This window comes from Wolbachia endosymbiont (group B) of Sphaerophoria taeniata, from assembly GCF_947179355.1.
Classification (GTDB): domain Bacteria; phylum Pseudomonadota; class Alphaproteobacteria; order Rickettsiales; family Anaplasmataceae; genus Wolbachia.
Map to the genome: position 1 here is coordinate 1 of NZ_CAMXAW010000001.1, position 115,343 is coordinate 115,343.

Genomic DNA, 115,343 nt, shown 5'->3' on the forward strand with positions numbered 1-115,343 from the left:
CAAGTATGTTCAGTGGGAGGTAGACCCACCAGGATAAAAGTCGAAGTCCTGTAGCTAGGGTAGCAATGTGGAGGGAAAGCAAAATGTTGAAGCCTACCGACAACGTTATCATAGGATAATGGCGAATTACCAGGCCGTAGCGAAAGCAAACATATAGGTGGCCTCGAAAACGATAAGAACTGAAGGCTGAGCCAGCGGTCAATGGGCGAAAGCAGAATAGGCAGTTGAAAAACGACTGATACAATTGTTCTACTTCAGCGGGGTGGTAGTGATAGCATGGTAATGAGGACATACAAAGCAACTGGAGAAGCCCTCCTCATCCCAAGGAGAAATACCTTGGAGTGGTAGGTTCTATAACTGGAAAACAGGAAAAGAACCGAAGATGAGAGGGTGGCGGATGGGTGCGTAGTAGTAAAGAAGTGAGGTAACTCTCATGGAGCAAAGGCACCCTACTAGTAGAAATCTTTTAACAAAAAGGAAGGTAAAGGTAAAAATGATAAAAATGCCAATAAAATTACAAGACCTGAGAAGAAAGATATATACCAAAGCGAAAACAGAACCGGAATGGCGATTCTGGGGAATCTATGTTCACGTCTGCAAGATGGAGACACTAGAAGAAGCATATAAGCTGACAAAGAAGAGCAAAGGGGCACCAGGAATAGACGGGGTGACATTTGAATCGATAGAGGCAGAAGGCTTAGAAAAGTATCTTCAACAAATAAGACACGAACTAATAACCAAAACCTATAGCCCAAATAGGAACCGGAGGAAGGAAATACCAAAAGTTGGGGGAAAACTCAGAACGTTGAACATACCCTGCATCCGGGACAGAATAGTGCAAACAGCACTGAAGCTAATACTTGAACCAATATTTGAATCTGACTTTCAGGACGGATCATATGGATATAGACCTAGGAGAAAAGCGCATGAAGCAATTGATAAAGTATCGAAAGCAGCAATCAAAGGCAATACAAAAGTTATTGACATAGATCTGAAATCCTACTTCGACAATGTGCGACACCATATTCTTATGGAAAAGATTTCCAAAAGAGTAAATGATAAAGAAATCATGCACTTGATCAAGCTAATCCTCAAAGTAGGAGGGAAACGAGGAATAGCGCAAGGATCACCACTTTCACCACTAATAAGCAATATATACCTAAATGAGGTAGATAAAATGCTAGAGAAGGCAAAAGAGGTGACAAAAGAGGGAAAATATCGACATATAGAATACGCCAGATGGGCAGACGATTTAGTGATACTGATAGATGGGCACCAGAGATGGGAATGGCTAGAAAAATTAGTGTATAGAAGAGTACAAGAAGAATTAGCAAAACTAAAGGTAGAAGTAAATAAAGAAAAGACAAAAGTAATTAACCTAAAGGAAAGAGAGACATTCAGCTTTCTAGGATTTGATTTTCGAGAGAAGATCACAAAACAAGGAAAGTGGAGGGTACAAACAACACCACAGATGAAAGCGCGGACAAACTTACTTCAAAAATTGAAGGAGGTATTTCGCGACCACAAATCGCAACCAATATGGAAAGTGATAAATATCATTAATCCAATACTGAGAGGGTGGACAAACTACTTTAGGATAGGAAACTCAGGTCGAAACTTTAACTACGTGAAACTATGGGTAGAGAAGAAAGTAAGACGCAAATTAATGAAAGCTAGAAAAGCAAAAGGATTTGGCTGGGAGAGGTGGAGTAGCGAATGGATATACGAAACACTAGGTCTATATAAAGACTATAGATTAAGATATTACGTTCCGAAAGCAGCCCCAGTACAAGATGTTATAAACTTTGGTAAGAATCTGCTAGGAAAGCGTAGTGCGGGAAAACTGCATGCTGCGTTTGACGAGGCGGGAGCTGGAAACGTAAACATGGGAATTTTGGATTGAGGCCCAACATGAAAATAATGGATCAGCCACCAAGCCCTAAAGAGGCGCGCCAGTTCTCGACCCTACTAATGAACTTAAGTATAAATTTCCAGGTATTGAAGTTGTGTACTTTGAAGAAGTGAGAAGACACTTAGGAACTGATGCTGCACATATCTATGGAGGATTTTTAGCACACCTTTCTGCTTGGTGTGAAGAACATCATGTGCCATACAAAGGTGTATCTGTGAAAATTATCAAACGCTTTATAACAGGCAAAGGCAATGCAAGTAAAGCTGATGTCATTGAGGCAGTACAGGAAAAGGGTTTTTGTCCAACAGATGATAATGAAGCGGATTCTTTAGCTTTAATGTTCTATGTTATGAATTTTAGTAAAGATTTTAGTGTATTAAAAATATCATAAAAAGTGGGTCCTTTCGGCCAGAATGGAGGGTTTGGTGGTCCCAACCTCGGGCCTTCTTTAGCGTTAGATATATTTCAAATGTTAACTACTTACGAAATTATAGCTGAGCAGTGCTAAAAAGGAGAAAAAAAGGTGAGAATTACGCAAGCAGAATGGGCAAGGGAAAAAGGGTTTTCGAGGCAATATGTCTGTTCTTTAGTAAAAAAAGGAATAGTTGAGCTGGAAGATGGACTTATTGACCGAGAACAAGCAAATGAAGCGGTAGCAGCAATAAGAGATCCAAGTCAACCACTGAGGAGAAAAGAGCGCGGAGAAACACTTTCAACGATATTGCTAAAAACGCGAATAAAAAATGAAACCGAACGTGGTAAACTTTTGGAAGCTAAAGTGAAAGCTGAAATAGGCAAATTTGTGTCAATTGAAGAGGTAAAAACTGAAGCATTTAACGTAGCAAGAGTTGTTCGTAATAATTTGCTTAATATTCCAAATAGAGTTTCAGCACTGCTTGCATCACTGAGCGACACTGAAAAGATTCATATGGCGCTAACTGAAGAGATTACAAGCTCACTTGAAGAATTATCTAACGCTAAATTTTAAATATAAAAAGATTTTGAATACAAAATGGCTGATAACTTAAGTTTAGAGTTAATAAAGTGTTTAATCAATCAACCTGGATTAGATGTTAATGTCAGAGGGTTAAACGGAAAAACCCCACTACACTGCGCTATAGAATTTGACGAATTAAGCATGGTGGACTTGTTACTCACGAAGAAGAACATTAATCCTTTTGTAGAAGATAATGATGGTAAAACATCTCTTGATTACGCCAAAGAAGGGAAAAAAGCAGAAATATTACAAGCGCTAATTAATAACAAGTACGGGTCAGAACAAGATAGCTTACTTCATTTAGCTGCAATGATAGGTGAAGTTAATGCAGTTAGATATTTGATAGGAAAAGGTATTGACGTTAATGTACGAAATGCTTTGCACCATACTCCATTACATCTAGCAGCAGGCATAGGACATGCAGAAGTTGTAAAGATTTTGATAAGAGAAGGAAATGCTGAAATCGAGGTTTTTGATGCACGAAATCAGACACCGATGCACTATGCAGTTAACAACAAAAAATTGGAGATAGTAAAGTTATTACTGGAGCTAGGAGCAGATGTAAATAGCGCACGTGTAGGACAAAACTCGATGAAATTGTCACCTGTTCATATAGCTGTAAGTAATACTAATTACGATGAAAGAGACTTATGTCTTGATATTCTGAAATGCTTAATAAGGGAGCCTAATGCTCAAGTCAATTTGCAAGACTACGAAAATAAAACGCCACTACATTACGCTGAAAGACTTAAAACAATAGAGGTTTTACTAACTCGAGAGGATATAGATCCTTTAATCAGGGATGATAATGGTAAGACACCATTTGATTACGCTAAACCTGAGATAAAGAAGGCTTTGATGAGTAATAAATACGGTTCTGAAAAGAATAGTCTACTACATTTAGCTGCACAAAGAGGAGAAATTGAGCTTGTAGAGTCTATCTTAAAAGAAGAAATCGATATTGATATTTCAAACAATAAAAGTCTATCACCAATTTACCTTGCTGCAGAAAAAGGACATTTACATGTAGTAAAATTACTACTGAAAAAAGGAGCAAATTATACACCTGTTTTGCACTTAGCAATCAAATCAAATAATTTGGAGTTACTTAAAGTTTTATTTACTGAAAAAAATGGTGCATTGCTCTGCAGAGATACCGTTATCAATTTTCCAACCCTTCATAATAAATATATAGCACAGAGAGAAATAGCAGATAAAAGGATGAAAAAACATAATAATATTATCTGCATCTGTATTACAGTTAGCGCAGTAGCAATGGCAGCATATATAGGTTTAACAGCAGCAACAATAAGCAGTGCAATCATTTTTGCAACAATAACAGGGGTATTTGCGCTTGTTATAGCAATAATGGTAAGTGAGATGAGCAAAAGATATATAGAAAACGAATTTCAGAAAAAGATGTTTATGGAATTGGAGGAGTGTGGAGGAATAAACTCTACTGTTAACAATATTGAGATAGAACCAATTATGAGTAGATGCAGACAATGATATACGCCACATCTTTTTCTGAAGGTTTAAAACCAGATCCAGAGCTTAAAGTATCAGAGTGGGCGAATGAGTATCGAGTTTTAGCAGCAACTGCAGCATCAGAGCCAGGAAAATGGAGAACGGAAAGAACTCCTTATTTAAAAGAAATCATGGATTCACTATCTCCTTCTTCACAGGCTGAAAAAGTAGTATTCATGAAGGGAGCGCAGATTGGGGGAACAGAAGCTGGTAACAATTGGATAGGCTATATCATCGATCAAACACCAGGTCCAATGCTGGTAGTACAGCCAACAGTTGAAATGGGAAAAAGTTGGTCAAAAGGAAGATTTGCGCCGTTAATAGAGAGTACACCATGTTTAAAAAGTAAAGTAAAAGACCCAAGGTCAAGAGATTCAGGAAATACTGTACAAAGTAAGGAATTTCCAGGTGGAATAGTAGTAATAACCGGAGCAAACAGTAGTGTGGGTCTCAGGTCTATGCCAGTAAAATACCTCTTTCTTGATGAAATAGATGCTTATCCAGGAGATTCAGGAGGTGAAGGAGATCCAGTTTTACTCAGCATAGCCCGTACTAATACATTTGCACGGCGAAAGATTTTTTTAGTATCAACACCAACGATTCATGGAATAAGCAGAATTGAGAAAGAATTTGAAGCAACAGATAAGCAGTACTTTTTTGTTCCCTGTCCGTATTGTAATTATTACCAAATATTAAAATGGTCACAAATAAAATGGGAAGATAAAAATCCAAATACAGCACACTATATATGTATAGAATGTGGTGAAAAGATAGAAAATCATCAAAAGACAGAGATGCTAGACCGTGGAGAATGGAGACCTACTAATAGAGTAAAAGGTGAGAAAAAAGGATTTCATCTTTCAAGTCTTTATAGTCCAGTTGGCTGGTATAGTTGGCAACAAGCAGTAGAGGACTTTCTCCATGCAAAAGAAAGTGAACAATTACTAAAAGTTTGGATAAATACCACTTTAGGAGAAACTTGGGTAGATAAAGGAGAAGTACCAGACTGGAAGCAATTATTTAACAGAAGAGAATTTTTTCCCATAGGCACAGTACCAAAAGGAGAAGTGGTACTTACTGCAGGTGTTGATGTCCAAAAAGACCGCTTAGAAGTAGAAGTTGTAGCCTGGGGAAAAAGCCGTGAAAGTTGGTCAATAGACTACCGAGTATTTGAAGGAGATACTGGGGGTGGAGAAGTATGGGGAAAACTCTCTGAGCTCTTAAATCATCATTTTATTGGTGAAAATGGGCTTGAGTACATGATAAGCATGATGGCAGTTGATGCAGGATATGCAACACAAGAAGTATACAACTGGGTAAGAGGTCATCAAGGATCTGGAAGAGTAATGGCAGTGAAAGGTGTAAATAAAGCCCTAGTACCACTTAGCAGCCCAAGTAGAGTAGATATAACAGTTGGTGGTCAAAAGCTAAAAAGAGGAATAAAGCTATGGCCAGTAGGAGTATCGATATTAAAGTCAGAGCTTTTTCAATTACTTAATATTTTGAAAGAAGAAGAGAAAGTGCCAGCAGGATATTGTCATTTTCCGGAGTATGCACCTGAATATTTTAAGCAGCTAACGGCAGAGCAATTAGTCAGCAAAGTAGTAAAAGGATACACCAAACAAGAGTGGCAAAAAGTAAGAGAAAGAAATGAAGTATTAGATTGCCGAATTTACGCAAGAGCAGCATCAATAGCACTGGGAGTAGACAGATGGCCAGAGAGTAAATGGAATAGTTTAAGTGAAAAACCAGAAAGTAAAAAATCAAAGAAAATAGTGAAAAGTAAGTGGATCAGCACCGGAACAGACAAAATCTGTTAAACCAGAAAGAAACGTCCTAATGCACATTGCAGTAATTTTTGGATATAATTTTATGAAGAAGTGCTTCTGCAGTTATAATCGAGTTCGCAATGGTGCAATAAATGCCCGTGGATCAGTATGATTTTGGAAGGGACGGTCAAACCATTGATGGAGCTTCTTAGCTACCTCGTTTAGAAGATTGTGTAATATAACCGCCCCAAGCTAAAGCACTTCTTCATTATAAGGTATATATAAGGGATTTTATATGGCAAAAGCAAAAAGTAAATTAGAAGTAGTGAATCCTAATGCAGCAGGGATTGATATTGGTTCATCTGTACATTATGCATGCGTACCAGAAGGGAGAGATAAACAACGCGTTCAAAAATTTGGGTGCTTTACAGTAGATCTTCATAACCTAGCAAAGTGGTTGAAAAAGTGTGAAGTTAGAACGATAGCCATGGAATCAACAGGAGTATATTGGATTCCTTTGTTTCAAATACTTGAATCATATGGATTCGAAGTTAAACTGGTAAATGCACGACATGTAAAAAATGTACCTGGAAGAAAATCAGACGTTCAAGATTGCCAGTGGTTACAGCAATTACATAGCTATGGGTTACTTCAAGGATCATTTAGGCCTGATAACCAAATTTGTGTACTACGTGGTTATAATAGACAACATGACAACCTGATAAAAAGTGCAGCTGTACACACTCAACGTATGCAAAAAGCATTAATTCAAATGAACATTCAATTACACAAGGTTATTAGTGATATTACAGGTGTAACTGGTATGCGAATCATTAAAGCAATAATTGCGGGTGAAAGAAACTCTAATAGATTGGCTGAATTGAGTGATAGACGAATAAAAAATGACAGATCAACCATAGCAAAAGCACTAACAGGTAACTATAGAGAAGAGCATTTGTTTACATTAAAGCAAGAATACGAAGCATATACTTTTTTTCAAGAGCAAATAAAAGAATGTGATAAAAGTATGGAAAACTATTATAAAACACTTGAAACAAGATCAAATGAAAATAAGCAATGCAGTAAAGTAAAGAGGTCTGCAGGAAACAAACCAAACTTTGCTGCACACGAAGAATTGTATCGAATAACTGGCATGGATTTCACCAAAGTTCCAGGGCTTAATACATCAAATATACAGACCATCCTCTCAGAAGTTGGTCTTAATGCTAATAAATGGCCATCAGAAAAACATTTTACTTCTTGGTTGGGATTATGTCCATTTAATAGGATTACAGGAGAAAGAGTGATTAGAAGTGGAACTCGTAAAGTAATTAACCGTGCTGCAAATGCTTTTCGACTTGCTGGTTATTCTATGTTGCACAGTAAAAGTGCATTAGGTGCGTACTGTAGAAGATTGAAAAATCGATTGGGAGCACCAAAAGCAATAACTGCTACAGCAAGAAAATTAGCATGTATTTTTTATCAAATGCTGAAATGTGGACAAGAATATGTAGAAAAAGGAATGGATTATTATGAAAAGTTATATAAGGAAAGAGTAGTAAAGAATCTGGGTAAAAAAGCCAATGAATTTGGTTATATCCTGATAAAAAAAGATGAGCTGATAGGGGAAGTTTCTTAGAAGCAAGTAGTAAATGTATAACGAAGAGTATTTAGTTCAAATTGAAGAAGCGATAAAGAAGCTGCAAAACGGAGAGCGAGTGGTATCAATTGCATATGGTGACCATGTGGTGAGATATGCAGAAGTAGATATAAATGATTTACTAAGCTTAAGACAACGTATTAAGGCTGAACTAAAGATTGTTGGAATGAAGCCGAAGAGGAAAATTATTTTTGCTACTAACAAGGGAGTTTTGTAATGTTACTAAAATCATTCAAACAACTATTTAGCAAGCCAAAAATCAAAAGCTCAGCCTGGGATGCATCTGGCTCAGGAAGAAGGGTAATGTATTGGCAAGGAGAAACGGGAAGCATAAATAATTTACTCTCTCAAAGCCTTGAGCACTTGCGTAGCCGCTCTCGTGATATGGTAAGAAAAAATCCATATGCAGCAAATATCATTGATACAATAGTAAGTAACTCGATTGGAACAGGAATAAAACCGCAATCAAAAGCTAAAGATCCAGAGTTTCGGAAAAGAGTGCAAGAGTTATGGCTGAGATGGACAGATGAAGCAGACAGTAGTGGAGTAAATGATTTTTATGGACTGCAAGCACTGGTTTGTAGGAGCATGATAGAAGGCGGGGAATGTTTCATACGGTTAAGAACAAGAAAACCTGGAGATGGTCTGTGTGTACCGTTGCAATTACAAGTGCTTGAATCTGAACACTTAGATAATAAAACAAATCAAACTTTAGCAAATGGTAATGTAATAAGAAACGGGATTGAGTTCAATAGACTTGGGCAAAGGGAAGCATACTACCTATTTAAAGAACACCCTGGTGAAAGTACGTTTGGAGAATCAGTAAGAGTACCAGCAAACGATGTTTTACATATCTATAGACCACTAAGACCTGGGCAAATTAGGGGAGAGCCATGGCTTTCTAATATACTGCTAAAGCTCTATGAGCTTGATCAATACGATGATGCAGAGCTAGTGAGAAAAAAGACAGCGGCGATGTTTGCAGGATTTATTACGAGACTCGATCCAGAAGCAAATATTTTAGGAGAAGGTGAAAGTAATGAGCAAGGAGTAGCACTATCTGGTTTAGAGCCTGGAACAATGCAGCTTTTAGACCCAGGAGAAGATATAAAATTTTCAGAACCATCGGATGTTGGAGGAAGTTATGAAGCATTCATGAGACAGCAGCTGAGAGCAATAGCAATAGGTACAGGAATAACATATGAGCAACTAACTGGGGATCTAAGTGGCGTTAATTATTCATCAATCAGAGCAGGATTAATAGAGTTTCGTAGGAGATGTACAATGTTACAGCATAACATAATGGTATTTCAGTTTTGCCGTCCTGTATGGGATAGATGGCTAGAACTTGCCACTTTATCTGGAGAGCTTTCTACAACAGATAATCAAATATTTAAAGATGTGAAATGGATACCACAGGGATTTGATTGGGTGGATCCGCTCAAAGATCAGCAAGCACAACAGATGGCAGTAAGGAATGGATTTAAGAGTCGATCAGAAGTAGTGTCAGAAATGGGTTACGATGTAGAAGAAATTGAGCAGGAAATTGCTGAAGATCAAAGACGTGCAAGTGAACTGGGCTTAAGTTTTGATTCTGACGTTACGGCCAATCAAGAGGTGATATGAAACAACAAACAATATGGCTAAACAGATGTGTAATGGTAGAACCAAGGAGTTTTGAATTACTGTCACTACAAACAGGAAAGCAGCCTATCTTTAAAAATATAAAACATGCAGTAAGAAATAGTGAAAGAGGAATAATACCGATACATGGAATCTTGACAAAAAAGTCAGAAACTTTTGATGATATTTTTGGAATGACTTCCTATAATCAAATAGAAGCACAAATTACACAAGCAATAGAAGATAGTGATATAGAAACAATCCTGTTGGATATAGACAGTCCTGGAGGAGAGGTCAATGGAGTGTTTGACCTTGCTGATTTTATTTACAGTGCAAGGGGAAAAAAGAGGATAATAGCGATAGCAAATGATGATGCATATTCTGCAGCGTACGCTATAGCTTCTAGCGCTGAAAAGGTATTTGTGAGTAGAACTTCAGGAGTAGGAAGCATAGGAGTAATAGCAAGTCATATAGATCAAAGTGGGTTTGATGAAAAGCAAGGTATTAAGTATACCACAATCTTTGCTGGTAGCCGAAAGAATGATTTAAATCCGCATAAGCCTATTAACTCTGAAGGTTTAGAAAGTTTGAGAGAGGAAATAGATCGTTTATATGAGATGTTTGTCCAGCTAATAGCACGTAATCGAAATCTTTCTATAGAAGCAATCAAATCAACGGAAGCAGGGCTATACTTTGGCAAGAACGCTGTGGATACTGGTCTTGCGGACGGAATTACAATTTTTTCAGAGTTAAAATCTATTAATAAAAACAGGAGTATTACTATGAACGAACAAACTATAACTGACCTCAAAGAAGAAACTAATAATTTAACTAAGTATCGTACTGAAGTTGTTGAATTAATACGTTTATGTAACTTATCACGAATGCCAGAGAAAATAGGAGAATTTATTGAGCAGGGCGTAAGTGTTGAGCAAGCAAGGGAGGTTTTAATGGAATTACTTGCAGAGCAAACGAAAAAGACAGAGATACTGAGTGCAATACCACAGAATTCAGGAGAAGAGTTGATGATGCAGGTAGCGAAAAGTCGTAGGCATTTAAAATATATAACAAAAGGAGAAAAGCAAAATGAGTAGTATAACAGAACAAAATAACCTTGGTGATCTTCTAAAATATGAAGCATCAAATTTATATTCACGAGATCAAATAACTGTTGCCAAAGGTCAAAATATCAAGCTTGGCGCAGTAGTTGCCAAAAAGACAGATGATGGTTTTATTAGAGTACTGAGTCCCACTGGAACAGATGGTACACAAACAGCAATAGGAGTAATTACAAATGATATAAATAGCAAAGATTCTGATATGAAAGGAGTAATTATTACTCGCATAGCAATGCTAGCAGATCATGCAGTTGTATGGCCAGCAAATATCACTGAAGAGCAAAAAGCTGCAGCAATACAGCAACTTGAAGCCCGAGGAATCATCATTCGTAAGGGTGTTTAATTTAAATTAATAAGGGGAAAAAGAATGCAAAATCCATTTACAAATACAGCATTTAGCATGACAGCACTAACAAATGCGATGAATATATTGCCGATAAATTATGGACGTGTTGAAAATTTAAATTTATTTCCAAGTAGGTCAGTAAGATTTAGACATATTACTATAGAAGAGCAAAATGGAGTATTAAGTTTATTACCAACGCAGTTACCCGGAGCACCAGCAACAGTAGGAAAAAGAGGAAAAAGAAAGGTAAGAACATTTACGATTCCACATATTCCACATGATGATGTAGTATTACCAGAGGAGGTACAGGGAATAAGGGCATTTGGATCAGAAAGTGAACTGAAAGCGCTGGCAGATGTAATAACTGACCATTTGCAGCTAATGAGAAATAAACATGCAATAACGTTGGAGCATTTGCGGATGGGAGCGCTGAAAGGAATAATTTTAGATGCTGATGGGTCAGAATTACTAAATCTGTACAACGAATTTGAAATAACACCAAAAGTAGTAAATTTTGCACTAGGAACAGCGACAACCGATGTCAAGCGTAAATGTCTAGAAGTATTGCGGCATATTGAAGATAATCTAAGTGGTGAATATATGACCGGGATTCATGCTTTGGTAAGCCCTGAGTTTTTTGATGCATTAACTTCGCATAGTAAAGTGAAAGAAGCATACGAAAGATGGCAAGAAGGAGCAGCACTTCGGAATGATATGAGGTCAGGATTTACATTCTGTGGAATCACGTTTGAGGAATATAGAGGGCAAGCAACTGATCCTGAAGGAACCGTGAGAAGGTTTATAGAAAGAGAAAGTGGAAACTGTTTTCCAGTAGGAACAGCAAGTACGTTTACGACATATTTTGCACCAGCAGACTTTAATGAGACGGTGAATACGCTTGGTCAGCCATTATATGCAAAACAAGAGCCAAGAAGATTTGATAGAGGAACTGATTTACATACGCAGTCAAATCCTCTGCCAATGTGCCATCGTCCGGCAGTTTTGGTAAAAATTAGTTCTAGTTGATGAATATAGGAAAATTATTGGAAGATTGTTTTGAGCATCTAGGAGTGGAAGCCATATATTGTAATAAAAATAAGGAGAGTATTCGTAAAATGAAAGTGCTAATTAAACGTCCCGATACTACGTATTCTTTAGGTGCAGATGGAGCATTAACTCAGCAAATTGCTTCTATAGAAATACGTGATCAGGACGTTACTTCCTTTAGCATAGGTAATTATATCAAGATTGAAAAAAGGTTCTACAAGATTTTTGAACCACCATTGAAAGATTCTTCAGGTAAAATATGGAAAATTGAGGCAATAGAAAGTGTTTAATATTAAAACTAGTAACAATATTAATGAAATAATCTCCAATATTGACGGAAAAGAGCAGAAAGTAAAACTGGCAGCTATAAAAGCACTAAATAGAACAGCACTATGGTTAAAAGCAAAAGCAGCTAAGGAAATCAGTGAGGAAAAGAAAAGTTTGATAAGAAAGAGATTAAGAATTTTTAAGGCGAAAACTAGCAGATTAGAAGTGTTAATTAGAGCAAATCTCTATGACATTAGAGCATCGGCAATTGGCAAAATACAAAAAACAAGAAGAGGATCGAAAGTAGGAAAGTATGAGTTTATAGGAGGATTTGCAGCAGTTATGCCAAAAGGAAATAGCGGTATGTTTAAACGTGAAGGAAGAGCAGCATTGCCAATAAAGGAAGTAAAACTACCGCTGGAACCAGAAGGCTCAAGAATAATAAAAGACCTTGTTAATTATGAGAGTGAGAGAGTGTTTGAGAAATACTTTAAGCATGAGCTAAACTATATTTTAAAGATATGACAAAGTTCTGGACAGATTTACATCAAACAATTTGCAGCACACTGAAGGAAGAAATACCGTCTATACAGACATGTGAAATTTATCCAGCAATAAGAAAAGAATTGATAGCGCCAGCGTTATTTGTAGAGCTTGTGAGTTTAGAATCGGGAAAAGATCCTGGAACAGAAGAATTAGCGCTAAAAGCAAGATTTGAAGCAAGGGTTGTAGTTGATGGAACAGTCGAGGATTCCTCGTTAGTTGTAAGGTCATTAGCAGCAGAAGTAGTAAGAGTAGTGAACAAGAATACCTGGGAAAAGAATGTATCTCCGGCTGAATTTCTTTCTGCAGAGCCTGATGGATTTAGACCCGAATTAGATGCATATTTGGTGTGGATGGTTGATTGGAATCATCAGCTTCATTTAGGTAAATCGATATGGACAGAAAATAAGATTAAGCCACATACGATTACAATAGGAGAAAATGTTAGAGAGTAATTTTGCTATTTCAGAGCTGCAAAGAAAATTAGCAAACATTGTACGAATAGGGCTTGTAAAAGAAGTAGATTATGAAAAAGCAAAAGTAAGAATTAAAATAGGAGAATTTTTAACAGATTGGTTGCCATGGATAACAAGCAAAGCAGGAAAAGATAGAAATTGGTCTCCGCCAGATATTGATGAGCAAGTAGTTATACTTTCCCCGCTGGGAGAATTATCTTTAGGAGTAGTACTTCCTGGAATATATCAACAAAAGTACTCTGCACCAGAAAATAAAAAAGAGGTGAGTAGCTTAACATTTCAAGATGGAACAAAGTTGTCATACGATAAAGATAAACATCATTTAGAGATTGAAGTAGTAGACAAAATAACACTGAAAGCTGGGGAATCGAGCATAGAAATGACAAAAAGTGGAATAAAACTGAAAGCAGAAAGGATCGACTTAAATTGAACAAAGGAATAGTAAGGTTAGGAGACTATTGTGGAAAAGCTATACCACATTTCTGCATTAGCGGAAGTAATAATGTTTTTGTAAACGGCAAGTCAATATGTAGGCAAGGAGACAGTTTTAGTGAAGGAAAAGTAATGATTCAAGGATCAAAAATAGTGTTTGCAAATGGTCTTAGTGTAGGAAGAGTAGGAGATATAGTTTCATGTGGGTTTAAAGTAATAAAAGGCAGTGAAAGCGTCTTTGCAAAATAGAAATGAAGGGTATGGATGCTAAAACAGGAAAGACGTTAGAAGGAATAGAGCACTTAAAGCAGTCGATAATTGATATACTGACCACTCCTATTAACAGTAGAATCATGAGAAGGGATTATGGGTCTAGGCTATTTGAATTAGTGGATAAACCAATCAGTAGAGATTTAACTTTGGAAATCTATGCAGCAACAGCAGAAGCACTGGGGAAATTTGAGAAGAGATTTAAGTTAGAAAAAGTAAAAATGACAGAGGTGAAAGAAGGAAAAGTAACGCTTGACCTAGAAGGATTATACGTACCAAGTGGGAAAAACATTCGCTTTGATGGAATGGTTATATAAGTATGCAGTTGCCAAATATTGTAGAAAAGCTAAGTTTCGAGGAAATATTTTCGAGAATGAAGGAAGAGTTAGTGCGTAGAGATGAAAGTTTTACAGCATTAGTTGAAAGTGACCCAGCGATGAAGATTTTAGAAGTATCAGCATGGAGAGAACTTTTGCTCAGACAAAGGATAAACGAAGCTGTAAAGGGTAATTTACTGAAATTTGCAACGGGAGAAGATCTTGATAATTTGGCTGAGTTTTATGGAGTAGAGAGGCAGAAAGAAGAAGATGATGAACGATTTAGAAAAAGAATTAAAGCAAAGATAGCAGGTTGGTCAACAGGAGGAAGTAAGGAATATTATAAATATCATGCACTGTCAGCAGATAGTAGAGTAAAAGATGCACTAGTGGAATCAACTATACCAGGGAAAGTACAAATTTCAATCTTATCAACACAAACTGGCATAGCGTTAGAAGAGTTACTAGAAATTGTAAAAAAGCAGGTTACTAGAGATGATATAAGGGTTTTAACCGATACAGTAACAGTAATTGGCTGCAATATTATGGAAATAGATATCCACAGCAGAATGAGCATAAGTCCTGTAATATCAGAGGAGGAAATCAAGAAGCAGTTTATTGAGAAGTTTGAATTAGCAAAAAGATTAGGGTGGAGTGTAACAAGATCGTGGATAATAGCGAATCTATTTGTAGATGGTGTAGAAAATGTGGAATTAATAGAGCCAAAAGAGGATGTTGTGGTACTGGGGAATGAGTGTGCAAATTTGCGAAATTTAAAATGCTATTGCCACTAAACGCAACAAAACAAGAAAAAGCATTGGTAGATGCGATAGATTATAAAGTAGATCCAAACTGTATCAGAGGATTTAAGTTTAGTCTTAAAGAAGAAACATTGCCGTGGATAATAGAAGAATATGGTTTAGAAGAGATACTGCGTTGGGTAAAAGATAGAAGAAAAGCCGTAGTAGAAGGAGTAAAATTTCAAAGACTACGTGGAACCCCAGCATCACTCAAAATAGCACTAAAGTGGGCAAATATAGAAGATATTACAATTATTGAAGAGCCACCCGGTAAACACTTTTTTGAGTTGCAAGTAGGGATAAAAGAGGTACCAAATGACTTCTTCGTAGATGCAGTAGTAGAGCTGGCAAAACTATCACTGCCTGTAAGATCCAGATTAATGAGGATTTTTAACGATTATTATAATGTGCAGAGATTTATATTGGATGAGAGTTTATTTGGAGATCTTCTTTCTGATTATTCAGGGGTAAAAATAGAAAAAGATGGACCGGTGTTATCATTTGGTCGGAAGAACTCATTTGAGCTAAAAATCTTAAATCCAAGTTTTAAGTTTAGTACTTTTCGTGTTCATTATGAGCAAGCATTTAGTAATGACATATATCGATTAGATGTAGCAATACTTGGAGAAACCGAGCCTCACACAAAGAATTATAACGGTATTTATGAAAGAAATCATGTGTGGTATAACTTCAAAGCGCTATATCCGCTACCACAGAGCTTATTACCTGAGATTAAGTTTGCGAAAGCGCAGATAGTATTATCAGATAGCTGGAACTTGGGGGAAATAAACGCATGTTTTCCAGTTGGTAGTGTGGAAGAAAAAGGAAGTAAATTTTTACTAGGAAGTAGCAAACTATCTGAACAACTGTGGAATTTAAAATACAAGCCAATTTTAGAAAGGTTTAGCGTTACTCACCACTACAAAGTAGAAGATTTTACCAACCAGAAAGTTATAAGATTTGGTGTGGCAGAACACTATGTTCATTTTGAAAACAATTTAGATTTAAAGCAAAAAGACTCAATACACGAATTAGAAAATCATATTTTAGTATTTTATCCAGGAGTACTGAAGTGGCACGAACATCGACATTTGCACAGAAGTTGGAAAAATAGTCAAGTGATATCTGTAATAAGTTAAGTACTTATATTTAGATCCTCATATATTATATTAATAATAGGTTAAAATGTATGAAATAAAAAGAAAAGGACTTGCTTTCTCATGCCAAAAAGGACATGACTTGAATAGCGGCAGGTAAATATAAGAAATTTGTCTGGCGCTAGAAAAGCTAGTTTTGTGAGGTAAGTATGAAGTTTAGCAAAGAATCTTTTAGTAAGTTTTTTAAAGAAGTATCAAGTAACGATATTAATAAAAGAAATGAAGAAGGAGAGACGATCTTGCATCAAGCAGTAGAAATCTCTGATTACAAAACGGTGAGATTATTAATAAAAAAAGGAGCAGAGGTAAATGCAAGAGATAAAAATGGTTATACACCTCTACACTGTGCAGTATTTGCGAAAAGCTTAGAAAATGTAAAAGTGTTGCTAAGGTCGGGAGCAGAAGTAAATGCCACTCAATATGTCACTGGATGTACGCCACTCCACTCTGCATGCAAAATAGGAGGAGTTGAAATAATAAAAGAGCTAGTAAAAGCAGGAGCTGAGGTTAATCAACTGAATAAATATGGTGCAACACCAATGTATTACATTTGGGAAAGTGAAAAGTATTGCCTATGTGATAGCAAAGAAAGTGAAAAGGCGAGCAAATTTCTGAGAGAAAAAGGTGGAGTAACAAAAAGTAGAGAACTGACGTGCTATGGAATAGAGAGGCTAGTGGGAGAAATAGCAGACATGTTGAATGGGAGTTATTTACCAGAGTTAAAAATAATAGAGATAGAAGAAATAAGGAAGAGAGACAAATCACTAATAAAGGAAGAATGTCAAAATTTAGCAAGCAAGATAATAAGCAAAGTGAATGAAATGATAGATGAGGTGGTGAGAAGGAAAGCTTAAAAAAAAAGGTCAAAGAAAAGGTGAGGTGGATTATGTTAAAGTTTGGCAAATTTAATAAGTCAGCAGAAGAATTATTAGAGAACTCACATGAAAATATTTATGCAAGAGACGAGAAGGAACTGCATTATGCAGTAGAAGCAAAAACAGTGAGTTTATTAGTTGAAAAAGGAGCGAATGTAAATGCAGTAGATGTAGAAGGATATACAGCACTGCATCTAGCGGTAACGGAGAAACGTCTAGAAATCGTGAGGGAATTGATAAAATCAGGAGGGAATGTAAATGCGGAAGAATATGGAAATAAATGCACACCGCTGCACCTTGCATGCATGATAGGCGAAAAAGAGATAGTGAAAGAATTAGTGAAGGCTGGAGGAGAAATAGAACAAGCGGATAAATTTGGAATGACAGCAATGGATTATGCGAAAAACAGTAAGGAGATCACTGAAATATTGAAGAAAGAAATAGACAGAATTGAGAAGCTATTTATGAAGGGCTAAAAATATGGAGAAGGAAATGGAAAAGAAAGTAATGAATTTAGAGAGAAAACCTTTGAGTGAGCTGAGAAAAACGTGGAAGAAGGTATTTGGGGAAGAGGCACCTAAACATTCAAAGAAATATCTGATACCTAGATTAGCATATAGAATGCAGGAGGAAGCGTATGGAAAAATGTCAAGAAAAGGAGCAAAAAGACTAGAATATCTGGCAGATCGGCTAGAAAAGGGAAAAAGAATAAGTAGCGATAAATTACCAGTAGAAGGGACAGAATTAATACTAGAGAGAGGAGAAGAGACGCATGCAGTAATGGTAACAGATCAGGGTTTAATCTACAGAGAAGAGTTTTACACGTCATTGTCAGCAGTAGCCGGAAAAATAATGGGAATGAGCTACAATGGGCCGCTTCTATTTGGAATGAGAGATAAGGAGAAAGAATGCTGAAAGAGGTAAGATGTGCGATATATACGAGAAAATCAAATGAAGATGGTCTGGAACAAAAGTTTAATAGTCTTGATGCACAACGGGTAGCATGTGAAAAGTACATAAAGAGCAGAGAAGGCTGGGTAATATTGGCCAAAAGGTACGATGATGGAGGTTTCTCAGGAAAGAATTTAGAAAGACCAGCGATAAAGGAATTATTTGAAGATGTAAAAAAAGGAGAGGTAGATTGTGTAGTGGTATATACGCTAGATAGGCTCTCAAGAGAAACAAAAGACAGCATAGAGGTAACATCATTTTTTAGAAGGCACCGAGTAAATTTTGTAGCAGTAACGCAGATATTTGACAATAATACGCCAATGGGAAAGTTTGTACAAACAGTGTTATCAGGAGCAGCACAACTAGAAAGAGAGATGATAGTAGAAAGGGTAAAAAATAAAATAGCAACATCAAAGGAACAAGGATTATGGATGGGAGGAACTTTGCCGCTTGGATATGATGTAAAGGATAAAGAATTAATAATAAATGAGAAAGAAGCAAAAGTGGTAAGGTATATATTTGAGAGGTATATGGAGCTGAGATCAATGGCAGAATTGGCAAGGGAGCTAAATAGTCAAGGTTACAGAACAAAATCAGATATCTTTAAAAAAGCGACGGTAAGGAGAATAATAACAAATCCAATATATATGGGAAAAATACGGCATTATGAGAAAGAGTATGAAGGAAAACATGAAGCGATAATAGAAGAAGAAAAATGGCAAAAAGCACAGGAATTGATAAAGAATCAACCATATAGAAAGGCGAAATACGAGGAAGCGCTACTAAAGGGAATAATTAAGTGCAAGAGCTGTGATGTAAATATGACGCTGACATACTCAAAAAAAGAAAATAAAAGGTACCGATATTATGTGTGCAATAACCATTTAAGGGGGAAGGATTGTGGATCAGTGAACCGAACAATAGTTGCTGGAGAAGTGGAAAAAGAAGTGATGAAGAAAGCTGAACAGCTATATGAAAATTGGAAAGAAAAGACCGAAGAAAAATGGAAAAATTTAAGTTTTGGAAAGCAGAAAGAAGTAGTGAAAAAGTTAATAAAGGGAGTAATGGTTAAGGAAGATGGAATAGAAGTGAGTTCTGAATCAGAGGAAAAGTTTATACCAATAAAGAAGAAAGGAAATAAATGCACGGTAGTAGAACCAGAAGGTAAAACAAACAATGCATTACTGAAAGCAGTGGTAAGAGCCCATTCTTGGAAACGGCAACTAGAAGAGGGAAAATACGAAAGTGTGAAGGAGCTGAGTGCCAAAATTAATATAGGTACAAGACGTATACAGCAAATTTTGAGGTTGAACTATTTAGCACCAAAGATTAAAGAAGACATAGTAAATGGGAGACAGCCAAGAGATTTGAAATTAGTTGATTTGAGAGAAATACCGATGCTGTGGAGTGAGCAATTGGAGAAATTTTATGGTCTTGATTGCATTGTTTAACAAGAGGAGATGAAAACATCGAAGAGAATAGGAAAAGCTGTTGCAAAAAAACTCAAGGATTTATAAGGAAACCACTATTGCAAAATATGAAGGACTTCTAATGCACCAACAGATGTTGAAGAGGTTAAAAATAGTCTTGACGTAAACCAGTGTGACAAAAACTGACATTAAATTATATGAGTATATTAATATAAATAGTAAAGATTTTCAATTTACATATGAAACCAGAGCAAACTATTGAGCAAGAGTCAAACTCACAGAACAACCCTTTTCTGCTGAAATAGAACCATGTTTTTATAGTGAAGGAAATCCCTATATACGAAAAATCATCAAACCAACCAATTGCGGCTGGTGTTGTTGGTGCGTTATTATTGGTGAGCTGTGTTGCGTTTTATGTTTTATTTCGCAGTGGCAGTAGATGTGGTGTATGGGTTTTGCGTTGTATAATGCTACAAAGCCGAATACTAAACTTGAGTAGGTCTATTATCCAGCCTTCTTTGAATCCTGCACGGGAGTGTTAAATAAACTGTATCAAACCAAGAAATGATGTATTTTAGTTAATATAAAAACGGAGGTTTTACACATGAGTGAAAAAATAGCAAATAACTATGTTGGGTTAGTAAATTATCAAGAGTTAGAGTCAAATATCCTGTCATCTATACGAGAAGGAAGATACCGTCTTGTCAGTCAACAAGAAAATTATAGAAATTGAATCTTAAGCTGTATTACGAAATCAAAAAATACTTTCTATCAACATATACACTAACCAACTACATTAAATAAATTTGTGTAAAATGCTATTTTACATAAGATAGAAAGTACGCATTTTTTGATTTTAAAGTACTAAATTCTCCTCCAACCGCTTTGCCCTGTAATTCTTGATATGGTCAGGATTAAAAGCACTTTTGGATTTTAGAACACCGAAAATGATATGGAGTAGCTTACGCATTGCAGCACCAACGATAGCCATATTATGCTTACCCTTTTCCTTTAATCTCTGGCAAAAACTAATAATGATAGGATTGTGATTCTTAGCTACTATAGCAGGAAAGAAAAGTGCTTTACGTAATGTTTGTGAACCGGATTTACTTAATCTGGGTTTGGCATATACAGAGGAACCTGACGTCATATTTCGTGGTATAACTCCTGTATATGCTGCCAATTGCCTGGCATCTCTAAAAACCTCTATGTCAGGAACTTCAGCTAAAATAGCTATTGCTGATTCTTCTCCTATTCCTGGAATAGTCAATAGAAGTTGAAAATTTTCCAACAATTCTTTATGTTGATTTAATAGTTCACGTACGGAGTTTTTTATTGTTTCTATTTTTTGAGCTATATTCATTGCAAGGTCTTCCCAAGCACTTGCAACTTCTTTAAGCAGTCTCTCTTTTTTTTCTAAGTGGTTATTTACTAATGTTAACTCATCTTTTAACGCAACTGAGCAACGATAAAGATGTTTTAATTTTTTCATTTCAGGAGAAGGTGGTGTCCAACTAGAAGGTTCCTGTCTTTGGCAATAATCAGCAATAACTTCTGCATCGGTCTGATCATTCTTTTGTCGTATCAGCTTACTCCTTGCATAAGATTTTATGCAATAAGGATTTACAACACTAACAGAATGTCCAGCGTTGTGCAGAAACTCAGCCAAAGCTTCGCTATAACAACCAGTAGCCTCCATGCAGGCTTTTACTTCTTCTACATTATGTTTTTGTAGAAAGCTAAGTAAACCTTGAAACCCAGAATCCTCGTTTTTAAAACTCCTTTTTCTAGTTTCACATCTTCCTTTTTTGCTTATGAACGAGAGAAAAACATCAAAGCGATCTTTCGATACATCTATACCTAAAAAGTTGTTGATCATATATAACCCCATGCGTTACCATTAAAAATGAAAAGTAAGGCTAGTCTTGTGAATACAGAATTAGAACCATTTAGGTTTTTCTACGATACCGTCCAGCCTGTACTCTTGAGAAGAGAACTCTTATCTACCTTACAGATTTTATATCTAAGACCACTGACAGAGTTCTTCTCTTCTCCATCTAATGCTTAAGCTTAAAACATTAGATGCTTTTTACAAGATACAAGACCGTTGACAGGAAGAGATGGAGCATTAACACCGTTTATAAAAAAGTTGCTGGAGGTAAGCCTGGAAGGTGAAATAGAAAACCACTTGTCGGCTGAAAGCGAAGAGAATAATCGAAGAAATGGGAGGAATGCAAAGACTTTACGTACAAGCGCAGGGTCATTTGAGCTTTTGACGCCAAGAGATAGGGAAGGAAGTTTCGAACCACAAATAGTCAAAAAAAGGCAAACAAACTTACATCCAGAGCTTGAAACGAAGATTTTGAGCACATTTGCCAGTGGTATGGGCTATAGAGATATAGTGTCACATGTTGAGGAAATTTATGATCACAAAATATCGGCGGCAGAGATATCAAGTATTACTGACAAATTGCTACCAGTAATCAACGAATGGCGTAGTCGCCCGCTGCAGTCTGTATATCCGATAGTTTTCATGGTTTTTTAAAGTCAAAGAGGACGGGCATTGCGTAAGTAAATGCATGTATAATATATTAGGCATAGATCAAAATGGCAAAAAAGAAGTATTAGGTTTTTATTTGGCTGAAAGTGAAGTTCTGGTTGGGAGTGCTAAATGACCTCAAAGAAAGAGGAGTAGAAGATATCCTTATTGCCTGCGTTGATGGGCTGAAAAGCTTTCCTGCAGCTATAAACAGTGTCTTTCCTAATGCGGAAGTGCAGATGTGTATAGTGCATCAGATACGCAACTCACTGAAGTATGTGGCCAGTAAAGATGCGAAGAGTTTTTTGAGCGATTTAAAGAAGGTATATCAAGCTTCAAGCAAGGAAATTGCCGAGAATTATCTGTTGGAATTGGATGAAAAATGGGGCACAAAGTATCCTATGGTTTTGGCAGAATAATTGGGAAAACTTGTCTGGTTATTTTAAGTATTCTGGTCCAGTTAGGAGGATAATCTACACCACCAATCCCATAGAGGGGCTACATAGGCAAATTAGGAAATTCACTAAGACCAAAGGCTCATTTACCAGCATAAATGCCTTGTATAAGCAGGTATATTGTGCTATAAAGAAGGCAGAGGAAAAGTGGACGATGCCTGTACATGATTGGGCTTTAACTATCTCTCAACTTGATGTTTTCTTTCCTGGCAGATTGAAAATTGAGTTGAACTAAAAATGCGGTTTGACACAGTTTATTTAACACTCCCCTTTGTGCCCCATTTTTCATCCAATTCCAACAGATAATTCTCGGCAATTTCCTTGCTTGAAGCTTGATATACCTTCTTTAAATCGCTCAAAAAACTCTTCGCATCTTTACTGGCCACATACTTCAGTGAGTTGCGTATCTGATGCACTATACACATCTGCACTTCCGCATTAGGAAAGACACTGTTTATAGCTGCAGGAAAGCTTTTCAGCCCATCAACGCAGGCAATAAGGATATCTTCTACTCCTCTTTCTTTGAGGTCATTTAGCACTCCCAACCAGAACTTCACTTTCAGCCAAATAAAAACCTAATACTTCTTTTTTGCCATTTTGATCTATGCCTAATATATTATACATGCATTTACTTACGCAATGCCCGTCCTCTTTGACTTTAAAAAACCATGAAAACTATCGGATATACAGACTGCAGCGGGCGACTACGCCATTCGTTGATTACTGGTAGCAATTTGTCAGTAATACTTGATATCTCTGCCGCCGATATTTTGTGATCATAAATTTCCTCAACATGTGACACTATATCTCTATAGCCCATACCACTGGCAAATGTGCTCAAAATCTTCGTTTCAAGCTCTGGATGTAAGTTTGTTTGCCTTTTTTTGACTATTTGTGGTTCGAAACTTCCTTCCCTATCTCTTGGCGTCAAAAGCTCAAATGACCCTGCGCTTGTACGTAAAGTCTTTGCATTCCTCCCATTTCTTCGATTATTCTCTTCGCTTTCAGCCGACAAGTGGTTTTCTATTTCACCTTCCAGGCTTACCTCCAGCAACTTTTTTATAAACGGTGTTAATGCTCCATCTCTTCCTGTCAACGGTCTTGTATCTTGTAAAAAGCATCTAATGTTTTAAGCTTAAGCATTAGATGGAGAAGAGAAGAACTCTGTCAGTGGTCTTAGATATAAAATCTGTAAGGTAGATAAGAGTTCTCTTCTCAAGAGTACAGGCTGGACGGTATCGTAGAAAAACCTAAATGGTTCTAATTCTGTATTCACAAGACTAGCCTTACTTTTCATTTTTAATGGTAACGCATGGGGTTATATATGATCAACAACTTTTTAGGTATAGATGTATCGAAAGATCGCTTTGATGTTTTTCTCTCGTTCATAAGCAAAAAAGGAAGATGTGAAACTAGAAAAAGGAGTTTTAAAAACGAGGATTCTGGGTTTCAAGGTTTACTTAGCTTTCTACAAAAACATAATGTAGAAGAAGTAAAAGCCTGCATGGAGGCTACTGGTTGTTATAGCGAAGCTTTGGCTGAGTTTCTGCACAACGCTGGACATTCTGTTAGTGTTGTAAATCCTTATTGCATAAAATCTTATGCAAGGAGTAAGCTGATACGACAAAAGAATGATCAGACCGATGCAGAAGTTATTGCTGATTATTGCCAAAGACAGGAACCTTCTAGTTGGACACCACCTTCTCCTGAAATGAAAAAATTAAAACATCTTTATCGTTGCTCAGTTGCGTTAAAAGATGAGTTAACATTAGTAAATAACCACTTAGAAAAAAAAGAGAGACTGCTTAAAGAAGTTGCAAGTGCTTGGGAAGACCTTGCAATGAATATAGCTCAAAAAATAGAAACAATAAAAAACTCCGTACGTGAACTATTAAATCAACATAAAGAATTGTTGGAAAATTTTCAACTTCTATTGACTATTCCAGGAATAGGAGAAGAATCAGCAATAGCTATTTTAGCTGAAGTTCCTGACATAGAGGTTTTTAGAGATGCCAGGCAATTGGCAGCATATACAGGAGTTATACCACGAAATATGACGTCAGGTTCCTCTGTATATGCCAAACCCAGATTAAGTAAATCCGGTTCACAAACATTACGTAAAGCACTTTTCTTTCCTGCTATAGTAGCTAAGAATCACAATCCTATCATTATTAGTTTTTGCCAGAGATTAAAGGAAAAGGGTAAGCATAATATGGCTATCGTTGGTGCTGCAATGCGTAAGCTACTCCATATCATTTTCGGTGTTCTAAAATCCAAAAGTGCTTTTAATCCTGACCATATCAAGAATTACAGGGCAAAGCGGTTGGAGGAGAATTTAGTACTTTAAAATCAAAAAATGCGTACTTTCTATCTTATGTAAAATAGCATTTTACACAAATTTATTTAATGTAGTTGGTTAGTGTATATGTTGATAGAAAGTATTTTTTGATTTCGTAATACAGCTTAAGATTCAATTTCTATAATTTTCTTGTTGACTGACAAGACGGTATCTTCCTTCTCGTATAGACGACAGGATATTTGTTTCTAATTCTTTATAATCTACCAAACCGGTAGTTCTGTTTACTACTTTCTGACTCATTGTCAAACCTCCATTTTTTTATATCAATTTATTACTTTTTTTTCGGTTTGACACAGTTTATTTAACACTCCCTTTCCTCTTTTGGAACATAGAAACATCCTAGGAATAATCCTACTGAATTCTATGATATTATTTTTTGTAACATTGTTATATACTTCATAAGAAAGCTTATATCTCTCACCGCCATCTTTAAAGAAGACATCATTATCTTTAATTGTTTCAACCAAAATTTCCTTTCCTTTATTTTTTTTGCACTTTCAACTTTTTTACTGCATCTTGTGTTCTGCTTTGATCTAGATCAAAATCAATGTTGGTACAAATAACAAAATCTTTCAGTTCACCATTGATAAAGTCTTGATTGTATTTAATCTTTAAGTAGGAAATGAAATACTTTGCCAAATTAAATTCACCATCTTTATTTTTTGTGAGTAAATCGCTTATTCCAATTTTATTATCCTCCTTATTTTGCTTGTGTTTTGCTTGCAAAAAACGATATTTTTTTTTTGATTTTGAATTATTACATATAAAAACCAAATCATCAAATTTTTCAGCATTATTCTACTCTGTAGCCAAACGAAAAGAGTAGCTTTTATCTAGTCCACGCTTTAAAAATAACATTAACAATTTTAGCTGGTAAATGTTGCCATGAAGAGTATTATTTAATCCAGAAGCAAGGTATGTTCTTGATTCATCCTCTTCGATTTTTGTTCCTTCAGGCTCTTCTTTTTTCATGAAGGAAATTCGTAACCGTTCACGGATTGTGAGAATGAATAAAGAACTAAGCAGTGACAGCTAGTAGATTCTGTAGCTTTTGAAAGGGGTTTTGGCCATTTAGACGTGATGTCAAAAATATTGACAACATTCTTTCCACGAATCTTTCCCCACGTTCTGACCAGGTGAAAAAGCTGTTTTTACGATAAATTACGTACCGTCTAATTTGCCGTTCTGCAAGGTTGTTGGTTGTTTCTATCACTTCAGGTTTTCTTAAAAACTTCCACATCATATCCTCAGACCGTAACATCTTAGCGGCCATTCTTGAAGCTTGAGTGCTATTTACAACCCTCGTCATTTTACGCAAAAAATGTTTTACCCTTTTCCGAATTTTTCGCATCAGTCGATAAAATCTCAAATTATCTATCAAATTGTGTTTTTTTGCCTTGTCTACTACAAACACCTTATTGCTGAGCGATTTTAGTGCTTGGCCAATTTTGCTCACTTCAACATTTTTACTATGGGCAAATCTCTCAAAATCTCTTGCCAAATGTGCCCAACATATCTGTCTATTTTCACGATTGAAGTAATTGTATACAGCGTATCTATTGCTCACAACTATACCATCATATTCTGGCAGTAAACTCTTCAACACCTTCTTACCACGAGACTCGCTTACCTTCAGAAGTGTCAACGCTTTGTTCGTTATTACCCAACTCCAGCCTCTCTTTCCTTGATTTCTGTGTCCTGTTTCGTCTATATGCAAATATTCGCTTCCTTGTAACTTTTCCTTCATTTTCTCATATTCAGATGCACACTTCTTCGATACCCTGCGTTCAGTATTTGAGACTAAACCAAGGCTTATATTTAGATTAAAAATACTGCCTAAAATTTGCTGTACCTCTCTTTTTGAGTTAATAAAAAAGCCGCTAAGGCTGCTTATAATTGTTTTAGCATTAGATCCTAGAAGATCTCTTGCAACACCTTCGGGTAAATTTGCTGTAATTCTTTTATTACATACTCTACAATGTCCTCTTTGCAATCTGTACTCAGTTACAGTTGGCTTAATTTCTGGCAATTCTGCCTTCTGATGAATAATTTCATCTTCTAAAGTAACCTTACCTCCACACATACAAATCGTATCAATTGTGCAGCTCACTACCTCGTCTGCAGCCATTAATTCACGCTTATGCCCCTTATGTCCTGGCTGACCTCCTGGTTTTTTATCACTTTTCTTTTTTGCTTTCTTACGATATATATCTCGTGATGGTGGCAGCGATGAATTTTGCGAATTTAAGCCCAATTTGTCTTCTAATTCAACTATTTTTGCTTTCAAGCTGTCATTTTCTCTGATCAGCGCTTTTATTTCTTCCTTGAGATTAGCGTTTTCTGCTACAATCTTTTCTTGCAGCACTTTTGTCATTTACCCATTCCATATTTAGCTTCCTATTTCTTTACACTTTTATATTTACTTTGTAAATCACCTTATCTCTGTGAACGGTTACGGAAATTCTTGGCTTTTTAGAAGAACCAATTTCTGGCTTGTTTTCTCCAGTATTTGCCCTTTTTAGAAGTGAAACTCTGCCTAATTCTTGAATAATACCTTCGTTATTAAGACTTTTAGCAATATCTAGTGGCATTTTACCTTTACTATTCTTGATTTGTATTGCTCCATTTTTGACAAGCAGCTTAACTACTTTAGGTTCCTGTTTGCGAACAGCCGCATGTAACGGTGTATTTAACTCATAATTAGCGTCCTGAAAATTAATGTTCGCTCCTTTCTTCAAAAGATCTTCAATGTCGTTTGATTTTTATTTTTCTGAGGTGCTACTCTTAACAATTTTTATTAACTCCTCATTAAGATTGGCTTGACTCATAATATCATTATAGTCAGAAGAATGAGAGCTCCTATGTTTAAAAATATAGCTTACCTCTTGATTTTTAGCTAATTCATATGGCTCTTTACCCTCATTATTTTTGATATCACTTCTTGCTTGTTTATCTAGAAGTAGCGATACAAGTTTTTTGTTATTTCTGGAAACAGCAATATGCAAAGGTGTATCACCTTTATTGTTTTTAGCGTTAACATCTGCCTTCCATTCTTGCAGTAATTTTTCAACTATTTCTTTTTTATCCCTTTCAACAGCATAGTGTAAAGGTGTATTATCTTTATTATTTTTATCAATGATGTTAAGCTTTACTCCTGCTTTTAAAAGATCTTGTACTTTCTGCAGGTTGCCATTTCTTATAGCAAGAAAATAGCTCTGTATTTTTCTCTCTTTCACCATCACTATCAAACCTACGATAACGTTTAAGTTCAGAAGATTTATAAGCTTGTCCTATACGTTGTACTTTCTCTAATATTTTGGAAGCTTCTGAATTATTTTTTTCTTTTTCTAAGTAATCTATTGAACGCTCCACTTTGAGCATAAATTCCACTGCCTATTTTATATAGAAACCTATATTAGATTTGATTATATGCTAATGAATAACATTAGCAATGCAAGTAGTTTTCATGCATACCTCTTTAGGTTTTACAGAATAGGCAGTTAGAGTAGAAAAACAAGTTCCAAAATAATATAAGACCTGCTGTAAAGTAAATCAGATTTTTTTTGAAAATAACTACCGTAAAAAACAGCAGCTTTCCTTTTGCAACAGGTCTATAGAAGTTGTAATTATAACAAGTAACAAATTTAACTCTATTTTTAGAGAATCTATTTGGATTCACTATATTTCTAGGTGTCTTTCAAACTGTGTAACTAACTGCTTTACGTTTACATGTGTAATTAAGAGAGCTTTCACAAGGCTCATGATCAAACTGCTACTTTGCAGGATTTTCTAGAGATCTTTTATTTCTCATAAAGGATGACTGAGCTTGGGAAGCAACTTTTAATGGATTTTTCTTTATACCAACATCTGATTGTGCTGCTATAATGGCACTACTTTTAGCGGGTTGCATACCTACACATTCTCTTGCTTGGTTTTGCTCAAAATTTTCCACTGTTGCTTTTACTTTACTTTTCATCTTGCGATTAACCACTATAACAGGCACCTCCACTTTTGGCACTACTTGTCTATAATCTTGATTCTCAGCTCTTAATGGTACTATCGATTTACTTTTAACTGATTTTTTAAGAACCGCTCCCACTATTTTTGGTTTTGTGCTTATTTTTTGATTGTTATAGCCTAGATTTTTAGACTGTGATGATAACGTAAGTATATCTTTTATCGCTTGTGATTCTTGTTTAACTTCTTGAACGGTAAAGGATGTTTTCTTTTGTATTTCTTATAATTCCAATAGAATTTTTGTATTTGTTCGAACATAGAAAATATTTTGCATGGAGTTTTTTCTATCTTTGGTGATTTTAGTGTTGCTATTTAATTCTAACTTTTGCATAATACTCTCAATATTTTTATATAGGGGGTACAATGCCAAAAAAGATGGAGCGTCATGCTGCAGTGCTTAGTAAGTTAAAGAGTGTTATTCAACATACAGATTCCAAGGTCATGGCTGAAAGGCGTTCAGCTATTGAAAGATGGGTAAAAACTTACATTAGGCAGGTAGAATATCTTAAAGATGATAAGCTACAATTCTTATACAACATATTTCGCGATGAAAGTTGTTGGTCAGGTACAAGATTGAACAATACAATCTTAGGACAGAGGTTTACTGAAGAAAAAATAGGCGAAATAAAGAACCCTCTTCCTATATATGATATGGCATGTCGATACTGCGTGATAGATAAAATTCCTTTGCTCTTTCAGGAGCAGTTTGAATCTTACAAAAGTAGCTTCTCTTCTGAAGAGATAGATGATGATGGTAAGCCTGCAACTAGCAATAACAAATATGTAAAGAGTGAGTTGTTGGGTTATATGAAGAGTCAAGACCCTGTATTTAGCTTTTGGGTTGATAAAAAATCTGGAGAATTTAAGAAGCATGTCAGCGCAACAGAAGGATTTAAGAAAGCTATAGCACTTAAGTGGAGCGAAGGAGTAGAATATTTTTATAGCCTTCTAAATGAAAAAGAAAGAGAAAGGGAAATTACTGATGCAGTTACTATATTATCCTCTGTTCAATGTGACCATAATGGTGCTGTTACTTTAGACTTTTGTCTTAGTAAAATGAGCGATCAAGCAAAAAACAAGCTGTTTAAAGATTCTGAGCTATCAAAAAAAGATAAAGGAGTGTACTCTCTCTTTAGCGCGTTGATACATCAAGGTTTTTTTGATACGATGCAAGCTATACTTCCGATGTTTAAAGATAAAATACTGGAGGATAAGGTGCTTTCACCTAGGAGTTATACTCTTCTTCTCTCCTCACTTTCGGACATGATGCTCGAAAATTCTGAGTCAACTATTCAAGCTAGGGAAGCTATAATGAACCTTATAAAGTGTGGTAATTTCAATAATCATGAGGGGCGTGAGGAAAAAGCTGCGGTATTTTTTTCTAATGGAAGGGTTCCGATTAAGCGTGCGCTTGCAGGATTGATTGTCGATTGGCAACTTGGTTGTACAAAAAAGGAAGAGGTGTTAAAGGTACTACAGTTTGCCAAAGAGTTTTGTGCAGTTGAAAGTTTTATGTATTTTAAAAAATCTGTTGTTGATAACCTAAAAATGGTTGGTAGGGATGGTATGAGAAAAAATATAGACTATGGTAAATTAGCAGAAAAGTTGTTTGCTGAATTAGATACGGTATCCGTGCCTAACGGAAGAGGTGATTTTGGTGGAGCTGGTGACCCACAGTCTACACTAGGAAGCACTGAAGTTAGTAGTTTTTCTGGTCGCAATAAGTAGGAGTATTTTATGCATGGGTTAGTTAGAAGTTTAATAAATGGAAATTGTGGAGAATTCACGGAAAAGTTTGAATATTTCTTGGATTCATGTCCATCTTTTCTGCATTCAGTTGGCAAAGATCACTTTTTTCCTGCGTTCTTTTTTGGCATGTTTGCTACTGCACATGATTCTGGTGTTGCAAACAATGATGAAAGAATCTTCTTTCGTTTTGATAATGATCCAGGTAGTCCTGGAAGGGGAAATCTAAAGGTTGCAATTCTAGCAGCTGATGGAAATAACAGAAGAGTTGTAAGGTGCTATACTATTGCTGACAGAGAGAATAGCTACGGTTCTAGGTTTAGCCAGCAGGAAAGGGAGCAGCTGGAAGGTATCCTGCGAGATGAAGAGCTTGAATGGCAAGAGTATAAAACATTTATATGGGCGGATAATCAAGGTGAAGATGAAGAAGAGGAAGCAGTAAGATGTAGGATATTTCAGGCAGGACAAGGGCCGTTTGCTGGAAATCATGCATCTTATTTAACTCGTAGACATAGTTTTCAAGAGATTACCAGAACACCTGGGCTGCAAAATAATTATTTACCGGATTTGATGAATCAGCTAGAAAGTGATGATGCAGATGATGTACACGACACTACTGAGGAAGTGTTTCAGCATATTATTGGTGTCTACGATAGATATAGTCAGGCATTGGACTTCTATGGTAGAGAGTCTGACTATCATGGTTTTGTGTCCGGTGTTTTGATGCATTTTAGATATCGCAATGTAGCCAATATTTACCTTGAGCTGTTTGTAGGTGGTGGATATGCAGATATTACTTCTATTGTACGTGGTACACAGAGGTTAATTAATTCTGTTCCCTGTGTAACTGAACTTAAGGCAGGCAGAAGAGCAGATAGGAATGCTGGCCGTGCATTAGAGCAGGCTGGAAATTATGTTAATGGATGTCCCGTTTCATCCATATCTATTCCAACATTATCACCAAGAGCTGTCTGCGCTGGAGTGAATTTCGATTTTGGTAACCCAGGACGTTTACAGCTTGGTGTGAGGGCTTTTTTAGCAAAAGGTTCTTCTTTAATGGAAAGATTATTTGAACCTGTAGAGGATGAGGAGATTGGAGAAAATGTTAGGGATTATCTACTCCATCCAGCCTTTGGTGTACCTGCTGTACCAGGTATTAGGAATAGGGGTGGTGTTAACGCTAGAGATAGAAGAATATTTCTCTATACAAGTGGATTTGCTTTCGCAAGTATTGCATTTGCAAAAGGAACTGTGCCAATAGAAGGAAATCGTGCAATAGTAGATAAGCACTTGTTTCATTATGACGGTAATGCAAAAATGTTAGATGAGCAAGGATACAATACACAAGTAAATATTGGAGATCGTGCTTTGACTATGGTTTTGCATGTATCACGAGGTAGAGACCAGAAGGAGGAGGTGATCGTATTTCATGTTCGCCACGTATTGGCTAATCAACTTTTTCCGGACAATGGATTGGATCTATCGCGTTGGCCGAATGCTATGGTACATGAAGTGGTGTGTAATTTGACCATAAATAGAAGGACAAGAGGAGTAAATGATAACCTTGGTTTAACTGTTAATGTAGAAACATTTGACTCGCCTGCTGACTACCTGCTTGATAGAGGTAATCAGCCTTTTCAAGGTGAGCTTTTACGAATAGGTGGCGTTAGTAATGTGCATCGCGCTGCAAATGTAATGATGAATACTGGCTGGGAAAATGAAGATCCAGACAGTCATGAACGGTTTTACCAAGCAATTTCCAACGTGCTAAATCCACCCCAGCCAAATAATGCAGGACTCCAATCATTAGCATGGGTAGTGAACAGAGATAATGCTAGAGAAGCTGGGTTTCATGCTGCATTGCATGGATTATTTTACACTTGCGATAATCCTGCTAGGGTAGTTAGTGAATTTCAGGTTGGAGGAGGAGGAAAGTTAGACTTAGTATTGTCACGAGCTATAGGAAGGATGGGAGGTACTCATCCGATTGGAACAGAGCTAAAGTTTGCTGCCACTGAAGCAGACGTACAAAATAGAGAAGAAGAAGCAGATGAACAGGTGGAGGGTTATCTGCAGAGTAGAGGATTTGATCGCATTACTGATGGAGATAAAATGGTTTTCTCGTATGCCGTATTTAATGATCAAGCGCCAGCACCAGCACAAAATGTCCCAAATACCCTTATAGCAGTTAGTAATGTTCTACGCATAAAAGATAACTTAGGAATTGACACTGTGGACGACTTTCCTTATAGATAAAAGGGATTATTGAGAGTTTAATTGTCTGTCATAAATAGCAGGTTTATAGTTAGAATTGGTTGATAGTGTTATATTGACTACTTCATTTTGTAACCAGATCGGCTTTATTGAGTGGTGGATTACAGATGGGCAGGCAAAAAAATCCGTGTAGTAAGTTCAAAATCAATGTCGGAGAATTTTATAGAAGTGTCAAGTTGAAGTTGATGTGGAAGGGAAAGAGACTATAAATTCTGCTATGTTGATTGCTTAACACTCTGAATCAAGGTTGCAAGTTTACTATCCTATCAGGCATCTTTATTAGGTTAAAAGAAAGTTTATGTAAACACCTGAACTTACTACAAAAACTCAAAAATTGCAAAATAATAAAAATATTATATTAAAATCAGCTTGACTCATATTATATATTGTACATAATATATCAAGCTAGGAGGAAAGTATGGTTATTGCTGAAGCTATCAACGGGCAAAGTAAGCAAGCGAGCAAAAAGCTAGAAGAGAAATTAAGTCCTGGACAAGAGTGGTCAGAAACAGACAAACTATTGGATGAAGAGTACGAGTTAATTAAAAAATATTTATGGGTTCCATCTGAATTAAATGGAGGTAGATCTCTAGTTGATGGTCAATGTTCATTTGAGGAGCTGGTGTGTATATGGCTTGCTCATACAACAAATTTGAACGAGAATCAAAAAAAGTTAAATAAAGAATTACTAAAAACTCTTAAGGGTATAGGTTCTTATCTTCATGAGTACGATACTAAAAGACTTGAAAATTTTTTAAAAAATAACAAGGACGATCAAGATTTAAAAGTTGTTCTTAACCTTAAAAGGGGAGAGTCAGGATTAACGTTATTGCATGCTGCTTCAAGACTCAATGATGATCAGAGCGGTCCTACTTTAGTCAATTTACTTCTACAAGCAGGGGCTGATCCTAATATAGAAAGCAATGAAGGGAAAACACCTTTACATTATGCTGCTGATAGTAACTATAGGTATCTCACTATAAATCTACTCTTGGAGGGAAAAGCTGATCCTAACATACGGGACAATAAACGAAAAACCCCATTACAAACTGCTATTGATAATAATAACTGCCACATTTTAGAATGCTTCTTAACTGACAATCAGAAAAAGTTGAGTAAAGAGCTGTATGATATGCTTTTAGGTATACTCTCGCCTGAAGATTATAAAAAACCTCATGTTATAGGTGAAGTTTTTAATCGTCAGGCTATTGAAAATTTAGGCAAGTTTCTGGATAAACATAAGAATAGTCGGGATCTCAAAATGATTTTCATTGTTCAGGATAGAGTAGGTATGTCAAAAGTACTTAGTTATGCTAGAGCTACTTGCAAAGAAGCAGTGGATTTACTTCTAAAGGCAGGAGCAACTGATCCTAAAAAAGATGCAAATATGTGCAATAAGAAGAAAAAGTGTTTGCTTCCACCTAGGACTTTATGGAGTATCCCAAACCAACAGATAGTGCTAGGTGGATTTTTAAATGACATATCTCAAGTTGAAAGTATGGATCAACTGGAAAAAGTTGTAGATAGAGCTATAGATTTCGGAGTAATGTTAAATTTCGCTAAAAAATCTTCTCAAGGTGAAAAGTACAACTTTACAGATTATGTAATAAAAGAAATTAGTAGATTAGAAAAGAATCCTAAAGTTGCAAGTGATATAGTATGTAAGTTGGTATCGTGGGGAGCAGCGTGCTATACTAAAAACAGTATAGATGTAATTGGCGAACTGGAATTAGAATTTAAAGATCACAAAGCTAATATGATAAAAGCTCATGAAAAGTATGTTAATTGTACTCAGAAATTCCTGAAAATCGCAAAAAATGCGACCAACGGCAAGTTAAATCGTGCAAAAATGGATAACGCTACTTTTTACTTAGAATATTCAGAGGACAGTACAATAGATGTTGCACAAATTACAGATGGAACAAGGGATTTAGGGCTAACCCATGGAGATGTAAAGTGTGGAAGAAATATAGTAAAGATCGGTAATAGTGAAGTAGAGATTATCACAAAAGATGGTGTAAGGAATTACACAGATCTTACAGAAGGTGGTGATATAGTATTAAATTTCTATACCATTCAGGGGGAACTAGAGGTTAGGTTATATCCTGATACACAAAATAAAGATCTAATAAGAGTAGAGGTGAACGATCAAGATTTACTGGAGGAATTAAAAAATTGTAACGAAAAAATAGGTAAGAATTGCTTACTAGGGGGGTTACCAGTTGATCAAGCCATAGAACGAGGTTTCTTTACTAGATCAGGAAAACTTTGTCAATATTCCGAAACAGTTAGTTCAGCTGCTCAAACTGTAAATGAAAAGCAACAACTATTACAGGATTTACGCTATATTGAGTCTAATATTGTAAAAAAGGAGAAGAATTTTGACATAAAAACTCACCTGGTAGAAATCTTTAAAACTTTATCTAGATTCTGTGAAGAAAAAGGGGATGTTTCTAAAACAGACTTAGCTAAAGCAGCAGAAAAGGAAAGTAAAAAATTGGGGTTAGAAGGTAAATATAACTGGAGTAAGATTTTTGTTTTAGAGAAAGAAGTTATTGAAAAAGCAGAAAAACAAGGTGATAAAGAACAAAAATCAAACATACCTGATAATTTCTATTTAGGACAAGCAATTGAAGATGGAAACTGTTTTTTTGATTCGTTTAGACAAGAACTAGAACAACAATTAGGAATAAAAGCTACTGTTGAGCAATTGCGACAATATTGTAAAGAGTTTGCACGAAATAACCCACCAGAATGGTTCATAAATGCTATTACTAACAGTCATGATAATAATGGCGTGGTGCGTAGGGAAACTCCAGATTTTTATGCAAAAAATATTCTAAATAACAATAGATGGGGTGATCCTGAGGTTGAAGGTAGAATACTTTGCGGAAAGTATGGTGTAAAATTGCATGTTGTAGAGAGTAATCCATTACATGCTACTGATGAACAACAAGATCCATCCTTGCATCAACTAATAGATAGTTTAGGATCAAGAAGTACAGGTGAGTATAATAGGATAGATTATGATGACAATAATGTCTTACATATAGTAAATAAGGGACATGATCATTTTGAACCACTGTTTAATAGTAATAAAATCTTGGCAAAATGCTATTCAAGCTTACCAAGGTGTAGTATGGACGAGTTAAAGATAGAATCTCACCAACATAAGTCACTACTTGTAAGTGGATCATAGCTCCGTATATGACTTGTTACACAGCAATGATGGAGGAAGTTTATTTAGATGGTTAAAAAAGAATTTACTTAGCACTTATGAATTTTCAAGTACGCTTTCAGGTTCAAAGGAAGCTGTAGATTAGTCCACATGTACTACTTTCTCGAGTTGTATGCTGGGATTTAGAGTATTGTACGTTGCATTTTTCGATTTCTATAGAATTTTTCCCCAGATCTATTATTAAAATGTGCAGCTAAAATTCGATACATTTTCTGCCATTGTCGTATCTAGCATGCTAAAATCTTCGTCATTTATATTGATATTTTCGCATAATTGAGTGTCAGCTTTTATAACATTGATTTGCTTTTTTACATCAATCTTGACTTCCTCAACATCTTTTGGCATGGCCCTTCGTATCAGCTCCTTCTGGCACGTACTCTTTCTGTTACTTTTGTAAATTAAGACGCCATTCCTTACAATTTTTCCATCTGCTCACTCCACAACACCGGTATTTCCCTCAAATCAGCTAACCTCAAGCCACTTGGGTGTCTCCCATTTACTATATCTTCTTTAATCTTTGGTGCTAAATAATTTCACCTTTTCTTTCCCTATTAAGAACTTCACAAACTCAAGATTTTCATGGTTATAACTGACAGCATGGTGCACAGCCATCTTCTCGACGTACATAATTAACATTAGCCCCTTTATCAAGTTGAGCTTCTACTCCACTGCGGTCTTTTCTCTTGACAGCATCAAGAAGTAATTCATTTCTTAGTAAATTTTCAACTTCTTCATGTCCTCCATCATTTGCAAGTTCCAATGGTGATCTATTATTGGAATTTTTAATATCAATTCTTGCTCCTTTTTCTATGAGAAATTCTACAGATGGTAAATGTCCTTCCTTGGCAGCATAGTAGACTGATCTGTAGTTTTAGAATTATTAATAAATGATTCTTGTTGTTGCTTTTCTATTAGAAGCTTTACAATTCCTAGATATCTTTTATTGGTAGCATAATGCAAAGGAGTCCAATTGTTTTTACCTTTTGTACCAACTTCTACTCCCTTATTAAGAGAAAATTTTACAATATCGATATTTCAAAAATCAGCTGCAATATGAATAGGCTTGTTTTCGTCATTAGTTTTAGCGTTAAAACTTACACCTTTATTATTTACTAAAAATTTTGTTACTTCTAAGCTATCAAACTTAGCTGGATGGTGCACAGCCATCTTGACCAAAAAATCATCCCCCTATCGCGTTCTTATCATTATGCCTTATACCCTGTATTACACCTTCAGATATAGTCATTTCTAACCTCCAACATCCTTGCTAATAAACCCTCACTAAAACTGCCGAAAAGACTTTGTAAGTTAATATTCTAAATCTCAATATTTTATGGTGCAGGTTTTGATTTTTAAAACATTATACTTTGTGTAGGGTATAACTACACGCATCAAAGTGAAAGAAAAGCAAAATGATGAAGAAAATGAAAGTTTAAGTTTTCTTCAACGACTCAAGGAGAGAATTTATGCTTTAAAGCCTGTATTAGCAAGAGCCTTAATCACTAAATGAACAATGTCACGCAGAGTTTCATCCTCAATTTTTCTATATTCCCTCACTAGCTTTGATATTTCTTCGCTGCCTACATCGCTATGGAAGGCCTTATCATGTAAGTCTTCAGAGGCTTTGGTAAAAAAATACGACATATCAACCGATAGTACTTCTGCTAATTTATATAACCTATCAACTACAAGCCTAATCTCTCCGCTTTCATATCCTTGTACATGCTGAAATGAAATTTCAAGCTTTTTTCCTAAGTCTCTTTGACTAAAACCACACATTAGCCTTCTTTTCCTTATTCTTTCCCCTATTTGTTTATCGATAGGATGTTGTATAGTCATTTTACGTATCAGGTAATATTAACTATGTATTGTCACTTTGAGAAAAAGATTTTACCAATATATAAACTGCACTACGTAACCTTTTGCTCTTAATTTCGTTATATCCTTTGACTAACTTTAGTATTTCTTCATCATAAGCTTCATGTGAGTCAGTGTGCATATCAGTAAAAAAGTTAGCAACATCTATCGATAGTGCTTTTGCTAAATCATATAATCTACTGGCCAAAACACAATTTGAACCATTTTCGTACTTTTGTATCTGTCTATACGAAACACCTATTCTCTTTCCCAATTCGGTCTGTGTCAAAGCACGATCTAACCTAAGTTGTTTTATTTTTTTACCTAATTGCACTTTTCACCTCTTATTCAAATTTACAACAAATTTTATGAAGTGGAAAAAAAGCTAGCAAAGTAATTGCTTTAATAATTTCTGCCTCTCGCTAATTAAATCGTTTGGCCTTACGTATTTTTTCTCAATTTCCCTCATCTCTTTTTCTCGTTCTGCAATGCTATTTCGTATTACTTCAGCCGAGTATCTGCTTTTGCCACATGCAAACTCTGATCTTAATCTTCTAACCTTATATTCGAGCTCAGCAAATCTTTCATGCTGCTCAAGAAGCTCTATCATGTGTTTGATTTCAGAATTTAGCTTTTTTTCCTCAACATCTCTCACAATAAAAGAAAGCAGAAGCTTATCTATTTGGTAATCAATATTTGGTTGAGTAGCAAATAGATTGATCATAGCTTTTACATCAGTAGGATTTGCAACTAATAAGCTAAAATTACTACATAAAAAACTATAGAACTTTATCGTCTTCTCAAGATAATTTTTCATATCTTGTGATAATTGTAATTCTTTGTGAATTCCTGACAGCAATATTTCCAATTCTTCCAAGTATTCTAGGTCAAAATTACCTACTTCTTTAGGTAAAAGGATCATTAGTAGCTTTTTTACGAGTTCAACATCATTTGACTTAACTGCATTATAAAGAGCTTTTCCCTTATCTTCTTTTAAATCATAAAGCTCTGATGAGTTATCTATGCTGAATAGATATTCAGTGTTTCCTTTAGAACAATAGATTAAAATGTCTACTTCTCTTAGCGGGTGATCATCATTAAACTTTTCTAACAACTCTTTATCGGTAGTTTCCTCTATTGCTACAGCAGCTTTACTGATCTTTTTCAGTTCAGAAACATTATCTCTTGAATTTTCAAGTATGTTTTTAGCTTTGTCTAGCAGCTGCTCATATAGAATTATTTTTTCTTCATTATCAAGTAGCCGACAATGCTTCTTCAACTTTTCAGTGGAGTAAGACAAGAGATCCATTTCTTTCAGTTTTACAATCACAATACCCAACTTTGATTGAAATTGAAATAATTTTTACAAGATGTGTTTTTCTAGTGTAAATACCCGTAAAACTTGTTATTATAATATACAGTAAATCAATAAGTCGTATAATATTAACAATTAAATAATATTTATCACAATATGATCGAATAGTAATGAAATTAAGTGAGGGTTACAATGAAAAAAATAAATGGTAAAAAATTGTCTAGTAAAATGTTAAAAGCGGTAGAGCGAATAGCAAAAGAAGGGTTATTACCTAATTTTATAAAAGCTGCTCCAACAGCAAATAAAAAGATTAGTAAATTACCTGTCTTAACATATCCTGAGGAGCTCAATCCATTTCGATCAGCTTTATGCAAGATAAGGCTAAGTGAATATGAAAATGTGAAATTAAATGAATTCTTGGAAAAAGCTATTGCAGCTGAAAATCTAGACAAATTAAGTAAAATCGTCGATGAAGCTTTGGATTTAGGAATAAGAGTAAACGCTCGCAACGAAGATGGCTTTAGCTTCACTAACGTTACAATGTTTAAGATGTATCGTGATGAATTCAAAGAAAATAAACAAGAAGATATAATCAGAAAGTTAGCCTTACATGGAGCAGATTTTAATGTACAAGTTGATAAGAAAATAGCTGAAATGTATCAAAAAGTGCAAAAAGAAATTGAGCCACAAATATATAGTAGGCTCAAGAAACTTAGGGAAGTTGGAGAAGACGCTACTATAGAAGGAACTGTTGAAGATGTAGAAATTGATAATAAGACCTTCGTGCGACCCGAAGTTGCGATTTTGTGATGGTTAGATTCCATCTTCCCTAGACATCAGGGATAATGTATGTCTCACATTTTAAAGAATGGCAACCTTTAGGATGCAAGCATGAGATAAAAGCAGGTAATGCTAAACCTTATAGCAAACTCCTGCAAACAGAGTTAGATATGGTTACGAGAGAAACTTATGATTGAATTGTCGTTATATTGAATATGCGAAATTAAGGTTGTTTTACGCATAGACCAAAATGGTATGAAGCATACGAGGAATTAAAGTTAGATGTCTTTGATTATAGATGTTCTCAGCTTCCGGTAAAAAGTAAGAACCTAAGTCTAACACGAAACAAAATCGTGAAACGGGATAACCATATAGGTGCTCTTATATTCATTTGAATGTAAGTAGGCAGCCAGCCATAAGCACTTACATTGGAGGGATTGTCCAAGAAGCTAATGCCCAAAGTAATATTTGGGATATGCAGACGTGGACACTATAATTTGGAAGGTAAAGTGGTGAATAGTAGTAAATATGTTATAGACCAACAATTTGTTAGGTATGAATGGAATACAATTCCTTGGCGTAAAGTTGAGAAATTTGTATTTAAGCTACAAAAGCGAATTTACCAAGCTGCAATATGTAATGATAAGAAGAAGGTACATAAACTTCAAAGATTATTACTCAATTCAATAAGTGCAAAACTACTTGCTGTCAGAAAAGTAACTCAAGATAACAGAGGGAAGAAAACTGCAGGTATTGATGGAAAAGCAAATCTTAATCATAAAGAAAGATTGCAATTAGCATATTCTTTAAATGTTAGAGAAAAAGCGAAACCATCAAAACGTGTTTGGATTCCAAAACCTGGAAAACCAATAGAATATCGCCCTCTTGGTATACTTACTATCTCAGATAGGGCAAAAGAAACACTTATGAAAATGGCACTAGAGCCAGAGTGGGAGGTAGGATTTGAACCGAACATGTATGGTTTTAGACCTGGTAGGTCATGTCATGATGCTATTGAAGCCATATTTAATTCACTGAATTGGAAAACAGCGTACTGTTTAGATGCTGATATTTCTGGATGTTTTGATAATATTAATCAAAATGCTCTGTTGGAAAAACTTAACACTACACCAACCTTTAGAAGAATTATAAAAGGATGGTTAAGAGCTGGAGTAATGGAAAACAGAAAATTTGAATCCACAAAACGTGGTACAATTCAAGGAGGGACGATCTCACCGTTACTTGCTTGTGTTGCATTAAATGGATTAGAACAATATATCAAAGAAACGTTATGGAGTGAACTTCTTCAATATAGGAAGATGAAATGTGGTGTTGCAAGCAGTAGAGAAGCAAAAAGCTCATTAAGTGTAATTTTCTACGCAGATGACTTTATCATCATACATGAGAGTAAGGAAATCATTCTGAAGGCAAAAATGATAGTTGAAGAATGGCTCAAAACCATTGGACTAGAATTGAAACCTTCAAAAACAAAGATTTCTCATACTCAAAATGGAGAAAAGCCAGGATTTAATTTTCTTGGTTTCTCAATAAGGCATTACTCTACGAAAAATAATAAGAGGGGTTATAAATTATTAGTCAAACCAAGTCGTGAATCCAGAAAACAGCATACACTCACTATAAAACATAAGATTAGAGGATTAAGAGGATCAACACAAGAAACAGTAATAAGACAGCTTAACCCAATTACTAGAGGGTGGAGCAAATATTATTCTTCGGTTGTGTCAAACAAGACCTTTAGGTTTATTGACAGTGTAATGTTTAGAAACATCTGGAAGTGGGCAGTCTACAGGCACCCAACCAAAGGAAAATACTGGATTAAAAATAAATACTTTAAAAAGTATAAAAACGATAATTGGCGATTTATGACAAATAACAAAGTTCTTCTTATTAAGCACGGAGATCATGCTATTAAAAGGCATGTCAAAGTGAAAGGAACCAAGTCTCCATATGATGGCGATTGGGTTTATTGGGGTAATCGTTTAAGGAAGATACCAGATAAACTACCAAGAGTAATAAAATTGTTGAAGTTACAACAAGGTAAATGTGGTCATTGTCAACTTTGGTTTAAAAATGATGATATCTTAGAAACACATCATATTGACCGAAACAGACGTAATAATATGAAAAAGAATTTATCCTTGTTACATGGACATTGTCACGATGAATTACATAGAAAGTGTGCATGACAAGCACCAAATTATAGAGGAGCCGTATGAGGCGAAAGTCTCACGTACGGTTCTGAAGTCGAGTGGGGAGAGGCGACTTTTCCCACTTAGATAACTATATAGAATTTTCACATAGCTGCATAGTTGATGTTGCCAAAGTTGTAGAAGGTGCAAAAAATTTGGGCTTAAGTAAAGGAGACTTAAACCTTGGTGGCAATATTATAAAAATAGGTGATGGTGAAGTTGAAGTCAAAACTGGGAAAGGCGGTGAAAGAGACTACGTGGATATATCGGATAACAGTGCTTTTGCAGTCACATTTTATACTAGCCTAGGAGAGCTAAATTTAATGGTATATCATGACACAGCAGACTATCATCAAGTACAAATTGAGGTAGAAGATGAAGAAATGTGGAACGAGTTGCAAGAAATAGGAGAAATCGTAGGAAAGGGTTGTTTATTTGGTGGAATGTCTGTTAAAGAAGCAGTAGAAAAAGGCAGTTTTACTAGATGTGGAAGGTGGGGCGACCAAAATTCTAAAAGTAGTGAGACCTTTTCTTGGGTGAATAAATTAAAAGACAACAAAACAACATCCGTAGGACGTTCTTGATTGGAGACAAGTGGCTATGTTTCACATAGCTACTTGTATATCAGAAATAAATGGTTAACTATTACAAAGTAAAGTGGTTTTTAAAACTTAATCCAATTTACCATAAATAATTTACTTTAATTGTATCCGTTCAGCGGAGTGGCAGAATAAGGTAGACAAGGTGATCTAAAAAGATAATCATAGAGCAAAAGTGAGGTAATGTGGTAAACCTTTTAGAGCTTTGCAAAAATTTACAGCAAAAAATAGAAAAGTTAGAAGCAAAAATAGAAAAGCTGGAAAGGGAGAATGAAAGTTTAAAAGCAGAGAACAAGGCTTTAAAGATAGAGAACGCTGAATTAAAGGAAAGGCTTGGTTTAAACTCGAAAAATTCATCTCTACCAAGCTCTAGAGAGTTGTACAAAATAAAAAAGGACAAGCCAAAGAGCGACAGAAACGTTGGTGGTCAGGTTGGTCATAAAGGAAGTTTTCGCGCCAAAATGGATGCAGATGAGGTGATAAAAGTAAAGTTGTCATCTACTTGTGAATGCGGAGGAGGGATTGCAATATGCAATGGACCGTACATTCATCAAAAAGTTGATCTTCCGGAAATTAGGCCTTATGTAGTGGAATATCAGATGGAGCATGGTCGTTGCCGGAGATGCGGAAAAAGAAGAAGCAGTAAGTTACCAGAAGGTGTTACGTCAGATACATTTGGTCCAAGGGTTAAGTCAATAATTGCAGCGTTCAGCGGATTCTACAAAAATTCAAAACGCGAAATAGCGAGTGTCGTAAATGATATCTTCAATTTGAACATAAGCGTCGTTAGCATATCAAATAGTGAACATAGAGTTGCTTCAAAATGCAAAAAAATGTATGAGCAGATCGAACAAGAGATAAGTAGGAGTAAAGTTCTACATATTGATGAAACGAGCCATTATAACAAAGGTAAACTCGCTTGGTGTTGGATGTTTGCAAGCAATACGGCAAGTTTTGTGAAGTTGACAGAGTCAAGAGGAATGAAAGTTTTAAAAAATAACGCATGCTGCAATCATAATAGCTTAGTGGTAACCGACAGGTACGCAGTATACAATTACTTTGCTGATGAAAAAAGGCAAATCTGCTGGGCACACTTAGCAAGGGATTTTGAAAGATTAGCGCATAGTTGGAATATTGAAGTCAAAGTTCTTGGCTGTTACTTAAGAAATGTAGCTACTGAATTATTTGCACTAAAAAAGGCTTTGCTAAAAAATGAGATAGATGTTTTTAGATTTGCCAGACGTGCCAGAAAGTTGCGAAAACGTACAAGGTATTACTTGAAGGAAATATCCTACTTACCTGAAGCAATTGGAGCCTCTCGAGTTGCGAAAAATATTTTGAAATCTGAAAGAATGATGTGGAATTTTTTAGATGACCCAAAAAACATTCCGCTGACAAACAACCATGCTGAACAGCAGATACGGCATTATGTCGTTTACCGCAAAAATTCGTATTTTACACAATCAAAGCGGGGAAATGCATTCCTTGAACGGATAATTTCGTTATACTTAACATGGAAACAAAGGGGTCTCAATCCTTTCCAAAACCTCTTATCTATTGTTTCTTAAACCACTCTCCTGAACGGATACAAAAAATATGACATATCAACAGACAAAGCTTCTGCTAAATTATACAATCTATCAACTACAAGCCTTACCTCTCTAGTTTCATATCCTTGTATATGCTGAAATGAAATTCCAAGCTTTTTTCCTAAGTCCCTTTGGCTAAAACCACATATTAGCCTTCTTTTCCTTATTCTTTCACCTATTTGCTTATCGATAGGATGTTGTATGGTCATTTTACGTATCAGATAATATACTTTGAGAAAAAGATTTTACCAATATATAAACTACACTACGTAACCTTTTGCTCTTAATTTCATTGTATCCTTTGACTAATTTTAATATCTCCTCATCATAAGCTTCATGTGAGTCGTCATGCACATCAGTAAAAAAATCAGCCACATTAATCGATAGAGCTTTTGCTAAGTCGTATAGTCTACTAGCCAAAATGTGGTTTGAACCATTTTCGTACCTTTGTATCTGCCTATATGAAACACCTATTTTTTTTCCTAACTCAGTTTGTGTTAAACCACAGTATAACCTAAGTTCCTTTATTTTTTTGCCTAATTCCACTTTTTATTACTAATTTTAGCTGTTCAAGCTTATATTGAATTTTTTAATTTATGAAGTGAAAAAAAAAGAAGGAAAGCTAGAGAACTTTCCTTTCAGTCTACAGATTACAATAAACCACTGTCATAAAAACTAAAATGGCTCTTCTGTGTTACGATTATATGATCTATTAATTTCATTCCTACATTTTCACAGGTTGCAGCTAATGTAAGTGTGTTATCTTCATCCTCTTTAGATGGCTCTATATCTCCACTTGGATGATTATGTGAAATTGCAACAGATGATGCGTCAATCAGTAATCCCTGTTTTATTATTTCCCTCACATATAGAGGCACTCTATCTATAGTTCCACAGTCTTGAACATACTCATATATTAAATGACCACTTCGATCTAAGTATACCACTCGTAAGCTTTCCTTTCTTGACTGTCCTATTGCTGCTTTAAAGTATTTTAGTAGCTCTTCTCTATTATCAAGAATCGACAGCTTTTTTAACTTACCTTTCAATATCCTATCGAAAATCTCTTTCAGGCAAAAGATATTTGCTATTGCTCCATCGTTCATTCCTGTAACATTTTTTAGCTCGTGAAGATCAGCATTAATTACCCTTCCTAAACTACTAAAGAGCTCCATCAGCTTTTTGGCAACTTCTCTTCCTTCTGTGTATGCAGATAGATTACGTTCCAGTAGCTCATGGTCAAGCAAAGACCTACCTCTGCTTGATAGAATACGAGTTTCTAATTTCTCTTTTCTCTCACTATTATTCATAAAAACCTCCAAGATCAACATTATATACAAATTCAACGCCAGCTTTCTGACGCAGTAGTTCTCGAGGAATAACCCTCTTGAACTCTAAATTTGCAATGTTGTCCTTGTTGCTTGGGCACTGGGATGACATTTTTGTGTTTGAGGCAAAATCTGCTATAATATTTAACACACTGCTTTCACAGACGAATGTTTGTACAGTTGTGAAGTTATGGACAACAATATCATAGCAACTCAAACGTAAGTTACTCACATTATACCGCTGCAAAACGCAGCGGTATAATGGCTTTTCAGATTGCTTGTACGATAGGATATATATTGATTTTTATTACTAGTGCAGATACGATAAAGCTTTAAGCACTACAAGATGGAGCAATTTGAGAGCTTTTACATCACTACGCCAATATATTACGTAAACGACAAGCCACATATCGGCCACGCATATACTTCCCTTATCTGTGATGTTACAGCTAGATTTATGAAATTAGCTGGAAAGAACGTCAAATTTACCACTGGTACAGATGAACATGGACAGAAAATTGAAAAAGCGGCTAAGGTAAAGGGAATAGAGCCAAAAGAATTTACAGATGAAATAAGTGTTACGTTCAGAAAATTGGCTGAGCTAATGAACTTTGATTATGATGATTTTATTCGCACCACAGAAGAACGTCATGAAAAAGCAGTTATAGCTTTATGGAATAGGCTTGAAGAGAGAGGGCAAATATATCTGGATTCTTACTCAGGTTGGTATTCAGTTCGTGATGAAGCGTTTTATCAGGAATCAGAGTTGATAGATGGCAGAGCACCAACAGGTGCTGAAGTTCAGTGGATAAAAGAAGAGAGCTACTTTTTTCGTTTGTCAAGTTGGCAAAATAAATTACTAGAGTTATACGAAAATCAGCCGAATTTCATCTTTCCTGAGAGCAGAAAAAACGAGGTGGTATCGTTTGTAAAATCAGGACTTACTGACCTTTCGATTTCTCGTACTAGTTTTAATTGGGGAATAAAAGTACCAGGGAATGACAAGCACGTAATTTATGTTTGGATAGATGCGCTCACTAACTATCTCACATCAATAGGCTTTCCTAATATAGAAGATGAGGAATATAAGAAATTTTGGACAAACTCCTTCAACGTTCATGTGATCGGTAAAGACATATTGCGTTTTCACGCTGTATACTGGCCAGCGATCCTCCTTGCAGCAGATTTATCACTGCCAAAGCAAATTGCAGTTCATGGTTGGTGGCTGAACGAGGGGGAAAAAATATCCAAATCCCTTGGTAACGTTATAGATCCAATTGGTCTGGCAGAAGAGTTTGGTGTTGATCAACTACGCTATTTTCTCCTTCGGGAAGCAAGTTTCGGTCAAGATGGTAATTTCAGTAAGAAGAACATGATCAGCCGCATAAACTCAGAGCTGGCAAACAATATAGGCAATTTAGTGCAAAGAACAATTTCATTTCTGCACAAGCAATGCTTTGGAGTTGTACCAGTGGTCGATCGCAATTTGCTTAAAGATGATGAGAGTTTACCAAATTGCAAAGCCATAATTGATCAAGTAATGGATCATCTATCAAAGTATGAATTTAACCAGATTATACTCCTGATTATCAATATCTCTTCCAAGGCCAATGCTTACATAGATAAAAGTGCACCCTGGACACTCAGTAAAACCGATAGAGAGCGCATGGATTTAGTAATCTACAAATTACTTGAATACATTAGAATGATTGGCATTTTGCTGCAGCCAATTGCTCCAAAGTCAGCAAAAATGATACTCGATCAGTTGCAAATTCCAAAAGAACAACGTGATTTAAAATCTCTGTGCAACGCATGTGTAAGCTTAGGCATTACACTGCCTAAACCTACGCCGATTTTTTTGAGGATCGATATTTAAAGAATCCTTAGTAAGCCGTTACAAGACTAGACTGAGTTGGCCGTTCTGTAGTTAGCCTTTTTAATTCAACAGAGTCAAAAAAAAGGTTCTGTCGCATCTATAAACCACAGGAAAGAAGATCATTAAAGGTGGGATTATAGGAGTTATTAACATAGCAAAATTCTCAAAAGTAGAAACATTATTTAATAATTTGTCTTTTTTGAATCATACGAATATTTTCTATGCCTGTGATGGTAATCTTTGCGGAATGGAAGCTTTTAAACCCAAGCATTGGCTTTATTAGTTTTTTGATAAATCTATCAACAATATTATTTAGATATTTTATTTAAAGAACTGTAATCTTCAGAAATTTCTGCATTCAAATCATCAAGAGCAGCAGTATTACTGCCGCTTTTATCAATTACAATTTTCTCAGGAAGATAGTTACTCCTGAAGGCTTTACGAAAGAATGCAAGTGCTGCAGACTTGTCTCTACTAACACACAAGTCTACAGTATATAAATAAACCCATTTACCGTTTAATTTAATGTAAGTCTCTCCAACTACTACCAACCTGCTTCTTTCTTTTCCTTACTGCCTCATCTATCAGTGGTGATAACCCACCTTTGTAACGTAGCATTTTGCTCCCCTTATACTCATCATTTCTTCCAAATCTCGATAGCTCAAAGAGAATCGACATTTCATGTATACAGATAACATCCGCTGAAAAGCTAAATCCTTTGAAATATGGCAACAATTTTTGATTGATACGAAACATCTTTGCTTTTTTTTTAGACAATTATATCATTCTTCTTTCTACTTCCCTACAAATGCGACAGAACCAACCCCATAGCGTGACGAATGAAGCGTTTTTTAAGAAAATCTGAATTTTCAACTACCATTAAACCAAGATTGCTCAGAACTTTAACGCAAAGTATTCTGTTGGAAAATATTCTATTTAGTCCATCAGTTGCAAGTGCCATAGTAAAATTATCAAAGTATCTATCACGTGAAATTTTCTTTAATAGATAATTACTGCCAACATCAATGCCAGAGGATTTTGCAGCAGTTATTTGTCTAATAACACTCTCTACATCTCTCATTCCAAGGTTAAGTCCTTGACCTGCAACTGGATGGATTGAATGTGCTGCATCGCCAATAAGCAAAATTCTGCTTTTATGAAGCTTTCTCGCAAAAGTAAAACTCAAAGGGTAAGATTTTCTTTCACCCTCTAATTCAATTTCTCCCAAATAAGAACCAAATCTTTTTTTGAGTTCTATGATAAACTCCTCTTCAGATAAGCTCATCAGCATTTTTGAAATTTCGCATTTTTCTGTCCAAACTATTGAAGAAGTATAGCCACCTTTCATTGGCAAAATTGCAAATGGACCACCAGGAAAAAACCTCTCTACAGCTAAGTTTTGGTGATGTAGTTCATGTTTTACATTAAATACCATGCTATTTTGTTTATAATCAAATTTTATTATTGTTATAGAAAACAACTCTGGCAGCTTAGAGTTTTTACCTTCAGCGCAGATAAATAGCGATGATATCAATTTTTGATCATTATCAAGAGTAACTTCCACGTATCCTTCGTCACAAGCGATTGTTTTATAGAAACGTGGAGAATATATATTGAGTTTATGCAAAAAATTATTATTAATTGCATTCCATATAATAGCGCTCTTGATTACATAACCCATTGGCTCTTCACCAACCATTTTATGGTCATAATGAACAGTAAATGGGCTATCTCCATCTAATATGCATATATCAAGTATTGGTTCAGCTTCATCTTCTAAGAACTGCCAAATTCCTAATTTTTCTAGTATTTTTTTTGACCCTTGAGAAATAGCAAATGCTCGATTATCATCAACTGCACGTGGTAAACTATTTTTCTCAATTACGGCTACAGATACAGAGTCATTACTCAGGCCAATAGCAGTAATAAGACCAATTAGCCCACTACCTGAAATGATTACATCGTAATTCATTTTATTTACCTAAAATTACATTTTATTCGTTTTGAAAATAGTTTAAACAAACTTTGTAGATGCTGGACTTCTTATCACTACCTTAGTATACCTCAGATTAGTAATAAAGTATTAATTATTTTATGCTAAAATAGGTTTTATTTTATTAAAGGAGCTAGATTATGACTACAGATTGCAAAAAAGAATTACTAAATTGCATTAACAAGTACAGAGAAGAACTTGCAGAAAATAAAGCAGCAATTAGACAAACTTTAACTAGCGATAAAATTAATATAAGCGATTACTTTTATCAGGGTGATAAAATCTGTAATGAAGAACTATTTAATGTAGGAGGCGAGTGTCAAGATACACAACGTGGTAAATATACGTATGATGAATGGAAGCAAAAAATTGAAAAATTTAACGCTAAAGATTTTCTAGGGATGTTACAAAACGAAGTAAAAAATAAAATATCAAAGAGTCTTGAGGATTATAAACAGTATCATGAAAATGCTACTGAAGCTATAAAAAAAGAATTAGACATAGATTCGAAATTAAAGGCAATATTCAAAGAAAAGCAACAACCAGAAACTGATGAAAATCGAGCATATTGTGACGTTATACGAGGTTTATATGAAAATGGAGACATGCGCTCTCAACTAAAGTGCAATGATCTTGATTGTTTCAATAGAACAATAGAAGATAATCTATCTCAAAAACAATCCGAGCTAGCTGCTATAAAGGATGACTTTTTGGATAATACGCAAAATATTTTTCAACATATTCAAGTTGAAGATAGTATTTTTTAGAGAAATAGGGAGTGTTAAATAAACTGTGTCAAATCGGGAGTGTTAAATAAACTGTGTCAAACCGAAAAAAAAGTAATAAATTGATATAAAAAAATGGAGGTTTGACAATGAGTCAGAAAGTAGTAAACAGAACTACCGGTTTGGTAGATTATAAAGAATTAGAAACAAATATCCTGTCGTCTATACGAGAAGGAAGATACCGTCTTGTCAGTCAACAAGAAAATTATAGAAATTGAATCTTAAGCTGTATTACGAAATCAAAAAATACTTTCTATCAACATATACACTAACCAACTACATTAAATAAATTTGTGTAAAATGCTATTTTACATAAGATAGAAAGTACGCATTTTTTGATTTTAAAGTACTAAATTCTCCTCCAACCGCTTTGCCCTGTAATTCTTGATATGGTCAGGATTAAAAGCACTTTTGGATTTTAGAACACCGAAAATGATATGGAGTAGCTTACGCATTGCAGCACCAACGATAGCCATATTATGCTTACCCTTTTCCTTTAATCTCTGGCAAAAACTAATAATGATAGGATTGTGATTCTTAGCTACTATAGCAGGAAAGAAAAGTGCTTTACGTAATGTTTGTGAACCGGATTTACTTAATCTGGGTTTGGCATATACAGAGGAACCTGACGTCATATTTCGTGGTATAACTCCTGTATATGCTGCCAATTGCCTGGCATCTCTAAAAACCTCTATGTCAGGAACTTCAGCTAAAATAGCTATTGCTGATTCTTCTCCTATTCCTGGAATAGTCAATAGAAGTTGAAAATTTTCCAACAATTCTTTATGTTGATTTAATAGTTCACGTACGGAGTTTTTTATTGTTTCTATTTTTTGAGCTATATTCATTGCAAGGTCTTCCCAAGCACTTGCAACTTCTTTAAGCAGTCTCTCTTTTTTTTCTAAGTGGTTATTTACTAATGTTAACTCATCTTTTAACGCAACTGAGCAACGATAAAGATGTTTTAATTTTTTCATTTCAGGAGAAGGTGGTGTCCAACTAGAAGGTTCCTGTCTTTGGCAATAATCAGCAATAACTTCTGCATCGGTCTGATCATTCTTTTGTCGTATCAGCTTACTCCTTGCATAAGATTTTATGCAATAAGGATTTACAACACTAACAGAATGTCCAGCGTTGTGCAGAAACTCAGCCAAAGCTTCGCTATAACAACCAGTAGCCTCCATGCAGGCTTTTACTTCTTCTACATTATGTTTTTGTAGAAAGCTAAGTAAACCTTGAAACCCAGAATCCTCGTTTTTAAAACTCCTTTTTCTAGTTTCACATCTTCCTTTTTTGCTTATGAACGAGAGAAAAACATCAAAGCGATCTTTCGATACATCTATACCTAAAAAGTTGTTGATCATATATAACCCCATGCGTTACCATTAAAAATGAAAAGTAAGGCTAGTCTTGTGAATACAGAATTAGAACCATTTAGGTTTTTCTACGATACCGTCCAGCCTGTACTCTTGAGAAGAGAACTCTTATCTACCTTACAGATTTTATATCTAAGACCACTGACAGAGTTCTTCTCTTCTCCATCTAATGCTTAAGCTTAAAACATTAGATGCTTTTTACAAGATACAAGACCGTTGACAGGAAGAGATGGAGCATTAACACCGTTTATAAAAAAGTTGCTGGAGGTAAGCCTGGAAGGTGAAATAGAAAACCACTTGTCGGCTGAAAGCGAAGAGAATAATCGAAGAAATGGGAGGAATGCAAAGACTTTACGTACAAGCGCAGGGTCATTTGAGCTTTTGACGCCAAGAGATAGGGAAGGAAGTTTCGAACCACAAATAGTCAAAAAAAGGCAAACAAACTTACATCCAGAGCTTGAAACGAAGATTTTGAGCACATTTGCCAGTGGTATGGGCTATAGAGATATAGTGTCACATGTTGAGGAAATTTATGATCACAAAATATCGGCGGCAGAGATATCAAGTATTACTGACAAATTGCTACCAGTAATCAACGAATGGCGTAGTCGCCCGCTGCAGTCTGTATATCCGATAGTTTTCATGGTTTTTTAAAGTCAAAGAGGACGGGCATTGCGTAAGTAAATGCATGTATAATATATTAGGCATAGATCAAAATGGCAAAAAAGAAGTATTAGGTTTTTATTTGGCTGAAAGTGAAGTTCTGGTTGGGAGTGCTAAATGACCTCAAAGAAAGAGGAGTAGAAGATATCCTTATTGCCTGCGTTGATGGGCTGAAAAGCTTTCCTGCAGCTATAAACAGTGTCTTTCCTAATGCGGAAGTGCAGATGTGTATAGTGCATCAGATACGCAACTCACTGAAGTATGTGGCCAGTAAAGATGCGAAGAGTTTTTTGAGCGATTTAAAGAAGGTATATCAAGCTTCAAGCAAGGAAATTGCCGAGAATTATCTGTTGGAATTGGATGAAAAATGGGGCACAAAGTATCCTATGGTTTTGGCAGAATAATTGGGAAAACTTGTCTGGTTATTTTAAGTATTCTGGTCCAGTTAGGAGGATAATCTACACCACCAATCCCATAGAGGGGCTACATAGGCAAATTAGGAAATTCACTAAGACCAAAGGCTCATTTACCAGCATAAATGCCTTGTATAAGCAGGTATATTGTGCTATAAAGAAGGCAGAGGAAAAGTGGACGATGCCTATACATGATTGGGCTTTAACTATGTATCCGTTCAGGAGAGTGGTTTAAGAAACAATAGATAAGAGGTTTTGGAAAGGATTGAGACCCCTTTGTTTCCATGTTAAGTATAACGAAATTATCCGTTCAAGGAATGCATTTCCCCGCTTTGATTGTGTAAAATACGAATTTTTGCGGTAAACGACATAATGCCGTATCTGCTGTTCAGCATGGTTGTTTGTCAGCGGAATGTTTTTTGGGTCATCTAAAAAATTCCACATCATTCTTTCAGATTTCAAAATATTTTTCGCAACTCGAGAGGCTCCAATTGCTTCAGGTAAGTAGGATATTTCCTTCAAGTAATACCTTGTACGTTTTCGCAACTTTCTGGCACGTCTGGCAAATCTAAAAACATCTATCTCATTTTTTAGCAAAGCCTTTTTTAGTGCAAATAATTCAGTAGCTACATTTCTTAAGTAACAGCCAAGAACTTTGACTTCAATATTCCAACTATGCGCTAATCTTTCAAAATCCCTTGCTAAGTGTGCCCAGCAGATTTGCCTTTTTTCATCAGCAAAGTAATTGTATACTGCGTACCTGTCGGTTACCACTAAGCTATTATGATTGCAGCATGCGTTATTTTTTAAAACTTTCATTCCTCTTGACTCTGTCAACTTCACAAAACTTGCCGTATTGCTTGCAAACATCCAACACCAAGCGAGTTTACCTTTGTTATAATGGCTCGTTTCATCAATATGTAGAACTTTACTCCTACTTATCTCTTGTTCGATCTGCTCATACATTTTTTTGCATTTTGAAGCAACTCTATGTTCACTATTTGATATGCTAACGACGCTTATGTTCAAATTGAAGATATCATTTACGACACTCGCTATTTCGCGTTTTGAATTTTTGTAGAATCCGCTGAACGCTGCAATTATTGACTTAACCCTTGGACCAAATGTATCTGACGTAACACCTTCTGGTAACTTACTGCTTCTTCTTTTTCCGCATCTCCGGCAACGACCATGCTCCATCTGATATTCCACTACATAAGGCCTAATTTCCGGAAGATCAACTTTTTGATGAATGTACGGTCCATTGCATATTGCAATCCCTCCTCCGCATTCACAAGTAGATGACAACTTTACTTTTATCACCTCATCTGCATCCATTTTGGCGCGAAAACTTCCTTTATGACCAACCTGACCACCAACGTTTCTGTCGCTCTTTGGCTTGTCCTTTTTTATTTTGTACAACTCTCTAGAGCTTGGTAGAGATGAATTTTTCGAGTTTAAACCAAGCCTTTCCTTTAATTCAGCGTTCTCTATCTTTAAAGCCTTGTTCTCTGCTTTTAAACTTTCATTCTCCCTTTCCAGCTTTTCTATTTTTGCTTCTAACTTTTCTATTTTTTGCTGTAAATTTTTGCAAAGCTCTAAAAGGTTTACCACATTACCTCACTTTTGCTCTATGATTATCTTTTTAGATCACCTTGTCTACCTTATTCTGCCACTCCGCTGAACGGATACTTAACTATCTCTCAACTTGATGTTTTCTTTCCTGGCAGATTGAAAATTGAGTTGAACTAAAAATGCGGTTTGACACAGTTTATTTAACACTCCCGTCAAATCGCATTTTTAGTTCAACTCAATTTTTAACCTACCAGGAAAAAAGATATCAAGTTGAGAGATAGTTAAAGCCCAATCATGTATAGGCATCGTCCACTTTTCCTCTGCCTTCTTTATAGCACAATATACCTATTCATACAAGGCATTTGTGCTAGTAAATGAGCCCTTAGTTTTAGTAAATTTTCTGATCTGTCTATGTAACCCTTCAATAGGATTTGTGGTATAAATTAACTTTCTTACAGGGCCGGAATATTTAAAATAACTAGACAGATTTTCCCAATTATTCTCCCAAAACTAAAGTATATTTTTCTCCCCATTTTTCCTCTAGCTCAAGCAAATAATTCTCGGCTATTTCTCTACTTGATATGTTTTTTTCAAATCATTCATGAAAACTTTTGCTCGATACATATTTCAGTGAATTTCTTATCTGATGTACTATACATTTCTGCTTTAGGAAATACGCTATTTATAGCTGTAGGAAAGCTTTTTAACACAAGCTATCAGAATATCATCTACTCCTCTCTCCTTTAGGTCATTTAGTACTCCCAACCAGAACTTCACTTTCAGCCAAATAAAAACCCAAAACTTCTTTTCTGCCATTTTGCTAATATGTTATACATACATTTGCTTACACAATGCCCGTCCTCCTTGACCTTAAAAAACCATGAACACTATTGGATATACAGATTGCAGCGGACGACTGCGCCATTCGTTGATTACCGGTAACAATTTGTCAGTAATACTTGATATCTCTGCTGCAGATATTTTATATTTCTTCTACATGCGATGCTATATCCCATGCCACTGGCATATGTACTTAAAACCTTTGCTTCAAGTTCGTTTGTTTGCCTTTTTCTGACTACTTGTAGCTCGAAACTTCCTTCTCTATCTCTTGGTGTCAATAGTTCAAATACTTGTCCGTAAAGTCTTTGAATTTCTTCGGTTGTTTTCTTCGCTTTCAGCCGACAAATGGTTTTCTATCTCGCCTTCCCTCTAGCAGTTTTTTTATAAATGGTGTTAATGCTCCATCTCTTCCTGTCAATGGTCTTGTATCTTGTAAAAAGCATCTAATGTTTTAAGCTTAAGCATTAGATGGAGAAGAGAAGAACTCTGTCAGTGGTCTTAGAACCTGTACGTGATCTCAAAAAAGGGATAGAATGAGAGGATAAAGTATATAAAGTAGGATATGCGAAATTTATATCCAAGTGATATAAGTCGAGAAAAGTTTGAGATTATTGTAGCAGATCTGGAGTCTTGCAGGAAGAGAACAAAGCCGAGAACACTTGATTTATATGATGTATTTTGTGGAGTATTATACGTCCTAAAAAGTGGATGCCAGTGGAGAATGTTACCAAAAGAGTTTCCAAAATGGCGGAATTGTTACGACTATTTTAAGAAGTGGAGTGAAAAAGCAGATGCAAATAAAGAAAGTGTTCTGGAGCTGGTATTAAAAAAAAATAGTTGGCGTAGTTCGACAAAACAATGGTCGGAAAGAAAAAACCAGCTTCTGCATAATTGATGCACAAAGCGTAAAAAATGCAGATACTGCTGAAGAAAAAGGCTATGATGCTGGTAAAAAGATTTCAGGAATAAAACGCCATATTGCAGTTGATACTCAAGGTCTACCACACGCAATTTATATCACAACAGCAGAAATAACTGACCGTAGCAGTGCTGTAAAAATGATCAAAAATGCAAGAGAAAACCTCTCTGAAGTCCAAAATATACTAGTTGATGCGGGTTATACGGGAGAAAAATTTGCAACTCAAATAAAAGATATTATTGGAGCAACTGTTGAAGTGATAAAGCGCAGCGAATTACACATCTTTGCTGTATTGCCGAAAAGATGGGTTGTTGAGAGATCTTTTGCTTGGTTGGAAAAATGTAGGCGATTGTGGAAAAATTGCGAGCGGAAACTCAATACTAGCCTGCAAATGGTTGTTCTAGCCTTTACTGCTTTACTCCTCAAAAGATTATGAACAGGCTCTTAGATATAAAATCTGTAAGGTAGATAAGAGTTCTCTTCTCAAGAGTACAGGCTGGACGGTATCGTAGAAAAACCTAAATGGTTCTAATTCTGTATTCACAAGACTAGCCTTACTTTTCATTTTTAATGGTAACGCATGGGGTTATATATGATCAACAACTTTTTAGGTATAGATGTATCGAAAGATCGCTTTGATGTTTTTCTCTCGTTCATAAGCAAAAAAGGAAGATGTGAAACTAGAAAAAGGAGTTTTAAAAACGAGGATTCTGGGTTTCAAGGTTTACTTAGCTTTCTACAAAAACATAATGTAGAAGAAGTAAAAGCCTGCATGGAGGCTACTGGTTGTTATAGCGAAGCTTTGGCTGAGTTTCTGCACAACGCTGGACATTCTGTTAGTGTTGTAAATCCTTATTGCATAAAATCTTATGCAAGGAGTAAGCTGATACGACAAAAGAATGATCAGACCGATGCAGAAGTTATTGCTGATTATTGCCAAAGACAGGAACCTTCTAGTTGGACACCACCTTCTCCTGAAATGAAAAAATTAAAACATCTTTATCGTTGCTCAGTTGCGTTAAAAGATGAGTTAACATTAGTAAATAACCACTTAGAAAAAAAAGAGAGACTGCTTAAAGAAGTTGCAAGTGCTTGGGAAGACCTTGCAATGAATATAGCTCAAAAAATAGAAACAATAAAAAACTCCGTACGTGAACTATTAAATCAACATAAAGAATTGTTGGAAAATTTTCAACTTCTATTGACTATTCCAGGAATAGGAGAAGAATCAGCAATAGCTATTTTAGCTGAAGTTCCTGACATAGAGGTTTTTAGAGATGCCAGGCAATTGGCAGCATATACAGGAGTTATACCACGAAATATGACGTCAGGTTCCTCTGTATATGCCAAACCCAGATTAAGTAAATCCGGTTCACAAACATTACGTAAAGCACTTTTCTTTCCTGCTATAGTAGCTAAGAATCACAATCCTATCATTATTAGTTTTTGCCAGAGATTAAAGGAAAAGGGTAAGCATAATATGGCTATCGTTGGTGCTGCAATGCGTAAGCTACTCCATATCATTTTCGGTGTTCTAAAATCCAAAAGTGCTTTTAATCCTGACCATATCAAGAATTACAGGGCAAAGCGGTTGGAGGAGAATTTAGTACTTTAAAATCAAAAAATGCGTACTTTCTATCTTATGTAAAATAGCATTTTACACAAATTTATTTAATGTAGTTGGTTAGTGTATATGTTGATAGAAAGTATTTTTTGATTTCGTAATACAGCTTAAGATTCAATTTCTATAATTTTCTTGTTGACTGACAAGACGGTATCTTCCTTCTCGTATAGATGATAAGATATTTGTTTCTAATTCTTTATAGTCTACCAAACCGGTAGTTGTGTTTGCTTGACTCATTGTCAAACCTCCATTTTTTTATCAATTTATTACTTTACTTCTCGGTTTGACACAGTTTATTTAACACTCCCGAAAGGAACAATGGATCCCAGTGTCTGAGCACTGGGATGACAAGGTAGGAAGTACTGGGATGAAACCTTTTTGCTTCAATATTTTGCACAGTAGCCATGCAACTTAACAGATACTTTTCTCTTCATTTATCCTAAGGTTTTTATGGGTTAAAAAACCCATAAAAACCTTATATAAAACCCCTATTGTGATTAAAAATACACTAAATCTTGGTTTTCACATGTTTCATTTTCTGCCATAAGCGACAATAATTTTGTGCTCTCAAGGAAACTGTTTGCACTAGCTTCTAAGAGATCAGATTTTACTTTTGTAAGTTCACATTTAATCTGATCTATTTTCCCATTCAAATTTTTATGTGCATCTTCGACTAATTTATTCATTTCATCTTCTAAAAGTGTACTTACTTCTTTACTTTGTGTAGTGACAAGATCATTTATTTTGCTTGTAATTTCAGGTTTTATAAGGCTTTCAATTTTTTCTTCAGTATATTTTTTTACTTCTTCTTCTACCTGAGTTTTTATTTCTGGCTTTAGCAAATCTGCAACTTCTGGTCCTACTTTTTTCACTGCTTTTTCAGCTGCATTTTTTGCTGCTTTTTCAGCGTTTGCTTCTACTGACTTTACTGTCTTATCAATTGAAGTCGATATTTTTTTTTCTATTTGATTAGCTTTTTCGGTAGCTATTTTGTTAGCTTTCTCTTCAGCTAAAGTTAGCATTTTTCCTTCTATTTTTTTTACTTCATCTTGAGCTGCTTTTCTAGCTTCTAGTTTTAAATCGTTACCCATTTTAGATATTACTTGATTCGCAGCTTCTTTTGCTGTTTTGCTTATACCAAGAATTTTATCAAACATTCCTGCACGATACACTTGAGAGCCGAAGTTTGATTCGTCAGCCAAATTTTTGTAATTGTATTCTTTCATAATGTACTCCTTAATTTAAAAACTATACTAACATTAATATACAAGTACAAAAATTATATTAATATTAGTATTGCTTTTCAGGGCAGTAGTATAAATTTATAGTACCTTTTGAAAAAATTCATGACTTGACGGCAAAGAGCATTATATTGGTATCATGACTGACTTGGAAAAGATGAGAGAAAAACTGCAAAATCAAATTAATTATCATAATATCTTATATTATCAAAAAAGTAAGCCAGAGATAAGTGATGCTGAATATGATGAACTGAAAAAAAAGTTAGCTGCAATAGAGCCAGAAGCTTATGCAACACAAGATAGTGTTGGTGCTCCGCCTGATGAGAGATTTTCTAAGGTGGAACATCAAGAACCTATGCTTTCTCTTGAGAATGCTTATGATGAACAAGGTGTAGAAAAATTTTTGTCTAAAATAAAGAGATTTTTAATTGCAGATGAAATAGAGATATTATGTGAGCCAAAAATTGATGGATTGTCATTTTCTGCAATTTATGAAGATGGGAAATTTGTTAAAGCTGCAACTCGAGGTGACGGTTTTGTAGGAGAGGATGTAACTCACAATGTTGCAACAATAAAAGGCTTTCCTAAGTTTTTACAAGATGTGCAAGGAAGACTAGAAGTAAGGGGTGAAATATATATCAGTAACAGCGACTTTTTAAAGTTAAATGAAAATAATGAATTCGCTAATCCTCGAAATGCAGCTGCTGGTTCTTTAAAGCAATTGAATGCGAACATTACAGCAAAAAGGCCTCTTAGATATTTTGCTTATTCTTTAATTGGTGGAATAGAGAAAAGTCAAAGTGAAGTACTAGAAAAACTTGAGAAACTTGGTTTTTGCGTAAATGAGCATCGTTCCTTAACAAGTAGTTTGAATGGAATGCTAAAGTTCTATAACGAGATCTATGATTATCGTTATAACTTGGATTATGATATCGATGGGATAGTCTATAAAGTGAATGATTTGGTGCTACAAAGTCGTCTGGGAAGTACACACAAAGCGCCACGCTCAGCGCTTGCATATAAATTTTCTGCGATTTATGCAAAGACAAAGTTAAATAAAATATTTATACAGGTGGGTAGAACGGGGGTTTTAACTCCAGTTGCAGATTTGGTACCAGTCAATATTGGCGGAGTGCTAGTTAGCAGAGCAAGTCTACATAACCAAGATGAGATAAAACGTAAAGACATAAGAGAAGGAGATGTTGTAACAATTAAAAGAGCTGGAGATGTAATTCCTCAAATTGTCAAAGTAGATGAAGGTTCTCGTCATGCAAATATGCCTGAATTTGTGTTTCCTGACATATGTCCTGAATGTGGTAGTAAAGTGCAGATTGAAGGAGTTGCAGTAAGATGTCCTAAAGAATTTAATTGCAAGGCTCAAATAGTAGAAAAACTAAAACATTTTGTGTCAAAAGATGCATTTGACATTGTTGGCCTTGGTGAAAAACAAATAAAGTTTTTTTATGACCTGGAACTAATAAGACAAATTCCAGACATTTTTATTTTAGAGGAAAGATTAAAAGAGTTTTCCTTAAAAGAGCATCATGGTTGGGGCGAGAAGTCAATAGCTAATCTATTAAGTGCTATACAAAGCAGAAGAGTAATCTCTCTAGATAGGTTCATATTTTCTTTGGGTATCAGATTTATCGGCCAAGTTGCAGCAGAATTGCTCGCAAATTATTATGTATCTTATGATAACTGGTATAATTCGATGTCATCAAATGATGTTGAGTTGGTAGGTATAGATGGTATAGGAGAAAAAGTAGCTGAATCTTTAAAATCGTTTTTTTCTCAGGAACGTAACATTAAAATGTTAAATGATCTTACTGCATATCTGCAAATTCTTCCCGTGAGCTCCAACTCTAGCGATTCTTTTTTGAATAACAAAATTATAGTGTTTACTGGTAAGCTACGTGCTATGAGCAGAGGGGAGGCAAAAGTAAGAGCTAAAGTTTTAGGGGCAAAGATCAGTTCAAGCCTTTCTACTAAAACTGACTATTTAATTGCAGGAGAAGATCCAGGTTCAAAATATAAAAAAGCAATGGAATTGGGTGTGGAAATTTTAGATGAAGAACAGTGGAACAAATTGTGCTAAACACAACTTAATCTGACGGGAATGAATTAACTGATAGAAGAATGGGAGTGTTAAATAAACTGTGTCAAATCGCATTTTTAGTTCAACTCGATTTTTAACCTACCAGGAAAAAAGATATCAAGTTGAGAGATAGTAAAAGCCCAATCATGTATAGGCATAGTCCATTTCTCTCCTGCCTTCTTTATAGCACAATATACCTGTTTATACAAGGCATTTGTGCTAGTAAATGAGCCCTTGGTTTTAGTAAATTTTCTGATCTGTCTATGTAGTCCCTCAATAGGATTTGTGGTATAAATTAATTTTCTTACAGGGCCGGAATATTTAAAATAACTAGACAGATTTTCCCAATTATTCTCCCAAAACTAAAGTATATTTTTCTCCCCATTTTTCCTCCAGTTCAAGTAAATAATTCTCGGCTATTTCTCTACTTGATATGTTTTTTTCAAATCATTCATGAAAACTTTTGCTCGATACATATTTCAGTGAATTTCTTATCTGATGTACTATACATTTCTGCTTTAGGAAATACGCTATTTATAGTTGTAGGAAAGCTTTTTAACACAAGCTATCAGAATATCATCTACTCCTCTCTCCTTTAGGTCATTTAGTACTCCCAACCAGAACTTCACTTTCAGCCAAATAAAAACCCAAAACTTCTTTTCTGCCATTTTGCTAATATGTTATACATACATTTTGATCAACGTGCTAACATAGAAGCTAAAGACGATGATGGATGGACACTTTTACACTATGCTGCATGGAAAGGCCGTAAAGAAATTGTTGAATTTCTTGTGAATGAAAAAGAAGCTAATATTAATGCTAAAGCTAATGGTGATAATAAAAAGCCTATACATGCTGCTGCTAAAGCAGGTTATAAAGATATAGTGGAATTTTTTCTTAGTAAAGGAATAGGAGTTGATGATGCTGATGATGATAAATGGACACCTTTACACTATGCTGCTCGTTATAATCACTTAGAGCTTTCTAAATTTCTCCTGGGTCAACATGCTAACATAGAAGCTAAAGACAATAATGGATGGACGCCATTGCACCGTGCTGCTGAGAGAGGCCATAAAGAGATTGTTAAATTTCTTGTGAATGAAAAAAAAGCTAATATTAATGCTAGAATTAATAGTGATGGTAAAAAGCCTATACATGCTGCTGCTAAAAAAGGTTATAAAGAAATAGTGGAATTTTTTCTTAGTAAGGGAATAGGGGTTGATGATGCTGATAATGATAAATGGACATCTTTACACTATGCTGCTGCTTATAACCACTTAGAGCTTTGTGAATTTCTCCTGGGTCAACATGCTAACGTAGAAGCTAAAAACAAGGATGATAAAACACCTTTAGATCTAGCCCGCGAAAGAAATCACATGGAAATAGTAAGTTCTCTAATGCAACCACAATTAGGCCAAAAGATGACTGCAGTTGCGGAAGAAACTATCCAAAAAGTTAAAAATCTTATTGAGCAAAGTGCTAACGTAGAAGCTAAAGATATGGATATTTCCAATGACAATTTAAAAAGTGACAGGAGAGCTTCTTCTAATGATAGCTTAGAAAGTGACGGAGATACTGCTCCAGGTACGACTGTAAAAGAGGCAAAAGTAGAATCTTATGCTAAATCAAGAAAAGCACAAAGACAATAAGTTGAAAATGTGATGTAAAGGAGATAAGTGGGCATGTACAACCGAGACGGGGGTACATTAGCCCATCTCTTGATGTATTTGTGTAACCTTTTTTTCTTTTAGCAAATTTTGTAACTCACCTTTTTCATACATCTCGCGGGTTATGTCACAGCCACCAACAAACTCTCCCTTTATATATAATTGTGGAATTGTTGGCCAATCAGAGAAACTTTTTATGGACTGACGTATTTCATCATTCTCAAGTACGTTGATGCATTTAAACTTTACATTCAATTTTTTGAGAATTGACACGACGAGTCCAGAGAATCCACATTGAGGAAAGTCAGAGGTGCCTTTCATATACAGCACTACATCGTTTTCTGCTATGTCTTTTTTTATTTGTTCAAAGTTGTTCATAAATATCACCTTAATTTTAAGCTCCAGTTTCTAGTTGCAATGCATGTATAGACTGACCTTCAAGAGCCTTATATACCATTCTGTGTTGTTCTATTTTTGTCTTTCCAGAAAAACACTTGGAAGTTATTTTTAAATGATAATGATCATCATCTCCAGCAAGGTCCTTAATCTTTATATCAGCATCAGGAAATGATTGTTTGATAATTTTCTCTAACTCGTGAATTGTAATAGTCATTGGTTTATTTTAATTATAAGTCTAAAATATGCAATTGATTATTGTGAAGACAATAGATTCAGCGTGCTGAGAGCACTAGCAAGACGAGATTTTAATTGACTTGCATACTCATTCCAGTCCTCTATTTCCTTTCTTGCCACACCTGAGGTAACGGCAGCTTTTGCAACAGCAGGAGATACCATAGAAATTAATCTTGGATCAAATGGAGTAGGTATTATATATTCACGTCCATAGCTCATTTTACGACCGCTATAGGCTGCAGATATCTCATTCGGCACTGGCTCACGGGCAAGCTTCGCTATTGCATCTGCAGCTGCAATTTTCATTTCTTCATTTATTGTCGTTGCATGTACATCAAGTGCTCCTCTGAATATATAAGGAAACCCCATTACGTTATTGACTTGGTTGTTATAGTCTGACCTACCAGTTGCAATTATTGCATCTGGCCTTACAGACTTTGCAAATTCAGGCCTTATTTCTGGATCAGGATTAGCAAGAGCAAAAATGATCGGGTCTTTACCCATGCTTTTTAACATCTCTTCGCTGAGCACATCCTTTGCAGAGAGTCCGATGAATACATCAGCGCCTTTTATGGCATCAAGTAGAGAACGTTCTTTAGTGTCAATTGCATATTTTTCCTTCCACTTATTCATGTCCTCTTTTCTGTCTTTGTGTATTACTCCTTGTTTGTCACATAGCACTATGTTCTTAGCGCCCATGGACTTTAGTATTTCCAAACACGCAATACCAGCTGCTCCAGCACCATTCATGATGATCTTGACATTCTCTAATTTCTTTTCAGCAATATCGAGGGCATTTTCTATACCAGCTGCAACAACTACTGCAGTGCCATGTTGATCATCGTGGAACACCGGAATATCCATCAACTCATTTAGACGTTTCTCTATTATAAAACAATCAGGAGATCTTATATCTTCTAGATTTATTCCCCCCCAACTTGGACCAAGATACCTTACTGCATTGATGAAATCTTCTATGTTTTCTGTGTCAACTTCTATATCAATTGCATCAATGTCAGCAAAACGCTTAAATAAAACAGCTTTGCCTTCCATGACGGGTTTTGAAGCAAGAGGACCGATATTGCCAAGTCCCAGCACTGCGGTGCCATTTGAAATGACAGCCACATAATTACTTTTTGCCGTGTAATCATAAACAGCTTTAGGATTTTTAGCTATCGCAAGGCATGGGGCTGCAACACCAGGGGAATAAGCAAGTGATAGGTCATGCTGTGTGGATAAGGGTTTTGTTGGTATAACTGATACCTTACCAGGTTTACCACTTTTATTATGGTACTTAAGTGCTTCTTGTTTTGTGGTGTTATCTAAATCATTATTCATGCTTTGAGCTTATTGTTAGTAATTTCCTAAGTATATGGGGTTTTTATGAATGTTCAACTATTAGCTTGTGAACTCTATTGTACTTCTGTATAAATTTATCTACTACGTAGGGTGATGTGACATGCTTAAGAAAAACGTGCCTAATTTGCTAACAATTTCTCGTGCGCTCGCAATACCGGCAATAATATCAAGCTTTTATATAGAGAGTAAGTATGCAAGTCTAATAACAATATTGATCTTTATGTTTGCGTGCATTACAGATTTTTTTGATGGTTATTTAGCGCGTGCATGGAAAGTCCAATCGAATTTTGGCAAGTTATTTGATCCAATTGCCGACAAGTTAGTAGTAGCTTCAACAATAATCATGCTAGTTTATAAGCATAAGATAGATGATATTACAATTATACCGTCAGTTATAATTGTTTGTAGGGAGATATTAGTTTCAGGCTTGCGGGAGTTCTTGATAGCTACAAACGTTAGTTTACCTGTGAGTAAGGCTGGGAAAATTAAAACATTTTTGCAGATGGTTGCTATAGTAGCGTTAATAATGAGTGATTATGAAGCAACTAAATATATAGGTGTGGTTTGCTTATGGGCTGCGGCTGTTATGACTATGTGGTCAGGCTATAATTACGTTCTAGCTGGCATCAAACAGATTGACTAAATTGCTTAAGAGTATACAAAGAAAGTTAATAATTTCATAATATTGACTTAGTAATTAAAATCCTATATAATGTATTAGTTCATAAGTTGGTCTGTTCATATGACTAGTATTACAGGCACTAAGTTTTTTTTAAAAAGATCCAAAGGTAAAAAAGGTGCTAAAATGGAAGATTTTTTCTGGGATTTTTGGCCAACAGTTGATGAAGAAGTCAGAAAAGAAAGAGAGGAAGAAAAAAGCAAAAAGCTCGAACAAGAACTATTAACACTAAAAAAAAGAGAGCTACATAGGAAATGTGTATCATTGGTAACAATGGTTCCATTTGCATTATTGATGGCAATTGAGCTCGAAAAAACATGTAGCGATCAGGTATTACTTGGCCTTATAAGCAGCTCATTAGGCCATACTATATTACCTTTCACAGTCTTATCCCTTATTTGCACGCTATATTTAATTTATAATAATAGAAAAATAGCACAAAAAGAACGAGAATTGGAGAATATTGAAAGTGGGAAAACAGTAGAAAAAGAAAAGAGAGATCTTCCTTGTACCGTTGATGATTACTTTAACTATGCTGATGCTGCTTTAGTTACATTAGTTATTGTGGCTAGCATAGTAGGTGAAGCATTGGAGCAAGGAATAATAGGAGACGTAGCTTTTTCAATTTCTAGTCTATTTTACTTTGTAGCGAGTGCTACTTTCTGCTATCGCGAGTACAAGAAAAGTAAAAAATATGAAGTAGAAAAAGAGCAAGACTTTGATGAGAAGTTTGAAAAAAAGACAAGCAATATGTCTTCAGCTAAGTTAATGCTCGCTGGTTCTTCTTTATTACTAATCAGGAAAATAATATTGATTTCTGGAGTAGCATTAGCATCATCTGCTGTTGGGCCTGCTTTAGGTCTGGTAGGTATTGCTCTTTTGATGGTAGGAAGTGGATTGATCACACATTCTTATAGTAGAAAGCTAGAGAACGTAGAAGTGAGTGGAAAGGGTGTTGCAATAGGTGGTGGTGCGAGCAATATAGGTAATGGTGGCCAAGAGACGCTTTTCGTTCGATGATAATGCCAAAAATTTGTTTATTTAGGTAATATTTAGTCTATACTTTATTTTGATCAAAAAAAATCTTATGTATAAGACTTTAATCATATGCTTTTTTCTTCTGACTTGCCCCTTCACGCAGTCGTATGCGAATGATCTTGAACACACTGAAACTGAACTATATGAGGAGGCAGTTAAGCTTTATGATCAGAAAAAATATAAGCAAGCTATTAGAGCATTTCAAAAGATAGAGGATTTGTATCCTTTATCTTATTGGGCAATGAAAGCCAAATTATTGTCTGGGGTTTCTCACTATAATATGGGTAAATACAGCGGTGCTGCAAGTGATATGGATGATTATATATACGTTTATCCAAATGGTGAAGATTTGCCATATGTATATTACTTAAGAGTATTATCTTATTACATGCAAATTAACAAAGTGCAGCTTGGGCAACAAATTGCATATAAAACTTTAGAGCTAGCTACTGAATATATTAATCTTTTTCCGAATAGCGAATATATAGAAGAGATCAAAGAAAAAGAAAAATTAATCACAGAACATATATCAAAAAAAGAGTATTCTATTGGTGAATTTTACCTAAAGCGTGGTGAATATTTAGCAGCAATTAAGCGTTTTCAAGATATGATAAGCAATAAAGATTCTAAATATTCTTCTAGAGTTATTAGTTATTTAATAACAGCTCACTTAGCTCTTGGCCTTGACTTAGAAGCTGAGCAGTATGAAAATATGTTAGTAGAAGGGGTGAATTAGTTTTCTTATGGCTGGTCATTCACAGTTTTCAAATATAAAACATCGAAAAGGTGCTCAGGATGCAAAGCGCTCGCAAAAATTTACGAAGCTCATTAGGGAAATAACAGTTGCTGCAAAACAAGGGCTACCTGATCCCAAGCTTAATCCACGTCTTCGCTCTGCTATCTTTTCTGCGCGAAAGGAAAATCTACCAAAAGATAAAATAGAAACAGCAATAAAAAATGCAGCTGGTAACGTTGCTGGAGAAAGTTATGAAGAAATACAATATGAAGGCTGCGGACCTTCTGGTGCTGCACTTATTGTCCATGCTCTGACAAATAATCGCAACCGAACTGCTTCTGAGATACGTTATATCTTTTCTCGCAAAGGCGGTAATTTGGGAGAAACAGGATGTGTGAGTTACCTTTTCGATCATGTAGGCTTAATTGTCTATAAAGCAGAGGGTATAAATTTTGAAGATTTATTTAACTATGGAATTGAATTAGAAGTATTGAATGTTGAGGAGAATAACAAGGAAGAATTATATGTTATAACTTGTGAAGTGAAAGATTTTGGTAGAGTGCGTGATGCTTTCTATACAAAATTTGGAGAACCAGAACTTGCTCGTCTTTCATGGCAACCAAAGGACCTGATTGAAGTGAGCGACAAAGAATTAATTGATAAATTATCTACATTAGTTGAAGAGCTAGAAGATAATGATGATGTGCAGTATGTTGAAGGTAATTTTATTTTTGCTGATAAACTATGAGGCTGGTAATACTTCCACTGCTTTGTATTTTACCAGCATATGCAACTGAAACATTTGCGCAGAAATACTATTGTCATTCCAGTGCCCAGACACTGGAAATTGATTGTAAACAGCACGCTATACAACATTTTCGATTAAAAAACTGTTCAAGCACTGGAATAACAGAAAGCAACCTAAACCACTTTCCAGCGTTACTTCAGCACGGGATCAGGAAAAAAAAAGCTGCTTTGGTGACAGAAAGTGATAGAAAGTTGTTATTCATATCCAGTGACATAAAATCCTCTTTTTTTGACGCAGAAGGTTTGGCGCCAAATACAGTAATGAGATTAATCGACATATATAAAGGTTATGGTGTAGATTTTAAAAAAGACATTGTGCCCAAAAGCAAATTGGAGGTGCTGTGTGAAAAATCACTCAGTAATCAGAAGGCTGAAGAAAAAATTTTATATACTTCACTGACAACAGATAAAAAGGTCATTAGCTTGTATCATTATGAGTCACAAGAAGCAAAAGAAGTGTATTTTAATAAAGAGGGGGTAAGCTTGAAGAGTAGCGAAATTTTTGTAAATCCTTTAAACGGAGATTTTCGTATATCCTCGAATTTTGGTAATAGAAAGCATCCCATTCATGGTAAAATTGCTTTTCATAAAGGAGTAGATTATGCAGCTAAACTTGGCACTCCTATACACGCCACTGCAGAAGGTGTAATAGAATATATAGGAAAGAATGGTGGCTATGGGAATTACATCAAAATAAAGCACAACAATAAATATTCAACTTGTTACGCACATATAAGCAAATTTAGTAGCGATGTAAAGTTAGGCTCTAAAGTAAAGCAGGGACAAATCATTGCTTATGTTGGCAGCACTGGTGTTGCAACAGGACCTCATTTACATTATGAAGTTATATATAATGGTAAACATATTGATCCGCTTACGATAGCTCATGGCAATGAGATAAAGTTGCCTGATCGTGAATTAAGAGAGTTTAAATTATTTGTAAGTAAGGTAGATGAAATAATCAGCAGAGAGGGTGCAAGTGAAAAAGCAATCTGATAAAGACAGCACAGATAAAAATACGATAAGTGATAGAAATCTAAGTAAAATTCAGGCTTTTCCTGTACTAATAGCGCTAGGGTTAATTTTATTGGTACTTTTTGTGTATGACAGCACAATTGCACTTGGAGTTGCTGCTGTTTCAATATTGACTTTTTCTCAAGGATTTTTCGTTAATGATCCTAATGAAGCAAGAGTGATAGAGTTTTTTGGTCATTATATTGGAACTTATTTTAAGTCTGGAATATGCGTAACGCTTCCATTTTCGAGTAAATATAGAGTTTCTTTGAAATTTCAGAATATCAATACAGAAAAAATTAAAGTTAATGATGCTAATGGAAGTCCGATAGAGATTTCAGTAGTAATTGTTTGGAGAGTGAGCAGTCCTGCGAAGGCATATTATAATGTTAATAATTATCATGATTTTGTTTTTGTGCAAAGTGACTCGGTAATTAGAGAACTGGCAAGTAATTATCCGTATGATAGCGAAAACGATGAGGAATCTTTGCGTAAAAATTCTGATAAAATTTCAAATGAATTGAGATCAATGCTACAACAAAGATTGAATATTGCTGGAATTGAAATTACAGAAGCGAGAATATCGCATTTGGCGTATTCATCTGAGATTGCACAAGCAATGCTGAGACGTCAACAAGCACATGCCATCACCTCTGCAAGAAGGCATATAGTGCAAAATGCAATAGGAATTATCGAAGAAGTAATAGCCCATTTTGAAAAAAATAAAAGCTTACAATTGGATGGAAAACAAAAGGTTCAATTGATAAACAATTTGCTAGTTGCTCTGATCTCTGAGCAGGATGCACAGCCGACTATTAGTTTGGATAATAATTAGCATAGAAGCCGATTGGGTTTCATGAATGCAAGTCACTGTTAATTTCTTGATTAATAGACTAAATGATGTTATAAATTACACGCATTAGGGGTGCTCTAAAAAAGCTGAGAGTACATAAAGTACAACCCTTTGAACCTGATCTTGTTAAAACAAACGTAGGAAAATGTATGTATATAAATATTGAAGAATGCTTTGGCTTCATCGCGTTCATTACATCTCTCATTGGGTTATTGCCTCAAGTATATAGAGCATATATCACAAAACTTACTCGTGACGTATCGATGCTAATGTTGGTGAATTATCTTATTTGTTCATCATCTTGGCTTATTTACGGTATTTGTCAGGGTTTAACTTTTGTGATACTCAGTAATATTGCTGGATTAGTGACCAGTATAATATCAATTGTTCAAAAATGTTACTACGATGCAAAAACTGCACGGAGCGTTTTATAACCATATGCTACATTGTAGCGTGGAGCAAGAATATCGTTCTATTGTAGTACTAAATGGAGAAATGCCTGATTCATCGTTTTTTAAACAAGATATACCTGTTATTGCTGTAGATGGAGGAGCAAACAAGCTTCTATCAATTGGCGTAAAACCTGATCTTGTAATAGGAGATTTGGATAGTATAAATCCGAATTTACGTGCTAATTTAAATACAGTATATCTACCTGATCAAGATTATTGCGACTTTTCTAAAGCAATGGCTCACTTAAAAACAGTAAAGTTATTGCCATCAATAGTAACGGGTATTACTGGAGGAGCAATTGATCATATACTACAAAATATCAACATTTTTTCAAGTACAGATAGTATCTTTTATATGCCTTCGCCTTCCATGGTGGGGTACGCCTTACAAAAGGGTATTACCTATTTTTCCTCTTTGCTAAAAAATACTAAAATGTCCTTACTTGGTATACCGAAAGCTCAAATATCAACTAAAGGATTAAAATGGGAACTGTACCTTAGTAACCTTGCTTTTCCAGGAAAGAATTCTTGCTTTAATCGAAGTTTAGGCAATGAGTTATCTATAGAAATACACAGCGGCGTGTGTTTAGCAATGATATATTTAGAAGCAGTAAATGATGATGGTGTGTATTGAGTTAAAACATTAAGAAAAAAAAAAGTAGAAAAACCGTGTTAACACTAATTATAAAAACTACAGGCGCCTGTTATTAGCTAAAGTAAAGGTCAAATATCTGGAATTCTGGACATAAAATCCTCCTGTATAAAAAAGATTCAGAATGTACACACAACAGATGTGGCTGAATTTTTATTGAAAAATTGGTTAAAAGGTCTGCAGACTGAGATAGATTTTGAGCTCTCTAAATATCTCTACCATCATTATAATGGCATCTTGAGTATGCGGAAGCAATTTTTTCATTAAAATAAAAAATTTTATTCTACAGCTCAAAAAGGAGTTTGCTAATTTTCACACTGAATCGGATTCCACTACTCAAACCTAGAAACTTTAATGTGCAAGTATTGAAACCGGTGTTCCCCTTCTTGTTATCCGAGTAGCCTTTTCTTGTCATTTAAGTGGCCTTTTCCTGTCCCCAGTATCTGCTGCTGTCATTCCAGTGCGTGACGTTATTTCCATCCAAGATGGTGTCATCCGAATAGCTGACACTGGTTCCTTTATGACGGCAGTGCCCAGAGGTGTCATCCCAGTGCCCAGACACTGGGATGACACCCTTCCTTGTAGAGATCTCTTGCGTTATCCTACTCATCTATTCTCGTTGCATCGTAATCGCAACTACTACTCTCTCCTTCGCATCTAGCATCGGTTTGTGATGTAGATTTGTCAGTGTCAGACCCAAACAACCATGAAAAAAACCCACCAAAAAATGATGCAATTAAAGAAAAGGGCTTCATAATTATATTAAGCAAATTATCAAAAAAAGAGCTGTCAATAGAATGTCCATTATCAGCAGCTTCAATTTTTACATCACTTTCTTTTTTTGCACTGATCTCCTTTTGTTCTTGTAAACTTGGTTGGACATTACCTTCTTGTCCAGCATCTTCCTCTTGACCTACTTCATTATCTTTTGATGCTATACTGTCATCAATTTTTTTGGGGGGTTTTAGTAATAGAGTTTTTATTTCTTCTGTGCTAGCTAAATCTAAAGGAGTCTTTCCATATTTATCTTGTGCATTAACATTTGCTTCTGCGTTTATTAGAGCTTCTACTATCTCTTTTCTATCATAGTTTGCAGCCCAATGTAAAGGAGTCCTCTTATCCTTATCTACTGCGTTAACATTTACTTCTGCGTTTATTAGAGCTTTTACTATCTCTTTTCTACCATATCCTGCAGCCCAATGTAAAGGAGTCCTCTCATCCTTATCTACTGCATTAACATTTGCCTTCATTTCTATTAGAATATCGACCATCTTTTCACGGCTCCACGATACATTAGGTAATGTATTCCAGTTGTTTTTTTCAATTACCAGGTGTAAAGGAGTCTTTCCATCTATATTTTGTAAATTAACATTGATACTTTCTACTTTCAGTAGATCGTCCAATTCAGGTATCTCCATCGCTTTCTTTTTTAAAAAAAAATGCAAAGGAGTCTCTTTATTTTTATCTGTTAGATTAACATTGATGCCTTTTTTGTTCAGTAGAGTGTAGAATTTATCTGTATCTATATCTAGGTCTATTTTTTGAAGAATTAAATGTAAAGGGGTTTCTCCTGCATTATTTTGTGCATTAACGTCTGCTCCTTTATCAAGTAGAAATTCTACTATCCTTTCTGTATCTTTATATCTACTTTTAGCAGCAAAATGCAGAGGAGTCTCTTCAAATTCATTTTTTACATCAACCTTTGCTCCTTTGCTGAGTAGAAATTCTACTACGTCTTTATGTCCATATTTAGCAGCAAAATGTAAAGGGGTGCTTAGATCATCACTTTGTGCATCAACCTTTGCTCCTTTACTGAATAGAAATTCTACTACACCTTTATGTCCATTTTGAGCAGCCAAATGTAGAGGAGTCTCTTCAAATTCATTTTTTGCATCAATTTTTGCTCCTTTGCTGAGTAGAAATTCCACTACGTCTTTATGTCCATTTTGAGCAGATAAGTGTAGAGGGGTCTCTTCAAATTCATTTTCTGCGTTAACCTGTACTTTTTCTTCTCTATTTAACAGATTTTCTACATCATCAATATTACCGCTTTTAGCAGCTTCAAGCAATTTGTCATTGGCATCTTTTATGCTTTGTAATAGATTTTTTATTTCTTCTGTCTTAGCTAAATCTAAAGGAGTCTGTCCTTTATCATTTTTTGTATTAACATTTGCTTCTTTCTTTAATAGGTCTTCTACTGCTTTCAAGTCGCCAAGTCTGGCAGCCAGATGTAGAGAAACCTTACAATGCTCAGCTTTTACTTCTTCGTATTTATTTAACACGTGGCGTTCTCGAGAAGAGTCATAAGCAATAAAATCTGCTCCATTATCTAATAGAACTTTTGCTATATCAGAATGATTATTTTTAACAGCCCAATATAGAGAATTACCTTGAGATCCATCATATGCATTAACATCAGCTTCTTCAATTATTAGGCGCTTTGCTTCATTAAGATCACCTCTTTTAGCAGCATCAAGTAAAGCAGCATCTATATCTCTGATTAAATAATCCATTTAACACTTCTCTATAAAATTGCATTACTATAGTAAGGTAATTAATAATTCATGAAATCTGGGTTGTAGAAATAATGATTATCCTTCGTGTTTTTCAGTATATTTAAGTAAACTATATATAAGAATTGCAATTATAGAACATACAACTGTTAATAGTAAATTTGGTAAAATGCCATAAGAAAAGAATTTTCCTACTATGTATATTCCAATAGCCCCAAACATCATATTGCAAAATGAGAGAACTGCACTACCAAGCCCTATACTTTTGACCGTTTCTAAAGCAGAAGTTACGTTATTGCTGATTACGAGTGCAAGCCCTATATTGCTCGGAATCCAAAGAACTTGAAGAATAAGTACGTTCAATTTGTTCATGAAATAAAAATATACCAATAAACCATCAGATATTATTGGTAATACCAAACCTATGATTAGCATCTTGCTCACTCCTATTTTTGGTACGTACCTTCTGTTAATTAAAGTTCCAATTATGTAAAATATAACTATGATTGATATAAGATAGCCAAAATATTGTACTTTAACGCCCATTGATTCAAATATGAATGGATAGTTAGCAATATATGCCCAAAGCCAAATGAAAGTTAATCCATGAATGGCTGAAAACCCAAGGAAACGATAATTCCTGAATATTGATATATATTGCTTGAAGATATTGATTGCTATGTTGGTTTGATTTTTATTTACAGTGAGCGTTTCTTGCAGCTTCAAGTAAATAAAAATGAGCATAACAATTGCTGCAAATGATATGATAAAAAACAAAAATTTCCAACTATATCCATGTGAAATCATATAACTGCCTATTACTGGAGCTATTCCAGGTGAAAGCGCTACTACCATATTTAACTTTGAGATTACTCTTGAGTATTCACTACCTGAGTACATATCTCTGATTGCTGCATATCCGACAACGCCTGCAACACCAGCTCCAGCTCCTTGTATAAACCGGATTAATATTAAAAGTATAATATTATCAGCTATGCAACATACAATACTTGCCAAAGTAAAAATTGTCATACCAATCAGCATTATTAGGCGCCTACCATAATAGTCTGACAGTGGGCCATAAATTAATCCAGATATTGCAACTCCTACTAAATTTAAACTGATCGTAAGCTGCGCTATATTACCTTTCACCTTAAAATAGTTGGCAATACTTGGCAATGCAACTGAGTATAAGTCTGTTGCCATATCAACAACTGCTACAGATAATATCATAATAAGAGAGATGATATTTTGTGAAAAAGCTGTCGACACTAATGATTTACTGGATTAAATATGTTTAATTGTAGTATATTTTTCTCATTAGTATATTAATTTAACTGCTAAAGTTTAAAATAATTATGTAAGCAATCTCTATATAAAATATGGATAAATCACAACTAGTTAAAGAGGTTTTCGATTCTGTAGCAAATTGCTACGACATCATGAATGATATAATGAGTCTTGGAATGCACAGGCTATGGAAAGAGAAGATGGTAAGTAGTGTGCATTTTAAAAAGAACTCCAAGGTTTTGGATATTGCTGGAGGAACCGGAGATATAGCTATAAGAATAGCAAGAGGTGAACCAAGTGCTCAAGTTACAGTATGTGATATAAATCAAAACATGCTGGACAAAGGGCGTGATAAAGCAATAAATTCAAATCAGCTAAATTTCAATTGGGTATGTGCAAATGCAGAGAGCTTACCATTTGAAGATTCTGAATTTGATTATTATACAGTAGCTTTTGGTATTCGAAACTTTTCTGACCGTAAAAAGGCTTTAAGTGAAGCATATAGGGTATTGAAGCAAAATGGACAATTTGTCTGCTTGGAATTTGCCCCTATGCATTATCAAAATGAGATATTCACCAAATTTTATGACTTATACTCATTTAAAGTAATTCCTAAAATTGGTAGCATAGTTGCTAAAGATAAGGGTTCTTATGAATATTTAGTGAAAAGCATCAGAGAATTTCCAACTCAAACTAATTTTAAAATGGAAATTGAAGAGATAGGCTTTAAGAATGTTGAGTTCTATAATATGAGCTATGGAATAGTAGCATTACATATTGGAACAAAATGAATATTAAACTCTGGTCTATTCAGTAGTTTTTTTTGCTAACTTTCTGTAATTTCGCAGCGTTTTTCCTTCAGAAGCTAAAGTTTCTTGAACGTATTGCTCTAACGAAGTACACTGTAAACTAATATTGTAACTTTTTCCTGAAGCTAAAATCTATATAATTAACTTAAAAATAAAATGCGATCTAACATTAAGCAGTTATTTTATTATATAAAACCTAATCTACATTATTTTACCGTAGCTTTTATTGCAGTTCTATTTTCAGCTTTAACGATTCTTCTTTTTGGTAGGGGCTTAAGCAACATAATTGATTCTGGCGCAGAGCATAACTTTACTACCAAGCTCGTAGTTTCAATACTGATAGTTTTAGGCATTTCTTTCACTGCATTTATTCGGTTATATTTCATTGGCATTGGCAGCGAAAAAGTTATCGCAAGAATCAGATACGACTTATATAGCAGTATCACTGACTTGCAACCAAGTTTCTTTGAAAACACAGGCGTACAAGATGTTATCTCAGCACTCATTACTGATACCTCTGCGCTGCAATCAATAATAAATAGCAGCCTACTCACCATATTGCGAAATTTTGTAATATTAATTGGCAGTGTTGCCATGTTATTATATACAAATCTACATTTAACCGCATATGCAGCTGCAATAATACCCATACTGCTCATTATCATGACTTCACTTGGAAAAAAAGTTCGCAATTATGCACGCTTTGCTCAGGATAAATTAAGTGAGCTTGCATCATTTAGTGAGGAAAATTTTAGATCTATAGTAACCATTAAATCATTTGTACTAGAAGAAAATGAAAAAATTCGTTTTCAGAAACATCTAAACTCAGTATCAAAATCATACGTAAAATTAGTACTCTTGCGTGCTATTTTAGTAACTCTAGTTATCACGTGTGTGATAGGTTCGCTAGTTATTTTGCTTTTTTTTGGAATAAAAGAAGTCTTAAGTAATAATATGACCATTGGAGAACTCTCCTCATTTGTGTTTTATTCAGCGCTTGCGGCAGGAGCTATAAATAATTTGAGCGATAATATCAGTGATTTACAACGAGGTCTTGGAATAGTAGAGCGTTTGTTTGAGTTTACGAACATGAAAAGCTCTATAGTAAATGGCGAAAATCCTATAAGAATTAATAGTATTCAAAAAGAAATTGCGTTTAACGATGTAACATTTTTTTATGCTGATAAGCCAGCATTAAATAACGTATCATTTTCTATAGAGGCAGGCCAATCAGTATCAATTGTTGGACCATCTGGCAGTGGCAAGAGCACCATTTTAAAGCTTCTGCTCCGTTTTCACGATCCAAGTGAAGGCAGTATTACTATCGATGGACAGAATATTAAGACAATTGCGCTAAATGATCTAAGATCGCTGTTTGGCTTAGTACCACAAGATCACATGATATTTTCTTGCTCAATAATGGAAAATATACTATACGGCAAACCGTGTGCTGAATATGAGGAAGTCAGGCAAGCAGCTATCAGCGCTTATGCGATGGAATTTATTGATAAGCTGCCTGATAAATTTGATACATTTGTAGGAAAAAGAGGATTAAAACTTTCTGAAGGACAAAAACAACGCATCATAATAGCAAGAGCAATACTAAAAAATCCTCAGGTTTTAATACTTGATGAAGCAACTTCAGCTCTTGATTATAAAAGTGAAAACCTAGTGCAAAAAGCACTGAGCAAGTTAATGCAAAACAGAACAACAATTATAATTACGCACAGGCTATCAACCGCACTCAAAACTGACAAGATTATAGTGATTAATTGCGGGAAAGTAGAAGAAGTGGGAACTCATGATTCTCTAATGAGTAAAGATGGGCTGTATGCAAAATTGGCGAAGATAGGGTAGAAATTTAAATCATAATGTTGTTAACATGCTAGATTTAGCAATCAAGTTATGAAATCTTTAATTATTTTAAAGTACAATAATATCATAGTATTTTTCAAAGGATTATTATGGTTTATAATTACAGTAATTTACCAAAATTGCCATTTACGGCTTATAATTTACCAGCAGCTTTACCAGTATCGAACTATGCACAAGCTTGCACACCTCCAATGGCTTATAATTTACCAGCAGCTTTACCAGTACCAGTATCGAACTGTGCACAAGCTTGTACACCTCCATTTGTACCTTGTGCTACTAATTCCTGCCATAATTATTTTAACTCGCATCATAACTATTATGACACATGTCATAATCCTTGTGATGGATTTGGTTTTTTTTATTAGAAGATTGTTTTTAAACAATTCATAAACGCACGTGCTGCCATCTAAGAGCACATGGTCTTGTATCTTGTAAAAAGCATCTAATGTTTTAAGCTTAAGCATTAGATGGAGAAGAGAAGAACTCTGTCAGTGGTCTTAGATATAAAATCTGTAAGGTAGATAAGAGTTCTCTTCTCAAGAGTACAGGCTGGACGGTATCGTAGAAAAACCTAAATGGTTCTAATTCTGTATTCACAAGACTAGCCTTACTTTTCATTTTTAATGGTAACGCATGGGGTTATATATGATCAACAACTTTTTAGGTATAGATGTATCGAAAGATCGCTTTGATGTTTTTCTCTCGTTCATAAGCAAAAAAGGAAGATGTGAAACTAGAAAAAGGAGTTTTAAAAACGAGGATTCTGGGTTTCAAGGTTTACTTAGCTTTCTACAAAAACATAATGTAGAAGAAGTAAAAGCCTGCATGGAGGCTACTGGTTGTTATAGCGAAGCTTTGGCTGAGTTTCTGCACAACGCTGGACATTCTGTTAGTGTTGTAAATCCTTATTGCATAAAATCTTATGCAAGGAGTAAGCTGATACGACAAAAGAATGATCAGACCGATGCAGAAGTTATTGCTGATTATTGCCAAAGACAGGAACCTTCTAGTTGGACACCACCTTCTCCTGAAATGAAAAAATTAAAACATCTTTATCGTTGCTCAGTTGCGTTAAAAGATGAGTTAACATTAGTAAATAACCACTTAGAAAAAAAAGAGAGACTGCTTAAAGAAGTTGCAAGTGCTTGGGAAGACCTTGCAATGAATATAGCTCAAAAAATAGAAACAATAAAAAACTCCGTACGTGAACTATTAAATCAACATAAAGAATTGTTGGAAAATTTTCAACTTCTATTGACTATTCCAGGAATAGGAGAAGAATCAGCAATAGCTATTTTAGCTGAAGTTCCTGACATAGAGGTTTTTAGAGATGCCAGGCAATTGGCAGCATATACAGGAGTTATACCACGAAATATGACGTCAGGTTCCTCTGTATATGCCAAACCCAGATTAAGTAAATCCGGTTCACAAACATTACGTAAAGCACTTTTCTTTCCTGCTATAGTAGCTAAGAATCACAATCCTATCATTATTAGTTTTTGCCAGAGATTAAAGGAAAAGGGTAAGCATAATATGGCTATCGTTGGTGCTGCAATGCGTAAGCTACTCCATATCATTTTCGGTGTTCTAAAATCCAAAAGTGCTTTTAATCCTGACCATATCAAGAATTACAGGGCAAAGCGGTTGGAGGAGAATTTAGTACTTTAAAATCAAAAAATGCGTACTTTCTATCTTATGTAAAATAGCATTTTACACAAATTTATTTAATGTAGTTGGTTAGTGTATATGTTGATAGAAAGTATTTTTTGATTTCGTAATACAGCTTAAGATTCAATTTCTATAATTTTCTTGTTGACTGACAAGACGGTATCTACCATGTGCTTCACATTTTGCTTAAAAATATAATAAGCAGGTGCTTGATTTTCATTTGCAGCGACATAGCAGTTCTACCAAAATTTATTTCAGCAACACAACTAGTTTGACTACTGACAGCTCCTTCTTGGAATCTTATCATTATTCTGCTCATAGTAAAATTTCTAATCTCTAATATCTATTATAGCTCTTTTCATAATAGTCCGAAAAGCTTATAGAAAAGCGGAATCAACAGCATGACGAAAAGATGTGAATAGAGGACTAGCTCTGTTTTTTATAGCAAACCAATGATGCTCAATTTTGTTAAAATCGGGAGAATAAGGCGGTAGATATAAAATTTCTGCGCCAACTCCTTTAGCAAATCTTATTAGACTTATGAAAAGTAGCATTATCAAGGATAACAGTTTGTCCAGGTTTCAAAATCGGTGTCAGAAACTGCTCAAACCATTTATTAAAGATATCCATATTACAGTGGCCTTCAAATGTTAACGGAACAACTATTTTTCTGCCGTTTAAGGCTGCAATCATACTGATTCGTTGAATTTTTTTACCAGATTTTAGAGCATAAAACCTCTGTCCCTTCTGGCAATATCCATAACTCGGTGTCCAGACTCATCTATATAAACTAAGTTTTGAGGTTCTTTTGTTGCTATAATTTTCAAAAATTCAGCGCGTTTTTCTTCGTTTCTTTCTTTGTATCCATATGTCTTTTTTTGCGTGTGAGTCCAATTTTTTTAAGAGCTCGATGGATCGTTGGGATACTAACATTGCTCCAAAGCTTAGCCATTTCCGATACCACCATATTTTTTAGCAAATTCAGTAAATTTATTCCAGTCAGTAATTTTGTGATTATAACCTCCATTTCCAAGTTTTTTTGACTGAAAATCTCCTGTTTCTTTTCTTCTTTGCTGCCACTCCCATAACGTAGTTCTTCCAATTTTAAATCTTGCTGCCACCGTTTCCCTGCTCTCTCCTTCTTCTAGTGCTTCCATTGCTTTTTTTATAACTATATGCTGCTGGCATCCTTACCTTCACTACTATAAAACCTTATTTTACCTCGTTTGGACTATTATGAAAAGAGCTATACTTGTATAACGGCTGGAAAGGAAATTTTAAATATATCAATCTTAGTATTAAGATTATAAATTTATTAATTATTTTATCCTATAATAGTCTAATAGTTATTTTTTAAAGGATATTTATGACTCACTATCACACTTCATCTCCAAAAAACGTTTGTTCTCATAATACCAAAACTTCTTTTCCAGGCTGTAAATCAATATGCATTCCTGATAAAGATGAGCATTGTCATACTACTCGTTTATGTCACAGTCAAGACCCGTTTTTCAAGCATCATTGTACTCCATACCACTATGATTATAACTCACATTGTAAACATGGTTATGACCCATGCTACGGTAATAATCACGGTTATGGTCATGGTACAACAGCATCATGGTATCATGCTCACGATTCTGGTAACACAGTAGTGTTAAATCTACCATGTTGTGGTTGGGGAACAAGAACTGGGATAGGAACTGATACAGTTGCAAAATTAGCTCCAGAGCACAACGATTTATTTTGAAGGCGATAAAACTTAGTGAGGGTGTAAAAGGTGTGAAGGACGTGTAGGGATACTATGTGCTGAAATCATAATGCGACGATAGGTATAGCACTGATGTGATATGGTAATAACATAACAATTTATACTATGGATATGGGGTATGTATTATGCCCTTATATCTATAGATTTAGAGCTTTATTAATAACTAATTCGGCGTGTAATTTTTTACCTTGTTCTATTAATAATTTTATATATAACTCTAATTGTATGGGAGATTTTTATGTTAAAGTATAATCTTAATAACCAGTATGATAATAAAACATATACTAGTGTTACTGATAATCTAACGAATGCTGTTCAATATGAAGAAGATAGGGAAAAACTTACTGAAGATGAAGTAGATAAGGTAAAACCTACCGAAGATGAAGTAGATAAGGTAAAACCTACCGAAGATGAAGTAGATAAGGTAAAACCTACCGAAGATGAAGTAGATAAGGTAAAACCTACCGCAGATGAAGTAGATAAGGTAAAACCTACCGAAGATGAAGTAGATAAGGTAAAACCTACCGCAGATGAAGTAGATAAGGTAAAACCTACCGTAGATGAAGGAAATAAGGTAAAACCTACCGTAGATGAAGGAAATAAGGTAAAACCTACCGTAGATGAAGGAAATAAGGTAAAACCTACCGTAGATGAAGGAAATAAGGTAAAACCTACCGTAGATGAAGGAAATAAGGTAAAACCTACCGTAGATGAAGGAAATAAGGTAAAACCTACCGTAGATGAAGGAAATAAGGTAAAACCTACTGTAGATGAAGGAAATAAGGTAAAACCTACCGTAGATGAAGGAAATAAGGTAAAACCTACCGTAGATGAAGGAAATAAGGTAAAACCTACTGTAGATGAAGGAAATAAGGTAAAACCTACCGTAGATGAAGGAAATAAGGTAAAACCTACCGTAGATGAGTGTAAACTACACCCATGCTGCAAGTATTATTATAATTTGTGTTTCAACGATTGTTATGATTCATGTTGTAGTAATCATGACGTAGCATGGTTTAATACTTGCGACGATGGCAACACAGTAATGCTGAATACAACTTGGGATTGGGAAATAGAACTACCTGGAATTATATGGTATCCGGAGTTTTTTGACTTTGGTTATTCTGAATTAATGTTGATCTAAGTTTATGGTTTCAGAGTATAATGCTATGATATACGAAAAGTTGCTGTCTAAGTTTAATCTATCAAGTGTTACATCAGCCTGTTAAAGCAAAAGAGAAAATGAAGGTAAAATAGTTAAGATAACCCTTCAACTCCTTCCATTTATCAACTATACTGCTATAGATTTTAGCAGTATAATAAATGAACATTTTCAAGCAGGTTTCCTCTCTAATTTCCAGCAAATTAAATAAGTTGAAGCAAAGGGGTGTTATAAGTACGAATGCAACAAACTTTATTGTAGAACCTCCGAGCAATAGAGCGCATGGAGATATTTACACAAATGTTGCTATGGTGCTTGCAAAGCATGAAAAAAAGAATCCAGTTGAGATTGCAGGGATCTTAGCAGAAGAATTTAAATCTTTTGATGAAGTTGCAAAAGTGGAAATAGCAGGTCCTGGGTTCATCAATATGCACTTGAAAATGGAAGTATGGCATGGGATTTTAAAACAAATAAATGAGCTAAAAACGGAGTTTGGCACTCTCAACATTGGAAACAATCAGGCCATCAATGTTGAGTTTGTATCCGCAAATCCAACTGGGCCACTACATATTGGTCATGCAAGAGGGGCAGTGTTTGGTGATGTTTTAGCAAATTTGCTAAAGAAAGTTGGTTATAAAGTTACTAAGGAGTACTATATCAATGATGCTGGAGCGCAGATAGATACGCTAATTCGGTCAGTATATTTGCGGTATAAGGAAGCTCTGGGAGAGAAAATTAGCATCGAAAAAGGTTTATACCCAGGTGAATATTTAAAACCAATAGGGGAGGGGCTAGCTAAAAAATATGGCAAGGAGCTTAGAGAAGAGGATGATAATCAAATAATTAGAGAGTATACTTTAAGTTCCATTTTAGAGATAATAAAGGAAGACATGAACTTACTTGGAGTAAGTCATGATGTCTTTACTTCAGAGTATGAGCTACAAAAAAGTGGCAAAATCGAAGAGAGTATAAAGATATTATCTGATAAGGGTCTAGTGTATGAAGGGTACCTGGAGAAACCAAAAGGTAAAGAGAATGAAAATTGGATTTCCAGAAAAGAAATGTTATTTTGCTCTACAAAATTTGGTGATGATGTTGACCGCGCACTAAAAAAAGAGGATGGTAGCTGGACTTATTTTGCATCGGATATTGCTTACCATTTTGATAAGATATCACGTGGTTTTAACAATATGATCGTAGAGCTCGGCAGTGACCATGGCGGTTATATTAAAAGGCTTAGAGCAGTTGTCTCTGCGCTCAGTGATGATCAAGCAAAGATAGAGGTAAAACTGCATAATATTGTGAATTTCTTCGAAAATGGCAAACCTGTTAAGATGTCGAAAAGATCAGGAAATTTTCTTACAGCTAGGGATGTAGTGGAAGAGGTTGGCAGGGATATAACTCGTTTTATAATGTTAACACGCAAGAATGATATGGTCTTGGACTTTGATTTTGCTAAAGTTAAAGAACAGTCAAAAGACAACCCTATTTTTTATGTGCAATATGCGCACGCCCGTGCTCATTCGTTAATGCGTAATGCTCCAAAAGAGCTCCCAACAGCAGACCCTTCACTTTTAAAGACAGATGGGGAGCTATTCCTCATAAAAACCTTAGCAAAGTGGCCAGATGTGGTAGAAATATCTGCAAGGCTTTGTGAGCCACACAGAATCACTTTCTACTTACTTGAAGTTGCAGAAGCGTTTCACGTTTTATGGGGATATGGCAAAAGTGATTTAAATATGCGTTTTATACTGGAGAATAACTTAAATTTCACCGCTGCAAGAATGTTTCTCGTCCAAGCCTTAGCACACGTCATTGCTTCTGGACTTTCGATTTTTAATATAGAGCCTTTGAAAGAGATGAGTTAATTTTAATGCGTAATATTAAATGTGATAATAAATTATTGATGTAAGTACAATAAGGCCAAAAATTATACAAGAGGTCTGTTAAAATCACGTATGTCGATTGTCTTGAAGTCACACAATTGTTCTGTAGAGCTATGTCCTGTAATAATTACTGTACCGTTCTGCTCAGAGCGTATTGAGATTAGGTTCAATACTAATTCACATGTTGTGCTATCAAGATTACAGAATGGTTCATCTATCAGCCAAATGTTTGCATTAGAAATTAAAAGGCGAGCAAGCGCAACTCTTCTTTTCCAGCCTGCAGAAAGTTCACCATATCTAATGTTAAATACAGGCTGCAACTCTAAACAATAAGCAGCTGCCATAACTGATTCTCTAGTGTTCCGTATTCTTGCCCAGAATTCTATGTTTTCACCAATTGTTAAACTATCTTTACAGGCGTTTTTATGTCCTACGTAAACCATGGAAGATATAAAGGATTTTGGATCATCATATATGTCTTTTCCGCAGTATCTTATATTGCCTGATACTGGCGGTAAGAGTCCAGATAAACTTCTGATTAAGCTGGTTTTGCCGCTACCATTTGGACCAGTGATTAAGATTTTTGATTTTGGCTCAGCTTTAAAATTGAGGTTTTTAAATAATACTTTGTTATTACGAGCACAGGATAGATTTTTACATTCAAGCATCTATTGGACCTTTAAAGAGAACTTGGAGCCTAAACACTTCAGTGTATGAACATTGGATAGCTTGCACAACAAACAGTCAGTGTTTGACATACAACTGTACGAACATTGGGTTTGTAGGTAGCAGATGGTGTCATCCCAGTGCTTGACACTGGGATCCAGGAATTTTAAGTAAGCACGCTGAGCTGGTTGGCATAAAAGTAGTTGCTTTATGTTAAAATTAATATTTTTAACTAGATTACATGAAGAGCTGGATCCCAGTGTCAAGCACTGGGATGACACCCTTATACTTGACTGACTATAACACTTAAGAAGTTTAATGCCAGAAAGCAGGTTATACAACGGATACGTCATCTGCCTTTTCCTTTATATTTACCCTTAGTTGAAGACTGAGCTTTTATAAATAGCTCCCAAAATCCTTTCTTATCACCTTCTCTGTGTATCAATTGTGAAAAATGTTTCATTAAACTATTACCCATCATAACCATCTTTGTCCATTTACCTAACGGTTTTGCTATATCAACTATTTCTAGATCTTCTTTGTAAACTTGCATATTCTTTTGTTTCTCCCTTAGCATTTCCTGTTGTTTCATCAACTCTTTTTGCTTATTTTTTTGATATAATTCGTTAAATCTTCTATTTTCTTCCCACTCTTCTTTGAGAACTTTTAGAGGAAATATAATTTTTCTAATATGATTTTTGTATATTTTTCTCAAAAAGAGAAATACTGCAATTATAGTAAGTAATATCGTGCTATATGTAATGATTTGTCCGAATGGCATTTTTATACTCAGCTTATTGGCAAGCGGTATTTACAATTATACCATAACTATAGAAATTTTACAATTTTTTTCTGGATAAAGATAGTAGACTAAAAATTTCTAAAGGACAAAAGCAACGTATTTACGTACAGGCTATCAACTACTACACTCAAAACTGACAAGTGTTAATCATTGGAGAGTAGAGGAATCACGGCTCTCTAATGAATAAAGATGGACTGTGTCAAGCTGGTGAGTAAGGTGGAAATTGAAGAAAATCTAATTGTTGGTTATCATGCTAGATCTACAATATAAGTTATAAAATTTTTAATCATTTTGGCTTATAATAATTTCTGAGTTAACCTTAGATTTCCTGAGCTGTGGTTTCTTTTACCCATGTTGAATTCCTAGCTTTTATACTCTAATTTAATTCCAGTTTTGACTATATAGGAGGTCACAATGTCAAACAATATCTATAGCGATCAAGTTGATAATAGTAATTTATATGCCAACAAACTTTTTTATGATGAAGAGGGTGAGCAAGTCGAAAATCTAGGAGATCAGGTTGCGGGAAAAGAGGATGATAAATTAGAAGAAGATTTACTTCGTGACTGTAGAGATGAAACTAAGAAGGCAAAAGATAAGTTAATGCAGTGTAAAAAAGATGCTGTGGAATCACAAAGAGAAATTACAAAATTAGAAGCAGAAGCTAGTGAATTAAAGTCACAGGTTCAAGAAGAAAGAGAGAAGGTAGAACAAACTAAGAATGAAGCTGAGGCAAAAGTTGATAAGTTAAAATTACAGGTTCAAGAAGAAAGAGAGAAGGTAGAACAAACTAAGAATGAAGCAAAAGCAGAAGTTGATAAGTTAAAATTACAGTTTCAAGAAGAAAGAGAGAAGGTAGAACAAACTAAGAATGAAGCTGAGGCAAAAGTTGATAAGTTAAAATTACAGGTTCAAGAAGAAAGAGAGAAGGTAGAACAAACTAAGAATGAAGCTGAGGCAAAAGTTGATGAGTTAAAATTACAGGTTCAAAAAGAAAGGGAGAAGGTAGAACAAACTAAGAATGAAGCTAAGGAAGCAAAAGATGAGTTAATACAGTGTAAAAAAGATGCTGAGAAGATGAAAGAAGGCTCTGAACAGGCAATTAATCAGGCAAAGTATGATGATGCTCAAGCAGAAGCTAAACAAGCAAAATTAGAAGCTAAGCAAGCAAAATTGGAAGCTAAGCAAGCAAAATTGGAAGCTGAGCAAGCAAAATTGGAAGCTGAGCAAGCAAGAATAGAAGCTTTGAGGTGCGAAATTGGACAAGAGAGAGAAGAAGTTATGCGGTGTAAAATTGACAAGGTAAAAGAAGAACTTATGCAGTATAAAATTGACATGGCAAAAGCAGAGAATAAGTGTTATAAAAAAGCAGCTGAAGAATGTAAAAAAGAGAAAGGAAGTGGTACAGATAAACCTTGTCCCAATGGAGGAGGTGGAACTAATGTAGTCAAACCTGTTACTAATGGAGGAGGAGATGAAACTAATGTAGTCAAACCTGTTACTAATGGAGGAGGAGATGAAACTAATGTAGTCAAACCTGTTACTAATGGAGGAAGGGATGAAAATAGAGAAATTACGTCTCAAAAAATAACCCCAGATTGTAGCAAGGAAGAAATTTGTGGATCTTATGCTCGTTTTTATGGAGAAAATGGAAAGATAGGTTATCAAGGTTTTAATACATCTGATTTATTAAAGAATTTGTATTCTGAGATGTACGGTAATCCTAAAATTGCACCATATATAGAAAAGGGAGCAGAGGGTGGTTATGGTGCAGTAAATTTTAAATTGTATCCGTTCAGCGGAGTGGCAGAATAAGGTAGACAAGGTGATCTAAAAAGATAATCATAGAGCAAAAGTGAGGTAATGTGGTAAACCTTTTAGAGCTTTGCAAAAATTTACAGCAAAAAATAGAAAAGTTAGAAGCAAAAATAGAAAAGCTGGAAAGGGAGAATGAAAGTTTAAAAGCAGAGAACAAGGCTTTAAAGATAGAGAACGCTGAATTAAAGGAAAGGCTTGGTTTAAACTCGAAAAATTCATCTCTACCAAGCTCTAGAGAGTTGTACAAAATAAAAAAGGACAAGCCAAAGAGCGACAGAAACGTTGGTGGTCAGGTTGGTCATAAAGGAAGTTTTCGCGCCAAAATGGATGCAGATGAGGTGATAAAAGTAAAGTTGTCATCTACTTGTGAATGCGGAGGAGGGATTGCAATATGCAATGGACCGTACATTCATCAAAAAGTTGATCTTCCGGAAATTAGGCCTTATGTAGTGGAATATCAGATGGAGCATGGTCGTTGCCGGAGATGCGGAAAAAGAAGAAGCAGTAAGTTACCAGAAGGTGTTACGTCAGATACATTTGGTCCAAGGGTTAAGTCAATAATTGCAGCGTTCAGCGGATTCTACAAAAATTCAAAACGCGAAATAGCGAGTGTCGTAAATGATATCTTCAATTTGAACATAAGCGTCGTTAGCATATCAAATAGTGAACATAGAGTTGCTTCAAAATGCAAAAAAATGTATGAGCAGATCGAACAAGAGATAAGTAGGAGTAAAGTTCTACATATTGATGAAACGAGCCATTATAACAAAGGTAAACTCGCTTGGTGTTGGATGTTTGCAAGCAATACGGCAAGTTTTGTGAAGTTGACAGAGTCAAGAGGAATGAAAGTTTTAAAAAATAACGCATGCTGCAATCATAATAGCTTAGTGGTAACCGACAGGTACGCAGTATACAATTACTTTGCTGATGAAAAAAGGCAAATCTGCTGGGCACACTTAGCAAGGGATTTTGAAAGATTAGCGCATAGTTGGAATATTGAAGTCAAAGTTCTTGGCTGTTACTTAAGAAATGTAGCTACTGAATTATTTGCACTAAAAAAGGCTTTGCTAAAAAATGAGATAGATGTTTTTAGATTTGCCAGACGTGCCAGAAAGTTGCGAAAACGTACAAGGTATTACTTGAAGGAAATATCCTACTTACCTGAAGCAATTGGAGCCTCTCGAGTTGCGAAAAATATTTTGAAATCTGAAAGAATGATGTGGAATTTTTTAGATGACCCAAAAAACATTCCGCTGACAAACAACCATGCTGAACAGCAGATACGGCATTATGTCGTTTACCGCAAAAATTCGTATTTTACACAATCAAAGCGGGGAAATGCATTCCTTGAACGGATAATTTCGTTATACTTAACATGGAAACAAAGGGGTCTCAATCCTTTCCAAAACCTCTTATCTATTGTTTCTTAAACCACTCTCCTGAACGGATACAAAAATTAGGTTTGACACAGTTTATTTAACACTCCCTTTTTATTCTGGATACTAGGTTAAAAATAGAACGTTTAAATTTCTTGTTTTTATTGTTATCATACTTAGATTTCCTAAGAACTTATTTACTACAAAATACAACAAGTTCTATTTATTTGAGAAAGTTGTGCGTCTTGTAGAACAGATTTTGTTGTAGGTTTCTCTGTAGCTATTTCAAGGTTTTCTTCTATGGTTTTTTGTTCTCTGTAATCTTTAACTTCTTGAATGAAATCTTCAAGCCACTTCTCACTACCTATCTTGGCATGTCGTTGTTGCTCACCTTTAAGAAGTTTTATTACAGCTGCACCTTGATTTTCAGGCACTCTTTGATATTTAAGCCACAAGTCACGAATATCAGGAGGAGCTTTTTTCAAATGAGCTTCAAAGGTTGCTTTTGTGTCTTTTGTACTTTCTTCTTGTTGATCTTGATGGAATTTAAACCAGAAATTGCGAATATCAGGAGAAGCTTTATCCCAAAGAAGTTTAGTAATTTCTTTTATATTTCTCAGATCTTCTTGTTTCAATCTTTTACCATCACCTATATATCGTTTATTAAGACCAACTTGCAGAGGATAAAGTAAAAAGGTAGTTTTGCTCTGTAAATGTATAGGTCTATTTAAAATCATTGCTAGATTTGTATCACAATCTTCTAATACTGCTTTAACTTTTTTAACATCTAAATAATCTATTGCTTGACGTAATTTATGGTGAAGATCACTTGTTCTCTCTAAATTTTCCACTTTTTGTATAGCTCTACCACAAATACCATTTTTCTGATTAGATTCTTCATAAGTTTGTTTAGTGGCTTTTTCAGTGTACTTTCTATTATAATCCTTAACTTCTGGAATAAATTTTTTAACATCATAATCTGAACTCTTATTAGCTAATTTGATTGCGCTATTACTCAAGAAGACACGAGTGTCTTCATTAGCTTCCTGCCAAAGTGCCTTAATGATATCTACTACTGATCTTGAAATAGCATAGTCTAAGATTGTATAATTGTTATTAACCTTATCTGTCAAAACCTTTTGTATATCACTGTTGCTATTACTGTTGAATATGTCATGGACCTTTTTAAGACTGCCCTGCTGGACTGCATAATACAATGAATTTAGAGTTTTTTTACCTTTCCAGAAAGCATAGGTGTTCTTATCAGCTTTCTGACGAATTTGTTCAATGACCTCTGCATTTCCTTTGAGATTATCAGGATCGAAGATGGCACGACCGTTATAATACTCGCTTCTTAAAATTTCTTGTATATAACTGTCGCTATGACTGTTGAATATATACTGGATCTTTTGGTGATCGTTCTTCCAAATTGCATCAAGTAATAAATCTTTAACTCCATTTTTTTTAAAAATTAATTCGCTTTGTTCAAAAATTGATGCCATACCATACCTCTCTATTTAGAACAAATTTATTTGCTGTAGTTACACGTATTTATAGTCAAGTCAAGAGAAAAAATTAGCAAAGTAGTTGAATTTTTAATAACATATAGCTTTCACTGTACTATCTATGGAAAATTTGCAAATTTTACGTTCAATTGTATTTATTGTGGGAATTTTCCTATTGTTGTTTGGCGTAGCAATGCTTATTCCTGCTATTACTAATAATTATCTAGGTTACGAATGGAAAAATTTTCTGGTTGGATTTATAGTTACCTGCACATTTAGTGCGACTTTTATTCTACTGGGTAAACTAAATAGGGTACATGGAATGCCGGCAATTTTTGCGATTACCAGTTGTACCTGGATTGCATTATCTCTGTTTGCAGCTATTCCATTTTATCTTGATAGTTTAAGCTACATTGATGCACTGTTTGAAGCAGTATCTGGGATTACAACCACAGGAGCAACTGTTCTAAGTTACATCGAGCAACAATCTCCGGGGATACTACTGTGGAGAGCAATGCTACACGGTATAGGTGGTTTTGGAGTAATTACAGTAGGAATTGCAATTTTTCCCATATTTAAGGTTTTGAGCTTAAATAATTTACTCTATTCTGAGTACTCAGATGCTCTTAAAAGAAAGTTACCACATACGCGAAGCGTAGTAATACATATTGCAGAAATATATTACTGCCTAATTTTATTGTGCATATTTTCCTATTATCTAGCTGGCATGCCATTATTTGACGCAGTATGTCACGGAATGTCCGCTGTATCAACTGGTGGATTTGCTAACTATAACGATTCTATAGGCTACTACAATAACCCTATATTGGAGGTCATAACAATTATCTTTATGATTTTAGGCTCTTTACCTTTTCTGAGCTATTTAAAAATTGTAAGACGATTAGACGTTTGTTATGATGAACAGGTCTCTTACTTTATTAAGATAGTTGTTATTTCATCTTTGCTTGCTTGTTTTTGGTTATATAAAAATTTTGACTTAGGAGTATTTTTATCATTTAGGTACAGCACATTCACCATTACCTCCTTTATCACATCAACTGGCTATATAATGTGCAACTACTTGAATTGGAGCTTTATTTCAGTCTTAGCTTTCTTTTTAGCCTTTATTGGTGGATGTGGTGGTTCTGCTAGTGGTGGAATCAAAATCTTCCGTTTAGTCATTTTTCTAAAATCTATAAGGAATTACTTTAGCTCTTTATTAAATCCAAGTGAAAGCGATAGAGTAAAACTCAATGGTAAAATACTGGAAAATGATGAAGTTCAATCCGTCTTTACGTTTTTTGCGATTTACATGTTAACGTTCACTATATCATCAATAGTGATGTCTTACTTGAGCAATGCGGACTTTATAACTAGCATCAGCTCTGTTTCTGCAATGCTTACAAATTCTGGCCCAGGATTTAGTAACCTAATAGGTCCTTCAGGTAATTATTCCTCCTTTAGTGGTGGAGTAAAGCTATTTCTATCGTTTTTGATGCTGCTTGGCAGGCTTGAAATATTGCCAATTTATTTTTGTATAGGTAGTTTATACTGGAAACTTTGCCATTCCAGAGTGTAACGCTAATTCAGGTTTACATTTAAATTCTATTACATATTATTATAAGTATTACAAAACTTTAAAGGACAATTATGGCAGTTATGCCAGATAAATGGATAAGGGAAAAGGCTGAAAACTCTAGAATGATAGAGCCTTTTGTGAATCATAAAAGCAGTAAGGGTGTTGTATCTTTCGGATTATCATCTTATGGCTATGATGCAAGAGTTAGTAATAAGTTTAAGATTTTTACTAATGTTAATTCAGCTATTGTAGACCCAAAGAATTTTTCTGAGAATAGTTTCATAGATAAGGAAACAGATGTATGTATAATTCCACCAAATAGTTTTGTACTTGCCAGCACAGTGGAGTATTTTCGTATACCAAGGAATGTACTGGTAATTTGTGTTGGTAAGTCAACTTATGCAAGGTGTGGTATTATAGTAAACGTTACTCCCTTAGAACCTGGATGGGAAGGTCACGTCACACTTGAATTCTCGAACACCACTCCACTTCCTGCAAAAATTTACGCTAATGAAGGCGCATGCCAATTTGTGTTTTTAAGCGGCGAAAGTGAATGCGAGAAATCATATGATGATATGAAAGGAAAATATATGAACCAACATGGTATCACTTTGCCGTTAGTTAAGTGATTACTTTAGATGCATTTCTTTATTAATTGATATCCTTTCAAGCCGCTAATACTGATTGCATTTGCCTAGTTACAAAAATAATGTCTGTGCTAAAACATGCTCATATATAGCTCTTTTTCTAATAGTTCGAATAGCTGGATATTCTTTCTGGCTCAATTTTTTATAACAAACCAATGGTTTGATTAAAATCAGGAGAATGTGTAGGCAGATATATAACTTCAGCACCGACACTTTTAACAAATTCACTTGTTTTCTATGAAAAGTTGCATTATCCAAAATCACCCAGCAAAAAGTTTGAACTAGCTATTAAAAACGTCTGTATCGCAGTAGCCTTCAAAAATCATAGGCGCCATAATTTTTCCCTTATTCAAAGCTGCAATCATACTAATACGCTGACTTTTGTGTTATCAATTCCAGATTAGTCGATATATACAAGAATTTCAGTGTTTTTTGTTGCTATGAGTTTTTTAAGCTCAGCACGTTTTTTCTGCGTCCTTAAATAGTCCTAATTTTAATTTGTTTTAAGTTTAAAGTCTTTCGTTAGGTTTGCAGAATACATTTCCTTATTATCTTGGTTATAGAAAGTAAATTTGTGATCGTCTAAACCTAATATTGCAAAGCCAAAGCCGAAAAAGTTTCTAACTTCGTGTGCTAAGTAATTTCTACTATTTGGATAGTTAAATTCTACGTTTTGATAAACAGGTTCTTGATCTTGAGCGTGTAATAATGCACCGCCGTTTCCAACTATAATCTGATCTGGAACATTATCCATTAATAAAATCTGGGCTATATGAATGTGGCCAGAAACTATGGTAGTAACATTGCTTGGAAATTTATCTCCAAAAGCTTCAATTTGTGTAAGATTACCATGGCTTTTTAATGTCAAAAATTCTTTTTTTGGAGATCTCCAAAGTGGTTTATGAGTCAAAAACCACGTGGGCTTATCTTGTATCAATTTATCAAACTGCCTCTCAAAAGCATCAACTGTGCTTTGGGTTGTAAAAATTTCCTCACCGGATGAAGAGTCGAAGATAAAAAACTTCATCGGCCCAGCATCTAAGAACCAACTGGAAATAAGATCTTCACATTTTTGAGGGGAAAAGGGGTATGAATCTAAATATCTGAACCATCCTTCATAAGCTCTATTACAACTCTCATGATTTCCACGAACAAAAAGAAAAGGAGATTGTGTTAAAATATCTTTTGCAGGCTCAAACCAATCAGCGTACCAAGCTTCTTTGCTATATCCATAAATATCGCCGCACTTTTTTGTGTTTCTACATTTTGTTTGTCTATAATGATAATCACCAACATGGATAATTAAATCTGGTTTATGAAAAGCGATTGAATCTAAATTTTTTTTCAAAGGCCAGCTATCTACAGAATTACATTCTTGCTGAAATAACATATTTATTCTACATCCTGTATCGCCAATGAAGGCAATTTTGCTGATCTTTTCCGCTAATACGGGAACTTTTATATTGTCAATACTAATGTTTTGAGCATTTGTTTCTACTATCAGTTCACAAACTGTTTCGGTATTGTTAATTGAGCTGCGACTTAGCATTTCTACTTCCTTATTATCGACGTAAGCAATGGGACACATGTTATTGTCTATAATCGCACGTATGCTTAATTTATTTTCTGGAATGATTTGAGACCATGTGTACAATATTTGTGCATGAGTGGAGTGAAAGCTAATTGTAAGAGATAGAATTAAAAAAATGAAGATATTAGCTACTTTCATTTGTATAAAGACCTAAATTAAGAATTAGTATTAAGATTATCTTAAATGATTAAAGTTTGTAACCATAAAATTCATAGTTAAATTATACAGGCATTTCCTAAATTATCCTAGTATCAGATTGACACTTTAGATGAAAAACCCTAAAATGATTAAGTAATTTAAAGTAATTATATAGAAACTAGAATAAAGTGCGGTCGTGGTGGAATTGGTAGACACGCAGCGTTGAGGTCGCTGTGGCTCACAAAGCCTTGGAAGTTCAAGTCTTCTCGACCGCACCAAGTTGTTTGGTGTAGGTGAAATGTTTATAGGAAATCAAAGTAGAAATAAAGTAGAAAGGGCCATCAGTGAAGTCAGGCGTGGTCTTCCAATTTTAATATATGATGATGAAAATAACTATCTATTGCTTGCTGCTGCTGAAACTTTAGAAAAAAATTTATTTAGTCAATATAAGCTTATATCAGGTAATGTGTATGTTACTTTGACTGCAAGTAAGGTAAAATACATATGTCAGAGTAAAGAACATAGTAGCAAACGTCTGTTGATAAGCAATTTTGATGAACTGCTCCATTTAATAAACTGTTCAAAGGAAGATTGGATAAAAGAGTTGCAATGCTCAAAGACAATAGATGCGTATGCTGTTGCCTTGCTTAAGTTCTCAGAATTATTGCCATACGCGTTAGTGGCTGATATGACTTTTGAGAATAAACATGAAATGCGAAATTGGTGTGAAGAAAATGACATTATTGCACTAAATACGTTACTTGTGAATGATTTTCAACAAAATCATAGTGTGTATGAAGTGTGCAAAACATCATTATTTTTAAAACAGACTCAAGAAGTAGATATCATATCTTATAGAACCAAAAGTGGCGGAAGAGAACATTATGCAATTATCATTGGCAATCCAGATAAAGATAATGAGCCATTAGTGAGAATTCATTCTTCATGCTATACAGGAGACTTATTAGACAGCTTATCATGTGATTGCAGAAGCCAGTTACATCAAGCGATTCAAATAATGACCGACTTTGGGAATGGCATTATATTATACTTGATGCAAGATGGGAGAGGCATTGGTTTAACTAATAAGTTAAGAGCATACAGTATGCAAAGAAAATATAATCTTGATACTGTTGATGCAAATAGAGTATTGGGTTTTGAAGATGATGAAAGGAGCTTTGCTGTTGCAGCTAAAATACTTAAGAAATTGAACATTAACAAAATACAATTACTTACAAACAATGGTAGAAAGTTATCAGAGTTGAAAAATAACGGTATAGAAGTTACAAAGTGTGTACCACTTATTATGGAACGCAATGAATATAATGATTCATATATGGAAACAAAATTTGGCAAGTTAGGCCATGGATTAAGGGTTTATTAGCTTTTTTGTTATAACTACTTTGTTAGCTTGCTATGTTAATTAATATAAGTTAAGATTTTTAAGAATATTGAGATGCTGAAATTTTTAAAACAAGAAAAAAGTAATGAGTCATTGGATAAGGATATAAATTGGAATTCAAGTCGCTATAGCACAGTTGTTGCTCAGAGAAATACTTTACTTTTATTTACATTAATATTACTAGTTGCAATTTCTATAAGCATATTAGCTATATTTAAAATTAGCACAAGTAGCACTATTGAGCCATTCGTTATAGAAATTGATAAAAAGTCAGGAATAGTGCAATTGGTTGATCCTGTTACAGTAAAACAATATTCTGCAAATGAAACGCTGAACGATTATTTTATTTCAGAGTATATAAAAGCAAGGGAGGTTTTTGACCCATATAATTATAATTATAATTATTATACAAAAGTAAGGTTGTTTTCTTCGCCTAGTGTATATAGTGAATTTAGCAATTATATAAAATCGCAGAATATGAATGACCTTTTTAATTTATATTCAGATGCTAAAGGTGAGTTGAAAATTCGTTCAATTCAAAAATTAGGTAATGATGCTCTTCAAGTGAGATTTTCTATAGAATTTACACGAAAAGATGGAAATTCCTCAAGGAAAAATAAGATAGTTGTGATGTCGTATAAATATGCATCGCTTGAAATGAATGATCAGCAAAGATATATTAACCCGTTAGGGTTTCAAGTTATTTCATATAGAGTAGATGATGAATATGTGTAGGATATTGTTAGTTTTAGCTTTACTAATAAGTGGCAACTTAAATGCATCTATTAATAATAAACCTATTTCTGTAGATAGTAGAATAAAGACTTTTGTATATAGCCCTAATGAGGTGTTTACAGTAATTTTTAGTCAAGGTTACTATTCTTATATTGAGTTTGCAGAAGGGGAAAAAGTCAAAAATATTGCTGTTGGTGATGCATCAAGTTGGAAAATTAATCCTTATGATAATAAACTGCTTGTCATGCCATTTGAAGTCAGTAGTCGCACTAACATGATTATTACGACAACTAAAAAGAGAAATTACATTTTTGATCTAATTTCAAGACCAAATTACGATAAATACCCAGATACTGATGCTAAAAAAGTGGATCATGATTATTCCGTTGAAAAGGATATATCTTACGTAATACGTTTTTATTATCCTCAAGAAGAAGATGAATTTGATGTTGATTTAGATGAGGTTTCTTTACCTACTCAAATGCAATACATTACAGAAAAGCCAGAAAAAATAATACAAGAAAATAATACGAGGTACAACTATACATATATTGATGAAGGTGGTAACGTAGATATAGTTCCAATTGAGTTATTCGATGATGGTTATTTAACCTATTTAAAGTTTAGAAATAGTAATAAAATTCCTCAGATTTTTATAGAAGGCGAATCCTGTAAAAGGCTGTTATTTGATGATTATGTTGTAATAAAAGGAGTACATAAAAAGCTATTAATGCGTTATGAAGGTAGTGAAGTTGAAGTTATAAATAGGTCACTTTAGTTCTGGTACATATAATATGAGTAAAGAAAGGCATAATAGTGTAGAAGATGAATCAGAGATAGAAAGCAAGGTAGTAACAGTTGGCTCTAATCAAGGTTATAAGGCATTGATGATAGTTATGGTAGCGCTCTTAGTTGGTGGAGTGTACTATCTTTATTTTAGTCCTTCTAATAAAGAGGGTCCAGAGATTGTTAAAAAAGAGGAAACAAAGCAAAACATTCAAGAATTGAAAGGAAAGTTAGAACAAGTTCCAGATAATGCAATAGTTTCCGAAAGAGTAGTAACTGATCTCTTGCCACCCTTACCTCCTCTTCCTATTCCACAAGTCATACCAGAAGTAAAACAAATCAAAAAAGAGGAAGTGACAAAAAAAGAAGAGCAACTAAAAGAAATTCCCTTGTCAAATATACCTGTTTTACCAAAGCAAAATTTTCCTTCTGGTAATGTTATTAGCAATTTGCCTACTTCATTTCCTACAATAGGGGGTGGCGGTTATCCTAGAGACAGACGTAGTGCACAAATGTTAGCAATTTCAGGTAGTAGTGGGGAAGGTAAAGCTACAGATGCTGTTTTATCCAATACCTCAGCACAATCGAGCAAAGCTACCAAAGCTGGAAAGCTTGGTTTAATGATTATTCAAGGTAAGGTTATTGACGCTATTCTTGAAACTGCAATAAGTTCTGACTTACAAGGAATGCTCCGTGCTGTTGTTAGTAGAGACGTTTATGCAGAAACTGGTGATACAATTTTAATACCAAAAGGTTCAAGGTTAATAGGTGGTTATTCATTCGACTCAAATGTTGCAAAAGCCCGCGTGAACATAAATTGGAATAGGATCATTCTTCCTCATGGTATAGATGTTGCTATTGCATCATCTGGTACCGATGAGCTTGGAAGGGCAGGGATAGCTGGAATAGTTGATAATAAAATAGCAAGTGCATTATTCTCTTCAGTGGCACTTGCTGGTGTTTCGATTGGTTCAGCTGTTGTAGGACAAAAAGCCTCTAATCTTATCGATGCGCTAACTGCCATGGATGCAGTGAAGTCTATTACTGCAACTGAAATAGATATTTCTTCTCTCAAAGGGGCTATTGTTGAGAGATTGGAGAATTCTATAAAAACTGAAGTTGGGAAGGTAGGAGACGAAAAATGGAAATTGGGTATTAGGGCTATTGAAAAAATTCGAAATGCTAAAAGTGATCAGGATTTGCTGAGAATAATAAAGGAAGAAATAGTAAGTGTGATAAAAAGTTCTGGAGCTAGTGGAGTTGATACAATTACTAGTGACAATATCGGTATAACTTTAGACGATGTACGTCAACTGTTGAGGCAAACTCAGAAAAGAAGCAAATCTGTTTATGATGAAGCAATTGGGAAGTCAATCAATGATTTTTCCAAAGACATGCGAGATATAGTTGATAGGAGTGTAGATAAAAAACCAACTATTTATGTTAATCAAGGAACTGCATTGAAAGTATTTGTTAACCAAGATATAGTATTTCCTCCACAGTCAATATTAAATAACTGAAATGAACTATGCTGCACTTGATACATACTTGGAGCCATTACAAGGGATATTTCAAGAGGAAGGTGTAAATGAAATATCAATAAATAAACCGAAGGAAGTATGGATTGAAAATCGCGGTGAAATAAGATGCGAAAAGTTAGAAATATTTGATCTTAATCATTTAAAATCTCTTAGCAGGTTGATTGCTCAAGCTACAGAACAAAAACTGAGCGAAGAGACACCGCTGCTTTCAGCTACATTACCAAATGGTTATCGTATACAGATAGTGTTTCCTCCAGCATGTGAGCCTGATAAAGTAGTCATTTCAATTCGTAAACCTTCTTCTATGCAATTGGCATTGGATGATTATGAAAAAATGGGGGCTTTTTCTGAAACTGTTATAGGAGTGACCGATAATCCAGTAGATCGTCACCTAGATTTGCTACTGAAACAAAAAAAAATAAAAGAGTTTTTAGAATATGCTGTAATAAGTAAGAAAAATATCATAATTAGTGGTGGAACTTCCACTGGTAAAACCACTTTTACTAATGCTACTTTGCGTGCTATTCCATCTGAAGAAAGAATTATTACTGTTGAAGATGCAAGAGAGATAGTTTTGAATGATCATCCCAATAAAGTCCATTTAATTGCTTCTAAAGGAGGGCAAGGCAGGGCAAAAGTGACCACTCAAGATTTGATAGAGGCATGTTTACGTTTAAGACCAGATAGAATAATAGTTGGTGAGCTGCGTGGAGCAGAAGCTTTTAGTTTTCTTAGAGCAATAAACACTGGCCACCCAGGGTCAATATCAACTCTTCATGCGGATAGTCCGGCAATGGCTCTTGAGCAAATAAAACTTATGGTTATGCAAGCAAATCTTGGCATTCCCCCAGATCAGATCATACCATACATTAGAAATGTAATTGATATTGTTATTCAGCTAAAAAGAACCAGTGGAGGCAAAAGAAGCATTTCTGAGATATTATTTACTAGATCTTCAAATGAAAATACTTAAATTTATACGTAAGTTAAGAAAAAGTAGTTTATGAGTAATGGAAATCACCTACGCAATATTCTCATAGGAGGTGTAGTATCTTTTAGCATACTTGAATTTTGCTTCTATTTGTCTGGTATATTATTCTACCTGTTTGTTGACGGTCCAGATGGTGTAGATTTTAGAGCAATTAATCCTAGCTTGACACCTTTTCCTCAAGCTCTCTGGCCGACAATTTTTGATCATATACAATATTGTTGGCATCATCCAGAGCTATATAGCTTTGAGCTCAAAATTAAATTAGTTGTATCTTCTCTACTGCCTCAAATTGTTTTGATGATTATTTTGTGGAATGTGAGAGAAAGACTAATTGAGTGGCGGCCATTTAAAAAGAAAGAATCACTTCATGGAGATTCACAGTGGGCATCAGAGAAAGACATACGAAAAGCGGGATTAAGAAGCAAAAAAGGTCTATTGCTTGGTAAAGATAAGAGAGGATATTTTATTGCTGATGGGTTTCAGCATGCATTGCTCTTTGCACCTACAGGCTCTGGTAAAGGTGTTGGTTTTGTAATTCCTAATTTGTTATTTTGGAATGATTCGGTAATTGTGCATGATATAAAATTAGAAAACTATGAAATAACAAGTGGTTGGCGAGAGCGACAAGGACAAAAAGTATATGTATGGAACCCAGCGCAGCCAGATGGGGTAAGCCATTGTTATAATCCACTGGAATGGATTAGTGAAAAACCTGGACAGATGGTTGACGATGTGCAAAAAATAGCTAACCTAATCATGCCTGAACAAGATTTTTGGCAAAACGAAGCAAGAAGCTTATTTGTTGGGGTGGTACTATATTTACTTGCTGCACCAGAGAAAGTTAAATCTTTTGGTGAGGTTGTGCGTACGATGCGTAGCGATGACGTAGTTTACAATCTTGCTGTAGTTTTGGACACAATGGGTAAAATAATACATCCGGTAGCGTATATGAACATTGCAGCTTTTTTGCAAAAGGCTGACAAAGAAAGATCAGGTGTTGTGTCAACTATGAACTCGTCGCTTGAATTGTGGGCAAACCCATTGATCGATACTGCAACTGCATCAAGTGATTTTAATATTTTGGATTTTAAAAAGAAGAAAACTACAGTTTATGTTGGTTTAACTCCTGATAACTTAACTAGGCTCAGGCCTTTAATGCAGGTTTTTTACCAACAGGCAACTGAGTTTTTATGTAGAAAATTGCCATCGGATGACGAGCCTTACGGCGTATTATTTTTAATGGATGAGTTTCCAACACTTGGAAAAATGGAGCAATTTCAAACGGGCATCGCATACTTTCGTGGCTATCGAGTAAGGTTATTTTTAATTGTTCAAGATACTGAACAGCTTAAAGGAATATATGAAGAAGCAGGAATGAACTCCTTTTTATCAAACTCAACCTATAGAATAACTTTTGCAGCCAATAATATTGAAACGGCTAATTTGATATCTCAGCTTATAGGAAACAAAACTGTACAACAAGAATCATTAAACAAACCTAAATTTTTAGACTTGAATCCTGCATCAAGATCATTGCATATCTCTGAAACACAGAGAGCATTGCTCTTACCTCAAGAAATTATTATGCTGCCACGTGATGATCAGATAATTTTGATAGAATCGACTTATCCAATTAAGTCAAAGAAAATTTTGTACTATAGTGATAGCACATTCACAAGAAGGCTGATTAAACCAACACGTGTGCCTACACAAGAGCCATATGATCCAAACAAGGTCTTTTCTGCTGCTAACAAAGATAAGATTAGTAATGAAGAAGAGAGTAATGCTATTGAAGCTGCTGATTATCCTGTTGAAGCTAGAACTGAAGATGCAATATACGATGAGCCAGAGATTGAAGATGGATTTGAAGACGAGGATATTGATGATAAGTTTGAAGGTGGTGATGGGTTTGATGATGAGGAAGACGATGATGAGTTTGATGATGAAGACAGTAAGGATGAATTTGACGATGATGATGAATTTGAAGATGAGGACAAACTAGACGGCAATAAAATCGAGGATAGAGGTTAATTTTACCTATTTTTTAGCTTAGAAAATAATTAGTTTTTTCATATTAAATCATTTTTAATTAATTAGTACTAGATTAGCTATTTTAACTAGAGGAATAGTCATGATGAGTAAAAAAACATTAGCAGTTACAGCACTTGCTTTATTGTTGTCACAACAATCTTTTGCAAGTGAAACAGAAGGATTTTACTTTGGTGGTGGATATTACGGTCAATATTTGAACTTGGGTAAGTTGAAAGCAAAAATTGGAGACAAAGATGCTACAGATGATAATAAGGTATTTATAAATGACAGAAACACTGAAAAAACAGAACCTCAGCCAATAAGTAAGTATAAAGCAGATTATAGTCCACCTTTTGCTGCAAATATAGCATTTGGTTACACAGGAGAATTGGGTAATAATAGTTATAGAGCCGAATTAGAAGGAATGTATTCTTCTATAAAAGTGAATAATATTGGTTTAGCAAACACTCAGATGAATATTAAGTATGAAAAAGAAAACAATGAATATGGTGTTACGATTAATCATGACAAAATTGATAACATATCTGTAATGGGAAATGTTTATCATCATTGGAAAAATGAGAGTTTCTCTTTTTCTCCTTATGTTGGAGTTGGAGTCGGTCTAACAAGAATGACAATGTTTGAAGAATCGTCAATAAGACCTGCAGGTCAATTAAAGGCTGGCTTTGATTATCATATAAATGAAGATGTAAATATGCATATCGGATATAGAGGTTTTTTTGTTATTGATAGCAGTGAATACAAACCGGAAACTTTAAAGTTTGATGCTAAAGCAAAAAAAATGGATAAACAAACAGAAGTAACTACTACCATACAGAATGACTTTTTTCACACACATGGTATAGAAGCTGGTCTTACTTTTCATTTTGCCAGCAAAGCTTAACTCTGATAGAGACATTTTCTTGGTAGCACGTCTGCGTTACACTACTGCAGCTGCTGACTTAGTAGCGGCCGCAGTAACTTCTTTCCTGTCAGTTCAGTCTCTTTTTTTCTCAGTTCCAGCGTGTAGGGCTGGAACAACAATAAAGAACATATAAAGAATGGTTATGCAAGAAGTCTATTTTTTATTCTTAATTAACTCTAAAGCCTTCTTCAGATCTATACTTTCAATATCTGCATTCTTGCCCAAAGCAACGTTTGTTTTACCGCATTTTATATAGAATCCGTACCTACCGTTGCAGATAAAAACTTCTTTTCCCTTTTCATTAAAACCAAGAGATTTTAGCTCTTTGCGTGGGCTGCTCTCAATAATTTGTATAGCTTCGTTTAATTGTGTGTCTAATACCTCCTTAGAGCTTTTTTTAAGAGAAAAGTATCGACCATCATAGAGAATATAGTACCCAAATCGTCCAAGACCTATTTTTACTTCCTTTCCAGTTTCAGGGTGCTCTCCGATTATTTTCGGCAGGGAAAGTAATCGAGTGGCGGTATTTAGATCAATATCATTAACATTTATATCTTTTGGTACAGAAATCTTTTTTTTCTTTTCTGACTCACTATTAAACTCCAGATAAAGTCCAAAAGGACCTTTTTTGATCATTACCTCTTGGCCTGTCACATCATCTATACCCAAACTTTTTGGATATTCTGAATTGTCATTACTGCCCGTAATTTCTTTTGTATGGTTGCATTCAGGATAGTTAGAACATCCAAGAAACACACCGGCTTTTCCAAAATTTAATTTCAATATACCACCAGAGCAATTAGGACATTTTTTACCTATTTCTTCCTTTCCTTCCTCTGAGCAAAACCAATTGACTACCAAATCATGAATACCACTAAAAATCTCATCATGTGTCATTTGCTTAACAGAATTTACATGATTAAAAAATGGCACCCAAAAATAGCCTAGTTCTTTTTTCCAATCTGCATGTCCATTTGAGATTGAATCAAGCCTTTCTTCCATTTGTGCTGTAAAGTCATACTCTACACAACGCTGAAAAAAAGTTTCTAAAAATATAGTAACGATTTTACCGCGGCTGCTTGGAATAAATCTTTTGTTATCCAATGAAACATACTCACGATCTTGTAATACTGAAATAATTGTTGCATAAGTTGACGGGCGACCTATACCGATTTCTTCCATTTTTTTTACTATACTCGCTTCACTATAACGAGGTGGCGGTTGAGTAAAATGCTGTTTTGGCTCAACTGAAATCAGCTTACATGCTTCCCCTTCCTTCATGGCAGGTAGCAGGACTTCATTTTCGGCTTCCATGTTATCTTGATAGACTTTATAAAAACCATCAAAGAATATACTTGATCCACTTGCCCGCAGAATCACTTTCTGGTCAATAGAACTAATTTCAACTACCACTTGATCAAGAATCGCTGATTCCATTTGACTTGCAATGGTTCTTTTCCAGATTAAATCGTACAATTTAAATTGCTCTGGCGTTAAGTAATCCTTAATACTACCCGGCGTTCTATTAATATCAGTTGGACGAATTGCTTCATGTGCTTCTTGAGCATTTTTGACCTTTTTTACATATTTACGAGGAGACTGCGGTAAATATTTATCACCATATAATGACTTAATTGATCCCCTGATTGAGTTTATAGCCTCATCTGCAATATGAAACCCATCTGTACGCATGTAAGTTATCAATCCTACGGTTTCACCACCAATATTGATACCTTCATATAAATTTTGCGCTACTCGCATAACATTTTTCACATTAAAATACAGTTTATTCACTGCATCTTGCTGAAGACTTGAGGTGATAAATGGAGGAAGCGGGTTTCTCTTAACTTGCTTGCGTTCTACTGTGCTTACAGCATACTGCCTTGACTCGATCTCCCTGACTAAGTTCTTTGCCTCTTCTTCATTCTTAATATCAAATTTTTCTAGCTTTTTATTGTCATAGTGGCTTAGCATAGCAAAAAAAGCCTCATCTTTGCTATTTTGCATTTCTGCCTTTATGCTCCAATACTCCTGTGTTATAAACTTACTGATTTCATCCTCTCGTTCGCATATAAGCTTTAATGCAACAGACTGCACTCGCCCTGCAGATTTGCTTCCCGACAATTTTGTCCACAGCAGCGGTGACAAGCTAAATCCAACTAGATAATCCAAAGCTCTGCGTGCTTGCTGTGCACGCACTAAGTCCATATTAATTTCACGTGGATTTTTTATAGCTTCTTGCACTGCTCTTTTTGTTATTTCGTTAAAGACTACTCTATGAATGTTGCTTTCATCATTGATTGCTTTTCTTTCCTTTAGTGCCTCTATCACATTCCAAGCTATTGCTTCCCCTTCTCTGTCTGGATCTGTTGCAAGGTATATATCTGATGTTTTACTAGCTTCCTTGACTAACTCTTTTACATACTTTTCTGCTTTTTCAATAATCTCATACTTCATGGCAAAGTCATTATCAGGATCAACAGAACCATTCTTCGCTGGCAGATCTCTGACGTGGCCAAAGGATGCAGCCACTTTAAATTCTTTACTCAAATATTTACCTATCGTCTTTGCCTTTGCCGGCGACTCAACTATCAATAATGCCATAATTATTAGTACTTAAAGGTAATATGTTGAAATATATAGAATAAAAAGTAAAAAAATATTTTAATGGTCTTCTCAGTTTTTTAAGTGAATTGTTTTAATGTTAGCAAAAAACCTAATGAAAGAGCCTACTTTACAAATTTTCCCAACTCCCTTACCATAAGGATAACGCTATACTATTTATCTTCGTCTGTGGAGATTAAACGACAAAAGCATAACGCAGTTGTCGTCTTATTTTTAATTTTTTGCACTATGTGCATCTTATTTCTTTACAAAACTTCCAGTTTTTTAACCATATAAGCTGAAACGGGCTGTTTAAGACAGGCCAATTTTCAGGATTAGAGCTAGCTAATAGGGGGTTTCTTTTGTCTTTTTTCTACTTGGTAAATTTCTTGATATTTGTAGCTAAAGTAATTTAAGAGAGGTGTCATCCCAGTGCTCCGACACTGGGATCCATTTAAATTTACGAGTATAAAAGTAATCAACGTTTCTGATGATGGAAAAATGGATCCCAGTGTCGGAGCACTGGGATGACAAGAAAAGGAGTACTGGAATGACAAGAAGGACATTCCACCATGTCATTCCAGCGGATGACCAGATTTTTTTATTTGATCCCAGACTGGCTGGTTATGCAAGTTCCAATTTTAATAATATTTACATATAAGCCATACGCTTGAGTTGCAAAGTTCTAAAAAGCAGCCAAAATAAAAATAAGTAGACATTTACAAATTAAACTAAGTGTACAATCAACAAACAAGAGTATTGATTGCAACAATACTCTGTAGAATCGCAATATGGTATGACCATATGCTCTTTATTGATCTGGTTAATATAATTAGTAGAGAATTTTGTTATGCAAAAGATATCTACTACAGCATATTGCAATTGTTTGGAATTGCAGGACTGGGTGCAATGGTAAGACCACTTGGTGCATCTGTATTTGGTCACATTGGTGATAGGTATGGAAGGAGAATGGCGTTAACGATTGCTATCTTGCTAATATCGATTCCTTCTAGTCTCGTTGCGTTTATTCCAAGTTATAGTAAAATAGGAATAACCTCTACTATGTTGCTTCTTACAATCCATCTGATACAAGGGGTTGCACTTGGCGCTGAGCAAGGAGGTAGCTCTGTTTATCTCATAGAGCATTTACCTAATAAGAAAAAACTAGGAATGTTTTTTGGAATAATAAGTTTTGGTCGCTCTATTGGCATATTGCTCTCTGTGGTTGCAGTGATCATCTGTAAAAAAACCACTAATTTTAACGCTTGGGGTTGGAGGCTGCCGTTTATTTTTTCAGCCATTTTAGGATTAATAAGCGCATATAGTATATATACACTAGGAGAAACTCCAGTGTATGAAAAAAATCGAGAACAAAGAAATTTACCTAATTTACCAATAATAGAGCTTACAAAACGCTATAAAAGAGCCCTGATACTTGCCATTTTAATATCTGTACCTGTTAATGTTGCTGTTGGATTTACCATATTTCTTAGAACAATTGCAAAAGAAATAGTGTCTGTTGAAACTTATGTAACAACGTATGTCAACGAAGTTGTACTCATTATAACCAGTATATTAATGCCGATATCTTCAATAGTGCTTGGAATTTTAGCTGATAAAACAGGAAGAGAACGCACTGCAATCTTATTTATAGTGATAACAATGGTATTATGTTGTCCTATGTTATCTATTGCATATTACTATAAAAGCTATCTTATAATCATGTTGAGTGTTATGGCTCTTTCTATAATCGAGAGGGGTATTAATCCTATAGGGATAGTTACTGCTGAGCTTTTTCCTACTAATGTTAGATTTAGTGGTGTTAGCTTATCACGCAACATCTCTTTTGCCTTGCATGGAGGATTTACTCCTATGATATGCACTTGGTTTACTATAATGTTTCCTAAAATAGACTTTGCTGCTGGGCTTTATGTAATTTTTTGCTTATTAGTCAGCTTAGTAGCAATATTGCAAATAAAACCACAAGATAAAAAGTGTGATTGGTAATTTTCTCTATTTAAATTTATTTCACTTATTTAGCTAATTTTTATTACAATTATAATTTTGGCTTTTATGAAAACTGCATACGTATGTCAATTTTGCGGTCATAGCACTGGAAGGTGGGTAGGAAGGTGTATTGCATGTGACAGTTGGGATACGGTTGTCGAAGAAATAGTACTAAAAACAGAAACGAGAAGTACATCTGCACCAATTTCAATAAAAGCGTTATCAGATAGTGAAATTATTACCCCCGATCGTTTTTTAACAGGAATAGAAGAGTTAGATAGAGTTTTTGGTGGAGGTATCGTTCAAGGTGCTAGCATTTTAATTGGTGGTGAACCTGGAATTGGAAAATCTACTCTTTTGCTTAGGATTGCAGCTAATGTTGTACAACTTTCCTCTTTTGAATGTCTTTATGTATCTGGCGAGGAATCTTTAGAGCAAGTGAGCCTCAGAGCAAAGCGTCTTAAGATAAATGAACCTAAAATTAAGCTTTTATCTACAGTATCTTTAACTGATGTAGTAGCAACAATAAGGAAAAATAAAAGTATTAAGTTCTTGATAATTGATTCTATACAAACTATGTATGATAGCAAAGTCACATCAGCACCAGGAACTGTAACTCAAGTCCGTACCTGCGCTCATGAATTGACTGTTCTTGCAAAGCAATATGGTGTTTCTCTCTTAATAGTTGGCCATATAACGAAAGATGGACAAATAGCGGGACCTAAAACCCTGGAGCATATGGTAGATACAGTACTATATTTTGAGGGTGAAAATAGTAATCAATATCGCATTTTACGTACTATTAAAAATAGATTTGGCCCTGCAAATGAAATTGGTGTTTTTGAGATGTCTAAAGCAGGACTCATGCCTGTTGATAATCCATCATCATTATTCTTGACCGTACATGATAGAGAAGTAGTTGGCAGCGCCGTATTTGCAGGAGTTGAAGGCTCAAGACCAATCTTAATGGAAGTGCAAGCATTAATAGCAAGGACTAATATGGCAACTCCAAGAAGAGCAGTAGTTGGTTGGGATATTAATAGATTAGCTATGATAATCGCGGTTCTAAGTGCTCGTTGTAAAATGTTTTTGCATGATAAAGAAGTATACCTAAACATTGCAGGAGGACTCAAAATACAGGAACCATCAGCTGATCTTGCTGTTGCTGCTTCTCTTATTTCAAGTTTAGTAAATTTACCGCTACCAACTTCTTCAATAATCTGCGGTGAGGTTGCACTTTCAGGAGAAATTAGAAATGTTTCGCATGCTGATCTCAGGCTAAGGGAAGCACAAAAATTAGGATTTAAAAAAGCGATTATGCCTAAAAATGGCAATTATTCTTCTCATGATATTGAGATAATTAAGCTTGGTCATATAAAAGAGTTAAAAGAGATCTTCAATCACAGTTAAATATTATCTGCATGAACATTTTGCTTGTGGGAAGGATGTTATCCCAGCTTCCATAATGTCATCTGAGTAGGTGACACTGGCTTCTTTTTTTACTGTTTTTACTGTAATTAAAAATTCATTGGATCTTGATTATATATTTCATCTGATATAAGCGATAATTTTTCGCTCTCATCATAGAGACTTTTTGCGCTAGCTGCTAATTTCTCACTAATTTGTGGTAGAAATTGTCATAATATACTCCTTAAATTTTTAAAATATATTTATGTTGGTATACAAGTATCAATATTACATTAATATAGTAACTTTTTAGGCATGAGTGACAAGCTGAAGTGGTTTTTAATTACTCAAAAAACAGAAACGTTTCTATTTCCTACACTTTCTAAAACCATAGGTACCAGTTGGTTTTTAGCTAAAGTAAAGGTCAAGTATCTGGAATTCTGGACATAAAATCCTCCTGTATAAAAAAGAGTTAGAAAAAAATGCAGTGCACATACGACAGATATACACTGAAGAATACATTTTTTAATAAGTTTGATTAAAAAGTCTGCAGACTAAAGATAGATTTTGAGCTCTTAAAATATCTCTATTTGTAATTATAATGAGATTGAAAATATGCGGAAGTAATTTTTATACGTTAACGGCTCACCCAACCCACTTGCAATCTGGATCCCAGACTGGGATGACAAGAAAAGGCTACTCAAATAGGAAGTACTGGAATGATACCATCTAAAAACGGCTTCTCATGATAATTAAGCTTGGTCATATGAGAAAATTAAAGAGATCTTCAATCAGATTTAAACAGCGCTTCAGCAAACTCTTTGCCAGTAAATTCCCTCAGGTCTTCTATACTTTCACCAATTCCTATAGCGTGTAATTTCACCTTATAAGCTTCTGCAAGCCCAATCACTACTCCACCTTTGGCAGTACCATCTAGCTTTGTTACAATTAACCCGGTAACACCAACCATTTTACTAAAGGCCTCTAATTGGCTATAAGCATTTTGGCCAGTAGTTGCATCAAGAACTAAAATAACATCATGAGGAGCAGTATCATCCAATTTCTTTATCGTTCTATGTATTTTTGACAGCTCTTGCATGAGATTTACATTGTTTTGTAGCCTTCCCGCTGTATCAATCAAAACAACATCAACGCTATCTTTTATCGCTTGATTTACAGCTCTATATGCAACACTTGCAGAATCGCTACCGTGCTCTCCAGTAACAATAGAGCAATCAGAACGTTCTGCCCAAATATTTAATTGCTCACTCGCAGCAGCTCTGAATGTGTCGCACGCAACAAGCATAACGGATTTTCCTTTTTCCTTATATTTATAGGCAAGTTTACCTATAGTTGTAGTTTTTCCATTACCATTCACTCCGCATACCATTATTATGTGTGGTTTTTTATTCAAAATGAGCGGCTGCACAACAGGGTTTAATATTGTTTCTATTTCGCTCATTAACTGCTGTGTGATAATGTTATGTTCAACTTCTGATTCAAATTTGATACTTGCGAGCTTATCAATAAGCAATCTAGAAGTTTTATGACCTATGTCCATGCTGATCAGCAGCTCTTCCAGATCATCTAAAAGCGACTGATCTAATTTTTTTTTGCCAGAAAAAATATTTTTTACTCCATCACTAAAACGGGAGGAGGTTTTTAATAGTCCTTGATAAAGATTACTTAATAAACTCAAGAAATACTCCTTCTAAAATTACCATATAAAGAATGACATGCACTATATGTATTTGTAAAGTAAATACACTAGTAACCTATATATTTTGTGAGTAAAATGTACCGCTTGCTAGTGTATTTTACTTTAGTTTTTAACCTAAATATGTTATAATGTAAGTAATGGTTTACGGGTAGTTCTATGAGTTATAATGAGAAAATTTTAGATCATTACGAAAATCCAAGGAATGTTGGTTCTCTGGATAAAAATGATCCAAATGTTGGTACTGGTTTAGTTGGTGCACCATCATGCGGAGATGTAATGAAACTGCAAATAAAGGTCAACGATAAAGGTGTTATTGAAGACGCAAAATTTAAAACTTTTGGTTGTGGTTCTGCTATAGCTTCAAGTTCTTTGCTTACAGAAATGATCAAAGGAAAAACTATTGAGAATGTAACAAAGATAAAGAATACTCAAATAGTGGAAGAATTGTCTTTGCCGCCAGTAAAGATACACTGTTCAGTACTTGCTGAGGATGCTATAAAAGCTGCTATTCATGATTATCAAAATAAACAAAAACATTGAGGAATATGAGTGAATTTCAAGGAGTAAATTCTGTTAAAAAACCTATCACTCTAACTGCAAATGCAGTAGAGAGGGTAAGGTTTTTATTGGACAAAAAGAAGCATGCTAACCTTGAAGAAGCAATAGGAATAAGAGTTCTAATTAAGCAAAAAGGATGCTCTGGTTTAAAATATGATATTGAATATGCATATGATGTTCGTCCTTTGGAGTCGGTAATTGAAGAAAGCTGCAGTGATGATCAAAAAGTCAAGGTGCTGATCGATCCAAAATCTATCATGTTTATCCTTGGCTCTGAAATGGATTATGTAGAGGAAAAATTCTCATCAGGTTTTATTTTCAAAAATCCTAATGAGAAAGGAAAATGTGGTTGTGGAGAGAGTTTTCATGTCTAGCAACCATTTCACATTATTTGGAATTGAACCGGCTTTTAACATCAGCTTTGATAAGCTGGAGAAAAAATATATTGAGCTAAGCAAAACTGATATAAATGAAAGAGAGTCCAAAAATATGGAAAATATCAACAAAGCTTATCAGGTACTGAAGTCACCGCTAAAGCGTGCCGAACATTTGTTGGATCTTTTTGACGTACAAAGCAAAAAAGAGCATCTTGATCCTGAAATATTAAATGAATCAATGGAAATAAGAGAATACTTTCTAGACTGCGATGATTTACAATTTGCAAGTAGGATGATTGATGAAAAGGTAAAAGATTGTACTAAAAACCTAATTAATGCTTTTGCTACAAAAAATTTTGATGAAGCTGCTACGCAAGTTTTTAGATTGAGATATTTATATAAGTCATTTGAGGAGATAAAGGAAAATGCGGCCAGTTCAAATTTCTGAACCAAGTTCAAATGAGGTAGTTTTTGGTATAGATCTTGGAACTACTAACTCTTTAATTGCCATGGTAAATAAAGCTGGCAATGTAGAAATATTTAAAGATGAGCAAGGTCGTGAACTATTACCTTCTGTCATTTCATATGAAAAGGATGTACTAAAAGTAGGCTACGATGTTGGCGAAAACGCTATCTGCTCTATAAAACGCTTAATGGGTAAAAGTGTTAAAGACTTGCATAAAGAAGGTATCAATTGTGAAATAGATAACGAAAGTGAAAAAGTTATTAGGGTAAAATGCTCAGAAGAAAAGTATCTCACTCCTATTGAGATCTCTGCTGAGATACTAAAAACTCTATGCAAGAGGGTAAAAAAATTCACAGGGATGAAAGTTAACAAAGCAGTGATTACTGTACCAGCTTATTTTGATGATTCAGCACGTAACGCAACCAAATATGCAGCAAAATTAGCTGGCATAGATGTTCTTCGCCTCATTAATGAACCAACCGCTGCAGCACTTTCTTACTCCATTGGAAAGAACAATAACAGTGGCATATATGCAGTTTATGACCTCGGTGGTGGAACATTTGACATTTCAATATTAAAATTACATCAAGGAGTGTTTCAAGTTCTTGCAGTTGGTGGTGATACTAAACTTGGTGGTGATGATTTTGATCATCTACTTAGTTTAATCGTGCTTGAAAAGTATAGAGAACAGGTAGGTTTAAATAAAAAATGCTCTAGTGTCATCCCAGTGCTCCGACACTGGGATCCAGAAAGTTTGATTGCAAGTGAACACACCAGAAAGTTATATAATAAGAACTGGATTCCAGTGTCAAGCACTGGAATGACACCATCTGATACAACTACCTACAAATTACAACATTCATACACTAAAACTGGTATCTGCAATATACGTGCTATAAAAGAGTACCTAAGTGAAGATACCTCTGGCACTTTTGAATTCAGCATCAATGGTGAATTATTTAAGTGCAAAATTACCAAAGAAGAATTCGAGCAAGCAATCAGTCCTTTGGTTAATAAGACTATAAATATAGTTACTCGTACTATAAGCAACATAGATCTTAAAATCGATGATATAAAAGGGGTAATTTTAGTTGGTGGCGCAACTAGAGTGCCATTAGTGCAAAATTCACTAATCAAACTCTTTGACAATAAAGTGCTGAATGATGTGGATCCGGACAAAGCAGTTGCCAATGGGGCAGCTTTGCAGGCTCATTATTTAACTTCAAACTCAAAAGATAGGAATATTCTCCTTGATGTGCTGCCTTTATCACTTGGCATAGAAACTATGGGGGGAATAGTTGAAAAAATTATACCAAGAAATACACCACTACCAGTTTCAGAAATAAAAGAGTTTACAACTTACGCTAACGGGCAAACAGCAATGAAAATTCACGTTTGTCAAGGAGAACGTGAAATGATAAAAGATAATAAATCTCTAGCACTATTTGAACTCAAAGGTATACCACAATTGCCTGCAGGTTCTGCAAAAGTTGAAATAGGATTTACAGTTAGCATTGATGGAATATTGACTGTCACTGCAAGAGAAAAAACTACTGGAGTCGAACAGACAGTTGAAATAAATTCAAGCTCTGGCTTAAGTGAAGAAGATATTCAAGATATGGTCAATCAGTCAGTAAGTAACTTTGATGAAGACATGAAGGCTCGTTCCCTTGCAGAGGCTAAAATTAACGGTAACAAGCTCATACATCTAGTTGAAAATGTTTCCACTGAGCAAAAGTTAAAAATTTTACTACAGAACGCAAAAGACGCTTTACAGGAAAATGACTTAGACAACATTAATAATGCTATCTCTGAGTTAGAAAACTCTGCTTTAGAATTATGCGAATCAGCAGACAGATAGAGTTCATAAAACTTTGTGAAGTACCCTGTCAAATCTCAGAGCAATAGGTAACCTAAAATCAAACGGCAACCAATCAACTTTGCCTAATTTAAACGATAAACCAACCATGCTTACGCGCCCAACTATATTTTCAGTTGGTATTAACCCAATCTCAGAAAACCTGCTATCAAAAGAATTATTTCTATTGTCTCCCATAACAAAAAATTGATCATCAGGCACATAATAAACTGGAGTATTGTATGATAACTTATTAGAAAGATTATCTATTAGAATTTCATGCTCCTTGCCGCTCGGGAGTGTTTCGATGTATCTTGCTATATTACGCTTTGACTCATAATCAAAAAAATTTTCAATTTGTCTTCGCTTTACTTTCTGATCATTTAAATATAACTCCCCCTCTATCATTTGCACTTTATCGCCCGGTATTCCTATTACCCGCTTAACAAATCTAATGCTGTCATTTCTTGTAGGCTTGAAAACTATTATATCACCACGCTCCGGAGGGGTATAAAAGATTCTACCGCTAAAGATGTTTGGAGAAAATGGAAAAGAGTGTTTACTATAACCATATGAATATTTACTAGTAAAAATATAATCTCCCTCAAGTAGAGTGCTTTTCATTGAACCAGAAGGAATATGAAATGGCTCAAATAAAAAACTACGTATTGATAGCGCAATTAGTAGCAAAAAAAACAGTGAAGATAAAAACTTTCTCGTTCTTGCTATCCGGTTCTCTCTCAATTCTTTCAATTTTATTTTCTTTATAAATTTAAGCTTATCATAACACATAAAAGTGGTAATGTGAAATTTTACTCATGGGTGTTATTGCTCTTTTTCGAAAGTCGAAATAAGCTCTCAAGTAATTGACAGTGATTGATAACCAATAGACATCATTTGCTATGCAATATTGTATAAATCACAATGCTAGTTTTACTGAAAATTATACTATTTTAGATATAATTATAATATTTAAACTTAAGGTATAGGGATGAACCCTACAATTAGAAAGGTTTTTTGTATTCTACTTATAGTATTATTTATTTCTTTTTCTCATGTTGGAAGTGCTGCTAACTCTAATGACGATACAACTGCTCAAGTAGTTATCTAAGTGGGAAAAGTCGCCTCTCCCCACTCGACTTCAGAACCGTACGTGAGACTTTCGCCTCATACGGCTCCTCTATAATTTGGTGCTTGTCATGCACACTTTCTATGTAATTCATCGTGACAATGTCCATGTAACAAGGATAAATTCTTTTTCATATTATTACGTCTGTTTCGGTCAATATGATGTGTTTCTAAGATATCATCATTTTTAAACCAAAGTTGACAATGACCACATTTACCTTGTTGTAACTTCAACAATTTTATTACTCTTGGTAGTTTATCTGGTATCTTCCTTAAACGATTACCCCAATAAACCCAATCGCCATCATATGGAGACTTGGTTCCTTTCACTTTGACATGCCTTTTAATAGCATGATCTCCGTGCTTAATAAGAAGAACTTTGTTATTTGTCATAAATCGCCAATTATCGTTTTTATACTTTTTAAAGTATTTATTTTTAATCCAGTATTTTCCTTTGGTTGGGTGCCTGTAGACTGCCCACTTCCAGATGTTTCTAAACATTACACTGTCAATAAACCTAAAGGTCTTGTTTGACACAACCGAAGAATAATATTTGCTCCACCCTCTAGTAATTGGGTTAAGCTGTCTTATTACTGTT

At 35.0% G+C, this 115,343-nt stretch carries 109 protein-coding genes, 1 tRNA gene, 12 pseudogenes and 1 riboswitch (1 of these 123 running past the window's edge); of the genes and pseudogenes, 77 read left to right on the forward strand and 45 right to left on the reverse strand.

What is annotated here, in order from left to right; translation table 11 throughout:
• Window positions 1–433: 433 nt before the first annotated feature.
• The 24 genes and pseudogenes from ltrA (at window position 434) to ONG75_RS00120 (ending at window position 20,250) form a co-directional block, all read left to right on the forward strand.
• Window positions 434–1,903, forward strand: a complete 1,470-nt coding sequence (gene ltrA, locus ONG75_RS00005; RefSeq protein WP_264375419.1) for a group II intron reverse transcriptase/maturase — start codon at window positions 434–436, stop codon at window positions 1,901–1,903.
• Window positions 1,904–1,988: 85 nt separating this feature from the next.
• Window positions 1,989–2,303 (forward strand): annotated as a pseudogene (locus ONG75_RS00010) (Holliday junction resolvase); the annotation flags it as partial.
• A gap of 132 nt (window positions 2,304–2,435) precedes the next feature.
• On the forward strand, window positions 2,436–2,900 hold the full coding sequence (locus ONG75_RS00015; RefSeq protein ID WP_264375420.1) for a hypothetical protein: 465 nt from the start codon (window positions 2,436–2,438) through the stop codon (window positions 2,898–2,900).
• Window positions 2,901–2,924: 24 nt separating this feature from the next.
• Window positions 2,925–4,418 carry an ankyrin repeat domain-containing protein gene (locus ONG75_RS00020; protein ID WP_264375421.1) on the forward strand — a complete coding sequence of 498 codons (1,494 nt, stop codon included), beginning with the start codon at window positions 2,925–2,927 and terminating at the stop codon, window positions 4,416–4,418.
• On the forward strand, window positions 4,415–6,256 hold the full coding sequence (locus ONG75_RS00025) for a phage terminase large subunit family protein (protein WP_264375422.1): 1,842 nt from the start codon (window positions 4,415–4,417) through the stop codon (window positions 6,254–6,256). The genes ONG75_RS00020 and ONG75_RS00025 overlap by 4 nt, the downstream gene beginning before the upstream one ends.
• 244 nt (window positions 6,257–6,500) lie before the next feature.
• Window positions 6,501–7,844: an IS110 family RNA-guided transposase gene (locus ONG75_RS00030; RefSeq protein WP_264375423.1), complete on the forward strand. Its 1,344-nt coding sequence runs from the start codon at window positions 6,501–6,503 to the stop codon at window positions 7,842–7,844.
• Window positions 7,845–7,857: 13 nt separating this feature from the next.
• Complete coding sequence (locus tag ONG75_RS00035) at window positions 7,858–8,082, forward strand: gpW family head-tail joining protein (RefSeq protein WP_187297528.1); 225 nt, start codon at window positions 7,858–7,860, stop codon at window positions 8,080–8,082.
• Window positions 8,082–9,491 (forward strand): phage portal protein, encoded by a 1,410-nt coding sequence (locus ONG75_RS00040; RefSeq protein ID WP_264375424.1) that lies wholly within the window; start codon window positions 8,082–8,084, stop codon window positions 9,489–9,491. The genes ONG75_RS00035 and ONG75_RS00040 overlap by 1 nt, the downstream gene beginning before the upstream one ends.
• On the forward strand, window positions 9,488–10,582 hold the full coding sequence (locus tag ONG75_RS00045) for a S49 family peptidase (RefSeq protein WP_264375425.1): 1,095 nt from the start codon (window positions 9,488–9,490) through the stop codon (window positions 10,580–10,582). The genes ONG75_RS00040 and ONG75_RS00045 overlap by 4 nt, the downstream gene beginning before the upstream one ends.
• Complete coding sequence (locus ONG75_RS00050; protein ID WP_264375426.1) at window positions 10,575–10,949, forward strand: head decoration protein; 375 nt, start codon at window positions 10,575–10,577, stop codon at window positions 10,947–10,949. The genes ONG75_RS00045 and ONG75_RS00050 overlap by 8 nt, the downstream gene beginning before the upstream one ends.
• Window positions 10,950–10,973: 24 nt before the next feature.
• Window positions 10,974–11,978, forward strand: a complete 1,005-nt coding sequence (locus tag ONG75_RS00055) for a major capsid protein (RefSeq protein ID WP_264375427.1) — start codon at window positions 10,974–10,976, stop codon at window positions 11,976–11,978.
• The gene (locus tag ONG75_RS00060; protein ID WP_226080688.1) at window positions 11,978–12,289 is read left to right on the forward strand and encodes a head-tail joining protein; all 312 of its coding nucleotides are present in this window, start codon (window positions 11,978–11,980) and stop codon (window positions 12,287–12,289) included. Before ONG75_RS00055 ends, ONG75_RS00060 begins: the two co-directional genes overlap by 1 nt.
• Window positions 12,282–12,791: a phage tail protein gene (locus ONG75_RS00065; RefSeq protein WP_264375428.1), complete on the forward strand. Its 510-nt coding sequence runs from the start codon at window positions 12,282–12,284 to the stop codon at window positions 12,789–12,791. The genes ONG75_RS00060 and ONG75_RS00065 overlap by 8 nt, the downstream gene beginning before the upstream one ends.
• Window positions 12,788–13,264 carry a hypothetical protein gene (locus tag ONG75_RS00070; protein WP_264375429.1) on the forward strand — a complete coding sequence of 159 codons (477 nt, stop codon included), beginning with the start codon at window positions 12,788–12,790 and terminating at the stop codon, window positions 13,262–13,264. Before ONG75_RS00065 ends, ONG75_RS00070 begins: the two co-directional genes overlap by 4 nt.
• Window positions 13,251–13,715 carry a phage baseplate assembly protein V gene (locus ONG75_RS00075; RefSeq protein ID WP_264375430.1) on the forward strand — a complete coding sequence of 155 codons (465 nt, stop codon included), beginning with the start codon at window positions 13,251–13,253 and terminating at the stop codon, window positions 13,713–13,715. The genes ONG75_RS00070 and ONG75_RS00075 overlap by 14 nt, the downstream gene beginning before the upstream one ends.
• Entirely contained in the window at window positions 13,712–13,966 is a 255-nt protein-coding gene (locus ONG75_RS00080; protein WP_264375431.1) for a PAAR domain-containing protein, read from the forward strand. The genes ONG75_RS00075 and ONG75_RS00080 overlap by 4 nt, the downstream gene beginning before the upstream one ends.
• Before the next feature lie 2 nt (window positions 13,967–13,968).
• Complete coding sequence (locus ONG75_RS00085; protein WP_264375432.1) at window positions 13,969–14,304, forward strand: GPW/gp25 family protein; 336 nt, start codon at window positions 13,969–13,971, stop codon at window positions 14,302–14,304.
• Between the two features lie 2 nt (window positions 14,305–14,306).
• Window positions 14,307–15,098, forward strand: a complete 792-nt coding sequence (locus ONG75_RS00090; protein ID WP_264375433.1) for a baseplate assembly protein — start codon at window positions 14,307–14,309, stop codon at window positions 15,096–15,098.
• Window positions 15,083–16,243, forward strand: coding sequence for a phage tail protein (locus ONG75_RS00095; protein WP_264375434.1), 1,161 nt, complete (start codon window positions 15,083–15,085; stop codon window positions 16,241–16,243). The genes ONG75_RS00090 and ONG75_RS00095 overlap by 16 nt, the downstream gene beginning before the upstream one ends.
• A gap of 167 nt (window positions 16,244–16,410) precedes the next feature.
• A complete protein-coding gene (locus tag ONG75_RS00100; RefSeq protein ID WP_264375435.1) occupies window positions 16,411–17,115 on the forward strand; it encodes an ankyrin repeat domain-containing protein in 705 nt (234 codons plus the stop codon).
• A 32-nt stretch (window positions 17,116–17,147) separates the two neighbouring features.
• Window positions 17,148–17,612, forward strand: coding sequence for an ankyrin repeat domain-containing protein (locus ONG75_RS00105; RefSeq protein WP_264375436.1), 465 nt, complete (start codon window positions 17,148–17,150; stop codon window positions 17,610–17,612).
• A 4-nt stretch (window positions 17,613–17,616) separates the two neighbouring features.
• Entirely contained in the window at window positions 17,617–18,051 is a 435-nt protein-coding gene (locus tag ONG75_RS00110) for a DUF2924 domain-containing protein (RefSeq protein ID WP_264375437.1), read from the forward strand.
• Window positions 18,045–19,538: a recombinase family protein gene (locus ONG75_RS00115; protein WP_264375438.1), complete on the forward strand. Its 1,494-nt coding sequence runs from the start codon at window positions 18,045–18,047 to the stop codon at window positions 19,536–19,538. The genes ONG75_RS00110 and ONG75_RS00115 overlap by 7 nt, the downstream gene beginning before the upstream one ends.
• A 583-nt stretch (window positions 19,539–20,121) precedes the next feature.
• On the forward strand, window positions 20,122–20,250 hold the full coding sequence (locus tag ONG75_RS00120; protein WP_264375439.1) for a hypothetical protein: 129 nt from the start codon (window positions 20,122–20,124) through the stop codon (window positions 20,248–20,250).
• A gap of 123 nt (window positions 20,251–20,373) precedes the next feature.
• Here the strand turns inward: ONG75_RS00120 and ONG75_RS00125 are convergent, their stop codons facing one another.
• The gene (locus ONG75_RS00125) at window positions 20,374–21,396 is read right to left on the reverse strand and encodes an IS110 family RNA-guided transposase (RefSeq protein ID WP_264375440.1); all 1,023 of its coding nucleotides are present in this window, start codon (window positions 21,394–21,396) and stop codon (window positions 20,374–20,376) included.
• Between the two features lie 198 nt (window positions 21,397–21,594).
• Between ONG75_RS00125 and ONG75_RS07740 the strand changes: the two genes are divergently transcribed.
• Together ONG75_RS07740 and ONG75_RS07745 are read left to right on the forward strand one after the other, a co-directional pair.
• Complete coding sequence (locus ONG75_RS07740) at window positions 21,595–22,062, forward strand: transposase (protein ID WP_405197623.1); 468 nt, start codon at window positions 21,595–21,597, stop codon at window positions 22,060–22,062.
• A gap of 34 nt (window positions 22,063–22,096) precedes the next feature.
• Window positions 22,097–22,746, forward strand: a pseudogene (locus tag ONG75_RS07745) (IS256 family transposase).
• A gap of 34 nt (window positions 22,747–22,780) precedes the next feature.
• On the opposite strand, the pseudogene ONG75_RS00135 reads toward ONG75_RS07745, so the two are convergent.
• Window positions 22,781–23,616 (reverse strand): annotated as a pseudogene (locus tag ONG75_RS00135) (IS256 family transposase); the annotation flags it as partial.
• Between the two features lie 219 nt (window positions 23,617–23,835).
• Between ONG75_RS00135 and ONG75_RS00140 the strand changes: the two are divergent.
• Window positions 23,836–24,858 carry an IS110 family RNA-guided transposase gene (locus ONG75_RS00140; protein WP_264375440.1) on the forward strand — a complete coding sequence of 341 codons (1,023 nt, stop codon included), beginning with the start codon at window positions 23,836–23,838 and terminating at the stop codon, window positions 24,856–24,858.
• 123 nt (window positions 24,859–24,981) lie between these two features.
• Here ONG75_RS00140 and ONG75_RS00145 read toward each other — a convergent pair whose 3' ends face one another.
• The 8 genes from ONG75_RS00145 to ONG75_RS00180 form a co-directional block, all read right to left on the reverse strand.
• Window positions 24,982–25,110: a hypothetical protein gene (locus ONG75_RS00145; RefSeq protein ID WP_264375441.1), complete on the reverse strand. Its 129-nt coding sequence runs from the start codon at window positions 25,108–25,110 to the stop codon at window positions 24,982–24,984.
• A gap of 240 nt (window positions 25,111–25,350) precedes the next feature.
• Window positions 25,351–25,596, reverse strand: coding sequence for a hypothetical protein (locus ONG75_RS00150; RefSeq protein WP_146038228.1), 246 nt, complete (start codon window positions 25,594–25,596; stop codon window positions 25,351–25,353).
• Window positions 25,597–25,668: 72 nt separating this feature from the next.
• Window positions 25,669–25,842, reverse strand: coding sequence for a hypothetical protein (locus ONG75_RS00155; RefSeq protein ID WP_007549098.1), 174 nt, complete (start codon window positions 25,840–25,842; stop codon window positions 25,669–25,671).
• A gap of 46 nt (window positions 25,843–25,888) precedes the next feature.
• Window positions 25,889–27,244 (reverse strand): IS66 family transposase, encoded by a 1,356-nt coding sequence (gene tnpC, locus ONG75_RS00160; protein WP_264375442.1) that lies wholly within the window; start codon window positions 27,242–27,244, stop codon window positions 25,889–25,891.
• 31 nt (window positions 27,245–27,275) lie between these two features.
• Window positions 27,276–27,608, reverse strand: a complete 333-nt coding sequence (locus ONG75_RS00165; protein ID WP_264375443.1) for an ankyrin repeat domain-containing protein — start codon at window positions 27,606–27,608, stop codon at window positions 27,276–27,278.
• Between the two features lie 24 nt (window positions 27,609–27,632).
• The gene (locus tag ONG75_RS00170) at window positions 27,633–28,109 is read right to left on the reverse strand and encodes an ankyrin repeat domain-containing protein (protein WP_264375444.1); all 477 of its coding nucleotides are present in this window, start codon (window positions 28,107–28,109) and stop codon (window positions 27,633–27,635) included.
• Window positions 28,012–28,251: a hypothetical protein gene (locus ONG75_RS00175; protein WP_264375445.1), complete on the reverse strand. Its 240-nt coding sequence runs from the start codon at window positions 28,249–28,251 to the stop codon at window positions 28,012–28,014. The genes ONG75_RS00170 and ONG75_RS00175 overlap by 98 nt, the downstream gene beginning before the upstream one ends.
• Before the next feature lie 391 nt (window positions 28,252–28,642).
• Window positions 28,643–28,969, reverse strand: coding sequence for a hypothetical protein (locus ONG75_RS00180; RefSeq protein WP_007549972.1), 327 nt, complete (start codon window positions 28,967–28,969; stop codon window positions 28,643–28,645).
• Window positions 28,970–29,250: 281 nt separating this feature from the next.
• Here ONG75_RS00180 and ONG75_RS00185 point away from each other — a divergent pair, with 281 nt between their 5' ends.
• The 3 genes from ONG75_RS00185 (at window position 29,251) to ONG75_RS00195 (ending at window position 36,106) form a co-directional block, all read left to right on the forward strand.
• Window positions 29,251–30,615 (forward strand): hypothetical protein, encoded by a 1,365-nt coding sequence (locus ONG75_RS00185; RefSeq protein ID WP_264375446.1) that lies wholly within the window; start codon window positions 29,251–29,253, stop codon window positions 30,613–30,615.
• Between the two features lie 9 nt (window positions 30,616–30,624).
• On the forward strand, window positions 30,625–32,889 hold the full coding sequence (locus ONG75_RS00190; protein ID WP_264375447.1) for a hypothetical protein: 2,265 nt from the start codon (window positions 30,625–30,627) through the stop codon (window positions 32,887–32,889).
• Between the two features lie 436 nt (window positions 32,890–33,325).
• Window positions 33,326–36,106: an ankyrin repeat domain-containing protein gene (locus ONG75_RS00195; protein WP_264375448.1), complete on the forward strand. Its 2,781-nt coding sequence runs from the start codon at window positions 33,326–33,328 to the stop codon at window positions 36,104–36,106.
• Between the two features lie 219 nt (window positions 36,107–36,325).
• On the opposite strand, the gene ONG75_RS00200 is transcribed toward ONG75_RS00195, so the two are convergent.
• The 8 genes and pseudogenes from ONG75_RS00200 to ONG75_RS00230 all read right to left on the reverse strand — a co-directional run bounded on the left by ONG75_RS00200 (window position 36,326) and on the right by ONG75_RS00230 (window position 39,332).
• Window positions 36,326–36,490 carry a hypothetical protein gene (locus tag ONG75_RS00200; protein ID WP_264375449.1) on the reverse strand — a complete coding sequence of 55 codons (165 nt, stop codon included), beginning with the start codon at window positions 36,488–36,490 and terminating at the stop codon, window positions 36,326–36,328.
• A 68-nt stretch (window positions 36,491–36,558) separates the two neighbouring features.
• A pseudogene (locus tag ONG75_RS00205) lies at window positions 36,559–36,678 on the reverse strand (zinc ribbon domain-containing protein); the annotation flags it as partial.
• A gap of 50 nt (window positions 36,679–36,728) precedes the next feature.
• Window positions 36,729–36,989: pseudogene (locus ONG75_RS00210) on the reverse strand (hypothetical protein); the annotation flags it as partial.
• Window positions 36,965–37,177 (reverse strand): ankyrin repeat domain-containing protein, encoded by a 213-nt coding sequence (locus tag ONG75_RS07750; protein WP_405197624.1) that lies wholly within the window; start codon window positions 37,175–37,177, stop codon window positions 36,965–36,967. The gene ONG75_RS07750 and the pseudogene ONG75_RS00210, both read right to left, overlap by 25 nt.
• A gap of 3 nt (window positions 37,178–37,180) precedes the next feature.
• Window positions 37,181–37,312 (reverse strand): ankyrin repeat domain-containing protein, encoded by a 132-nt coding sequence (locus ONG75_RS00215; protein ID WP_007551899.1) that lies wholly within the window; start codon window positions 37,310–37,312, stop codon window positions 37,181–37,183.
• A 297-nt stretch (window positions 37,313–37,609) separates the two neighbouring features.
• The gene (locus ONG75_RS00220; protein WP_264375450.1) at window positions 37,610–37,984 is read right to left on the reverse strand and encodes a helix-turn-helix domain-containing protein; all 375 of its coding nucleotides are present in this window, start codon (window positions 37,982–37,984) and stop codon (window positions 37,610–37,612) included.
• Window positions 37,985–38,006: 22 nt separating this feature from the next.
• The gene (locus ONG75_RS00225) at window positions 38,007–38,336 is read right to left on the reverse strand and encodes a helix-turn-helix domain-containing protein (RefSeq protein ID WP_007549995.1); all 330 of its coding nucleotides are present in this window, start codon (window positions 38,334–38,336) and stop codon (window positions 38,007–38,009) included.
• 51 nt (window positions 38,337–38,387) lie between these two features.
• A complete protein-coding gene (locus ONG75_RS00230; RefSeq protein ID WP_264375451.1) occupies window positions 38,388–39,332 on the reverse strand; it encodes a hypothetical protein in 945 nt (314 codons plus the stop codon).
• Window positions 39,333–39,509: 177 nt separating this feature from the next.
• On the opposite strand from ONG75_RS00230, the gene ONG75_RS00235 reads away from it, so the two are divergent.
• The 5 genes from ONG75_RS00235 to tnpC (ONG75_RS00255) all read left to right on the forward strand — a co-directional run bounded on the left by ONG75_RS00235 (window position 39,510) and on the right by tnpC (ONG75_RS00255) (window position 44,474).
• Window positions 39,510–40,127 (forward strand): hypothetical protein, encoded by a 618-nt coding sequence (locus ONG75_RS00235; protein WP_264375452.1) that lies wholly within the window; start codon window positions 39,510–39,512, stop codon window positions 40,125–40,127.
• A 35-nt stretch (window positions 40,128–40,162) separates the two neighbouring features.
• Window positions 40,163–40,294, forward strand: coding sequence for a hypothetical protein (locus ONG75_RS00240; RefSeq protein ID WP_255521118.1), 132 nt, complete (start codon window positions 40,163–40,165; stop codon window positions 40,292–40,294).
• A gap of 255 nt (window positions 40,295–40,549) precedes the next feature.
• Window positions 40,550–42,304, forward strand: a complete 1,755-nt coding sequence (locus tag ONG75_RS00245; protein WP_214303292.1) for a reverse transcriptase domain-containing protein — start codon at window positions 40,550–40,552, stop codon at window positions 42,302–42,304.
• Window positions 42,305–42,366: 62 nt separating this feature from the next.
• Window positions 42,367–42,891, forward strand: coding sequence for a hypothetical protein (locus ONG75_RS00250; protein ID WP_264375453.1), 525 nt, complete (start codon window positions 42,367–42,369; stop codon window positions 42,889–42,891).
• Between the two features lie 200 nt (window positions 42,892–43,091).
• Window positions 43,092–44,474 (forward strand): IS66 family transposase, encoded by a 1,383-nt coding sequence (gene tnpC, locus ONG75_RS00255; RefSeq protein WP_264375454.1) that lies wholly within the window; start codon window positions 43,092–43,094, stop codon window positions 44,472–44,474.
• Here tnpC (ONG75_RS00255) and ONG75_RS00260 read toward each other — a convergent pair.
• The 4 genes from ONG75_RS00260 to ONG75_RS00275 all read right to left on the reverse strand — a co-directional run bounded on the left by ONG75_RS00260 (window position 44,471) and on the right by ONG75_RS00275 (window position 46,055).
• Entirely contained in the window at window positions 44,471–44,704 is a 234-nt protein-coding gene (locus ONG75_RS00260; protein ID WP_264375455.1) for a helix-turn-helix domain-containing protein, read from the reverse strand. The two genes, tnpC (ONG75_RS00255) and ONG75_RS00260, sit on opposite strands and share 4 nt — an antisense overlap.
• Window position 44,705: 1 nt before the next feature.
• A complete protein-coding gene (locus ONG75_RS00265) occupies window positions 44,706–45,041 on the reverse strand; it encodes a helix-turn-helix domain-containing protein (RefSeq protein WP_264375456.1) in 336 nt (111 codons plus the stop codon).
• A 104-nt stretch (window positions 45,042–45,145) separates the two neighbouring features.
• Window positions 45,146–45,805, reverse strand: a complete 660-nt coding sequence (locus ONG75_RS00270; RefSeq protein ID WP_236514289.1) for a JAB domain-containing protein — start codon at window positions 45,803–45,805, stop codon at window positions 45,146–45,148.
• The gene (locus ONG75_RS00275) at window positions 45,798–46,055 is read right to left on the reverse strand and encodes a hypothetical protein (protein ID WP_264375457.1); all 258 of its coding nucleotides are present in this window, start codon (window positions 46,053–46,055) and stop codon (window positions 45,798–45,800) included. Before ONG75_RS00275 ends, ONG75_RS00270 begins: the two co-directional genes overlap by 8 nt.
• 114 nt (window positions 46,056–46,169) lie before the next feature.
• Here ONG75_RS00275 and metG point away from each other — a divergent pair, with 114 nt between their 5' ends.
• A complete protein-coding gene (gene metG, locus ONG75_RS00280) occupies window positions 46,170–47,699 on the forward strand; it encodes a methionine--tRNA ligase (protein ID WP_264375458.1) in 1,530 nt (509 codons plus the stop codon).
• Between the two features lie 138 nt (window positions 47,700–47,837).
• On the opposite strand, the pseudogene ONG75_RS00285 reads toward metG, so the two are convergent.
• Together ONG75_RS00285 and ubiH are read right to left on the reverse strand one after the other, a co-directional pair.
• Window positions 47,838–48,455, reverse strand: a pseudogene (locus ONG75_RS00285) (IS6 family transposase); the annotation flags it as partial.
• 46 nt (window positions 48,456–48,501) lie between these two features.
• Window positions 48,502–49,671: a 2-octaprenyl-6-methoxyphenyl hydroxylase gene (gene ubiH, locus ONG75_RS00290; RefSeq protein WP_264375459.1), complete on the reverse strand. Its 1,170-nt coding sequence runs from the start codon at window positions 49,669–49,671 to the stop codon at window positions 48,502–48,504.
• A 161-nt stretch (window positions 49,672–49,832) separates the two neighbouring features.
• Here ubiH and ONG75_RS00295 point away from each other — a divergent pair, with 161 nt between their 5' ends.
• Both ONG75_RS00295 and ONG75_RS00300 read left to right on the forward strand, forming a co-directional pair.
• Entirely contained in the window at window positions 49,833–50,459 is a 627-nt protein-coding gene (locus ONG75_RS00295) for a hypothetical protein (RefSeq protein ID WP_264375460.1), read from the forward strand.
• Window positions 50,460–50,566: 107 nt separating this feature from the next.
• Window positions 50,567–50,695 (forward strand): hypothetical protein, encoded by a 129-nt coding sequence (locus tag ONG75_RS00300; protein ID WP_264375441.1) that lies wholly within the window; start codon window positions 50,567–50,569, stop codon window positions 50,693–50,695.
• 123 nt (window positions 50,696–50,818) lie between these two features.
• Here the strand turns inward: ONG75_RS00300 and ONG75_RS00305 are convergent, their stop codons facing one another.
• Window positions 50,819–51,841, reverse strand: a complete 1,023-nt coding sequence (locus ONG75_RS00305; RefSeq protein WP_264375440.1) for an IS110 family RNA-guided transposase — start codon at window positions 51,839–51,841, stop codon at window positions 50,819–50,821.
• A 198-nt stretch (window positions 51,842–52,039) separates the two neighbouring features.
• Here ONG75_RS00305 and ONG75_RS07755 point away from each other — a divergent pair, with 198 nt between their 5' ends.
• A complete protein-coding gene (locus ONG75_RS07755; RefSeq protein ID WP_405197623.1) occupies window positions 52,040–52,507 on the forward strand; it encodes a transposase in 468 nt (155 codons plus the stop codon).
• Between the two features lie 34 nt (window positions 52,508–52,541).
• A pseudogene (locus ONG75_RS07760) lies at window positions 52,542–53,164 on the forward strand (IS256 family transposase).
• Here ONG75_RS07760 and tnpC (ONG75_RS00315) read toward each other — a convergent pair.
• Window positions 53,161–54,543 (reverse strand): IS66 family transposase, encoded by a 1,383-nt coding sequence (tnpC, locus tag ONG75_RS00315; RefSeq protein ID WP_264375454.1) that lies wholly within the window; start codon window positions 54,541–54,543, stop codon window positions 53,161–53,163. The pseudogene ONG75_RS07760 and the gene tnpC (ONG75_RS00315) sit on opposite strands and share 4 nt — an antisense overlap.
• 186 nt (window positions 54,544–54,729) lie before the next feature.
• Window positions 54,730–55,771: pseudogene (locus tag ONG75_RS00320) on the reverse strand (IS256 family transposase); the annotation flags it as partial.
• Between the two features lie 135 nt (window positions 55,772–55,906).
• On the opposite strand from ONG75_RS00320, the gene ONG75_RS00325 reads away from it, so the two are divergent.
• Window positions 55,907–56,699 (forward strand): IS5 family transposase gene (locus ONG75_RS00325; RefSeq protein ID WP_264375461.1). Its coding sequence is split into 2 segments (ribosomal slippage): window positions 55,907–56,170 and window positions 56,172–56,699, totalling 792 coding nucleotides; the frame shifts between segments, so codons are not numbered across the junction.
• Between the two features lie 156 nt (window positions 56,700–56,855).
• A complete protein-coding gene (locus ONG75_RS00330; protein WP_264375440.1) occupies window positions 56,856–57,878 on the forward strand; it encodes an IS110 family RNA-guided transposase in 1,023 nt (340 codons plus the stop codon).
• A 123-nt stretch (window positions 57,879–58,001) separates the two neighbouring features.
• Here ONG75_RS00330 and ONG75_RS00335 read toward each other — a convergent pair whose 3' ends face one another.
• Both ONG75_RS00335 and ONG75_RS00340 read right to left on the reverse strand, forming a co-directional pair.
• On the reverse strand, window positions 58,002–58,124 hold the full coding sequence (locus ONG75_RS00335) for a hypothetical protein (protein WP_264375462.1): 123 nt from the start codon (window positions 58,122–58,124) through the stop codon (window positions 58,002–58,004).
• Between the two features lie 260 nt (window positions 58,125–58,384).
• Window positions 58,385–59,113 carry a hypothetical protein gene (locus tag ONG75_RS00340; RefSeq protein ID WP_264375463.1) on the reverse strand — a complete coding sequence of 243 codons (729 nt, stop codon included), beginning with the start codon at window positions 59,111–59,113 and terminating at the stop codon, window positions 58,385–58,387.
• 154 nt (window positions 59,114–59,267) lie between these two features.
• Between ONG75_RS00340 and ligA the strand changes: the two genes are divergently transcribed.
• The gene (gene ligA, locus ONG75_RS00345; protein WP_264375464.1) at window positions 59,268–61,223 is read left to right on the forward strand and encodes an NAD-dependent DNA ligase LigA; all 1,956 of its coding nucleotides are present in this window, start codon (window positions 59,268–59,270) and stop codon (window positions 61,221–61,223) included.
• A 77-nt stretch (window positions 61,224–61,300) separates the two neighbouring features.
• On the opposite strand, the pseudogene ONG75_RS00350 reads toward ligA, so the two are convergent.
• Window positions 61,301–61,920, reverse strand: a pseudogene (locus tag ONG75_RS00350) (IS256 family transposase); the annotation flags it as partial.
• On the opposite strand from ONG75_RS00350, the gene ONG75_RS00355 reads away from it, so the two are divergent.
• Window positions 61,901–62,872 carry an ankyrin repeat domain-containing protein gene (locus ONG75_RS00355; RefSeq protein ID WP_264375465.1) on the forward strand — a complete coding sequence of 324 codons (972 nt, stop codon included), beginning with the start codon at window positions 61,901–61,903 and terminating at the stop codon, window positions 62,870–62,872. The pseudogene ONG75_RS00350 and the gene ONG75_RS00355 overlap by 20 nt on opposite strands.
• Before the next feature lie 57 nt (window positions 62,873–62,929).
• Here ONG75_RS00355 and grxD read toward each other — a convergent pair whose 3' ends face one another.
• Genes grxD through ONG75_RS00370 form a run of 3 tightly spaced genes read right to left on the reverse strand, consistent with a single transcriptional unit; the run spans window position 62,930 to window position 64,861 of the window.
• Complete coding sequence (gene grxD / locus ONG75_RS00360; RefSeq protein WP_264375466.1) at window positions 62,930–63,268, reverse strand: Grx4 family monothiol glutaredoxin; 339 nt, start codon at window positions 63,266–63,268, stop codon at window positions 62,930–62,932.
• Between the two features lie 16 nt (window positions 63,269–63,284).
• Window positions 63,285–63,503 (reverse strand): BolA/IbaG family iron-sulfur metabolism protein, encoded by a 219-nt coding sequence (locus ONG75_RS00365; RefSeq protein WP_006012412.1) that lies wholly within the window; start codon window positions 63,501–63,503, stop codon window positions 63,285–63,287.
• Between the two features lie 38 nt (window positions 63,504–63,541).
• Window positions 63,542–64,861 (reverse strand): malic enzyme-like NAD(P)-binding protein, encoded by a 1,320-nt coding sequence (locus ONG75_RS00370; RefSeq protein WP_264375467.1) that lies wholly within the window; start codon window positions 64,859–64,861, stop codon window positions 63,542–63,544.
• Between the two features lie 121 nt (window positions 64,862–64,982).
• On the opposite strand from ONG75_RS00370, the gene pgsA reads away from it, so the two are divergent.
• From pgsA to ONG75_RS00410, 8 genes are all read left to right on the forward strand, one after another.
• On the forward strand, window positions 64,983–65,525 hold the full coding sequence (gene pgsA, locus ONG75_RS00375; RefSeq protein WP_006012406.1) for a CDP-diacylglycerol--glycerol-3-phosphate 3-phosphatidyltransferase: 543 nt from the start codon (window positions 64,983–64,985) through the stop codon (window positions 65,523–65,525).
• 99 nt (window positions 65,526–65,624) lie between these two features.
• Complete coding sequence (locus tag ONG75_RS00380; protein WP_007302576.1) at window positions 65,625–66,581, forward strand: hypothetical protein; 957 nt, start codon at window positions 65,625–65,627, stop codon at window positions 66,579–66,581.
• Between the two features lie 67 nt (window positions 66,582–66,648).
• Window positions 66,649–67,335 carry an outer membrane protein assembly factor BamD gene (gene bamD / locus ONG75_RS00385; protein WP_264375545.1) on the forward strand — a complete coding sequence of 229 codons (687 nt, stop codon included), beginning with the start codon at window positions 66,649–66,651 and terminating at the stop codon, window positions 67,333–67,335.
• 7 nt (window positions 67,336–67,342) lie between these two features.
• Window positions 67,343–68,083, forward strand: coding sequence for a YebC/PmpR family DNA-binding transcriptional regulator (locus ONG75_RS00390; RefSeq protein ID WP_264375468.1), 741 nt, complete (start codon window positions 67,343–67,345; stop codon window positions 68,081–68,083).
• A complete protein-coding gene (locus ONG75_RS00395; RefSeq protein ID WP_264375469.1) occupies window positions 68,080–69,138 on the forward strand; it encodes a M23 family metallopeptidase in 1,059 nt (352 codons plus the stop codon). The genes ONG75_RS00390 and ONG75_RS00395 overlap by 4 nt, the downstream gene beginning before the upstream one ends.
• Window positions 69,122–69,991: an SPFH domain-containing protein gene (locus ONG75_RS00400; protein WP_264375470.1), complete on the forward strand. Its 870-nt coding sequence runs from the start codon at window positions 69,122–69,124 to the stop codon at window positions 69,989–69,991. The genes ONG75_RS00395 and ONG75_RS00400 overlap by 17 nt, the downstream gene beginning before the upstream one ends.
• A gap of 76 nt (window positions 69,992–70,067) precedes the next feature.
• Window positions 70,068–70,170: riboswitch (TPP riboswitch) on the forward strand.
• Window positions 70,159–70,443, forward strand: coding sequence for a SemiSWEET family sugar transporter (locus ONG75_RS00405; protein ID WP_264375471.1), 285 nt, complete (start codon window positions 70,159–70,161; stop codon window positions 70,441–70,443). (Overlaps the previous riboswitch by 12 nt.)
• Complete coding sequence (locus ONG75_RS00410) at window positions 70,415–71,095, forward strand: thiamine diphosphokinase (protein ID WP_264375472.1); 681 nt, start codon at window positions 70,415–70,417, stop codon at window positions 71,093–71,095. The genes ONG75_RS00405 and ONG75_RS00410 overlap by 29 nt, the downstream gene beginning before the upstream one ends.
• A 620-nt stretch (window positions 71,096–71,715) precedes the next feature.
• Here the strand turns inward: ONG75_RS00410 and ONG75_RS00415 are convergent.
• Window positions 71,716–73,626 (reverse strand): ankyrin repeat domain-containing protein, encoded by a 1,911-nt coding sequence (locus ONG75_RS00415; protein WP_264375473.1) that lies wholly within the window; start codon window positions 73,624–73,626, stop codon window positions 71,716–71,718.
• Between the two features lie 78 nt (window positions 73,627–73,704).
• A complete protein-coding gene (locus tag ONG75_RS00420; protein ID WP_264375474.1) occupies window positions 73,705–74,859 on the reverse strand; it encodes a Bcr/CflA family efflux MFS transporter in 1,155 nt (384 codons plus the stop codon).
• A 149-nt stretch (window positions 74,860–75,008) separates the two neighbouring features.
• Here ONG75_RS00420 and ubiE point away from each other — a divergent pair, with 149 nt between their 5' ends.
• The 3 genes from ubiE to ONG75_RS00435 all read left to right on the forward strand — a co-directional run bounded on the left by ubiE (window position 75,009) and on the right by ONG75_RS00435 (window position 79,268).
• Window positions 75,009–75,707 carry a bifunctional demethylmenaquinone methyltransferase/2-methoxy-6-polyprenyl-1,4-benzoquinol methylase UbiE gene (gene ubiE, locus ONG75_RS00425; protein ID WP_264375475.1) on the forward strand — a complete coding sequence of 233 codons (699 nt, stop codon included), beginning with the start codon at window positions 75,009–75,011 and terminating at the stop codon, window positions 75,705–75,707.
• 174 nt (window positions 75,708–75,881) lie between these two features.
• Window positions 75,882–77,582, forward strand: coding sequence for an ABC transporter ATP-binding protein (locus tag ONG75_RS00430; protein WP_264375476.1), 1,701 nt, complete (start codon window positions 75,882–75,884; stop codon window positions 77,580–77,582).
• 663 nt (window positions 77,583–78,245) lie between these two features.
• Window positions 78,246–79,268: an IS110 family RNA-guided transposase gene (locus ONG75_RS00435; RefSeq protein ID WP_264375440.1), complete on the forward strand. Its 1,023-nt coding sequence runs from the start codon at window positions 78,246–78,248 to the stop codon at window positions 79,266–79,268.
• A gap of 377 nt (window positions 79,269–79,645) precedes the next feature.
• Here the strand turns inward: ONG75_RS00435 and ONG75_RS00440 are convergent.
• A pseudogene (locus ONG75_RS00440) lies at window positions 79,646–80,456 on the reverse strand (IS630 family transposase).
• Window positions 80,457–80,634: 178 nt separating this feature from the next.
• Between ONG75_RS00440 and ONG75_RS00445 the strand changes: the two are divergent.
• The 3 genes from ONG75_RS00445 to argS all read left to right on the forward strand — a co-directional run bounded on the left by ONG75_RS00445 (window position 80,635) and on the right by argS (window position 84,069).
• Window positions 80,635–81,018 carry a hypothetical protein gene (locus ONG75_RS00445; protein ID WP_264375477.1) on the forward strand — a complete coding sequence of 128 codons (384 nt, stop codon included), beginning with the start codon at window positions 80,635–80,637 and terminating at the stop codon, window positions 81,016–81,018.
• 259 nt (window positions 81,019–81,277) lie between these two features.
• Window positions 81,278–82,183 carry a hypothetical protein gene (locus tag ONG75_RS00450; protein WP_264375478.1) on the forward strand — a complete coding sequence of 302 codons (906 nt, stop codon included), beginning with the start codon at window positions 81,278–81,280 and terminating at the stop codon, window positions 82,181–82,183.
• A 179-nt stretch (window positions 82,184–82,362) separates the two neighbouring features.
• A complete protein-coding gene (gene argS, locus ONG75_RS00455; RefSeq protein ID WP_264375479.1) occupies window positions 82,363–84,069 on the forward strand; it encodes an arginine--tRNA ligase in 1,707 nt (568 codons plus the stop codon).
• A gap of 62 nt (window positions 84,070–84,131) precedes the next feature.
• Here the strand turns inward: argS and ccmA are convergent, their stop codons facing one another.
• Together ccmA and ONG75_RS00465 are read right to left on the reverse strand one after the other, a co-directional pair.
• Window positions 84,132–84,755, reverse strand: coding sequence for a heme ABC exporter ATP-binding protein CcmA (gene ccmA / locus ONG75_RS00460; RefSeq protein WP_064085635.1), 624 nt, complete (start codon window positions 84,753–84,755; stop codon window positions 84,132–84,134).
• A 347-nt stretch (window positions 84,756–85,102) separates the two neighbouring features.
• Entirely contained in the window at window positions 85,103–85,534 is a 432-nt protein-coding gene (locus ONG75_RS00465; protein ID WP_264375480.1) for a hypothetical protein, read from the reverse strand.
• Between the two features lie 435 nt (window positions 85,535–85,969).
• Between ONG75_RS00465 and ONG75_RS00470 the strand changes: the two genes are divergently transcribed.
• Window positions 85,970–87,370 carry a coiled-coil domain-containing protein gene (locus ONG75_RS00470; protein ID WP_264375481.1) on the forward strand — a complete coding sequence of 467 codons (1,401 nt, stop codon included), beginning with the start codon at window positions 85,970–85,972 and terminating at the stop codon, window positions 87,368–87,370.
• Window positions 87,371–87,420: 50 nt separating this feature from the next.
• Entirely contained in the window at window positions 87,421–88,803 is a 1,383-nt protein-coding gene (gene tnpC, locus ONG75_RS00475; protein WP_264375454.1) for an IS66 family transposase, read from the forward strand.
• 146 nt (window positions 88,804–88,949) lie between these two features.
• On the opposite strand, the gene ONG75_RS00480 is transcribed toward tnpC (ONG75_RS00475), so the two are convergent.
• Complete coding sequence (locus ONG75_RS00480) at window positions 88,950–90,251, reverse strand: hypothetical protein (RefSeq protein WP_264375482.1); 1,302 nt, start codon at window positions 90,249–90,251, stop codon at window positions 88,950–88,952.
• A 124-nt stretch (window positions 90,252–90,375) separates the two neighbouring features.
• On the opposite strand from ONG75_RS00480, the gene ONG75_RS00485 reads away from it, so the two are divergent.
• Window positions 90,376–91,833 (forward strand): TrkH family potassium uptake protein, encoded by a 1,458-nt coding sequence (locus tag ONG75_RS00485; RefSeq protein WP_264730787.1) that lies wholly within the window; start codon window positions 90,376–90,378, stop codon window positions 91,831–91,833.
• Between the two features lie 71 nt (window positions 91,834–91,904).
• Entirely contained in the window at window positions 91,905–92,462 is a 558-nt protein-coding gene (dcd, locus tag ONG75_RS00490; RefSeq protein WP_006012513.1) for a dCTP deaminase, read from the forward strand.
• 155 nt (window positions 92,463–92,617) lie between these two features.
• On the opposite strand, the pseudogene ONG75_RS00495 reads toward dcd, so the two are convergent.
• Window positions 92,618–92,958: pseudogene (locus tag ONG75_RS00495) on the reverse strand (transposase); the annotation flags it as partial.
• A gap of 15 nt (window positions 92,959–92,973) precedes the next feature.
• On the reverse strand, window positions 92,974–94,209 hold the full coding sequence (locus tag ONG75_RS00500) for a metallophosphoesterase family protein (RefSeq protein ID WP_007302607.1): 1,236 nt from the start codon (window positions 94,207–94,209) through the stop codon (window positions 92,974–92,976).
• 190 nt (window positions 94,210–94,399) lie between these two features.
• Here ONG75_RS00500 and ONG75_RS00505 point away from each other — a divergent pair.
• The 8 genes from ONG75_RS00505 to ONG75_RS00540 all read left to right on the forward strand — a co-directional run bounded on the left by ONG75_RS00505 (window position 94,400) and on the right by ONG75_RS00540 (window position 102,599).
• Window positions 94,400–94,487, forward strand: a tRNA-Leu gene (locus ONG75_RS00505).
• A gap of 20 nt (window positions 94,488–94,507) precedes the next feature.
• A complete protein-coding gene (locus ONG75_RS00510; protein ID WP_064086006.1) occupies window positions 94,508–95,593 on the forward strand; it encodes a GTP cyclohydrolase II in 1,086 nt (361 codons plus the stop codon).
• Between the two features lie 72 nt (window positions 95,594–95,665).
• The gene (locus ONG75_RS00515; RefSeq protein WP_007302609.1) at window positions 95,666–96,346 is read left to right on the forward strand and encodes a VirB8 family type IV secretion system protein; all 681 of its coding nucleotides are present in this window, start codon (window positions 95,666–95,668) and stop codon (window positions 96,344–96,346) included.
• Window positions 96,333–97,124, forward strand: coding sequence for a P-type conjugative transfer protein VirB9 (virB9, locus tag ONG75_RS00520; protein WP_019236950.1), 792 nt, complete (start codon window positions 96,333–96,335; stop codon window positions 97,122–97,124). The genes ONG75_RS00515 and virB9 overlap by 14 nt, the downstream gene beginning before the upstream one ends.
• A gap of 16 nt (window positions 97,125–97,140) precedes the next feature.
• Window positions 97,141–98,652, forward strand: a complete 1,512-nt coding sequence (locus ONG75_RS00525; protein ID WP_010404940.1) for a TraB/TrbI/VirB10 family type IV secretion system protein — start codon at window positions 97,141–97,143, stop codon at window positions 98,650–98,652.
• A gap of 1 nt (window position 98,653) precedes the next feature.
• Window positions 98,654–99,646: a P-type DNA transfer ATPase VirB11 gene (gene virB11 / locus ONG75_RS00530; RefSeq protein WP_019236952.1), complete on the forward strand. Its 993-nt coding sequence runs from the start codon at window positions 98,654–98,656 to the stop codon at window positions 99,644–99,646.
• A 30-nt stretch (window positions 99,647–99,676) separates the two neighbouring features.
• Window positions 99,677–101,695 carry a type IV secretory system conjugative DNA transfer family protein gene (locus ONG75_RS00535; RefSeq protein WP_264375484.1) on the forward strand — a complete coding sequence of 673 codons (2,019 nt, stop codon included), beginning with the start codon at window positions 99,677–99,679 and terminating at the stop codon, window positions 101,693–101,695.
• 100 nt (window positions 101,696–101,795) lie between these two features.
• Window positions 101,796–102,599 carry a P44/Msp2 family outer membrane protein gene (locus ONG75_RS00540; RefSeq protein WP_264375485.1) on the forward strand — a complete coding sequence of 268 codons (804 nt, stop codon included), beginning with the start codon at window positions 101,796–101,798 and terminating at the stop codon, window positions 102,597–102,599.
• A gap of 174 nt (window positions 102,600–102,773) precedes the next feature.
• Here ONG75_RS00540 and topA read toward each other — a convergent pair whose 3' ends face one another.
• The gene (gene topA / locus ONG75_RS00545) at window positions 102,774–105,224 is read right to left on the reverse strand and encodes a type I DNA topoisomerase (protein WP_264375486.1); all 2,451 of its coding nucleotides are present in this window, start codon (window positions 105,222–105,224) and stop codon (window positions 102,774–102,776) included.
• A 735-nt stretch (window positions 105,225–105,959) separates the two neighbouring features.
• On the opposite strand from topA, the gene ONG75_RS00550 reads away from it, so the two are divergent.
• Together ONG75_RS00550 and radA are read left to right on the forward strand one after the other, a co-directional pair.
• On the forward strand, window positions 105,960–107,231 hold the full coding sequence (locus tag ONG75_RS00550; protein ID WP_264375487.1) for an MFS transporter: 1,272 nt from the start codon (window positions 105,960–105,962) through the stop codon (window positions 107,229–107,231).
• A 66-nt stretch (window positions 107,232–107,297) separates the two neighbouring features.
• Window positions 107,298–108,641, forward strand: coding sequence for a DNA repair protein RadA (gene radA, locus ONG75_RS00555; RefSeq protein ID WP_052264751.1), 1,344 nt, complete (start codon window positions 107,298–107,300; stop codon window positions 108,639–108,641).
• Window positions 108,642–109,425: 784 nt separating this feature from the next.
• Here radA and ftsY read toward each other — a convergent pair.
• Window positions 109,426–110,337 (reverse strand): signal recognition particle-docking protein FtsY, encoded by a 912-nt coding sequence (gene ftsY / locus ONG75_RS00560; protein ID WP_264375488.1) that lies wholly within the window; start codon window positions 110,335–110,337, stop codon window positions 109,426–109,428.
• A 177-nt stretch (window positions 110,338–110,514) separates the two neighbouring features.
• Here ftsY and iscU point away from each other — a divergent pair, with 177 nt between their 5' ends.
• Genes iscU through ONG75_RS00580 form a run of 4 tightly spaced genes read left to right on the forward strand, consistent with a single transcriptional unit; the run spans window position 110,515 to window position 113,620 of the window.
• Complete coding sequence (gene iscU, locus ONG75_RS00565; protein WP_007302620.1) at window positions 110,515–110,898, forward strand: Fe-S cluster assembly scaffold IscU; 384 nt, start codon at window positions 110,515–110,517, stop codon at window positions 110,896–110,898.
• Between the two features lie 5 nt (window positions 110,899–110,903).
• On the forward strand, window positions 110,904–111,290 hold the full coding sequence (locus tag ONG75_RS00570; RefSeq protein WP_006012614.1) for a HesB/IscA family protein: 387 nt from the start codon (window positions 110,904–110,906) through the stop codon (window positions 111,288–111,290).
• The gene (locus ONG75_RS00575; protein ID WP_264375489.1) at window positions 111,283–111,741 is read left to right on the forward strand and encodes an iron-sulfur cluster co-chaperone HscB C-terminal domain-containing protein; all 459 of its coding nucleotides are present in this window, start codon (window positions 111,283–111,285) and stop codon (window positions 111,739–111,741) included. The genes ONG75_RS00570 and ONG75_RS00575 overlap by 8 nt, the downstream gene beginning before the upstream one ends.
• The gene (locus ONG75_RS00580; protein ID WP_264375490.1) at window positions 111,719–113,620 is read left to right on the forward strand and encodes an Hsp70 family protein; all 1,902 of its coding nucleotides are present in this window, start codon (window positions 111,719–111,721) and stop codon (window positions 113,618–113,620) included. The genes ONG75_RS00575 and ONG75_RS00580 overlap by 23 nt, the downstream gene beginning before the upstream one ends.
• 3 nt (window positions 113,621–113,623) lie before the next feature.
• On the opposite strand, the gene lepB is transcribed toward ONG75_RS00580, so the two are convergent.
• Window positions 113,624–114,409, reverse strand: coding sequence for a signal peptidase I (gene lepB / locus ONG75_RS00585; RefSeq protein ID WP_064085447.1), 786 nt, complete (start codon window positions 114,407–114,409; stop codon window positions 113,624–113,626).
• Between the two features lie 199 nt (window positions 114,410–114,608).
• Here lepB and ONG75_RS07855 point away from each other — a divergent pair.
• Window positions 114,609–114,722, forward strand: a pseudogene (locus tag ONG75_RS07855) (TrbC/VirB2 family protein); the annotation flags it as partial.
• A 92-nt stretch (window positions 114,723–114,814) separates the two neighbouring features.
• On the opposite strand, the gene ONG75_RS00590 reads toward ONG75_RS07855, so the two are convergent.
• Window positions 114,815–115,343, reverse strand: the final stretch of a protein-coding gene (locus ONG75_RS00590) for a reverse transcriptase domain-containing protein (protein ID WP_214303292.1). The gene runs 1,226 nt beyond the window's last position; 529 of the gene's 1,755 nt are visible here — the last part of the coding sequence; its start codon lies off the right edge, out of view — the gene reads right to left on this strand; the stop codon is at window positions 114,815–114,817.

Excerpts from the sequence above, each read along its gene's own strand:
- ONG75_RS00395 (WP_264375469.1), top strand. The coding sequence starts at position 68,080 with ATGAGGCTGGTAATACTTCCACTGCTTTGTATTTTACCAGCATATGCA.
- ONG75_RS00215 (WP_007551899.1), bottom strand. The coding sequence starts at position 37,312 with ATGGCTGTGCACCATCCAGCTAAGTTTGATAGCTTAGAAGTAACAAAA.
- virB9 (WP_019236950.1), top strand. The coding sequence starts at position 96,333 with ATGAATATGTGTAGGATATTGTTAGTTTTAGCTTTACTAATAAGTGGC.
- ONG75_RS00305 (WP_264375440.1), bottom strand. The coding sequence starts at position 51,841 with ATGATCAACAACTTTTTAGGTATAGATGTATCGAAAGATCGCTTTGAT.
- ONG75_RS00380 (WP_007302576.1), top strand. The coding sequence starts at position 65,625 with ATGACTAGTATTACAGGCACTAAGTTTTTTTTAAAAAGATCCAAAGGT.
- ONG75_RS00040 (WP_264375424.1), top strand. The coding sequence starts at position 8,082 with ATGTTACTAAAATCATTCAAACAACTATTTAGCAAGCCAAAAATCAAA.
- ONG75_RS00435 (WP_264375440.1), top strand. The coding sequence starts at position 78,246 with ATGATCAACAACTTTTTAGGTATAGATGTATCGAAAGATCGCTTTGAT.
- ONG75_RS00240 (WP_255521118.1), top strand. The coding sequence starts at position 40,163 with ATGTATGTCTCACATTTTAAAGAATGGCAACCTTTAGGATGCAAGCAT.
- lepB (WP_064085447.1), bottom strand. The coding sequence starts at position 114,409 with ATGTGTTATGATAAGCTTAAATTTATAAAGAAAATAAAATTGAAAGAA.
- ONG75_RS00420 (WP_264375474.1), bottom strand. The coding sequence starts at position 74,859 with ATGATATTATCTGTAGCAGTTGTTGATATGGCAACAGACTTATACTCA.
- ONG75_RS00090 (WP_264375433.1), top strand. The coding sequence starts at position 14,307 with ATGCAGTTGCCAAATATTGTAGAAAAGCTAAGTTTCGAGGAAATATTT.
- ONG75_RS00340 (WP_264375463.1), bottom strand. The coding sequence starts at position 59,113 with ATGAAAGAATACAATTACAAAAATTTGGCTGACGAATCAAACTTCGGC.
- ONG75_RS00330 (WP_264375440.1), top strand. The coding sequence starts at position 56,856 with ATGATCAACAACTTTTTAGGTATAGATGTATCGAAAGATCGCTTTGAT.
- ccmA (WP_064085635.1), bottom strand. The coding sequence starts at position 84,755 with ATGCTTGAATGTAAAAATCTATCCTGTGCTCGTAATAACAAAGTATTA.
- ltrA (WP_264375419.1), top strand. The coding sequence starts at position 434 with ATGGAGCAAAGGCACCCTACTAGTAGAAATCTTTTAACAAAAAGGAAG.
- ONG75_RS00370 (WP_264375467.1), bottom strand. The coding sequence starts at position 64,861 with ATGAATAATGATTTAGATAACACCACAAAACAAGAAGCACTTAAGTAC.
- grxD (WP_264375466.1), bottom strand. The coding sequence starts at position 63,268 with ATGAACAACTTTGAACAAATAAAAAAAGACATAGCAGAAAACGATGTA.
- ONG75_RS00465 (WP_264375480.1), bottom strand. The coding sequence starts at position 85,534 with ATGCCATTCGGACAAATCATTACATATAGCACGATATTACTTACTATA.
- ONG75_RS00470 (WP_264375481.1), top strand. The coding sequence starts at position 85,970 with ATGTCAAACAATATCTATAGCGATCAAGTTGATAATAGTAATTTATAT.
- ONG75_RS00515 (WP_007302609.1), top strand. The coding sequence starts at position 95,666 with ATGCTGAAATTTTTAAAACAAGAAAAAAGTAATGAGTCATTGGATAAG.
- topA (WP_264375486.1), bottom strand. The coding sequence starts at position 105,224 with ATGGCATTATTGATAGTTGAGTCGCCGGCAAAGGCAAAGACGATAGGT.
- ONG75_RS00115 (WP_264375438.1), top strand. The coding sequence starts at position 18,045 with ATGCTGAAAGAGGTAAGATGTGCGATATATACGAGAAAATCAAATGAA.
- ONG75_RS00200 (WP_264375449.1), bottom strand. The coding sequence starts at position 36,490 with ATGCCAAAAGATGTTGAGGAAGTCAAGATTGATGTAAAAAAGCAAATC.
- argS (WP_264375479.1), top strand. The coding sequence starts at position 82,363 with ATGAACATTTTCAAGCAGGTTTCCTCTCTAATTTCCAGCAAATTAAAT.
- ONG75_RS00260 (WP_264375455.1), bottom strand. The coding sequence starts at position 44,704 with ATGACCATACAACATCCTATCGATAAGCAAATAGGTGAAAGAATAAGG.
- ONG75_RS00070 (WP_264375429.1), top strand. The coding sequence starts at position 12,788 with ATGACAAAGTTCTGGACAGATTTACATCAAACAATTTGCAGCACACTG.
- ONG75_RS00185 (WP_264375446.1), top strand. The coding sequence starts at position 29,251 with ATGCCAAAAAAGATGGAGCGTCATGCTGCAGTGCTTAGTAAGTTAAAG.
- ONG75_RS00575 (WP_264375489.1), top strand. The coding sequence starts at position 111,283 with ATGTCTAGCAACCATTTCACATTATTTGGAATTGAACCGGCTTTTAAC.
- ONG75_RS00075 (WP_264375430.1), top strand. The coding sequence starts at position 13,251 with ATGTTAGAGAGTAATTTTGCTATTTCAGAGCTGCAAAGAAAATTAGCA.
- ONG75_RS00060 (WP_226080688.1), top strand. The coding sequence starts at position 11,978 with ATGAATATAGGAAAATTATTGGAAGATTGTTTTGAGCATCTAGGAGTG.
- ONG75_RS00110 (WP_264375437.1), top strand. The coding sequence starts at position 17,617 with ATGGAGAAGGAAATGGAAAAGAAAGTAATGAATTTAGAGAGAAAACCT.
- ONG75_RS00045 (WP_264375425.1), top strand. The coding sequence starts at position 9,488 with ATGAAACAACAAACAATATGGCTAAACAGATGTGTAATGGTAGAACCA.
- ONG75_RS00405 (WP_264375471.1), top strand. The coding sequence starts at position 70,159 with ATGTATATAAATATTGAAGAATGCTTTGGCTTCATCGCGTTCATTACA.
- ONG75_RS00175 (WP_264375445.1), bottom strand. The coding sequence starts at position 28,251 with ATGCTCAAAGTGGAGCGTTCAATAGATTACTTAGAAAAAGAAAAAAAT.
- ONG75_RS00270 (WP_236514289.1), bottom strand. The coding sequence starts at position 45,805 with ATGAATAATAGTGAGAGAAAAGAGAAATTAGAAACTCGTATTCTATCA.
- ONG75_RS00535 (WP_264375484.1), top strand. The coding sequence starts at position 99,677 with ATGAGTAATGGAAATCACCTACGCAATATTCTCATAGGAGGTGTAGTA.
- ubiE (WP_264375475.1), top strand. The coding sequence starts at position 75,009 with ATGGATAAATCACAACTAGTTAAAGAGGTTTTCGATTCTGTAGCAAAT.
- ONG75_RS00195 (WP_264375448.1), top strand. The coding sequence starts at position 33,326 with ATGGTTATTGCTGAAGCTATCAACGGGCAAAGTAAGCAAGCGAGCAAA.
- ubiH (WP_264375459.1), bottom strand. The coding sequence starts at position 49,671 with ATGAATTACGATGTAATCATTTCAGGTAGTGGGCTAATTGGTCTTATT.
- ONG75_RS00095 (WP_264375434.1), top strand. The coding sequence starts at position 15,083 with ATGCTATTGCCACTAAACGCAACAAAACAAGAAAAAGCATTGGTAGAT.
- ONG75_RS00170 (WP_264375444.1), bottom strand. The coding sequence starts at position 28,109 with ATGGTGAAAGAGAGAAAAATACAGAGCTATTTTCTTGCTATAAGAAAT.
- ONG75_RS00220 (WP_264375450.1), bottom strand. The coding sequence starts at position 37,984 with ATGACTATACAACATCCTATCGATAAACAAATAGGGGAAAGAATAAGG.
- radA (WP_052264751.1), top strand. The coding sequence starts at position 107,298 with ATGAAAACTGCATACGTATGTCAATTTTGCGGTCATAGCACTGGAAGG.
- virB11 (WP_019236952.1), top strand. The coding sequence starts at position 98,654 with ATGAACTATGCTGCACTTGATACATACTTGGAGCCATTACAAGGGATA.
- iscU (WP_007302620.1), top strand. The coding sequence starts at position 110,515 with ATGAGTTATAATGAGAAAATTTTAGATCATTACGAAAATCCAAGGAAT.
- ONG75_RS00120 (WP_264375439.1), top strand. The coding sequence starts at position 20,122 with ATGAGTGAAAAAATAGCAAATAACTATGTTGGGTTAGTAAATTATCAA.
- ONG75_RS00085 (WP_264375432.1), top strand. The coding sequence starts at position 13,969 with ATGAAGGGTATGGATGCTAAAACAGGAAAGACGTTAGAAGGAATAGAG.
- ONG75_RS00140 (WP_264375440.1), top strand. The coding sequence starts at position 23,836 with ATGATCAACAACTTTTTAGGTATAGATGTATCGAAAGATCGCTTTGAT.
- ONG75_RS00030 (WP_264375423.1), top strand. The coding sequence starts at position 6,501 with ATGGCAAAAGCAAAAAGTAAATTAGAAGTAGTGAATCCTAATGCAGCA.
- ONG75_RS00055 (WP_264375427.1), top strand. The coding sequence starts at position 10,974 with ATGCAAAATCCATTTACAAATACAGCATTTAGCATGACAGCACTAACA.
- ONG75_RS00105 (WP_264375436.1), top strand. The coding sequence starts at position 17,148 with ATGTTAAAGTTTGGCAAATTTAATAAGTCAGCAGAAGAATTATTAGAG.
- ONG75_RS00510 (WP_064086006.1), top strand. The coding sequence starts at position 94,508 with ATGTTTATAGGAAATCAAAGTAGAAATAAAGTAGAAAGGGCCATCAGT.
- ONG75_RS00125 (WP_264375440.1), bottom strand. The coding sequence starts at position 21,396 with ATGATCAACAACTTTTTAGGTATAGATGTATCGAAAGATCGCTTTGAT.
- ONG75_RS00485 (WP_264730787.1), top strand. The coding sequence starts at position 90,376 with ATGGAAAATTTGCAAATTTTACGTTCAATTGTATTTATTGTGGGAATT.
- ONG75_RS00335 (WP_264375462.1), bottom strand. The coding sequence starts at position 58,124 with ATGAGTCAAGCAAACACAACTACCGGTTTGGTAGACTATAAAGAATTA.
- ONG75_RS00300 (WP_264375441.1), top strand. The coding sequence starts at position 50,567 with ATGAGTCAGAAAGTAGTAAACAGAACTACCGGTTTGGTAGATTATAAA.
- ONG75_RS00235 (WP_264375452.1), top strand. The coding sequence starts at position 39,510 with ATGAAAAAAATAAATGGTAAAAAATTGTCTAGTAAAATGTTAAAAGCG.
- ONG75_RS00580 (WP_264375490.1), top strand. The coding sequence starts at position 111,719 with ATGCGGCCAGTTCAAATTTCTGAACCAAGTTCAAATGAGGTAGTTTTT.
- ONG75_RS00500 (WP_007302607.1), bottom strand. The coding sequence starts at position 94,209 with ATGAAAGTAGCTAATATCTTCATTTTTTTAATTCTATCTCTTACAATT.
- ONG75_RS00100 (WP_264375435.1), top strand. The coding sequence starts at position 16,411 with ATGAAGTTTAGCAAAGAATCTTTTAGTAAGTTTTTTAAAGAAGTATCA.
- dcd (WP_006012513.1), top strand. The coding sequence starts at position 91,905 with ATGGCAGTTATGCCAGATAAATGGATAAGGGAAAAGGCTGAAAACTCT.
- ONG75_RS00525 (WP_010404940.1), top strand. The coding sequence starts at position 97,141 with ATGAGTAAAGAAAGGCATAATAGTGTAGAAGATGAATCAGAGATAGAA.
- ONG75_RS00450 (WP_264375478.1), top strand. The coding sequence starts at position 81,278 with ATGTTAAAGTATAATCTTAATAACCAGTATGATAATAAAACATATACT.
- metG (WP_264375458.1), top strand. The coding sequence starts at position 46,170 with ATGGAGCAATTTGAGAGCTTTTACATCACTACGCCAATATATTACGTA.
- ONG75_RS00155 (WP_007549098.1), bottom strand. The coding sequence starts at position 25,842 with ATGAAAAAAGAAGAGCCTGAAGGAACAAAAATCGAAGAGGATGAATCA.
- pgsA (WP_006012406.1), top strand. The coding sequence starts at position 64,983 with ATGCTTAAGAAAAACGTGCCTAATTTGCTAACAATTTCTCGTGCGCTC.
- ONG75_RS00410 (WP_264375472.1), top strand. The coding sequence starts at position 70,415 with ATGCAAAAACTGCACGGAGCGTTTTATAACCATATGCTACATTGTAGC.
- tnpC (WP_264375442.1), bottom strand. The coding sequence starts at position 27,244 with ATGACAAAAGTGCTGCAAGAAAAGATTGTAGCAGAAAACGCTAATCTC.
- ONG75_RS00365 (WP_006012412.1), bottom strand. The coding sequence starts at position 63,503 with ATGACTATTACAATTCACGAGTTAGAGAAAATTATCAAACAATCATTT.
- ONG75_RS00445 (WP_264375477.1), top strand. The coding sequence starts at position 80,635 with ATGACTCACTATCACACTTCATCTCCAAAAAACGTTTGTTCTCATAAT.
- ONG75_RS00480 (WP_264375482.1), bottom strand. The coding sequence starts at position 90,251 with ATGGCATCAATTTTTGAACAAAGCGAATTAATTTTTAAAAAAAATGGA.
- ONG75_RS00415 (WP_264375473.1), bottom strand. The coding sequence starts at position 73,626 with ATGGATTATTTAATCAGAGATATAGATGCTGCTTTACTTGATGCTGCT.
- ONG75_RS00245 (WP_214303292.1), top strand. The coding sequence starts at position 40,550 with ATGCCCAAAGTAATATTTGGGATATGCAGACGTGGACACTATAATTTG.
- ONG75_RS00025 (WP_264375422.1), top strand. The coding sequence starts at position 4,415 with ATGATATACGCCACATCTTTTTCTGAAGGTTTAAAACCAGATCCAGAG.
- ONG75_RS00145 (WP_264375441.1), bottom strand. The coding sequence starts at position 25,110 with ATGAGTCAGAAAGTAGTAAACAGAACTACCGGTTTGGTAGATTATAAA.
- ONG75_RS00295 (WP_264375460.1), top strand. The coding sequence starts at position 49,833 with ATGACTACAGATTGCAAAAAAGAATTACTAAATTGCATTAACAAGTAC.
- ONG75_RS00570 (WP_006012614.1), top strand. The coding sequence starts at position 110,904 with ATGAGTGAATTTCAAGGAGTAAATTCTGTTAAAAAACCTATCACTCTA.
- ONG75_RS00540 (WP_264375485.1), top strand. The coding sequence starts at position 101,796 with ATGATGAGTAAAAAAACATTAGCAGTTACAGCACTTGCTTTATTGTTG.
- ONG75_RS00020 (WP_264375421.1), top strand. The coding sequence starts at position 2,925 with ATGGCTGATAACTTAAGTTTAGAGTTAATAAAGTGTTTAATCAATCAA.
- ONG75_RS00355 (WP_264375465.1), top strand. The coding sequence starts at position 61,901 with ATGTTATACATACATTTTGATCAACGTGCTAACATAGAAGCTAAAGAC.
- ligA (WP_264375464.1), top strand. The coding sequence starts at position 59,268 with ATGACTGACTTGGAAAAGATGAGAGAAAAACTGCAAAATCAAATTAAT.
- ONG75_RS00050 (WP_264375426.1), top strand. The coding sequence starts at position 10,575 with ATGAGTAGTATAACAGAACAAAATAACCTTGGTGATCTTCTAAAATAT.
- ONG75_RS00430 (WP_264375476.1), top strand. The coding sequence starts at position 75,882 with ATGCGATCTAACATTAAGCAGTTATTTTATTATATAAAACCTAATCTA.
- ONG75_RS00190 (WP_264375447.1), top strand. The coding sequence starts at position 30,625 with ATGCATGGGTTAGTTAGAAGTTTAATAAATGGAAATTGTGGAGAATTC.
- bamD (WP_264375545.1), top strand. The coding sequence starts at position 66,649 with ATGTATAAGACTTTAATCATATGCTTTTTTCTTCTGACTTGCCCCTTC.
- ONG75_RS00035 (WP_187297528.1), top strand. The coding sequence starts at position 7,858 with ATGTATAACGAAGAGTATTTAGTTCAAATTGAAGAAGCGATAAAGAAG.
- ONG75_RS00390 (WP_264375468.1), top strand. The coding sequence starts at position 67,343 with ATGGCTGGTCATTCACAGTTTTCAAATATAAAACATCGAAAAGGTGCT.